The sequence below is a fragment of the Petrimonas sp. genome, assembly GCF_963921705.1.
GTDB lineage: Bacteria > Bacteroidota > Bacteroidia > Bacteroidales > Dysgonomonadaceae > Petrimonas > Petrimonas sulfuriphila.
Window position 1 is genome coordinate 2,479,660 of record NZ_OY997410.1, and the last position, 115,343, is coordinate 2,595,002.

The following is a 115,343-nucleotide window of genomic DNA, read 5'->3' on the forward strand; positions in this document are numbered from 1 at the left end:
AGTGGTTTCCCCCCCGGGCGGGACTGAATAAACCGAAACAGACTCTATCCGGAACTGAATTCGTCGACCTTGAAATCAACGGAAGGCAAACCCTACAGTTTGTTGCCAACAAATACGGCATACCGGTGGAAAAACTTGCAACTGATCTCAACATCCCTTCAGACCGGTTCGGTGAGAAACTCGGCAGGTTACGGAGACAGTATGCCTTTACCATGAACGACGTGCGCAAAAGCATTTTGAAAAATAAAGAATAGGCCGGATTACGAGATTTGCGAACCGATACGATCAGATACTCCATATATGGCTATCCCTTCGGCGGCTACGATGCCAAAAGCGAGCACCTCTGTTTTGGTGATCTTCTTGATCAGTCCGTTCGAGAAAAACATGAACAGGAAACCGAGTAGTGCGATGAATCCGGCATAGAAATTCTTCTCAATGGCCTGAGGGAGTGCCAGCATCAAGGGAGTGCAATCAGCACGCCGGCGGCAAAACAGATGAAGTAAGGTTTGAATTGTATGGCCCAATTCCGGTACCTGTAGAGGATGAAAATTCCCAACCCGTTGATGATGGCTGCAAGTATAGCAAAGAGGGCGATCCAGAGAAATGTATTGTTGTCTGACATGTTCAGTCTGTTTCTCTACTGAGTTATCTCTTATTCTGCTCTTTCTCCAAACAGGGCGGTTCCGATCCGGATGATATTGGCTCCCTCGGCAACTGTTTCTCATCCGCTTCTGTCCCAGATAAAATGGGTGACACGGTTGGGACCTCTTTTGACTCATCGCCTGTAACCCAGTTGATGGGCATGATCCGACACCTCATCCGGGTTGTCGTACTCCAGACAGAGGTGGGTAAAACGACCTTTTTCTCCCTCGGAGTCAATGAAGATCTCCAGTTTCAGATCCTGATACACCAGCATATATACCTCTGTTTGCCTGTCGGTGGCAAAGATGGAGTGGAGCACCTCCTCTGAATCGAGGGTGAACTGTTTCAACCGGTGGAAGTGCAAAACAGCTTCGTAGAACCTCCCGATCTCTGCCGGCTCAATGATGGTTAATCTGTAATAGTTGAGACTTGATCTGACAGTGGGCATTTTTACCCCCTCGGCCATTCCAGCCAATCAAATTATTTCTGACAAGTTGCTCTCGAGCAGCGCCTGTTTCCTCTTCATCCGACGGAGTCATAGATACAAAATTTTGATTCAGAGTCTTATTTATTGCATCAAGTTATTTTCTCTTTATTTTCATTTTATACTTTTTCCACAAATAAAAAATCAAAGTAATAATAATCCATAATGGCCAAATATTTATTATAAAGAGAAAGAAATCAACAAATCCGAACCATCCTTTAGATAGTGATTGCTTTAATTTTTCCGAAAATTTGTCTCTTTTTGTCGGATGATATTTAAAATTCTTTTGTTTTGATATTGTTAAATCAAGGGTACTATAAGCAACTAAGTCACTTAAATATTTTAGTTTGCCTGTTGTGTTCTCAATTTCTTCTTCTAAAGCGCGTATTTTTTCTTCAATCTCAAGTATTTCCTTTATACTATTGGCTTTTATCAACAAGTCGTTGTATCGCTTTAGATAATTTCTCTTATTTTCAAGTCTTGTTTCCAGATCAATAAATTGGTCAGTTACGTCTCTCGCTTCAATCTCTTTGTAAAGTATCTCGCCAACACCTGTCTCAGCATCATGTATAAACTTCATGAAATTATCACTTGGTATTCTTATTTTGAGATTATAAGATGTTTCCCAATCCGAATTATTAAGTTTCTCACTTGCATAATATCCCCCGTAATGATTAATTATAGTGTCAATTCGAAATTTAATGTTTTCAAGATCTGAAACTCTAATTCCTAATCGTCCGTCTTTGATAATTTTCTTTTTAGTCACCTCTTGCTTCTCGATTTCATCAATCGATTCATGTGAACTGTTTTTGTATTGTTGTTCGACAAGAATACTCTCATCTTCGATTGAGGTGGCAGTATAATTGTCAGATTGTTTCTGATGGCATGAAATCATTAGCAGTGTTACTATGAATATCGATAATATTTTTCTCATCATACAATAATTTAATTGTTTTCAGGGAGTCTTCTCAGGAAATCAAAATCACGAAAAATGTTCTTGTCACCACATTATTTAAGTTATATTAGTCCTCAAATAAACCGAGCAGTAAAAAATAAAAGTTATTTTTACAACTGCTATGGAAAAGAGGAAAAATTTTACATCGAAAATCAAGGCTGAAATAGTTTTATCCTTGTTGCGTGGAGAGGATCCGGAGCTGATCAGCCGTGAATACGGAGTTACTCTGGCTGATATCAACCTTTGGCGGGATCAATTTATCGAGAGTGGTACCGACGGGTTCAAACGTAAACCCGACGATTCGAAGCTGGGTGCTGCCGAGCGTAAGATCGGGCAACTGCAGATGGAGCTTGAACTCACAAAAAAAAAGAACGAATTGGCAGCAAAACTAAAAAGGAAATAATCTCCATGCTGATAGAGGAACATTATCCATTAACCGGGAAACCATATCCGAAGCGTTTGATATTCAAGGTAGTCGGCTACAGCAGCAGCACCTGGTATGAAAACCCTACTCCCAAAACAGGGAAACGGGGCAGAAAACCCAAGCATAGCGATGAAGAGGTTTTACAGGAGATTAAAACTGAAATTAAGAAAAGTACATTCAACGCTGAAGGTTATATAAAAGTGAAGAAGCGCATGGGTAAAAGGAAGATAAACGCTCTGGTAGCCGGCAAGGCACGTGTGAACCGCATCATGCGGGAAAACAACCTGCTGAGCCCCTACAGAAGGCCCGGGAAGACGAATAAGCGCGAACATGATGGTACTATAATCACGGATGCACCCAATGTAATGTGGGCCACTGACGGGAAGAGGTTCTGGATTGAAGGGTCAGGCTGGCATTGGTTCTTTGGTGTGATCGATCATTTTAACGATGAGATTATCTCATGGCATATTGCAAGGAAAGGCAACCGTTTTGCCGCCATTGAGCCTGTTAGGGCCGCTGTACGGAAGACTTTCGGTTCGGTAGGTAAGGATGTGTGTAAAGGAATGAAGTTGCAATTAAGAAGCGACCATGGCTCGCAGTATGACTCTGCTGATTTTATGAATGAAATGAAATTCCTGGGATTGGAGATGTCCAAAGCGTTTGTACGGTCACCGCAATGCAACGGGATAATAGAGCGGTTTCACCGCACCCTGGAAGAACAGGTGCTGCAAACAGAAACATTTTCTTCCTTCGAGGAAGCTTATAGCGTTATCAATCATTTTATTGATAACTACAACGCGGATTGGATATTTCATAGACTGGATTACTGTTCTCCTGTAGAATACAGGGAAAAGTATGCGGAAAGCCAGCGAAAAGAAAATGATGACATACCATCGGGCAATAAGGATCCTGAGGTTCAGCTTGTCCTCATTTCTAGTGGCTCAATGCCACGAAGAAATGAAACAGCCCATCAGGCAATGGTAAAAGGGGCAATTACTTACAGTAACACCCCTTCTATAAATCCTTCGGTATAATATATTACCATCGGATCAGCTTGTCCGATACAAAAGTAATAAAAAAGATTAAATACAATTAATGTGCTCGGTTATTACGGGCTAATACAAGTGGAAATTATTTCATGTATTACGTTATCGTTATTAATAACACAAAAGTAATGTGTTTATTATAATTTTGAAAATGTTTTTATCGCCTCTCTAATAGGTGTTCCGCCTTCGACTTCTTTTATGAGTTTTCTTGGAAATTTTTGTCGGACTTGGTAATGGTATTAACGTCTACTGGCGATATCATCCTTTTCGCTTCATTCTGAAAAAAATCAACTATATTTGCGATGTTGGTGTGGGTTACAAAAAGAAAAAACCGCTTTGTGAGCAGGTTGAAAAGAACTGTATGCATTTTTTATATTCAAGTAGCACATAATACAATAAAATACTCCCCTACTCTATTCAGAAGATAGTTTAGGGGAGTATTCTATTTACGATGCAAAGTCTCAGGAAACAGTCTGGTCGTCGACCTGTGCATCGGGAGCGTTGGTTTTTACCGATTTAATGCCGTTTTCCCTCGAAGCTTCGGTCTCGTACATTTCACTGTTGCCAATAACCTGTCCGTTGGAAGCTTTCAGGTTAAAATAAAATTTACCGTTTTTTGCCACGTTTTTTTCAAAACGGGCATCCTCTTGCGAATTCTTCTTTACAGATTCCACGCCGTTCAAGCACGCGGTTTTGGTAGAGTAACCCTCACTCGATAAGATCACCTGTCCGTTTCCGGCCTTAAGATTGAACTGAAACTCACCACTTTTTCTGGTGGTAATAACAAATTTTCCCATAGTTTTTTTGTTTTAGTTAGATATAAATACCTTTTCTAAACGATTTACGAGTAGCTTTGTTCAACGTTATTAACAAAAAAATGCCTCACTTTCAGTCAGTGAGGCATTTTATGCAAAAGTCTTTTTATTTTTAATTAAAAATATATCTTAATCCAAGTTGTAGTCTCCAAGTCTGAGAGTTTACGTCGTTGTATCTTGTATAAATTTCCGATACTTTCTCAGCATTAAAGAACGAGAAATAAGGCACTTTGTCATCAGCATTACCGGCTACTCCATCTTTGTTTACACCTTCAAATTTCAGAATTTGTCCCCTATTTGCTGCAGGTATCATTTGCTTATTAACTCCCCAAGTGCTGTTCAGCAAGTTGGCAAAGTTCATAATGTCTAAACTTACTTGCAACGTATTTGTCGTTTTACCTGTTTTCACAATGAAGTTTTGAGCGAAATGCAGATCGAAACGATGAACCATAGGAGCATAAGCGCCATAAGCATCTGCATATTTTCCTTTATTTTTGCTTAAATAAGAATCTTTTTCTACAAAATCCCAAAAACGGTCAGCATCCTCAGCTGTTTTCCATTGAATTTCATCTTTTGTTGCAGGAATATAAATCAAATCCTGATTGATAGCATCACCGTTCATATCGTTAGAGTATGTATAGCTGTAGCGATATGGCGAATATGCCTGATAGAAAACACCAAATTCAGATGAAGTCCATCCACCCAGGTAATTGATCCTGTAGTTCAAAGAAGCAATAATACGATGAGGAGAAACGTATTGTGACCATTGTGCACCGTTAAAGTTTGGCCCGTTTACGGTAGGTAAACCCTGCCATGCAGAAGTAGCGTTTGAGCCCGGCATACCACTTACTTCGTAAGAAGCTGTATGGGTATAAGCTGCCATTAAATTCAAATTTCTGACAGGTTCTGCATTGATAGTAATGTTTCCAGTATACCCATACCCTTCACTTGTGTTAGTCAGCACACCTAGCACACCCACATTTTTTTTGTGGTCTGCATCGTAGCTTGCATGGTTTCTATAATAGTTATAGTTTGAAGGGTAAATAAACCGTTTGTCCGGACCTTCAAATTGAGTATACCCATTAGCTTGAGTTTGATCTTTGATGTTATAATTAAGTAAGCGGATATCGTTGATGTATTTGGTAAACATTCCTTCAACAGTTACCGATAACGGAAATGAAACCGGTATTTGATAATCTACAGCCAAAGAACTTTTCCAGACCTGAGGCATTTTAAAATTGTTATCCACTCCAGCCATGTTACTTTGCAGTGTGCCTTCTTCTTGGGTAATAGTCTTTTTTAAACCCAATTTTTCAATCATTTGGTTTACGTCCGTCATTAACTTACCGTCCACATACATTTGATCCAGTAAAGGATTACGGCCCGTTGCAGCACCGGTGTTTTTGTCATAAGTCGTATAAATCTGATTGCTTGCACCTTGAATCATACCGGAATTTTGGGGCATGTTGGTGAAGAACACCAGAGGAAGACGGCCCGTAAAAAGCCCGGTACCACCACGTACGACAAGTGCTTTGTCTTTAAGAACATCCCAGGTGAAACCTACACGGGGAGAGAATTGGAACTTAGCATCAGGCCATTTTCCGGTATCCACTTTCTTACCACCGAAATCAAGCGAATAAATAGCGTTGTTACGCAACATATCGTTTAGGAAGAATGTATTGTCCATACGGATTCCGTAAGTCAACTTCAAATTATCAAGTGCGTTCCACTCATCTTGAATATACGCAGCCAGCTGACCAAACGTCACTTTACCGGCAGGGTTCAATTCTCCGTCATACCCGTAGGTAAGGGCAAATGCTTCGGGAGCAGCATTATTTTTGAAATCGGAAAAACTTTTGAAACGGTAGTATCCCGTTCCGTTACGCATATAAGAATTTAAAGCGGACTGATACTCGTAACTTAACCCAGCAGTCAACTTGTGCGATGTCAGGTAATAGGTAAAGTTGTCTGTAATACTAAATACATTATTCTTTACACCATTGTTCCAGGTAAACAACTCGTAACCAGCACTCATATATGGTTTAAAGTTTTTGTTGTTTGTTGGGTCTTCACCGGCAGCAACCACATCATCACCATCCATTATATCAAAGAACGGGAACGGAGAAGATTTACTGCCTCGCTGATCATTGATATCGGTATACGTCAGTAACAATTGGTTACTTATAGCGTCTGACAACCTTGAATTTAACTCAGTAGTAAACGATTTAACGATACTTCCCTGTGAATAGGTAGAGTTCATAAAAGCCATTGAATTAACACCAATCCTGTCGGTTCCATTTAAACGGTAGCCGGTATCGCTTGAGTTACCGTTGGTCGGAACCCAGTCGTCATTTTTGGTATAATTGTAACGCAAGCTCAGTTTATGAGTGGAGTTAATGTTCCAGTCAATACGTCCCAGAAATTTAAGGTTGGAAACACCACCTGGAAAATCGGTTGATGATCCTGTATCGTACCCATAACGTTCTTTTAAAAGACGAGAAAATTCATCCAGATCAGACTGGCGTGCATGGGAAATAAATTCATCACCGTTGGCGACTCCATTTGGAGAACCCCTCCATTTAGTGATTTGTTGAGGGCTTTTTTCTGTTTCGAAGTTAGCAAAGAAAAACAGTTTATCTTTGATTATCGGACCTCCTAATGTTGCTCCGTAAATTGTTTTTCCTTCTTCTGGTCGATCGCCTTCCGGCGTGAAATCACCAATTGAGTTTCCACGCATGTTTTGATTATAAAAATAGGTATAAGCGCTACCTCTGTAAGTATTTGTTCCTGATTTGGTAATAGCGTTTACACCGCCACCAATAAAGTTAGATTGACGAACATCAAAGGGGGCAATTACAACCTGCATTTCCTCAATAGCATCCAGTGAAATTGGGTTTCCACCACCAGGTAATCTGTCAGACAAACCGAAGTTGTTGTTCAAACGTGCGCCGTCTACGGTAAAATTACTGTTACGTCCATCACGACCTGAAAAATCCATCCCTGAAGATGCATACGGAGAAAGTCGGGCAATGTCTTGAATGTTTCTACTGGTAGTAGGCATCAGCGTAATTTGATCCGTATTGATATTGGTTGTGGCACCTGTTTTCTCTGTTGTAAATTTAGTTCTTTGTGCTGTAACGAGTATTTCATTAAGAACTTCTGAACTTTCAGACATTTCAACGTTGACCGGATAAGTTTCTCCAAGCTGCAATTGAATTCCTTCCAATTCTATTGTATTCATACCCACATAAGAAACTTCCACTTTATACGGTCCACCCACTCGCATACCGTTTAAACTAAAACGTCCATCTACGTTAGTGACAGTCCCATACGTGGTTCCCGAAGGAGTATGTGTGGCAACCACTGTCGCCCCGATAACAGCCCCCTCATTGTCGGTGACACGGCCGCTCATACTTGAAGTGGTCATCTGGGCGTTCACTACAGTGGCGAGCAGCCAAGAAAATACCACTGTTAAAAACTTCATCTTCTTAATCATAAATCAATTTTTAATGTTTTTGGATTATTTATTAAAAAATCTGTACAAAATTACAAAAATTTAATGTGAAAAACATTACGTTTTTGTTACATTTTTTAGTTATACAATATTTTAAATTTCAATTGATTGCATCGGTAACTTTTCAATAAATATGTAAGTAAGATAGTCATAAAACAATCAAAAAGAAACCACTTGAGGATTTAAAATAACAAACAAATATTATCGAACTTAACACATGTTGCGGCTATTTTATGTTAAAAATAAAATTCCGACAAGCAACCAACAAAAACGCGCGACCATGTGGCCGCGCGCTTTCCTTTCTTTATTTTTCAATGTGAGAGTATATCATGCATTAAAATTAAATTACATCATTCCTCCCATTCCTCCTCCACCCATAGGCATTTGCGGAGCAGGATTTTCTTCTTTCTTATCGGTGATTACACACTCGGTTGTCAGGAACATACCCGCAATGGATGCTGCGTTTTCCAGCGCAACACGCGCTACCTTGGTAGGATCGATAACACCAGTCTCGTACAGGTTTTCATACTTATCGGTACGTGCGTTGTAGCCGAAGTCAGCTTTACCTTCGCGAACTCTCTGTACGATAACCGCACCTTCTTTTCCAGAGTTGGCAACAATCTGACGAAGGGGTTCTTCTATAGCACGTTTTACGATTTCGATACCGGTGGTTTCGTCTTCGTTTTCACCTTTAAAGCCCTCCAGCGCTTCGCTGGCACGAATATAAGCGACACCTCCACCAGGAACGGTTCCTTCTTCAACAGCAGCGCGTGTTGCCGAAAGGGCGTCGTTTACACGGTCTTTCTTTTCTTTCATTTCTACTTCCGAAGGAGCACCCACATAAAGCACAGCAACACCACCGGCCAGTTTAGCCAAACGTTCCTGTAATTTTTCGCGGTCATAATCGGAAGTCGTTTTTTCGATTTGTGAACGGATTTGTCCTATTCTGTTGGAGATGGCATCTTTGTCACCCTCGCCGTTAACAATAGTAGTTGTATCCTTGTCGATAGTGATTTTTTCGGCACTTCCGAGCATATCGAGTGTAGCGTTTTCAAGGGTAAGTCCTTTTTCGTCTGAGATCACGGTTCCACCTGTCAAAATGGCAATATCTTCCAACATTTCCTTACGACGGTCTCCAAAGCCCGGGGCTTTTACAGCAGCAATCTTCAACGATCCACGCAGACGGTTTACAACCAACGTTGTCAATGCTTCCGAATCGATATCTTCGGCAATGATCAACATCGGTTTGCCGGTTTGAATTCCTTTTTCGAGAATGGGAAGAAGATCCTTGATGGCTGAAATCTTTTTATCGTGTACCAATACCAACGGATTTTCGAACTGAACTTCCATATTTTCAGTATCAGTTACAAAATAAGGAGATATATATCCGCGATCGAACTGCATACCTTCTACTACATCTACGTACGTATCCGTACCTTTGGATTCTTCAACCGTGATCACACCTTCTTTACTCACTTTTTGCATAGCTTCCGCAATAAGCTTACCGATAGCCTCATCACCATTGGCAGAAATTTTAGCTACGTTTTCGATCTTCTTAAGGTCATCACCAATTTCAACGGCCTGTTCCCTCAGGTTTTCAACCACCTTGGCAACAGCCTTATCGATACCGCGTTTCAGGTCCATCGGATTAGCACCTGCAGTAACGTTCTTCAAGCCAACACCAATGATGGATTGTGCCAAAACAGTGGCCGTTGTTGTACCATCGCCCGCATCATCATTGGTCTTGGAAGCTACTTCCTTTACTAACTGAGCTCCCATGTTTTGGAAAGAGTCTTCCAACTCTATTTCTTTTGCGACCGTAACACCGTCTTTGGTAATTTGCGGTGCACCGTATTTTTTGTCGAGTATCACGTTACGCCCTTTGGGCCCTAATGTTACTTTTACTGCATCTGCCAATGAATCCACGCCTTTCTTAAGCAAGTCGCGTGCTTCCATTTCGAATTTAATTTCTTTTGCCATATTTATTATAGATTTTTAGATGTTTAGATTTTTGACTTCAGACCGTTACAGTCTTGAGTCCATTACTCATTACTACCTTTTAAGAAAGGATTGCCAGAATGTCCGATTGACGCATAATCAAATACTTTTCACCATCAAGTTCAATCTCCGTACCGGCGTACTTGCCATACAAGACGTTGTCACCGGCTTTCACGACCATCTCTTCGTCTTTTGTTCCATTTCCTGTTGAAATAACTTCACCTTTCAACGGTTTTTCTTTTGCTGTGTCTGGAATGATGATTCCACCTACTGTTTTTTCTTCTGCAGCTGCCGGTTTTACCAGCACCCTGTCTGCTAATGGTTTAATACTCATATTGATACAAAATTTAAATAAATTATATGATGTTAGTTCTAATAATTTGTCGTCAGACACAAGACTCTATGCGAATTCTGTGCCAAAAAAAATGCATGTCAATTTTTTGATAAAATAACTTTTCAAACTGACAAATTTTCATATTCGCTGTCTTTTTAGAAAACATTTCATATCGTAAAATTACATTCTTTTACGATTGTCATCTCGGGTTAAAACCACAACCAATTCTACAACCTTCAAAGATACCTGCAGAAAATAATTGATATTTTGTACCTTTGTATTTTAAAAAAGAAAATGAAAGCATTTGTTTCCTGGAGCAGCGGCAAAGATTGCATGCATGCGCTGTATCATTTTTTGAAAAATCCCGAAAACCAGGCAGTTTGTTTATTAAATATGTCCGGCGAAGGAAACGGTCAACCGCATTCTCACGGAATAAGCAGCGCTATGATTCGCAAACAGGCAGCCCGGCTCAACATTCCTTTACTACAAAAAGCCACATCAAGAGGCAATTACGAAAAAAACATGAAAGAAGCCATTGCCCGTTTAAAATCAGAAGGTGTAGATGCTGGCGTTTTTGGGGATATCTACCTGCAAGAGCATCGTACATGGATTGAGCGCGTTTGTGGCGAAGCAGGCGTCTCTGCCGTTTTCCCGCTTTGGGGCAAAAGCACTTCCGGCCTTATGGAACAATTTATTACGGAAAGATTTAAAACCATCGTCGTATCCGTAAGAAAAGAAAAATTACCTAAATCGTTTCTGGGCAGATTGATCGACAACAATTTTTTAACCGATATACATACATTTCCCGCCACCGATCCTTGTGGGGAAAACGGAGAATACCACACATTTGTCTTTGACGGGCCTCTCTTTGTAGCGCCGATTCTTTTTGAGAAAGGAGACATAACCGAAGACGATAACCATTGGTTTTTAGAGATCAAGTAAAGATAACAGATATGAGAAAAAGATTTTTTTCAGGCATGCTCCTCCTTTTTTACGTTGTTGTTTCTTTTGCCCAAACCCCGTATAAAAGAATAGTATCGCTTGCTCCCTCTCTCACGCAGAGCCTTTATTACCTGGATGCCCAAGACAATCTTGTAGGCTGTACCAGCTACTGCATGGCGGCCAAAGAAGATAAAAAAGAGGTTGTGGCTTCTGCAGTAAAGGCCAATCTCGAAAAAGTCATTGCCTTGAAGGCCGATTTAGTATTGGTTTCGGGATTTACTGATCTTCAAGACATTGAAACGTTGAGAAAATTTGGAATAAAAGTAGAGGTTTTCCAGTCACCTAAATCGTTTCAAGAAATCTGCGGCCAGTTTATTCGTCTAGGTAAACTTATAGGAAAAGAGGAAAGAGCCCGCCGGATAGTGCTCGAAAGCGAGCAAAAAATAAAAAACATCTCATCCGGAATAAAATGGGGAAGAAAGCCCCGGATGTTTTTTCAAATAGGCGCTAATCCTCTATTCTCGGTGTTGCCCAATACTTTTATGGATGATTACATGAATTTTTTAGGAGCGGAAAATATAGCAAAAACCTTGAAACGGGGTTCGGTGAGCCGTGAATTTGTAATAACCCAAAATCCCGACTATATTTTTATAGTCACCATGGGTATCGTAGGAAAAGAAGAAAAAGACACCTGGAGCAGGTACTCCCAACTGACAGCATCAAGAAAAAAACAGATACACATTATTGAGTCGGACATTGCTTGTCAACCGACTCCCATTACTTTTGTACAAACAATGGAAGTCTTGGAAAAAATAATAAACAAATAAAACTTCAGACTGTGAATAACTTAGGACTTATACATATTTATACCGGTGACGGAAAAGGAAAAACAACGGCATCGGTAGGATTGGCCATACGTGCATTGGGAAGCGGATTAAAGGTGGTTTACTGCTCTTTTCACAAAAAGCCTGAAAAATACGGATATACCGAAATTGATGGCCTGAAGAAGCTTGGCGCTCAGGTATTCACCTTTGCAAAAGGACATCCGCACCTGGATAGAAGTATTGACGAAAACGCAATCAAGCGCGAGGTTTCCGAAGCAATCGACACCCTTAACCGGATGCTGAAAAACGATCAGACAGACATGCTTATTCTCGACGAAATACTTATCTCCGTCAGGGATAATTACCTGGAAGAAAATACCTTAATTGATTTTATGAAAAACAAGCCTCCTCATACGGAACTCATCCTAACGGGAAGAGGAGCCACTCCGAATGTTATGGATCTGGCCGATTACGTGAGTTTCATCCGGAAAATAAAACATCCCTACGATAAAGGCGTTTTTAGCCGCGAAGGAATAGAGTATTGATGATTTGAGAATTGTAATAGCAAGAATATGTCTAAAAAACTCATTTGGTTCATCTACGTTCTTCTGTTTTTGGTAGCATTATCTGTTGTCATAATTCTATCGCTAAGCATTGGCGAAATCCCCATACCCTATAAAAAAATTCCGCAAATTCTCGCCGATAAGGAGAGCATGGAGTACGGCGTGTTGTTTTACATTCGTATTCCGCGCACATTGCTTGGCTTTGCCATAGGCGGGAGCCTGAGCCTGGCCGGCGCCATATTACAAGGAATTTACCGCAATCCCCTGGTGGAGCCCTACACACTGGGCATATCGGGGGGAGCATCCCTGGGTGTTACGTTTGCCATCGTGGCAGGATTACACTTGCTTAACATCCTACTTTTGCCGCTTGCCGGATTTATCGGTGCATTTACAACCATATTTCTGGTTTATACATTAAGTTTGAAAAAGGGTGCACTGAGTGTGAACAGGATGCTCCTTATCGGTGTTATGATCAGTTTTATCTCGTCCTCGTTGATGATGTTTTTAATGTCCATCACAGCGACAGAAAACATCCACGGCATTGTCTTCTGGATTATGGGATCGCTCAACGAATCCAATACCGCCATGATCGGAGCCATGGTTGTCTTGTCAATCGTTTGCCTGCTTATTTCTTATCTGTTTGTGATGCCACTCAATGCGCTACGCCTGGGGGAGGAAAAAGCCCGCCATTTAGGCATTAATTCCAATGCCACTATTCGTATTTTATTTGTTATTACCTCTGTCCTCACCGGTGCCTGTATCGCCGTTGGAGGAGTTATTGGATTTGTTGGATTGGTTATTCCTCACATTGTCCGCCTGTTTGTAGGTTCGGATTATCGCATTATGCTGGTTTCCTCTTTTTTAAGCGGAAGTATTTTTTTAATATTGTGTGATATTATTGCCCGGACCATCATTTCTCCTAACGAATTACCTATCGGCGTAATTACAGGAATTGTGGGAGGAGTAGTTTTTATTGTCTTACTAAGCCGTTCTCAAAAACGCTCTAAACTGCTGCGAATATGAAAGAATTACTCACATTAAATAATTTTTCGTGTGGTTACAAGAACGGCTTTTCTATAAACGGTATCAGCTTTTCTTTAATTGAAGGCACCTTTACCGGCATCATTGGCCCTAACGGATCGGGGAAAACCACACTTTTCCGCGGTATCTCCGGCGACCTTCCCGTACGCTCCGGATCTGTTCTGTTCGAAGACAGGGATTTATCGCTGTTGACGCTCCGCGAAAAAGCACAGAAAATCGCTATTGTATCGCAATTTACGGAAACAACCCACATCACGGTCGAAGAATACGTATTGATGGGAAGAATGCCCTACAGGAAACCGTTTCAGTTTTTCGACAAGGCCGAAGATATAGATATTGCACATCACTACATGCAGTTGACCAATACGTACCGGCTTCGCGACAAATCCATGGCTGAACTGAGCGGAGGAGAACAACAAATGGCAAGCATTGCTTCGGCACTCTGCCAGAATCCGGCGCTTTTACTGCTGGATGAACCCACGTCGCACCTCGACATCACCCACCAGGTGAAGTTCATGAACCTGATGCAAAAACTTAACGATGAGCTGAAATTATCCGTGATCATGATTGTGCATGACTTAACATTGGCTGCCGAATACTGCGATTACCTCATCATGATGAAAAACGGTAGAATCCACAGGAAAGGGAGTCCCGAAAACGTTCTTACATACGAGAACATCGAGCATGTTTACGATACCGTTGTGGTTGTAAAAATAAATCCCGTATCGGGAAAACCGGTGGTCTTTCCTGTCTCGGAACGAAGATTAAGAGAGTTAAACGAGCTATAAGACCAGAACCACTAGGTTCTCTATTTAATAAAAAGGGTTTTCTTTCTGAAATTAAAATAAAACGTTACCTTTGTACCTGCTTTTAGACATCATGGAATTTGGTAATCCCGCCTCAAGCGGAAGAATCCAAAGCTGTACCCGCAGCCGTATGTTTCAAAATGTTTTCTGAGTTGTATTGTCACTGTTCCGTTGTCCGGGATGGGAAGGCATCAGAAAACAGAAACGAGCCGGAAGACCTGTCCGAAAGCCATCATCTATCATACGCTTTCGGGGATAAAAGCAAGGTGTTTTCTACAAGACCCAATCAGGTTATGGCATGCCTGCCATTCCCTTTTCCTTCTCGAAAGTTTATGGTTACACAAATCATTAATTGTTTAACTGTAAATTTTTTTATTTATGTACAAAAAAATTTTATCGGGAGTTGCGGCCCTGCTTGCTTTTGCAGGGATGCTACAAGCCCAGGAGACCGTTAAGGATTACGATCTCGACGAGGTTGTTGTTACGGCAACACGAATGAACTTGCCACTTAAAAGTATTCCACAAAAAGTGGAAATTATTGACAAAGACAAAATCGTGTCTATTCCTGCCGAAAATGCAGCTGAGCTTCTAAAGAGAGCAACAAATCTTGACATGATTCAATATCCCGGTGCGTCAGCCACCGTGGGTATGAGGGGATTTTCACCTACAGCGCACGCACGCAGCTATACCCTTGTAATGATTGACGGATTACCATCCGGGACAAGCAATTTAACAACCTTACCCACATCGGTTATTGAACGTATCGAAGTGATCAAAGGCCCCTATTCGGTTCTCTACGGAACCGATGCCATGGGAGGCGTAATAAACATCATCACAAAAAAAGCAACGTTACAAAAAACCGGGGAAGTTTCGCTCAAAGGCGGAAGTTTTGGCACAACTTCGTTCGATGCCAATGCGGCGGGCATGCTTTCTGACAGAGTTGGTGTCGTCGTGGGTTTTTCGAACCAGATACAGCAAAAAGATTACCGTATAGGCGGAAAAAATTTGTTGAAAATATCCAAAACGGAGAAGCTCATCCTCGACGAAAAATCATATGGCGATGTGTATCCGAACACCACGTTTCAGATGTCTCAACTCTTTGGAAAACTAAACTATTCCGTGAACAACCAATGGAACGTGTCTGTATCGTCGTTCTACAACCTGGCTTCGGATGTGGAAACACCCGGAAATTACTTCACTCAGATTGCATCCAAAAAAGATATCGGCAGACTCAATCTGTTCAGCGAAATATCACACACGTCTGAAAACAACAAATTAATCATTGCACCTTACTATTCCAACGAAAAAAACTGGAATTACGAAACAGCGGCAAGCGACAAAACCAATTTCATCTCTTTTAAGGATGATGTGAGTGAGTATGGTGTGAGAACAAACAATACGTATTATCTCAATCATATAACCCTGTTGGCAGGCATGGACTATGATGTGCTGGATTATCAATCTACCCGCCAATCAAAAAAAGGAAATGAAGCAAGCCCCTATAAGCCAAACAACAGAAATCAACGGTTATCGGCTTTTGTTCAAACAAATTACGAGTTGGGAGACTTATCCATAAATGGAGGATTAAGAGCAAACTATATCCGGTATAAAATCTTCAAACATGATAGCCTGAGTAATAAGAGCACCTCGGACAATTATTTTTATCTGATTCCATCTCTGGGACTAAAATACAACCTGCCTAAAGGGTTCAACGTCCATGCAAGTGTGGGAAAAGCATTCAGTATTCCCGACGCATTTGCCACATCGGGCTTTTATGAGGTAAATACCTTGGTTGGCGAGTGGCCATTCAGGATGGCCTATGTGGGAAATGCAGACTTGAAACCCGAAACGTCAATCACCTACGAAGGAGGAATGGGGTATTATCGGGATACATTTTATTTTGACCTAACCTATTTCAACACAACCCACAAAAATAAAATTGTAACACGAAGAACATCCGGTATGGGCAATGAAGCAGATTCCACTCATTATGAAAATGCGAAATCGGCATCAATGAGCGGATTGGAGTTTATAGGTTCGATAAATATAGGACAACTGGTTGGGTGGAACAACAAAGTGGAAATATACGGAGGATTAACCTACATGTTCAACAATACATTTACAGAATTCGCAACCGAGAAAGTGAAAGACCTCTTGTTTGTGAATAAAACCAACGGTAATTTCGGAATCTCCTACGACAACCGCAAAGGTTTTACCACCCGCCTGCATGCAAGATATAAAGGGCGTCGGTTGGAAAGAGACGGTTTTTCAAGAGCAAGGCCTCTGATTACGAAAGAAAACTACTATACAAAAGGGGGTTACAAAGAAACCGACAAGATATTACAATTTTCAGATCATCTTATTTTCGATTATTCGGCTTTCTACAATCTTACCCCCAAAGCCCGTATCGGCATCTCCGTTTCCAACCTTTTCGATGAAAACTACACCGAGAAAGACGGATACAACATGCCGGGACGGAACATTATGGGTCATGCATCTTATTTCTTTTAAATAAAAAAATCATGAAACTAAAAATTATTTCTTTATTGACAACAAGCCTGCTTGTCTTAACTCTACAAGCCCAGGAAAAAGTTACCGTAACCATAAATTACGGAGAAGAAAAGCTTTCCCAAGCCTTTCAGGTAAATTGGCAGGAAGGAATGACGGCCATGCTGGCCGTACAAAGTTGCGCCAATGTAACAACACATCCGGTAAAAGATTATATTTTTGTATCTACCATCAACGGAATAAGTACCGTTGCCGGTAAAAAAGCGTGGTACTATACCGTGAATAACGAAAGTACACATAAACTCGCTTTTCGATACCCTGTAAATCCAGGCGATACGGTGGAATGGATATACAAAAAAGATGTCTGCTCCGCCATAAAGCAAAAACAACCATGCGAAAAATAATTTTCATAACAGGCGGACAACGTTCGGGTAAAAGTTCATTCGCACAACGATTGGCAGAAAAATACGCTACCGATCCGCTATATCTGGCTACCGCCCGGCACTGGGATGAGGACTTCGAAAAACGCATCCAGAGGCACCAGGCCGACAGAGGCGAAACCTGGACCACCGTCGAAGAAGAAAAACTGTTGAGTCGTCACGATTTCAACGGTAAAACCGTGCTGGTGGATTGCGTGACGCTGTGGCTCACCAACATCTTTCACGATAACGGGTTCAACCTGGAGACCTCATTGGAAGAAGCAAAAGCCGAATGGGATAGATTCATCAACCAGGATTTCACGCTTATCGCGGTAAGCAACGAGATAGGCATGAGCCTGCACGCTCCCGGTGAAACCGCCCGCCACTTTACCGATCTGCAGGGTTGGGTAAACCAACACATAGCCAGGACTGCGGATGAAGTGTTTTTTATGGTTTCGGGTATCCCCGTACAAATAAAATGATAAATCAAACAATTATGATACAGGAAGAATTACAAAGAAAAATAAACAACCGTACCAAACCACTGGGCTCCCTGGGAAAACTCGAAAAACTCGCGCTGAAAATTGGCACCGTCCAGAACACACTCACCCCGGAGTTGAAGAACCCTGCTATTCTTGTTTTCGCAGCCGACCACGGCATTGTCGACGAAGGAGTAAGCCCTTGTCCCAGAGAAATTACCTGGCAAATGGTCATGAATTTCCTACGCGGCGGTGCGGGCATCAACGTATTTTCCCGGCAACACAACATCCGCCTGCGTGTAATCGATGCCGGCGTAGATTACGATTTTCCCGCGGGGTGTAACGTGGAAAACCGCAAGCTGGCCCGCGGCACAAAAAACATGATACACGAGCCGGCCATGAGCATCGAACTCTGCCGGCAGGCAATGGATAAAGGCGCCGAATGTGTACGCCAGGAGTTTGAACGCGGCTGCAACATCATCGGTTTTGGGGAAATGGGTATCGGAAATACGTCACCGGCATCACTGTTACTACACAAATTTGCAGGTATCCCGCTCGACGAATGTGTGGGACGAGGTGCGGGATTAAACGAAGAAGGGGTACGGCACAAATACAATGTGCTGAGACAAGTAACCGCAAAATATAATCCAAGAACGCCGCTTGAAACCCTCGCTGTTTTCGGAGGATTGGAAATAGCCATGATCTGCGGCGGTGTATTGGAGGCCAAACGGTTGAACATGCTTATTATTGCCGATGGATTTATCGCATCCTCTGGATTTTTAACCGCGTACGAGATGCAGCCCGATGTACTCGACAACGTGATATTCAGCCATGCATCCAACGAACACGGGCACAAGGCCATGGTAGAATACATGAAGGGAGACCCTGTACTGCATCTCGACCTTCGCCTGGGAGAAGGCACGGGAGTAGCGCTGGTTTATCCTGTTCTGCAGTCGGCATTACTTTTTTTGAATGAAATGGCAAGCTTTGAAGATGCCGCTGTGTTTGACGTAGAGAAAAACAGGTAAGCCGGAACAATGAAACAGCAACTCAACCTCTTCTTTCACGCGCTGCAGTTCTACAGCCGCATCCCGGCAGGAAAAATCGACTACAGTGAAGAAAACCTGGCGCAATCGATCCGTTATTTTCCGCTGGTAGGCAGTGTGGTTGGGATTGTCGGCGCATCTGTATTTATGCTGTTCATGCTCGTTTTTTCACAGGGAGTCTCGGTCACGGCAGCCCTTATTTCTATGATAGCCGTAACCGGTGCCCTGCATGAAGATGGTGTTTCCGACTTTTTTGACGGATTTGGCGGAGCCTACACCCGGGAACGTATCCTGGAGATTATGAAGGATAGCCACGTGGGCGCCTACGGCGTTATTTCGCTCGTGCTGCTACTCCTGGCTAAGTTTTCGTTGCTGACATCCATCACCCCTGAAAAAGTTCCGCTGGTGCTGATCGCCGCGCACACTTCCAGCCGTTTTGTGGCGGTGGCCCTGATGAAATCGTCTAGCTATGCCCGCACAGAAAACAGCAAATCAGCGCATTCCCGCCTGTCTTTATCGCGAACGACAGTGGTTACGGCGTTCGTTTTCGGGGTGCTGCCGTTGGTCTTTATTCCTCCGCTTGTAAGTGCCGTTGCAGCCATTGTCTACGCAATTATCCTCTTCGCGCTGAAACACTACGTGGAGAAGAAAATCGGCGGATTCACGGGAGATGTCCTGGGGACACTGCAACAATTTTGTGAAATTGCATTCTACCTTGTTTACACAGCACTGATTTCCTTAATTTAACCGATGAAACTTTATTTGGTAAGACATACCCGCGTAAATATGCCCCCAGGAATTTGCTACGGAAATTCCGATGTAGCCTTGGCCTATACTTTTCCCGAAGAGTTGTCCGCCATACAATCGGAACTGGAAGGTATCCGGCTTGCAAGAGTCTACAGCAGCCCGTTGAAAAGATGTGTAACGCTGGCCAGGGAGTTTTCCGGCAACGTGATTGTCGACGGAAGAATCAGGGAATTTGATTTCGGAAAATGGGAACGCCAGCCGTGGGACGATATTTATGCGCAGGATAAAGGAAAGGAATGGTTTGACGATTACGTGAACACATCCTGTCCCCACGGTGAATCGTTCCGCATGATGCTCGAACGTGTACGCCGGTTTATCGATTCGCTTCCGAAAACCGGTGGAAATATCCTGATTGTCACCCACGCCGGAATCATCCGGGCATTCCTTATCCTGCTGGAGGGTTATACGGTAAACGAAGCATTTGACCGGAAAATCGCATACGGTGAGATAATCATCCTGGAAAAACAAAAGAAGTAGAAAACAGATGCAAAAACTCCGTCCCTTAATGTTTGTCGGCACCGGATCCGATGTCGGAAAGTCGGTCATCAACACCGGTTTCTGCCGTATCTTCCTGCAAGACGGTTATAGTCCCGCGCCGTTCAAAGCGCAAAACATGTCACTCAACAGTTATGTCACCGCTGATAACCTCGAAATCGGCCGTGCACAAGCGGCACAAGCCGAGGCCTGCGGAATCGGCTGCCTCGTGGAAATGAATCCTATACTGCTTAAACCCAACGACGACCTCACATCGCAGGTGGTATTAAACGGTAAACCCGCCGGCAACAAGACAGCATCGGAATATTTCAATGAGGCCGGGCGCGACACTCTTTTTAACGAAGTAATGCACTCTTTCAACCGCCTTGCCGGACAATACAATCCCATTGTGATTGAAGGTGCGGGCAGCATTTCGGAAGTCAACCTGTGGGACAAGGACATCGTCAACATGCGTGTAGCGTTGCATACCCAGGCCGCCACGTTTCTGGTCGCAGACATTGACCGCGGCGGCGTTTTTGCGAGTGTTTACGGCACCTTGCAGCTCTTGCCGCAAGCCGAACGGGATGCGATAAAAGGCATTGTTATCAATAAGTTCCGGGGCGATTTAAAGTTATTTGAAGAGGGTAAGAAGATATTGGAGAAACTTACGGCAAAACCCGTAGTAGGAATTGTGCCGTATTTTCAGGGATTGTTCATTGAACAGGAAGACGGTGTGGTTATTGAACAGAAGAAGAAGAGTCACGAACACGGGAAAATCAATATCGGGGTAGTGTTGCTCAAACATTTATCGAATTTTACCGATTTCAACATGCTGGAACAGACACCGGGGGTGAACCTTTATTATACTGGCTGTCCCGAAACGCTGGCTAGAGCAGATATCATTATTATTCCCGGTTCGAAGAACACACTTTCCGATCTGAAAGCATTACGTGAAAAGGGCCTGGAAGAAGTTATTCTCGCACACCACAACGCCCGGAAACCTGTTTACGGCATTTGTGGAGGATATCAGATGATGGGGATAGAGGTGAACGACCCTAACGGTGTGGAAGGGAATGTACCCTCTCTGCCCGGGCTCGGAATTCTGCCCGTAACCACCACGCTGGCAAGCGGAAAGAAAACGCGGCAATGCACGTTTTCTTTTGTTCAAGGCAATGCGTCGGGCAATGGATATGAAGTTCATGCCGGACATACTCCTTCCATCCGTCCGCTTTGTCGCATGAACAACGGTGAATTCGACGGCTATTGCCTGAATGCCCGTACGTGGGGAACATACATCCACGGCATTTTCGACAATGCTTCGGTTATCAACCATGTATTGCGGCAACTAATCCCCGGGTTCACATCCACCATCGACTACAAGGCCCGAAAAGAACAGGGGTACAACCAGCTGGCGGATCTGATCCGGGAAAACGTGGATATGGAATACATCTATAAATGCTTGAAAACATAAGATTATGCTCTACGGCCACGGAAACGACCTGTACGACTACAGCGAAAAGATAACCGCCGATTTTAGTTCAAACATCCCTTACCGGAATGCTTCGGTTCAAATTGTGGCGCATTTGTCGGGTTGCCTGCACCTGATCAGTGATTATCCCGATCCAAATGCGCGCGCGCTCACACACGAGATTGCTGAGCACCACAACCTGTCTCCGGAAAACGTGCTGGTTACCAACGGATCGGCAGAAGCGTTTTATCTTCTGGCACACCTGTTTGCCGGGAAGCACAGCTCGATAACCTATCCCGCTTTTGCGGAGTACGAGGATGCCTGTACCCTGTACGGGCATACCCTGTCGTTTATGCCGGTGAGCGAATTGTGTGGAAGCATCAATTTCACCAGTAACGAGACCGTTTGGTTCGCCTTCCCCAACAACCCCGACGGCTCAATCGTTTCATCTGAAACTATAGAAAACCTCTGTCTCAATAATCCGGACTCTTACTTCATCATCGATAACGCTTACGGTGAATTGTGCACGCAATGCCAGCCGGTTATACCGTTACACGCAAATTATCCGAACCTGATTTCGGTGCATTCGCTCACAAAGACTTTCGCTATTCCCGGTTTACGCTTGGGTTATATTGTCGCCGAAAAAAATATCATAAATCGGCTCCAACCCCTACGTATCCCCTGGACTGTTAATACGCTGGCACAGGAAGCAGGAAGTTTTGTAATGGAAAATTACAGCCGTTTACTACCCGATGCCGGCATATTATGCCGTGAATCGCAACAGTTCCAACAGCAACTCGCCACACTTTCACATCTTGAAGTAACGCCGTCGCCGTGTCATTTTTTTTTGATTCGGCTGAAAAGCGGTACGGCTTCGCAATTAAAATCCTATCTTCTCGAGAAGCATGGTATCCTGATCCGCGACGCCAGTAATTTTCGCGGGCTGTCACCCTCTCATTTCCGGTTGTCCGTACAGGAAAAAACGGCAAATGACCGCCTGACGGATGCCCTCCGCGATTTCTTCAAAATAACAGCATGATTCACGATTTTATCACAACACATTCCGGTTTCCTGATCCCGCTCGCGGGTGGTTTTCTGCTCGACGCCCTGTTGGGCGACCCTGCCCGGCTTCCCCATCCCATCCGGTTGTTCGGAAAAATGATTTCTTTCTGCGAGCTAAAATTCAACAAAGGCAAGCGGAGAAGGACAAAAGGCATTGCGGTTGCATCGATACTTGTTTTACTCGTTTTCGGGTTTTTATACGGCATTCAGCTCGCGTTGCACGATTTTCCTGCGGTAAAAGTCGTCATAAACACCGTGTTCTTTTTTTACGCCCTCGGTAACCGGAGCCTGATTGAGGAGGCCTGGAAAGTGGAACGCCGGGTTCAAAAAAACGATTTGTCCGCCGCTCGCCGGCAATTGAGCCGGATTGTAGGGAGGGACACATCGCAGCTCTCGTTCCAACAGATCCGTACCGCCACACTCGAAACACTGGCTGAGAATCTGAGCGACGGTGTGGTTGCACCGCTGTTTTTCTATGCCCTCGGAGGTATTCCGCTGATGATGGCATACAAAATGATAAACACCCTGGATTCGATGATTGGCTATAAGAACGACCGGTACAACGATTTCGGATGGTTCGCCGCACATATACTTGATGACGGTGCGAACTATGTCCCCGCAAGGCTTACGGCATTTTTGATGATTTCCTTCCCGCCGTCATCCCGCGGGTTTCACTTTGTCCACAAATATGCGAGCCGGCATTCCAGTCCCAACTCGGGTTATCCCGAATCGGCGCTGGCAGGCATCCTGAATTGCCGTTTCGGTGGTTCGAACACATACGACGGGAAACGGGTGGAAAAGCCGTATATCGGAAAAAACTACCGGGAACTCACACACGACGATGTGGTGAAATCGTGCATCATTAATATCAGGACAAGCCTTCTTATGTTAATCTGCACATTGTCCATGTATTGTATTTTTCAAGAATTAACCGGTTTTTCGCATAATTTTTTATACTTTTGGGGGTAGTACTTGCGTTCTTGGTCCTAAATTTGATCCACACGACGCTGATAAAAAAACAGTATCGCATGAAATCAAAAAAATTGCTTATTATTGGGTTCATAGCTGTGGTAGCCGTTGCAGCCACCTTGTTTTTTTTGACACAAAAAAAAGACACGAAAATAACGGACGGTGGCGCTTTTGAAATTTCCTTCAACAAACAAGGAACGCTAGCATTTTTGTCGGCGCAAAACAACGACACCCTCTCGGTTATCGATATTGAAGTAGCGGACAACAACCAGCGCCGGGCACGTGGATTGATGTACCGGAAGTCCCTTCCCGTCGATGCCGGGATGTTGTTTGTTTTCGATGAGGAGGAAATTCAGGGTTTCTGGATGAAAAACACCTATATTCCCCTGGATATGCTTTTCGTCAACGCCGATAATGAAATCATTACCATTCATGCAAACACCGCTCCCTTAAAAGAATGGAACTATGCATCCACCCGGCCGGCATTGTACGTGGTGGAAGTAAACGCCGGATATTGTGCCCAAAAACAAATTACCGAAGGGGATAAAATTATTTTTGAGCTTTCAAGCCATTGAACCACCTATTTTTTATAAAATAACGATGCTGTTGCCTGCGCGGTTGGCATCACAATCATATCGTTGATGTTTACATGCGCCGGGCGGGAAACGGCAAATAGAATACAATCGGCAATATCATCGGCTAAAAGGTTATCAAACCCATCATATACTTTGGCGGCACGTTCTTCATCCCCGTGAAAACGAACGATGGAAAATTCCGTTTCAACCGCACCGGGACAAACCTGGGTAACCTTTATGTTGTGCTTCAGCATATCTATCCGCATCCCTTTTGTCAGCGCGTCCACGGCATGTTTGGTAGCACAATAGACATTTCCATTAGGATAGACTTCTTTTCCTGCAATCGATCCGATGTTGATGATGTGTCCTTTCTCCTGTTTTATCATCAGGGGAGAAACGTAGCGGGTCATGTAGAGCAGTCCCTTAACGTTGGTGTCGATCATTCGATTCCAGTCACCGGTATCTCCTTCCTGCAGGGTACTTAATCCAGCTGCCAGTCCCGCATTGTTGACCAATACATCGATTTTTTTCCAGTCATCCGGCAAATTTTCAATCGCCGATTTTACTTCAAATTCAACACGAACATCAAAACAAAGGGCCAACACACGGGTCCCCGCTTTTTGAAGTTTTTCTTTTACATCTTTTAATCTCTCGTTTCTGCGTCCGGTGATGATAACGTCATAGCCATTTTCGGCTAATCTCCAGGTCGTAGCTTCGCCTATCCCCGATGTGGCACCGGTTATTAGTGCAATCTTTCTCTTCATAACGTATAAAATTATAATAAAATCAAAATTACATCAAAAAATGGAGTTTTTGACCCTTATCATCAAAAAATAAACTATTTTTGAAGTCTACTAAACAAATACCAGCTTTATGGAAGAAGAGTTTATTACCGTCAAAACATTTGCTTTCCCTGCCGATGTATCCATCGTTCAAACATTCATGGAAATGAAAGGTATTGAAGTATTTATGAAAAATTTAACAGCTAGCCGGCTGGCCTATAGCATTGGGGATATCGAGATGCAGGTAAAGGCTTCGGATTATGATGCTGCTAAAAATGCACTTATCGAAGGCGGTTTTGCCGAACCGGAAGACTTTTTTCTTTAAGTTGAATTTTTTTAATCACTAAAAATACATGATTGAGAATAATCTCCCTTATAAAAAGAAAGAATACAAATACATACTCATTGGGTTTCTGATCCTGCTCGGACTGATCCTTTTCAAAGAACTTCGCCTTTACCTGAGCGGTTTTTTAGGAGCTGCCACGCTTTATGTGCTTTTAAAAGGACAGATGACCTACCTGGTAGAAAAAAAGAAGATAAAAAAAGGGTTTGCGGCCACCCTCCTGACCCTGGAAGCCCTATTGTTGTTTTTAGGGCCACTTACAGGCATCGCCTTTTTGGTGATCGATACCGTATCGGGAATTTCTATTGACCCCAAAGCCATAATAGAGAACTTCAACAACTTCGTTAAGATGATTGAAGAGCGGCTTGATTTCGATTTGTTCACCCCCGAAAACTTGTCCAGCCTGCCCAAACTGGGTGGAAACATATTGCAATCGCTCGGTGCAAGTATCTACTCATTAATGATTAATTCCCTTTTTGCACTTTTCATCCTTTTCTATATGCTCTATAACTACGAAAGCTTTGAGAAGATGGTCAAGGAAATTTTGCCCTTTAAAGAAGAAAACAAACAAATCCTGGGTGAAGAAACCAAGATGATCATTCAGGCTAATGCTATCGGAATACCTTTGCTGGCTATTATTCAGGGCGTCTTTGCTTACTTGGGATATATGTTTTTTGGGGTGGATAGCGCCCTGTTGTACGCTATTCTAACGGGATTTACCTCCATTATCCCAATCCTGGGAACAGCTATCGTGTGGGTTCCCATTGCACTAAGTTTATGGCTTGCAGGTGATATCGGGAGCGGTATCGGAATGACTGCATACGGATTCATTATTATTGGCGGTGTTGACAATGTTGCGCGTTTTCTGCTTCAAAAGGTATTGGCCGATATTCATCCGTTGATAACCATTTTCGGAGTATTGATCGGAATTCCCATGTTCGGGTTCTGGGGCGTTATTTTCGGCCCCCTGCTGCTCTCCCTGTTTGTGCTCTTCTTCAATATGTACCGACACGAGTACATTCCAGGCTCAACGGCACAACCACGTGTCACCACCCGGATGAAGTCCCGGAAATTCAGCATACCCCGATACAAAAAGACAAAAGAAAACAATCTTAAAACGTCGTAACCGTACTGATTTCGGATGTTCTAATCCAAAACAGGCAAAAAAAATTATCTTACGTGAACAATTCCTCCGAGAATTTGTTTTATGTAAGAATGATTCTTTATTAGGATTAAGATGCATGTAGATATTAAACACATTCAGGAGCTCATAAAAGAGAAAGATCTGAAAGTAACCCCACAACGAATCGGGGTACTCGAAGCAGTTTACACACTACATAATCATCCCACGGCTGAGCAGATCATTGATTTTATTCACAATAAATATCCCAGCATAGCCATTGGAACGGTTTATAAAACACTCGACACTTTCGTTAAATACGGGGTTATAAATAAGGTCTTGACGGAAGGAGAAGTAACGCGGTACGATGGTGTCTTAAAACACCATCATCACCTCTACAATGAAGGGAACAATGAAATAAAGGATTACGTAAATGAAGAACTGGATGAAATGCTGAAAACTTTTTTCGAGAAAAACGCTATCGAAGATTATCAGATAAGTTCTATCACCCTACATATAAGCGTAAAATCACTAAACAATAATTCAAACAAATAAAAACAATAAAAAATGAAAACAATGAAAACAACTGAATTTACAGGATTAAGAAATGTAGAAAATGTAACCAAGGGGTTACAGCAATTACTGGCCGACTTACAAGTATATTACACCAATTTACGGGGATTTCACTGGAACATAAAGGGCAGGGAGTTTTTTCTTCTCCACGAAAAATTCGAAGAGATGTACAACGATACTGCCGCGAAAGTGGATGAGGTTGCCGAAAGGCTCCTGATGCTCGGTGAAACACCGGCTCACACTTTCACGGAGTACCTGAAAACTGCCAACGTAAAAGAAACCGGCGTAGTTACCGGTACTGATGAAGCCATCAAAAACATTCTCGACACGCTCAAATTGCTCATCGCTTCCGAAAGAGAATTGCTTGCCTTGGCTTCAGAGATTGATGATGAAGTAACCGTAGCGCTTCTGAGCGACTACATCAGCGGACAGGAAAAAGAGGTTTGGATGCTTACTTCATTTTTGTCCTAATCTGCATCTGCTAAAAAAATTATTTTTTAGACATTAATCGTTAACAACAAACATTGTATGGTATGAACGCAGAAGAATTGAAGAAAAAAAGAGACAAAGAAAATCAAAAACCGATGACCACGGTTGCTGGAGCTCCGGTTGGCAACAACCAGGACGCAATGACCGCTGGTCCACGCGGGCCTATGATGCTGCAAGACGTGTGGTTTTTGGAGAAACTTGCTCATTTCGATCGCGAGGTAATTCCGGAGCGACGTATGCATGCTAAAGGGTCGGGTGCCTTCGGCACCTTCACCGTTACCCACGACATTACACCTTACACCAAGGCAAAAATCTTCTCCGAGATTGGCAAGAAGACAGAAATGTTTGTCCGTTTTTCAACCGTTGCCGGTGAGCGTGGGGCAGCCGATGCCGAAAGGGACATCCGTGGCTTTGCCATGAAGTTTTATACCGAAGAAGGCAACTGGGATCTGGTCGGCAACAACACACCGGTCTTCTTTTTCCGCGACCCCCTGAAATTCCCTGATTTGAACCACGCGGTAAAACGTGATCCTTACACCAACCTGCGCAGTCCCAACAACAACTGGGACTTCTGGAGTAGCCTTCCCGAGGCATTGCATCAGGTTACCATCACGATGAGCGACAGGGGGATACCCCGCTCCTATCGGCACATGCACGGCTTCGGAAGCCATACGTTCAGTTTGATCAACGCGGACAACCAGCGTTTCTGGGTAAAGTTCCATTTTGTAACCCAACAGGGCATCGAAAACTTGACCGACCATGAAGCGGTCGAACTGGTTGGGAACGACCGCGAAAGTCATCAGAGGGATCTGTTTGAAGCTATCGGCAACGGCAATTATCCGAAATGGAAGATGTTCATCCAGATAATGACGGAAGAACAAGCCGAGAGCATGCCTTACAACCCGTTCGACCTGACAAAGGTTTGGTATAAAGGTGACTTCCCGCTAATTCCGGTGGGAGAGTTTGAACTGAACCGAAACCCCGAAAACTATTTTCAAGACGTCGAACAAGCCGCCTTCAATCCGGCCAACATTGTTCCGGGAATAGGCTTTTCTCCCGACAGGATGTTACAGGGGCGTTTATTCTCCTACGGAGATGCACAACGATACCGGCTGGGAGTGAACCACCACCAGATTCCTGTAAACATGCCAAGGGGGGCTACGCACACCTACAACTCGTTCCACCGCGACGGACAGATGCGTGTTGACGGGAACCACGGCGCAACATTGCATTACGAACCCAACAGCTACAACATCTGGCGTGAACAACCCGAACACGATGAGCCGACCCAGAAAGTAAGCGGTGATATCAAACGATGGAACTTCCGTGAAGACGATGACAACTACTATGAGCAACCCGGCAAACTATTCCGGCTGATGACTCCCGATGCACAGCAACGGTTGTTCGAAAATACGGCGCGGAATATGAACGGTGTGGAAGAACATATCAAAATCCGCCACATAGGAAATTGTTTTAAAGCCGATCCGGATTATGGAAGAGGGGTTGCCGATGCCTGCGGAATTCCGTACGAGAAGGCAGGAATAAACTGACCGGTTTTCCATTATCCGCCAATTTGTCATCAAATAACTCCGGTCCGGATACCGTTTTGATTTTCCAGAACTGATCAAGGAAATGAATGAATTGTTGCGAGAAATACGGAACTGTAAAGTCTGTGAAGCATTCCTTCCCTTAGGCTCCAAACCAGTAATTGCGGCACACAGCAAAAGCAGAATTGTGGTTATCGGACAGGCACCGGGCCGAATTGTCCACGAAACAGGAGTTCCCTGGAACGATAAAAGCGGCGATAATTTGCGTGAATGGATGGGCGTTGACAAGGCCACCTTTTACGATCCCGAAAAATTTGCCCTGATGCCGATGGGTTTTTGTTATCCGGGCAGGGGCAAATCGGGCGATCTGCCTCCGCAGCCCGAGTGTGCTCCGTTGTGGCACGGAAGGTTGCTGGATGCGATGAAGGACGTAAGGCTTATTTTGCTTGTAGGCAGGTACGCGCAGCAATACTACCTTCGGGATACGGCCAAAGCCACCCTGACGGAAACGATCCTGCATTTTGACGCGTACCTGCCTGATTATTTTCCGCTACCCCATCCGTCACCCCGAAACAACATATGGCAGGCAAAGAATAAGTGGTTTACCGAAAAAGTATTGCCGGAACTCAAAACAAGAGTTAAAGCTGTATTAATTTAGTCACAGAACCCGGGGATTAACTATCTTTGTTGGCATTGTTTTTGTTATTATACCAAATAAAAAACTATATTTGCAATCTACTATTTAGAAGATAAGGAAGTTAATAAATGGACAACAATTTTTCTCAACGGGTCAGGGACATCATGGCTTACAGCCGTGAAGAAGCCGAAAGACTACAAAACAATTATATCGGACCGGAACACTTGATGCTTGCTATTCTCCGTGATGGAGACGGCATGGCCATTCAGGTGCTTCAGGATTTTGATGTGGACATTAAGCATTTAAAAAATTATATCGATGACCGGTTTCGCCAGATTCAGGAGCCGTACGACGAAACACGCGAACTGGTCATCAACAAAAGCACGGAAAAGACGTTAAAGATGAGCATATTGGAGGCCAGGCTCACTAAAAGTGTGGAAACCGATTCGGAACATATCCTGTTGGCGCTGTTGAAGGAGAAAAACACTCCGATAAACGATATCCTGCAACAGTTTCATCTAGATTACTCCAGTGCGTTTCTGTATGTAAAAAGCATACTCGATGCGCACGCAGAAAGCAATGCGGACTCTCCTTCAATGGGTCCGAACTTCACCGACGACGATGACGATGAACAGGCCGGAAAATCATCTTTCAATCCGGGAGGACAAGGTGGACAATCGCAGGCAAAAAGCCCGGCTTCAGACACACCGGTACTTGATAATTTCGGAACAGATATTACCCGTGCCGCCCTGGAGAACCGCCTCGATCCCATCGTGGGACGGGAAAAGGAAATCGAACGCATTGCACAGATACTGAGCCGTCGCAAGAAAAACAATCCCGTGCTCATTGGCGATCCCGGTGTAGGAAAGTCGGCCATCGTGGATGGACTAGCATTACGTATCGTACAGAAAAAAGTTTCACGTGCCATGTTCGACAAACGCGTGATTGCGCTTGATATGGCCTCCATTGTAGCCGGGACCAAGTACCGTGGCCAGTTTGAAGAGCGGATCAAAGCCATACTGAACGAACTGTCTAAAAATCCGAACATCATTCTCTTTATCGACGAAATTCACACCATTGTAGGTGCCGGAGGAGCTGCCGGGTCCCTAGACGCGGCAAACATGCTGAAACCTGCGCTGGCTCGAGGTGAAATTCAGTGCATTGGCGCCACCACACTAGACGAATACCGCAAGAACATCGAAAAAGACGGTGCACTGGAACGTCGTTTCCAGAAAGTAATCGTTGACGCTACCACCCCCGAAGAGACCTTGCAAATCCTCCGGAACATTAAAGAGCGGTACGAAGAACACCACAACGTCCGTTATACCGACGAGGCACTGGAGGCGTGCGTGAAACTGACCGAAAGGTATGTGTCCGACCGCACTTTTCCCGATAAGGCCATCGATGCCCTGGATGAATCCGGCGCGCGTGTTCATATTTCCAATATCTCCATTCCCAAAGTGATTGAAGAGATGGAGGAAGAGCTGAAAGTGGTGGAACAGATGAAAAACGACGCGGTGAAAGCCCAGAAATATGAATTGGCGGCAAGCTATCGCGACAAACAACGCCAGCTTTTGCTGGCACTGGAAGCTGAAGAGCAACGCTGGCAAAAAGAAATAAAGGAAAAACCGGAAATCGTTGACGAAGAAAAAATTGCTGAAGTGGTGGCCATGATATCGGGCGTGCCTGTTCAGCGGATTGCCCAGGCCGAAGGCCAACGCTTGCTGGAAATGAAAAACGAGCTCAAAGCGCAGGTCATCGGCCAGGATGAAGCCGTGGACAAGATCGTGAAGGCTATCCAGCGGAACCGCGTGGGGCTGAAAGATCCCAACAAGCCTATCGGCACGTTTATGTTCCTGGGACCAACAGGCGTCGGGAAAACACACCTGGCAAAAAAGCTAGCGGAGTTTCTGTTCGACTCGCACGAAAACCTTATCCGCGTAGACATGAGCGAATATATGGAGAAGTTCAACGTTTCCCGCCTGGTAGGAGCGCCTCCCGGATACGTGGGGTACGAAGAAGGCGGTCAGTTGACAGAAAAAGTGCGTCGCCGCCCCTACTCCGTTGTGCTGCTTGACGAAATAGAAAAAGCGCATCCCGATGTATTCAACATCCTGCTGCAGATCCTGGACGAGGGACATATCACCGATAGCCTGGGACGTAAAATCGATTTCAAAAATACGATCCTCATCATGACCTCCAATATCGGGACACGACAGCTAAAGGATTTCGGCCGCGGAATCGGGTTCAGCACCAACAGCGATGTCTCCGACACCGAATATTCGCGAAGCGTTATACAAAAAGCGCTGAACAAGGCGTTTGCCCCCGAGTTCTTGAATCGGGTAGACGACATCGTGATGTTTGACCAGTTAAGCAAAGATTCTATCTTCAAAATTATCGACCTGGAACTTAACGGACTATACAAGCGTATCAAAGAGTTGGGTTACTGTGTTGAACTCACTACCGAGGCCAAAGAGTTTCTTGCCGACAAAGGTTACGATGTACAGTTCGGAGCACGTCCGCTAAAACGTGCCATCCAGAAGTACGTGGAAGACGAAATGGCTGAAGTGATCCTGCGGACAGGCATCAAGGAAGGCGAGACCGTAGTGGTGGATTTCAACAAGGAACAACAAAAAATCGAGATAAAAATCACCAAGCACGAGAAGATAGAACAATAATCCGCACAAGATACGGGGCAGCCAACAGGTTGTCCCGTTTTTATCAATTGCTGGGCGTATAAACCCAGAAAATGGCTAAAGAAAACGGCCTGAAACCAGCCAAAGAACTCCGGAAATAAAGAGCAGCCTCTCAGGAGGAATCGAATAGTCGTTCGGCAAATTTGTTGTTTTAAATAAGTGTATTATAAAAAACAACACTGAATATATTAAGTAATTCAACTATATCAAAATAAGGAGAACTTGTATAGCTTTTTATCTATAACAGTTGTCCTTGTATCGAATATGCGAAAGAAAAATAATTCTGAAAATAATAGGTTTTCTAATTGTTTTGTGTTATTTTCGTCAAAATAAAAAAACCTTTTTTGACTGTCATTTTTTAAATACATATACCTTTACTGGCAAGCAATAAGATAAAAAATCGGATTTTGCAGGAATAATTCAAATCCTATCTTTGCTATTGAAAGATTACATCAACTTTATACCTAACCTAACGATTGATTTTGAATAGATTTAAGAATAAACTTACTTTTTGTCCTATATTATAAAGGATTCCAATATCCGACTACAGATGATATACAGAACAGAAATACTGATCAGAAAAATAAAATAATGAAATGAATAGGTTTAAACAACGGGGCATAATCTTACAAAACAAAATTCCATCTAAAAAAAGTGATGTTAGTACACAACATTTTTATAGTAAGGAGTTGTCCTTAAAAGCTAATGATATTGCGTCTGATTGGCATATCACAATAGATTGATAACATTTTCATCAGGCGGGCATAGTTGACTTTATCTCCCAGTGCTTTTGCGAGAAATAGATAATGATTTGGAGAAGCATAAAATCATAGATGGGTTGGCTTGTTTTTAAAATTAGATAAAATAAATATATTCGTGGATCAGAAATCAGAGATACATTTGATTCGATGGAGAGCTATTTTCAGGTTGAAATATGGGAGGATATCATTTAACACGCTTACGTTGTAGAAAATTTCATATAAGCATACAGGCATGAACACACTTTGTCTTTATACTCTTAATTATCCTTACGGACTAGGAGAACAGTTTCTTGAAACAGAAATAAAATATCTTTCAAAATCATTCAATCAAATCTATATAATTCCATTTCAGATATTCGGAAAAAAGCGTCATCTGCCCGAAAATACTAAGGTAATGAAACTTCATTTTGAACTGTATCCGAAATCTAAAATATTTGGAAATATTGGTAAATGGCCTATTTACTGTCTTAGTGATATTATACGCATTAAAAATATAAAAAACATAGTACATTTACTTTTCAAAATATCGTGTTATGCAGAATCTTTATATGTTTTTCTTGAAAAAAACAAGATAACAAATGCCATTCATTACACCTACTGGTTTGATCATTATGCTACATTATTGTCCATTTTAAGGTCAAAAAACAGAATACAATACTTCATTTCGCGCGCTCATGGCTATGATTTATACAATGAGAGAAGAGAAGAGGGTTATATTCCCTTTCGAAAACTGCAATTACAGTATGTAGCAAAACTGTATCTGATTTCAAGACACGGATTGAAATATATAACCGAAAAATACCCGAAATACAAAACAAAGTATAAACTTTCTTATTTGGGAATAGATAATATTATTAATTCAATAAAAGAGAAACAGACGCCATCTTACCTACTTGTAAGCTGTTCCAGGATAGTTGACATAAAGCGGGTTGATAAAATTATAGAATCGTTGGCCTTTATAAAGGATATTTCTGTAAAATGGGTACACTTTGGAGATGGCCCTTTATTTGGAGAAATAAAGAAATTGGCAGATCAACTTCTACCCGAAAATATTGAGGCTGTGTTCTTTGGACATGTAGACAATAAGGATATATATAAGTTCTATCTTACTGAAAAGGTGGACTGTTTTATCAATCTTTCTTCCACAGAAGGTTTGCCTGTTTCCATAATGGAAGCTATCAGTTTTGGAATTCCGATAGTGGCTACCAATGTTGGAGGTAGTTCAGAAATAGTTACGGCTAAAGTTGGGATATTGGTACAGGCAGATTTTGAGGTTGAGGATGTTAAAAATATAATTCTACAAATGCTTTTAGCCAAATCGAGAAATTCTCTTTTCCGAAATGGCGTACACAAATTCTGGGAAGAGAATTTCAACGCCAGTAGAAACTATCCAAATTTTATCGATAATATTTTAAGTGATTATAAACCCTCTAAAAGTATTGAGAATCATGAAATATAATCCTCTCGTTTCAGTTATCATGCCCGTTTATAATTACGGACATTTAATTAAGGAAAGTATTGACAGCGTTCTCGCTCAAACCCTGCCCGATTTTGAACTGATCGTAGTTAATGACGGCTCGACGGATAACAGCAGAGAAATAGCGCATTCTTATCTCGATAAACGCATTAAAATTATTAATTTTCCTGAAAATAGAGGATGTTATCCGGCAATGAATGCCGGCATGAGAGTTGCTAAGGGTGAATATCTCTGCGTGGTTGGATCCGATGACATAAACTTGCCTAAGCGCTTGGAGAAACAATATCTTTTTTTGGAAGAAAATAAAGAATTAGGGATGATCGGAAGTGCATTTCAAATGCTTAATGACCCTCTTCCTTATTATAAAGAAACCGATTACGAGACTATTAAAGTATTATTTTTGCGTAATTGTTATTCGAGCCATGCTACATGTATGGTTAGAACTGCCCTTGTTCAAAAGTACGATTTATATTATAACGAATCATATACCTATTCTTCCGATTATGACTGGCAGGTAAGGGCATTATCCTTATTTCCGGCCAGCAATATTAATGAAATCTTTTATCAGATCCGGATGCATGAACAACAAATTACAAAAAGAAAAGGTAAAGAACAGTTTTTCTTTATGGTGCAAATTCGCATGAAACAACTTTCATTTTTTAGGATCAAACCTACTGAATCTGAGAAAGCATTGCATAATTCTTTCATTAATGGTATGGCCGATTGCCATTTTGATGAAAAATTAATTAACCAATGGATAGATAAACTACTGGAAGCTAATCGAGTAACACGATATTATTCACAGCAAAAATTACAGAATTTTTTGCAAGCACATTGTAATCAATATGTTTTTCAAATGAAACAAACATGAACTCCTACAAGGAAATATCTTATACTCTTGACCTTTTAATCCAACAAATTGCAAAAGTGAGTACCCTTGTCCCACAAAATGGGTTAACGACAGGTAAAATCGGCATTGCTATCCTTTTGTACCAATACGGAAAATATAGGAATGATCTTAAAATGACTGATTATGCGGATATCCTGATAGAATTAATATTGCAGGAAATGAAACAGGGCGTTAAAAGAAGGTTTGATGATGGGTTGTATGGTATTGTATGGGGAATCCATTATTTGATCAAAAAAGGATTTGTTCAGGCTGATGAAGATATATTTGATGAAGTGGATAACATTATTTTTCGCGAGAACAATAAAGCATATTTTTTTAACGATCTTGGTGCTGAAGCAGAAAAAGCTTTGTATATATGGAATAGATTTATTTCAGTGACATCCTCTACAAAAAGTAAATGGGAGCAACATATCGAAAATTGCGTAAATCAATTTCATAAAATATTGATTTTAAAATACATTACTTATATATTACCGGTTTTTTCTTGTAGAACTTTAATTCGGTTTTTTCACATATGTCAAACTTTTTGGAAATATGACATGTTTCGACAAGAAATAGGTGTATTATATGAAGAATTACCTGAAATAGTGAGGATTTCTTTCAAAGAAGAGAAAAGTATTTCTGAAAAATATATATTGGCCTCGTTAATTAATGAAATTCCGACACTTGAAGGATGTGTGTCCACTGTTGATCTTCCTCAATCGATGACATTGGTGGATGCTAATAATTTCTACCTAACCCAATGGATTTTAGATAAAAAGATTTCCATACCCAAAACAGTGGACAAAACTATATTATCCATCATAAAAAATCATCGACGAATTAGTGGATTAATAAATCAACTTAATTCGGATAATGCAGCACTGGGTAATGATGCTGGTGGTTTAGCTTGGGTAATTATGCAATGGTGTATCAATAAGGATAATATGCTGACTTCGAGTGATTAATAATAGAAAACGGGACATATCCAATCGATACACAACGAGAATTTTGAACACTTTCCATCATTGAACTTCTAAAACGATATCCTCTCCATCAACTGTATTCCGTTTAACACTCCCTCGTAATTCGGAAACATATCCCACTTTTTCTGTACAATATATTCATACATTGTATCGTGGCACTTCCCGTATTGATGGTCAATGGTGAAGTCTTTATCTGGTTTTTCCATATCATTTACATCCCAAAAATCAATACGGTTAAGATTAGTTCCACTTAGCCGTATGGTTCCCTTTTCACCGATAACGGTCAATTCAGTAAGATAATTGGAGCGAAACACGCTCACGGTTGCGTTTAAGGCACCTACAGTCCCGTTTTGCAGTTCGCATATTGCCGAAACAGTATCATAAACTTCAAATTTACGCATACGACCTCCTACACCATACGCATTTGTGATTTTTCCGAAAAGAAAATAAATCATATCTACGTAATGGCTCGCTTGCGTGTAAAATACGCCACCATCATAAGCTTTGGTCCCATGCCAGTCTATTCCAAAATAATCATCGTCACGATTCCAAAAGATATTACATACAAACTGATAGATCATTCCCAGTTTGCAGGTATCAATCAGGTCTTTCAAAAACACAATCAGCGGGTTGTAGCGGTTTTGAAATACCGGCAATAATTTCTTCTCAGCCTTGTTCACCCTATCGTACATTTCATACAGTTCACGCTGTGTAAGCGATACTGGTTTTTCGCAAATGATATATGGAATATTGGTATGTTCGGCTATTTCAATGACATGGCGCGGGTGCATTCCCGATGGCGTCATCACGGATACCACATCCACATCTCTTAACTGTTTATAATCCGTAAGATAAGGAACAGACAGTTGCCCGGAAACCGTTTGCGCCTTTTTTTCATCGATGTCGCAAACCACCGAGATATCAATACCCTCCACAGCCCGGACCGCCTCAATATGGCGTTCGGATACTCTGCCGCAACCAACCAATGCCAGTTTCATCGTACTCATTTTATTTAATTCTTGTTACATTATTTTTCTCAATTCGGTATTTCTGCCCGCTTTCAGGACAAACCGCCATTCCATTTCCATCGAAATTCAGGCGATGCCCGTATTCGCTCATCCATCCGGTGTGACGGGCGGGATTGCCGACCAATAAGGCATAAGACGGCACATTTTTGGTAACCACCGCTCCCGCGCCGATGAAAGCATAAGCGCCAATGTCGTGTCCGCAAATGACGGTGGCATTCGCGCCGATGGTTGCGCCTTTCCCTACACGGGTTTTAGCAAACGACCCATGGCGGTTGATGGCACTGCGGGGATTAACCACATTTGTGAAAACACACGACGGGCCGAGAAAGACATCATCGTCGCAAGTTACTCCGGTATAAACCGATACGTTATTCTGTACCTTGACGTTGTTGCCCAATATCACACCAGGTGAGATTACTACATTCTGCCCGATATTGCAATTATTCCCGATCACGCATCCGGCCATCAGATGCGAAAAGTGCCAGATTTTGGTTCCTTTGCCGATTTGGCACCCTTCATCGATAACTGCCGTGGAATGTGCAAAATAATCTTTCTCCATCACTTAAAAAATGTTTGAATAGATGTGATGATATGCTTTTGCTCTTCTTCGGAAAGTTCAGTGTGCATTGGTAATGACAATACCGATTGAGCTAATTCGGTTGATACATTCAACTGCTCAGAAGTGGGAACAATATTTTTGAAGGCGTTCTGCTTGTTAAGAGGCAACGGATAATAAATCATAGAGGGTATACCCTGCTTCAAAAGATGTTCTTTTAAGGCATTGCGCATACCATCCTTTACTTTGAGAGTGTATTGATGATAAACATGTGTGGAGTACGACATTTCTTCAGGAAGCGTTATTCCATCTATATTCTTCAAACCTTCGGAATAAATTCTTGCTGCACGTTGACGGGCTTGTATGTATTCGTCCAGATGCTGAATCTTTACATTAAGAATGGCAGCCTGGAGGGTATCCAGACGTGAGTTGCATCCCAATATTTCATGGCAATACTTCTCAATTTGCCCGTGTACCGTCATCGCTCGCAAACGCTCGGCAAGAATGTCATCGTCAGTCATCAGAGCGCCGCCATCGCCAAAACAGCCTAAATTCTTGGTCGGGAAAAACGAAGTGCAGCCGATATGTCCGATGGTTCCGGTTTGTTTTTTGGAGCCGTCGGAAAAAGTATAATACGCTCCGATTGCCTGCGCGTTGTCTTCCACCACGAACAGCCGGTGTTTCTGCGCGAAGTTCATGATCTCTTCCATCGGACAGCTCTGCCCAAAAAGATGAACGGGAATGATAGCTCTGGTTTTCGGTGAAAGTCCCTTCCCGATGTTACCCAATGTGATGTTAAATGAATGGTAGTCCACATCCACCATTACCGGCACTAACCGTAACAGGCCAATCGCCTCGGCTGCCGCCACATAAGTAAATGCCGGGACGATCACTTCGTCACCCGGCTGCAGGTCCAACGCCATCAATGCCAACTGCAGTGCGTCGGTTCCGTTGGCGCAAGGGATAACATGTTTAGTACCTGTATATTGTTCAAGGCTGGCTTTGAACTCATTGATCTGAGGCCCGTTGATAAAGGCGGAATTGTTGATTACCTGCGATATCGCATCATCCACTTCCGGTTGAATCTTTCTGTATTGATCGATAAGGTCGCACATTTTAATTTCCATAGGCGATCAAATGAAGTTACAATTTATCAATATTTTCGCCGCCCTCACTATATGCGTTCTGCAAATCAACAATCAACCCTGCATGTTTACGTATCATTTCGAAATCATAAACGGCATGTTTGGTTGCAACCACCACTACATCGGCATTTGCGAGTATCTTGGGTGACAACTCCACCGATGAAAACAAATGACCCTCGTGTGTGGTAATGTGCGGGATATACGGGTCGTTGTAGGAAACAATTCCGTTTTTCTTTGCTACTTCATCAATTATTTCAATAATAGGGGATTCGCGTTCATCATTGATATTTGGTTTGTAAGCTACGCCCAAGAAAAAGACTCTACTACCGTTTATTGACTTCTTTTTCCGATTGAGCGCCGAGTTGATTTTGATGTACATATAATACGGCATCCGCATGTTAATATGTCCGGCAGTATGTATCATGCTCAAGTCAAAATTATAAATCTTAGCGATATATTCTAAATAAAACGGATCGAACGGGATACAATGGCCTCCGATACCCGCCCCGGGATAAAACGCTTGAAATCCGAATGGTTTGGTTTTGGCAGCTTCGATCACTTCCCAAATATTGATATCCATTTTACCTGCCAACAAGGCCAATTCGTTGATGAGGCTGATATTGACCAGACGGTAGGTGTTTTCAAGAATCTTGACCATTTCGGCTACACGTGGCGAACTTACCGTATGAATTTTTTCGATAGCTTTTGAATAAATACTTTTTCCTATTTCCAATCCCTCCGGTGTGATAGCTCCAATTACTTTCGGGATATTTTTAATATGGAAGAAAGAGTTGCCCGGATCAATCCGTTCGGGAGAAAATGCCAACCAGAAATCCTTGCCGTGCTTCATACCCGATTCCTTTTCAATAATCGGCATCATGAACGTTTCGGTAGTGGTGGGATAGGTAGTGCTTTCGAGGCATATGAACACTTCACGTTTCATGTATTGCCCAATACTGACACATGCCGATTCGATATAACTCATATCGGGCTTTTTAAAACGGTCTAACGGTGTCGGAACGCAAATTAACAAAACATCACAGTAATTAATTTTCGAGAAATCGGTTGTAGCTTTTAAAAACTCATTACTAATCGCCTCTTTCAACGCAGCATCACGGATATCCTTAATATAGTTTTCACCCTGGTTGATTTTATCAACATATTCCTGAGATTTGTCGAAACCAATTACATGCAGTTCAGCTTCTGCAAAAGCCACCGCTAAAGGTAAGCCCACATATCCCAAGCCGACTACCCCAATAACTTCCTTATTGTTATCGATTTTCTTCCGTATGTCCACTTTGTTATTTTATAGAGGTAAAATTTTATTTTGCTTCATAAACTATTCTTTAATATTTTTTTTACCGGCATAAAAAAACGCTCTATCAACCGTAGATCTTCAGTAATAATATCAGCTGTACCCAGTATCTGTTGGGTTATGGGTAGTGTTTTTTCATAATTGGTTTTCATCCCGTTTGGGAATTGAATTTCCACCACGTAAAATCCTTCGGCGTCTGGAACACTTGATATGCTTTCAATTCTTCCAATTAAATAACCAAACTCCTGGTCCGGGAAATTGTTGATGCGGACATTTGCTCGCTGCCCTATCCTGACCTTCCCTGCGCCCTGAACAGGAAGCATGGCTTTACCTTTAGGTGTATCCTGTTGGGACGGGATAACCGTAAAAACGGTCTCACCAACATTTACGTTTTGATTGCTGCTCCAAATTCCCATTTGCGTAACAAAACCGTCGATGGGGCTCACTAATAGATAATCGCGCTCCCACTCTTTTATCTGAGCATTGAGTGCTTCAGCAGCATTTTGTAACGAAAGCTGGTACTTTCGCTCCAATTCTGTAGCCTGTTGCTGAAGATCCAACAGGTTTTCTTCGCCTTGCATGAGCTGTAATTCTGACTGTTTGAGCGATGCATTAAAGGAAAGATACACTTGCTTGTTTTGTAAAAAGCTGCTTTTAGATAAATCGTATTCATTACCCGAAATTACGTTTTTTGATAAAAGAATGGAGTCGCGCTCGAAAATACTTTTTGATGTCTTGAATTGTTCATTTACGACCGGCTCCTGTTTGATGATGCGATCGTAATATTCTTTTTGAGTTACCAACTGTTGTTTTTGTGAAGCAATTTTTTGAGGATAATAATTTAATGTTTTATAATTCTGATAATCGCTCAAACTGTTGAGAAAAGCGGCATAAACGGATTGGATGCTTCCCAAGGCAAACGATTTTTCTGCAAAAACGGACAATGCCGTTTCATCGGAATAGTCCGATGCTTCCCATCGTTTTATCGTTTGGATAAGCAATAGCATATCTTCGCTGTTTGCCGGATTCTGGATAACCGCCAGTGGCGTTTGAGCTCCAACCGCCTCGTTGTTTCTAACGAATATTTCATCAATCTTTCCCGTGGATCGGGCAATGATGCTCGCAGGAGGTTCTAATGAAGTTACAGTAATTTCGGCCGTTATTACATCGGGATACTTAAAGAACCAACTGCCAACAAGTAATAACAAAACAATAGTGAACAATGTAGTTATTCCTCTTCTTAATATCCACGATGGAATTTGACTCATCACCTCCTGGACTTCCTCGCTGCGAAGCTCTATTTCCTTGTATTTTTTAATTTTTTCACCCATGCTTTGCGTATTATTTCCAAGTTTCAATAGGCTCTTTACCAATTCGTAATATTTCACTTTCAGAACTGTAAGTTAATCATGTGTACCTTCTCCGACAACTTTTTTCCCTATTATGGACCTACTTAAAAATGGCTTTATATATATGTAGAACAAAAATCTTTCGTTTACTAACTGTTAAAACAAATCATTAACCTCAAATACGTGGAACCCATATGCTTTGTATCATAGCATACTTAATATTGATATAACTTCTTGAATCAGGACAAAACTATTTTTAATTTGTAATGTTTTTTAATATATAGTTGATACATAACATAAAGTCATTTTCAAACAAACTGAAACGCTGTCGCTAATTCCTAATTAACTATAAAATTAAAATAATACTATTTTTCTCAACTTTACATTCTTTTAATTTATATCTTTTCTTAGTTTATTGAATATCATTCTAATCTCCTCAGTATTAGGCGATGGGGCATTACTATTTATAAGGTTACCCTTTGGATCGTAAATTATATATCTAGGAATTGTATTAACTTTCAATTTACTTAAGTATGAAGAAGTTTTTGAATTTATAATGGAGTAACTATTCGCGTCGATTTTTTCATCCTTACAAGCTTTTAGCCAATTGCTTTTAATATCATCTTTTGCCAAATATATAAAAACAACATTTTTATCTTTAAATTCTGATTTTAACTTTCTGCTATATTTGAATGCTTCTCTGCACGGAGCACACCAACTTGCCCAGAAATCAATATACAAAATAGATCCCTTATATTTATTTAATACAGACTGCAAAGTATAAGTATTACCATTCATATCTTCAAGAAGAAGTTCATTTTTTTGAGAAAAATCAATTTCGTATTTTCTCAATAATTTTTTTGTAAATATCGAATCGCCAAATAAATTTATGAATTTTCTATTATATTCTTCGATACTAAAAACATTGCCATTCTCAAAGATCTTATCTAACTCCAAAGCCATAAAATGACGTTTGGCATTATTAGTCAAGAAATCTAGGCTAAAGATGGTATCAAATCTTTCTTCATAATTATGACGTTGATAGCCTTCACCTCTAATCATCGGTATAGCATTTAATCGTGTATTTAGTTTATAAGACAATATGTCTCTGTAATTTTTGTAATTTAATAAAGAGTCTTCATTTTCTGAAAAAAGCACAGTGTCAGAAAGTAACTTGTTGAAGTTATTATCAAAGGGTAATAGGCCATTTTTCTTAAAAGAAATATATATTTTAGATACTAAATTGTTGTAACGATATTGAAAACTATTTATTGACAAAACATTCCTTTTTTGCAAAGAATCTAGTAAATACTTTTCAGTTTGTAGTTCACTAATTAATAATTCTCTAAATTTTTCTTTACTAATTTTCGGGATTGTGTTACTAAAGTATTGATACCTGTATAAGGCTTCAATCGGAATATTGTCTTCTTTTGTTATTTCTAAATTATAATTTACCTCTTGTCTATTAGTTGATCTATTCATTATTTCAGCAAAAGGCTTATCATCTTCGTAATTAAAAATAATAGTATTGGACTTGCAAACTTAATTGAGACAAAAAGTTAAGCGACATTTTTAATTGATTCTTTTTTAATATTATACTGATTCCAAAATTCATCAATGGTTAAGTTTCCCAATGCTGAGAATCTTCTTTTATGATTATACCAGGATTCAATATATTCAAATACATACAAGCGCATTTGCTCTCTTGTTTTGAGTTTGGTACCATAGACCAATTCAGATTTGAAAGTTTTGAAAAAGCTTTCAGCCACGGCATTATCCCAACAATTTCCCTTTCCACTCATACTTTGTTCCAGCTTCAAGGATTTCAACAGATTGACAGTCTGTTTGCAAGCATATTGTATGCCCCGGTCAGAATGAAATATCATTCCTTCTCCAAAAGGTCTGTTCCTATTGGCCATCCTGATGGCCGGAACTACGGTATGGGATGCATTCATATGATCGCTTATGGACCATCCGATCAGTTTGCGGTCAAAAAGATCCAGCACACAGGTCAGATAAAGAAATCCATCCTTACACGGAATATACGTCAGGTCAGAGACACACGCTTTCACAGGCTCATTCTGATTAAATTCGCGATTCAACAGATTTGGAGCAACCTTATAGTTGTGAGAGGCATCCGTCGTCACTTTGAATCGTCTCGAGAGTTTGCTGCGCAAGCCCATTTTCCTCATGTGGCATGCTACAGTGGTTCTCGAGACAGGAGTTCCGGATACCTGCAAATCCTTTGCCAGCCGGGGGCTTCCATTGCGTCCCCTGGCTGCAAAATATGCATCCCTGATCTTTTCGTCCAGCTCCATATATTTGCGCTTACGTTGGCCCTCCGGATCTTTAAGCCAGCGGTAATAACTGCTCCTGGGGACTTTCAGTACTCTGCACATCACCTCGACCGTCCATTGTTTCGAGTTATATTCCTTTATAAAGAGATAGATCAACGATCTCTCTTGGAGATGATGCTCAAAGCTTTTTTTAATATGTCCCGCTCCGTTTCAGCCTCGCCAAGGCGTTTTTCCAGTTCAGCAATCCTTTTGGTATCTTCACTTAATGACTGGACACCGTGTCCGGGGAAACTGGCTTCTCCTTTCTGCTGGTATTCTTTCCGCCAACGATATAAAAGAAAGGGGGCAATACCCAATTCCTGTGCAAGCTCGGAAATATTCTTGCGTTCTAAACTGAGTTTGACCGCATTCTCTTTGAATGCCTTGTCAAAATGGGTTCTTTGTTTTCTCATATTACACAAAAATAAGCGTTTATGCTTAACTCTGTGTCCCGGCTAAGTTAGTAATTCCATATCACCTTTCTCAAACAAATACAAGGCTTCATTTACGGCATTATATTTATGGGATAATTCAACATGTTTTCTTTTAGTGTTAATTCTAAGAGTGTCGGATACACTTGGCCTTATAGAATAAAACTTTTGGTATAATGAGTCGTTGACGTAGAAAACATCATATTCCGTTCTTATTTTTAAGTTTCCATCGAGCATTTTGAAATTGATACTATCTGGACAATTTTTAAAAATAAGAACAATATTTTTTTCTTTTTCTTCAATATTTTTATCGTTTTTGTTGAAACAACTTGTAAATAAAATAATCAAAGAGAAACTAAATAATAAAAGAAAAAGATGTTTATAAATTTTCAATATAATATATTTCATTAGTAATTTATTATTTAAATTTTGAGCTACTTCAAAATTTTTACATATATAAATAGATTTATTAAAAACATACTTAAATAGTAAATTTTGAAGTAGTTTAAAAATCACAGAAAATCAATTAAATAATTGGGATTGATAAACTTCCATAGATGAATCGAGTATAAATGGTTAATTATTAAAGTAATTCCATTTATATTTCTATATTTATTTAGCAATCCCAAATAATTCATTATTATCCGCAATAAGATGTTGTCGAACAACTGTCACAGCACCAATTATATTCAAGACCCAGTGCCCAAGCATGAGCAATCGCATTATCTACCTCTTGAAAAGATAGATTACATTTGATGACAGTTTCGGCTGGATCAATGTAAACTATCCTGTAACCGCATGTTCCTGATACTCCAGATCCTCCGAAAATAGCTTTCATTTCTCGGTTTTCAAGAACAACCGCATCCTTCAATTTAATTTTACTTAATTTTTTCATTTGTAAAAATTTAAATTTGTACCAAAGATTATTTCCAATTGTTGATTTAACAATTATTACGACCCTTTGATTTAGCAGTAATTTTATAGCTTATATTCACCATATTCCGTTATCTTTTAGAGATTCATTTACCCAACTCCAACTGGTTTTTAACCAATTCGTAATATTTGCCACGCAAAGCGGTCAGTTCTTGGTGTGCACCTTCTTCCGCTACTTTTCCCTGGTCTAACACCACTATTTTGTCGGCATTGCGTACCGTGCTTAATCGGTGTGCCACCACAACTACCGTCTTCCCTTTATAAAACTCCTGTAGGTGTTTCATGATTTCTTTCTCGTTATTGGCATCTAAAGCATTGGTGGCTTCATCGAGAAAGATAAATTCCGGGTTTTTATATACGGCCCGGGCAATCAGGATGCGTTGACGCTGGCCTTGGCTTATTCCGCTTCCCTCCATTCCGATCTTGGTATTGTAACCCAAAGGCAGGGAATCAATAAAATCACGAATATTGGCAACTGTTACGGCATGACGAAGTTTCTCTATGTCAACATAATCATTTCCTACACCGATGTTTTGTGCGATAGTGTCCGAAAAGATAAATCCGTCCTGCATGACCGAGCCGGATTTGCTCCGCCACAAGTGCGGATTGATTATGCTTAACGGTGTCTCGCCCACTTTGATGGTTCCCTTGTTGGGCTCGTAAAAACCCAACAATAGTTTTATTAACGTGGTTTTTCCGCTTCCGCTAGCTCCCACTATGGCGGTTACTTTTTCCTGAGGAATAGTCAGATTGATATTATCCAACACATAATCACGGTCGGCGCCGTCGTAACTGAATGAGAGGTTTTCGATGGAAATGTCGCGTTTATCGGGCAATACAGTCAATTTGTTTTCAATGGTTTCTTCTTCGTCTTCTTTGCCGTGAACTTCGTTCAACCGCTCCAAACTGATTTGGGCATCCTGGAATGAACGGGCGAAACCGATAAACTGCTCCACCGGCGCGGACAGTTGTCCGATGATGTAGGTCAGCGCCATCATCATTCCCAGTGTCATTTTATAATACTCCCAATAATTCAGACCACAGGGTAAGTTTAATAAAAAACGATTAAATTTGCTCATTATGTCAACAAGAAGAAAGAAACACAGTGCAGCTTTCAAGGCCCAGGTTGCGATAGAGGCAATCAAGGAAGCTGAAACACTTAGCGAGCTGGCCAAGCGGTTCGATGTGCATCCACAAATGATCTCCAACTGGAAACGGGAGTTCCTGGCCCGAGGAGCAGAGATATTCTCAACCAAGGCCCCAGACGAGGAGGTTGCCAAACGGGAGAAGGAATTGTATGAGAAAATAGGCCGTTTGGAGGTAGAAGTGGATTTTTGCAGGAGGGCCTCAGAGCAATTGGGGATACTGAAGTCCTCAAAAAAATAGTATCCCCGAGAGATGATTTGAGCCAACGACGCCAGTGTGAGCTTCTCGGATTGAATCGCAGCATGCAGTATTACAAGCCTGCCGTAGAGGATCCTGCAAACCTCGAACTGATGCGTCTGATGGACGAAGAATACATGGAACATCCAACAAAAGGTGTTTTGGGGATGGTTGATTTCCTGCGTGCAATGAGTATCCTGACAGGTCCGAAGCGTGTCCGTCGATTGCTTCGTAAAATGGGCATCATGGCCATTTATCCGAAACGAAACCTCAGTAAGCTTGGATTGAGCAAATACATTCATCCCTACAGGCTTAGAGGTCTTGAGGTCACGCACTCGAATCATGTATGGTGCATCGATATCACGTACATACCCATGGCAAAAGGATTCCTTTACTTGACGGCTATCATTGATGTATATAGCCGGTATATTGTTGGCTGGGACATTCACAATACGCTGGATGCTGAAAACAGCCTGAATGTGCTTCGTAAGGCAATCCTCGTGCATGGCAAGCCGGAGATTGTAAACTCTGACCAAGGCTCTCAATTTACGTGTCCAGGTTGGATAGCGTATCTTGAAAGCCAGGAGATCACTATCAGCATGGACGGGAAAGGCAGGGCGCTTGACAACGTCTGGATAGAACGCTTCTGGCGCACACTCAAACAAGAATATGTCTATATTTGTCCGGCCGGGAACGGCAACATACTGCGAAAGGGGTTGATTAAGTTTATCACCTATTACAACAACCGGCGACAGCATCAAAGCCTTGATAGAAAAACGCCCTTTTCCTGGTATGAGTATGCAGCCTGATTCGTTTCCATTGCAAACAAAGGTAATGCCTGTCCCGGAACCTGTCAAGGCTGTGACAAGCGACCTAAAGAGAACCCGTTCCAGGCACAGAGAGTGGTTTACAATGGGAACGAACTAAACTTAAAAACGAGATCCTATGGTCTGACAAGTGGGGAGTAGAACATTTGTCCTTCCACAACAGCTTTGGCAGCTATAAACGAAACAATGATATTGGTGGTCTGGCTGAAGAACACGGAACCGACCTGTTGGAGTTGACCCAAAACCAATCCCTTTATCCCGATCTTGAACAGTTTTACCTGGATGCGTTCCCATTGCCAGCGCTTTTGCTTTTCACAATTGTTCAGTTTGATTTCCTGCATTCCCGTAATCAGCTGGATGATGTTGCTCTGTTCTCCGGCCGACTGGGCGAAACGTTTGTGGTCCAGCTCGCGGCGGTATTTCATAAAGAAGAGTATCCAAGCCACATACAAGGCGTTTCCGGCAAGGAAGATACCGAGGATGATCAAGTTGTAATACGCCAAGACAAAGGCGAACACGAAGAAGTTGACAAACGAGAAAAGCGTGCTGATGGAATTGCCCGTAAGGAACGTTTCGATGCGTCCGTGGTCGCCGATACGTTGCATGATATCTCCCGTCATTTTCGTGTCGAAATAACGGAGCGGCATTTTCATCAATTTAGCCAAAAAATCGGAAATAAGAGCAATGTTTATCCTTGTGTTCATGTGCAACAATATCCAGCTCCGGATAAACTCCACGGAAAGGCGGGCGACGAAGATAACAAGCTGGGCAATCAGTATGAGCGTGATAAAACCCAAGTTTCCATCGCGGATACCCACGTCCACCAAGGATTGTGTAAGAAACGGAAAAATCAGTTGCAGGATACTCACAACCAACATTCCCAACACCAATTGTACCAACTGGCTTTTGTAGGGTGCAAGGTAACGCAGGAAATAACGTAAACTGCGGTTGCGGTTTTCTTTTTCGTCTTCTCGGTCGAAAAACTCGGGACCGGGTTCTAAAAGCAGTGCCGTTCCTTTTTCCTCCTCGTCTTTTTTGGTACTGTACCAGCATTTCTTGAAATCGACTTCGTCATATGTTACCAAACCCAACGCGGGATCCGCCACGTAAATCCGGTGTCCTGCTTTTTTATCCTTCTTGATGTTGTGAACTACCACAAAGTGGTTCTGTTTCCAATGCACGATGCAGGGTAACGGCGCGTCTTTTACCAGCTGCTCAAATGAAATCATCACTCCCGATGTGCGAAACCCGATATGTTCCGCTGCATCGCTTATTCCCAACATGGATACACCTTCACGTGTAATAAACGAATATTGACGAAGTGTTTCCAGGCTGTAGTGTCTGCCGTAGTGTTTGGCTATCATGCGCAGGCAGGTGGGGCCGCAGTCCATGGCGTCAAGCTGGGTGTAAGTTGTAAATAAATTTAATTTCATTAATTTCAATGTTGATGATTTCCAAAGTTCAAGCATATAAAAAACGTCTTATTTTTAAATTGCAACAATCTCTCTCAACAAACAGTACTGTTTTTACTTTTTATTTAAGATTAGTAATTGCATAAATTAATTTTCTATCTTTCTCTTCATAAAGCTGAAGACGTTGTATTTTCCCGTTTGGAAAAACTAAAAAAGCCATCGGAATGGAATGAATATAATATTTATTTTGCAATCCTTTTACATCATCTTTAGCTAAAAGGCTTCGCCAGGGTATCTGCTCTCTTTTCATTAATTTTTTCCATTCTTCAACTGTTTCCGGTTCGTCAATTGAGACATAAGTCATATTCAGCTTTTCTTGTAAATCATTATGAATTTTTTTAAGATTGGGTATTTGTTTATGACAGGGTCCACACCAAGAGGCTGAAAAAATTACGAGATTATATTTTGTAGTGTCTTGAATAATTGGTTCGAGTTTATTTGTTTGCCAATCCGGGAGAGTGGAATTTTCAAAAAAATTCATATTTAAATACTCTTTAATTTTATTCCCGTAGTATGAATTTTTATTTTCAACAGAGAAGTTATTAAATATGCGTGCAATATCTTCTTTACTTTTGTATCTGCCAATAGATCCGTATAAAGCAGACATCAGATGATGTGAATCAGGAGAAAGCGATACTATTTTCTCATATTTACTTATGCGTTGGTCATAACTTAACGTGTCTCTCCAGAAAAGACTAAATCCCTCATTCAGTGCTTTTGCCATTAAATACATTGTTTCATCGTCTTTATTTGAAAAAAGGAAATCGTCAGTATAGAATTTTTTACCTTGATATTCAAAAATATCAGATTTGATAAATGAAGCTGAGAGCTTAGACTCTTCTCCGACTGTGAAACTATCATATTTTAAAGTATCTAACTCCAAAGGCATATACACAACAAATTTGTATTCTATGCTGTCATTATTTTGTTTGCCATACAGTTTCATCCCGGAATGTTTCTTATACACTGTATCGGAGTATTGAAATATCCAATTCTGCTTGTCGATAGAACTGCCGATCACATTGTGCTTTTCTAATCCCGATAAAGCTATTTCAAGACGAACTTGATCGTACTCTTTACCGTTGAGTTTAAGTTCAAGAGAGCAATTCTTGTTAATTTGTGCCTGCAATGTAGGTACACAAGAAAGAAATGAAAGTAAAATAATCAAATTAAATTTCATAATTTAAAAAAGTATAAAAATGGGGGTTATTTCAGAAACATGACTAGCTCATCATTCTGTCTTTGTTCCATTCAACAGAATAGTTGACAAACTAATTTTACTTCTGAGACACCCCCACTTGATTTTCAATTAATTAGAAAACACATGCACATGAACTATCTCCAGGTACCAAAACTCCACTTGAACAATACCCTTTTGTAAGTTTATCATTCACAATACCCCAACATTCAGCTCCGACTATACAGGCTAATTCAGTACAATCGGCATTGTTGTCGCCACTTCCACCGTAAATCATTTTCATTTCACGGTCTTCCAAGATAACTGCTTCTTGCAGTTTGATTTTACTTAATTTTCTCATAAGCATATAATTTTTAAATTATTAATTATACCTGTTGTCGTTTTAAATAACAACAGCTTTCTATATCCTAAAACCGGATAATATTTTCAATTTATTAATTTTCAGAGTAATCACGAAATAAAAATAGGGCTGTTCTAACTTCGATTTTATTTCCATTTGTTCAAGTCTATACGAATATTTTCTAAATCAACTTAAAATTTCCATTATCCTTTTCATTCTCATGTTAAGGTCAAAAATGGATGATCTTTCAAGGGCTTTTTTAGACAAATCATCTCTTAATTCTTTATTGGTAATTAATTCTCGTAATGCTTCGTAAATTTCACGGTAATCATTTTTAACTAAACATCCATATCGCCCATCATCGAGTAATTCAGAAGGGCCTACCGTATTGGTGGCAAGAATTGGCTTACCTAAACAGATGGCTTCTGCTACAACGTTTGCATACCCTTCCGCTATGGATGTATGCACAAACACATCACACCCCTTTAGATATGGGAAGGGATTATCACAAAAACCTAATAATGTGACATTCTCTTCCAAAGAAAGTTTTCTTATCGTTTCTTCTAGGGAAATTCTTAAGCTACCTTCACCAATGATCCAGAGGTAAAAGCTCAACCCGTTATCCTTCAAATCACCCAAAACGAATAACAGCCTGTCATACGCTTTTTCCGCATCCAGCCTTCCTATGCAACACAGTGTAATTTCATTATTTCTTTTTACCGAATATTCATTACTTAAACGAATTATTTTTTGTCTGTCTGTCAGATTGTATACAACTGATTTATCTACCGGTATATCTCCAAATCTCTCTATAAAACGCGGTAATGTTTCCTTTGTATTAAATAAGATCTTATCAAATTTCAAATAACAAGATATCTCTTCTTGTAAATCTTTAAAAAACACACGTGTATAATGTAAATTATATAAATCAGTCCTCACCCATGCATGTTTTTTAGCATTTGTTTTTCTATTTGCAATAAATTTTGTCGCGCTACCCTCCAAAAAGGCTACTTCAATATCGTACTCTTTTATAGTATACTTCTCAAAATAATCTAAGGTAAACCAGTTAACTTCCGTTGGAATATCTTTCAAATAAACTCCATACTTGTTAAAAAGGAGCAAATCGATCTCAAAGAGACTATAGTCTAAATTTTCAAGCCATGTTATTAACTGTTTCTCTGCACCTCCATGACTTAAATTGGGTATGCAAAACAGTATTTTCCTTTTTGATTTTGGTGGTTTTGATAATATGAATTTCGATTTATATAATGTTGCTATTTTTAATCTTAAAGAATCAAAATCTAACTGTCTGTTTTCAAATAAGGCAATATACTCGTTTATCTCATCTATCGCATTACTATCCAATAAAACTATTTCTGACGCAATATAGTTTAAAAATTCTGTTTGAATCATCATTATTTGCAATTTAAAGTCTGCGTCCGGTACTCTTTGCTGTAGTTTACATGAAACCAAGTATTCACCAAGAGATCCAATCTTGAAATTATTCATAATCATGTCTGCCAATAACGCATAGCTATTGCTGAAAATATTGCTCCCTTTATACAGACCGGATGAAAAATTAAATCTCATTAAGGAAGATTTTCTAAACATCAACGAAGAGAAAAAAACAGGATTACAAAAAATGATTTCGTATATTAGTTCATTGGAAGAATAACGGCCTTCAATTTTGAAATTACAATAGTCATGAAAATTCACACCGGTACAAACACAATCATCGTCCAAATTACTTTTCAAATAATCATACTGTTTTTTCAATTTATCTGCACTTATCACACAATCTGACTCTAAAAAAGAAATATATTCTCCTTTAGATTGCGAAATTCCCTGTTTAAATAATTCAACGAACCCGGATGAGGCTTTAATGTATCTGACACTATTATCCTGAATATCATGAATAACATCGATAGTCTCATTTGAATTGCTTAAATCCAGTACAATGATTTCAAATAAGGACAATGTTTCTTCTAAAATACTTCTGATACCGTATTGGCATGGACATCCTGTATCTTTAATAATATAAACTATGCTGACTTTAATATCTTCCTTATCCATGCATACACAATTATCAAATTTTTATACTTTTTCCAAGGATGAATCAGTTTTGTTTTAACAATTACAACCGAAACGAGCAATGAATTATTTTATTTCAGAAACACATTGTTATAAAGGTCATCTATAAATTAATACAGGGATTCGATTAACGCCCTGTAATTCTCTTTCATATGGTGGATTGAATACCTGTCTTCATACGTTTTTAAGGCTCCTGCACTTAACCGATTGCATAAATCCTGAGAGTCTAATAGCTTTGTTATTGCCTCAGCCAAATTTCGTGAGTATTCTTCTGGCTTGTTCCTGTTGCCTATTTTCGCAACCAAACCATTGATCTCATTTTGAAACATATTTCTAATCCCGACACCATTCGATGTGACAATGGGTAAACCGAACATCATCATCTCAATTCCCACAAAACTGCATTGTTCGTAATAGGAGGGAATTACTCCTATGTCTGCAACGGATAGCCATTTGTATATATTGTCCTTATCTAACAGGCCTGTAAAGGTTATGGATAAAGTACACGATGATTTGGCCTGTATCAGCTCTCTTAAAGACTGTTCATTGGCATCACCGATAATCACAAGCCTTACATTCCGATTTGTTTTTAAAATTAATTTCATTGCCTCCATTAAGGCAAATATCCCTTTTTGTTTAGTCGGCCGTCCAATGACCACAAGGATCTTTTCATCATTTCTTATATTCAACGAATTTCTTATTTCTTCCGAATTTTTCCGTTTTGAGACAATGCTGGATTCCCGCAATCCGTTTGGGATAAATGAGATTTTTTTCTTATTCAATTTATAAACGGAGCGCAAAACAGCATAAGAATCCGGCGATAAACAGATAATCCGATCCGCAAATCCATACATCCTTTTTTCTTCTTCATAACAATTAGAAAAATCCCTTTTTGCATTTCTTGACTGGTCGGTACTAGAAGATTTATTTTTGGTCAGCTGCTTGTACTCTTTTAAATTCCCCATTAGAGGTGCCGTCCATCCGAAATCATGGATGGTAAAAATAATTTTGGACAAGGGAAATGTTTTCTTCAGCGATTCCATAAGATCACCGCACGGCGAGTGATTTAAAAAGAAAATATTATTAGGATCGTCTTCAATATATAATCTCAAAAACTTATCCATCACCTGCACATGATGCAAAAAATGGCCTTTCATAACGGGAAAAAGTAACTTTTTAGTCTCTTTTTCTTCAACGATACTGAATTCTTCCGTGTCGGCGTTAAAAATAATCAGACAGATGCTATGTCCGGATGATTTAAAACAATGCAATAATTCCCGCAGGTACGTGCCGATTCCATTCTTTTGGGAACTGATATATTCATCGAAAATATAAATGTTTTTCATTTTGCGAATATGATTTTTAATAACTTTCCGGCCAAGCCATCTTTTAATCCTAACGGATAGGAAGATATTTCATTGGATATGTCTGTTGACTCCATGATAACAAAATCAATGACGGATGTATTGTAATCCTTGATGTTCCCGGTATTATAAAAATTTCTAAACACATCCAGCAATATACTTATCGATGTATCTTTTATCCGTTCTTTTAACAATGAGCATATTGCATATATATCCGATAAATACCTGTCGTCAAAAGGTAATCCTGTATTTTGATCAAGCGCTCCTTTTACATGGTATATCACGTAATGCAGCAGTCCTTCAAATCCTGTCTCCAACGAAAGATCTGAAATTCTTCTCGGATCCACTTCCATAATTTTCTTATCAATCTCATCGCATATTTCAACACCGGACCCTTCTACAAATTTATTCTGGATTAAATATTCGATTCCCCACCCAATTCCGGCTAATCCGTTGCCCAATGAAAAAGGCAAACCTTTATTTACTTTCGCTATAATATTTTCGAGTAAATCAAATGCAAAATCGGAAAATATTTCATTTTCTTTTTTTCTGGAATATTCGGATAACGCTAGAACAATTCCCATTTGTCCTTCGAGAAGTCCAATATCAGTCATAAAAAAAGATTGTAGCATCAAAGTATGTGCTATCCTATCAGAATCAATGAAATTTATACCACATTTTTTCATTACTTTTTAACAGAGAAAATTTATTTTTCTAATTCAATTATTTCAATAGGATTCTTAGCACCATAATAAACCACTTTACCTTCTTCTACAAATCCATAACTTACTCTTTGAAATCGATTCTTCCTTATTTTCTGTAATTGCAAATAGTTCTCACATTCAATAATATTTTTTCGATTGGGCATTTCAATGAATTGATTTTTTACTTTATTCAGGCCAATCGCTTCAAAACAGAATATTTTTTCCGAATCTTCTACTTTCAATATCAGTCCAGGCAAGCCATACAATTTCCAGGGGCCATCATTTATGGGGATATCCGTCGTAAACCACACCGAGTATGTTCTACCTCTGAACTCAGTAACACCTTTTTGACAAACATAATTCAATAATGTTAGTGTGTCGTCGGTAATTATCCATTCATGCAATACCGGTTGTTCTTGTAACCGAAAGAAAGTATCAGAATAGTCATCAGTGATTACTATTTTTTGTTCAGATCGGTTCTTATAAATTTTAGCGGATTCTCCTTCACTTGCATCAATCATATGATAAATTGACATTTTTTTCTCTAACTTTAGCTGAAGTTCTTCAGGATCCACTCGAAAGCTGATCTTTCGATATACAGGATTCATCGCTAAATTAGCACCATCTATCGAATCACGTTTTTTTTTGTTCCAATCATAATATACCGACCAATCATTGCCAACAGCTAAGACCATAGTGTCTGTTTGTATTATCACTTCTTCCTGTTTATTTGCTTGATGTTTAAATACAAATAGAACATTTAATAGTATTGAATCCAGCCTATTCTCATTCGAAAAATTCCTTGTCGACGAAAGCACCATAACGGATAATGAATCAAAACCGTACATCATCAAGAAAAGGGAGACGCAAAAAAAAAGTTTTTTCCACCCATTGACCATTTTTAATTTTGTTTAAAGTATAAATTGAATTAATCCATAACTTTTTTAAATACAACTTTTTCCATATAATGGAGAGGTACAATCTTAACTCTTTCTTATTATTAGTTTAATTTAGATATTTAATTCTACAGAATTCGGATAATCCTCTCCATTAAAAGGCGAAATCTATGCCCCTTAAGCGTGATTAGCAATTTAAAATGGAAACCTGTGTACAATCTCCATTAGTTGCACATCTAGTATTAAGATCTGCGTGCATAGTTGATGTGCTTGCATAGAATTTTGTCCAACTTGAAGCATAGGGAGGATTGGTTTGTCCTATACAACTACAACTAAAACATCCTCCAGTTAATCCGCCACTTCCACCAGAAATCAATTTCATTTCATGATTGTCGAGGACAACTGCCTCCTCTAGTTTAATCTTACTTAATTTTTTCATAAAACATAATTTTTTGTCTGCAGCAAGGTTTATTAGACATGCCAACAAATTATTTTATGCTGCCTCGTAATTTGTTAGTCACTGTTTATTTATAGAATCTTAAATCTTATTCTTAGCAGAATCTCCGACGGACGAAGCATATATACCGAATAATAACTGCTGATATCGCTGTAGGAATAGGTTATGAACTTGTTTGTATTAAAAATGTTTGTCCAATCCAGCATTAAATCCACGTTTTTTAACTTGTATTTTACACCCAGGTTCCCAAACCAAGATGACCGGGCTTCAGACTCTATCAAGCTGTTGAAATAATGATTGAACGATATATTGAAAATCAGTTTTTTTACCGGAATTATTGAGGTGCCTAGATTTTGTGCAACATTATGAACGGCCGGCATGGATTGATTGCGGATTTTACTTCGGGTATGGCGATAAGAAATGTCGTATTTGAGGACCATAAATCTGCCAATATCCGTAGTAATGGAAGGGGATAAGGAGTAAGAGTCAAAATTCAAATTCGAAACAATGCCTTGATTTAGCGACAGGGTTTTGCTTTTATTATAACTTGCAAACAACTTCATTTCCGATTTTATCGCATCGATACTTTGGCCGAAAGAATAATCCAACCCGTAGTAATGCGAAGTATTAGTATAAGGAATACTCGTGGAACTGCTCATTATGCCGTTATAGCGGACATCTCCAAGTGTATTGCGCCATATATTGGAATAGGATAACCTGAAAGATGTAAATAATGTTGTAAAGGGATTTTTGTAACTGAAATGCACGAAAGTGCCGGTTTGATGGTTTTTGCCGAGCAATCCGTTACTTCTGTTCATTCCCCGGTAATTAGCCATGATATATCCCAGATAATCTTCGGTAATACCCCCAAATTGATTTGAAAAACGTACGTTTGAAAACAAGTCCCATCGCGAACTGATAGGATATTGAATGATCAGGAGTGGTGAAATAAGCACATGCCCCCCGTTTTTTGAAGTATTTCGAATGTGGTCGTTCCGATTGATAAACAGATAACTAACCGGAAAAGAAAGAATCGGTTTGAAATTTTCCGAAAAACGATAAGACAGGCTCCCATTAAGGCGAATACCAATTTCGTTTCGATGTAATCGGTTTCGTAAAGTGTCTGCCGAAACTGATGAAATCGCATCAGACACAAAAAGGCCGGACTGCATAAAGTAATGATCGGAAAATACATTGGTGCTGTAGCCAACCGTAAAACGCTTGCCCAAGTTTCCTCCAGATACATACAGATTAGTTTTTAAATGGTTATAAGAAACCTCTTGCCGGATTAATGTATCTGATTCTTTTAAGTTAGTAAAAACTTCATCGAACAAAACAGGTGAAACGCTCAGTGAATGATTCTGCATAGTATAGGATATTTGAGAGCCAACCCTGAAATTTTTATTCTCTTTCCGGCGCAAGTACTCGAAATCGTTGCCAATGTTGAACGATGGAAATTGTAGAAATTGGGATATGTCGCGTACAGCGGCAATTTTACCGGTATGCTCGTTCCATCTGGAAGATACATTGAGCTTGTTATTCAGGAAATATTCATCGGTATTCCCCTCCAGTGTAAGTGTTCCCTCCAGCTCACGCTTTAATAATTGGGCATTCATATCTTCGGTTATGTGGATGTTTCCACCGTCAGCCACAAATATATCTCGTTTTGAATAACTACTGCTTTTTTGTTGATCGTATAAATAATTAAGGTTCCCGGTCAGCGTAAGATCTTTCTTTAATGCTTTCAGGCTGTTGAGCGATCCCAAGTGTGCATTATTAAACAGATGATGCTGTTCTCTTATGGCAGGCGGAACGGGTGCAATTACCGACATGAAGTTTACCGGGCCTCCGCCGGATCCACCGTAAAAAGACGTCAACTCCCGCACGATATCCCGTCCTGTATTATCGCCCTTATAGACCGACATATCTTGTTGAGTCGCCGAGAAACGCATTCCTACCAATTCGTTGCTCAATAACATAGGTGGAAGTCCCGCTCCGGCTTGCGCAGTAAGAAAAAAAGCACCGTGTGCCGATTTTTTTAATTTAAGATTAATGGCGGCTGCTTCGGGAATTTCCATGTCTTTTAGCGCCTTGATGGGTTGGTGGTTCTCAAGCACTTGCACGGATGCCACTTTTGTAGCATCGACATTATTGGTGGCGATACCGTACTTCCCTTTCAGCAGGTCCAATCCTTCTACATAAAATTTGCTGATAGCTTTGTTCTGATAGAGTATCTGTCCCGAAGATAACACTTGGATTCCGGGCAGTTTTTTTAATACGTCGCCAATGCTGCGGTCGGTTTCGTCCAGAAAACTCGCCACATCGTAATGGATAGTATCACCCAACTGACGGATTTTAGGTGCCTGGACAATTACTTCTTTTAGCTCCATTGTTTTTTCAACTACCAAGAATTCCACGAACCCTATATCGCTTTTTACGTGTTTTGTCTGGCTTTCCAATGTCATGGCTTTCACGGATATTTCTACCGAGTCGGGCATATTGGCGCTCCTTAGCGTGAACGTCCCCTCTTTCGAAGTCATCGAATAGGATATAATTGATGTTGAGCCTACAGGATGCATTGTAACGGCAGCATTTGCAACAGGCTCCCGGGTTTGTTGGTCAAGTACTCGGCCTTTGATTTCTTTCTGGGCGAAGATTGCACTAAAAGAAAGTAAAAATAATAGAACAAAAAGTGGTATTCGTTTATTCATTTTGAGATTTATACTAGATACATAGTATTCAATTTTCGAATTCTAAATTTGATAACGTGACTGGATTTCCTGTAAGGTAACCTTTTGCTGAAACATTTTTTCTATCATAAGGAAAAGCGATAGTTGTATTTTTGATATGTTGTAATCCTATAGTTTTAAACTGAACATGACGCCTATTATTTCGGCTTTAAAAATCAACTCAGGTAGTCCGTAAGCTTCCAAGGGCCATCGTTGACAGGCATCGTAAGTGCGCCCACGGAATGTGGCGGTAGCTTTAGTGCATAAATAGCCTCACCCTGTGGGGGTATCAGTTAGAAATAGTCCAATCCATTGGCACAGCTTCTTCCAATACCAGATAATAAGTAGATATGAAACTTGTTCCAAAAGGGCATAGTCAAAAGTGGTTGTTTTTTGCTCTACACGTTCTTTGTATACACTTGCAATTTCTGGCTTGCGAGGAGTATTAATTACTTCTGCTCCACCTTCCAATAGAGAGCTTAACTCGTTATCATTCATTTTTAAAAATATCAAATTAAAGCGGGGAAAATAAGCTGTGCCGATGAATCAAGTTTTACTTTATGTCAATTGTAATATTCCGACCAATTTGTTTCAATGTTTAGAGCCACACACATTATTAATTAGTCCTTATTTTCTTCCTCCATGAATATGATATCTTTTGATAATGGTTTCTCATAAATAATAACATTTCCTTTATCTTCTATTAAATAACTATTTCTTTTGTTTCGGATAAACTTATAAAACTGATTCAACTCTTTGCAAATTTCAGTATTCTTGCCATAAGAAATATCTATTGGAGTATTTTTAATTTTTTGGATGCCAATAGCCTTGACGTGGAAAATTCCGTCACTCGTTTTAGCCTCTAGAATAAGACCCGGTAAACCGTATAGTTTCCACGGGCCATCATTAACCGGTAGTTCCTGGGTAAAATAGGCGTCATATTCTCTTCCCCTGAATTTTGTTGTTGCCTTATGACATGGATAACCCAATACCCGACAGGTGTCACTACCAATCACCCATTGCTGTGGTAACAAATCTTCTGATAAAAAAATTGAAATATCTTCTCCATTCGCCTGATTTTGATCTAATGTATAAACTCGGTTTTGTTCACGGTTTTTGTAAGTTTTGGTTGAAATATAATTATCCAATTTGAAAACATTGTGTTGATATTCATTTTTTCCTATAATTATATTTTCCAGATCATCGGATCGAGTGTACTCTATGGAAAGAGACTTAATCTGCTCAGGCTTTATAAACTTATCGATTGTTTTATTCGGCACTGTCATGTCATAAAATACAGACAACCTATCGCCTATATCCAGTGCCATTGTATCTGCTCTCGAAAGACTCTTATTTAAGTAATTATTTTGACTAAAATCATACACAACACGTAAACGTGCTGTATCCCCATCGATTTTGACATCCGTGTTTTGGGCATTACCATTTGTTATAAATGCAAATGCCACAGCAATTTCAAATACTCGTATTTTCATATTAATATTTTCCTCCTTTCCTTTGGGACCACTCATCTATGGTGGCAGTTTTATATCTCAAATAAATAAATATTGAAAAATGTAATTGTTCTGTATAGAGAACTTAGATTACCGTTTTAATTTGATGATTCTGGACTTGCAAACTTAATTGAGACAAAAAGTTAAGCGACATTTTTAATTGATTCTTTTTTAATATTATACTGATTCCAAAATTCATCAATGGTTAAGTTTCCCAATGCTGAGAATCTTCTTTTATGATTATACCAGGATTCAATATATTCAAATACATACAAGCGCATTTGCTCTCTTGTTTTGAGTTTGGTACCATAGACCAATTCAGATTTGAAAGTTTTGAAAAAGCTTTCAGCCACGGCATTATCCCAACAATTTCCCTTTCCACTCATACTTTGTTCCAGCTTCAAGGATTTCAACAGATTGACAGTCTGTTTGCAAGCATATTGTATGCCCCGGTCAGAATGAAATATCATTCCTTCTCCAAAAGGTCTGTTCCTATTGGCCATCCTGATGGCCGGAACTACGGTATGGGATGCATTCATATGATCGCTTATGGACCATCCGATCAGTTTGCGGTCAAAAAGATCCAGCACACAGGTCAGATAAAGAAATCCATCCTTACACGGAATATACGTCAGGTCAGAGACACACGCTTTCACAGGCTCATTCTGATTAAATTCGCGATTCAACAGATTTGGAGCAACCTTATAGTTGTGAGAGGCATCCGTCGTCACTTTGAATCGTCTCGAGAGTTTGCTGCGCAAGCCCATTTTCCTCATGTGGCATGCTACAGTGGTTCTCGAGACAGGAGTTCCGGATACCTGCAAATCCTTTGCCAGCCGGGGGCTTCCATTGCGTCCCCTGGCTGCAAAATATGCATCCCTGATCTTTTCGTCCAGCTCCATATATTTGCGCTTACGTTGGCCCTCCGGATCTTTAAGCCAGCGGTAATAACTGCTCCTGGGGACTTTCAGTACTCTGCACATCACCTCGACCGTCCATTGTTTCGAGTTATATTCCTTTATAAAGAGATAGATCAACGATCTCTCTTGGAGATGATGCTCAAAGCTTTTTTTAATATGTCCCGCTCCGTTTCAGCCTCGCCAAGGCGTTTTTCCAGTTCAGCAATCCTTTTGGTATCTTCACTTAATGACTGGACACCGTGTCCGGGGAAACTGGCTTCTCCTTTCTGCTGGTATTCTTTCCGCCAACGATATAAAAGAAAGGGGGCAATACCCAATTCCTGTGCAAGCTCGGAAATATTCTTGCGTTCTAAACTGAGTTTGACCGCATTCTCTTTGAATGCCTTGTCAAAATGGGTTCTTTGTTTTCTCATATTACACAAAAATAAGCGTTTATGCTTAACTCTGTGTCCCGGCTAAGTTAGTAATTCCAACAATCGCTGTGTTTAAATAATGAACAAAGCCTATCACTATAAGTGCTTTGGATATTTAATTGTTTAAGAACTAATAAATAACCTATATAGACACCTATTGAATTTATTAACAGCAGTAAAATAAGTCCAACATCAAAATAACTCTTATTCTGAATAAAAGAAATAAAAAGCAAAAAAAATAAAATCAGGAGGATAGATATTTTTTGAAGATACTTAAGAATTTGAATTTTGAAATGTTTATTGTATTCCGGTTCAATTGAATCCTTATTTCGTTCAGCGATAAGCACAATCCCTGTCCATATTTTACTCATGTTTCGCACTTCCCTCAAACCATTGACAAAGAAATAGAAGGGAAATGCATTATTATCTATATCTCTGTACTATAACATTTTATATTTTACAATTTCTCAATCGTCCTTAACCATCACCGAACAACACAGTGCAATGATCATGGATTCTGCTTTTGGATTGGCCAACATTTTTTCAAGTAAATCATCGGCATCCATCTCCAATACCTCGCATACTGAGCAGACTAACTCGATGAACAGCCCCCATAGCCGTCTGTCGAGTGTTTCCCTGAGCACATCGGCGTTCATTGACCGATAAAGTGCCCCTTTCGACTCGTAGTTATCGTACCGGAAACGCAGTGTCAATAACAGATAGGCTATCATGCTGATGGTCGTTTCTGCTACCTGGGCGTCAAAGTTACTGGATTGACATCTTCCCAGGTTCAACAATTGCTTCGATTCTCGATTGAACACCTCCACAACCCATCTTACCTGGTAATGCCCGATCAATCCCTTGAACGTCAGTTTCGTGTCCGTCGTCAACAAAACCTTCCATTTGTCATTTTTGCCCCGACGACTAAAGAAAAGGCAGATCTCAACACCTTGGTACAGCACCCTGGCCTGTTTGTACTGGTAACCCAGGGAACGGCAGCGCCTGGGTTTGCCCAGCATGTTATTGATCTGGGCGTGAGTCAGGCTCTTACCCTGATACTCAAACTTAGTCTTTGCAAACTTGTACATCCCGATCAGGTGAACTTCCTTGTCCTTCACACTCCGGATAGCCTGTATCAACGCATCGCAAGTAAACCAGCTGTCCACCAGGACGTAATCAACACGAAGCCCGCGATAGATGGCCGTGAAAAACATCCGCAGGACCATCTGAATCTTGTTCGTGTCCAGTTCTTCCACACGTTTAGCGGTGTACGAGTCCTTGATACGCTTGCAACTGTATTGCTTGCGGATCTGCTTTTTGGTCATCCCAAACGGGCGTTCCTGCTTTTTCCCTTTTTCCCGGTGAAGACTGAAATCCAGTGGTATGGAGGACTTACCGTCCCAGTACATCATCACCAACAGCTTGAATCCAAGCACGTAGCTGTTGGTTACATGATCCCATACCTTCCCGATCTTCTCTATACGCTTCCCGGTTTTAGACAGGGTGGTGTCATCGAAGATCAGGTAACGGGATGAGGTATCATCTACATCACTATCTTTGGACGTCACCGTCAGAAAACGATGCACAAGATGCCACATAAGCATCCGCCAGCATATGATGGAACTGTTCTTCAAGCGATAGAACACATCCTTGCCCATGGTGGAACCTTCACCTGTGGGGCTGTTCAGATAGGAGTTGACCGTCTTGTCTGAACTGACCACCATGGAGACCAGCAGGGCCAGGACCATTTTAAAATCATATCCCCGGGTCTTGAACCATTTGAACTCAGAAAGACCTTCGCTTAGCTTCAACGCCTTGAAGCGGCTAAAAATATCTTCAGCGGAAACCCTGCCGGGGGTAAAGTCCGCTTTCAACTCTTGAATCTTTTTAATATCTTTGTCCTGCAGCATATTTTAATGGTTTGGTTTCCATCGCTAAGATAATCATTTTCAATGATATATTAGCTAAAATATGCTGCTTTTTTTATCTCTTATCCTCTGATTATCAACTTCATTTTTAACTGCGAAACATCAGTAGTTTATATTTTCAACTTGTAAACTTTTCATCAGAATTGATAAAACCAAATTGGTGCACAATATAAAAAGCAAATATGATAATCCCGTAATGGACAATTCCGACATTGACAGGGTTGAAACAAGAAGAAATCTAAAAGATAAGTTAATTACAAACAGTCCCCATAATAAAATGATCACAATAAGGCACAAGGGGCACCATTGCCTGGCTTTGAATTTCTGATACCAAATACTCCAAAAACTATATGGCAAACAAAAGACATTGATTAATGCAAGGTAAGGAATATATGAAGGTAACAAACAAATAACAAATATATTAGTCACAAAATAACTTAATCCTATTTCACTCCAGCTAAAAACTCCAAAAAGCTTGGCCGCATTAGACTCAAGTATATTATTACAATCGCTGTGTTTAAATAATGAACAAAGCCTATCACTATAAGTGCTTTGGATATTTAATTGTTTAAGAACTAATAAATAACCTATATAGACACCTATTGAATTTATTAACAGCAGTAAAATAAGTCCAACATCAAAATAACTCTTATTCTGAATAAAAGAAATAAAAAGCAAAAAAAATAAAATCAGGAGGATAGATATTTTTTGAAGATACTTAAGAATTTGAATTTTGAAATGTTTATTGTATTCCGGTTCAATTGAATCCTTATTTCGTTCAGCGATAAGCACAATCCCTGTCCATATTTTATTAAACTCTTCTATCGGAATTTTTATACTTTTGTCTCTTTGGGTGAATTGGATTTCATCCTCTAATATTTTTTCAATAATAACGAAGTCGTCATTGATATGGGCAATAAAAGGAGTTTCTATTAATCGTATATTATTTTTGTCTATAAGTTTAAGTCCGGCATTTTCCACACCGTATTCTGAAAGCATAGAAGACAAACCAAATAAATTGTATTTATGAGGGTGCTCGTTGAAGAATTGATTCGAAAAAAGATGTGTATGCCTTACCCTCAACAACTCTAATAAAGATATGAAAATGTTAGTTTTCATATTAATTATGTTTCATGATTGAAAAGACATAAATAGTTATTAAATAATTATTTATGCGTTAAAGTAACGTATAAATTTTCGATAAAAAAAATAAAATTTTATGTTTTAAAACATAAAACCAACTAAAAGTTTTCTATACAATCATTATGAGTTTTACACTCATAGGAAATTACCTTTTATTTAATTTACGCTTTCACTTTTCAAGTGGCGATACAGTGTCAATTTACTGATATTTAAAATATCGCAAATCTCATTTACATTATTTTCATTGCTTTTATACAACGAAACTGCTGCTTTAGCTGTTTTTTTGGCTTCAGGACTGAGGCCCTTCTTTCGGCCACCCAAACGTCCACATTCTTTGGCAGCCAATAATCCGGCCTTGGTTCTCTCTATAATTATTTCGCGTTCGTACTCGGCCAACACCGCGAAAATAGCAAACTGATACCTGCCTAATGGAGTTCTGGGATCAATCCCGTCTTGAATGCTTCTGAATCCGACACCTCTTTTATAAAGGGTGTCTACAATGTTGACAAGATTTCTTAAGGATCGGCCAAGGCATTCTCCAGTTCGGGGCGTTCTTTAGTGGCGGATATTTTTCAGAGAAAATTTCAGTGCATTCAGCTTTTTTCAACGCATCCAACTGTAAATCTAAATTTTGTTCTTTGGTGCTAACACGGGCGTAACCCATTATTACCATATTATTTACGGTAGTTTTATGAAATTACAATTTCGCTAAGATAATACTCGAAAAGTAAAATTTCTCGGTAGGTTTTTTAAGATATGGGAGCGGCAAACCTAGATACAAAAACAGGAAATTTATTGTATTGAGCTCCCTATTAGTCAGGCTTAGCCTCCCGCAACCGTATTAATGACGAGTTGCTCCTCAGCATTGCTCGTTTTCTCTTCTGTCTGCACTACAAGTTAGATAATTATAAGAATAAAACATCACACTATTTTTATTTTATAAATATCCCAGGTTGTCCCGTTTTTATTTCTCTTTCACAACCAATTCATACCAGTCACTACCCTTTTCAGTAGAAACTGTAAAGTCGCATCCCACTTCGTTCAGATAATTGCGTAAACGGTTTATAGAACCGGTCATACTGTTGTATCCCGTGAAGCTTCCCGCCCAAAAAGTTTCCTGTAATACGATTTTTTCTATGCGATGATTTTCATCTTCGAGTAACCATTGAAAGATTTTGAGTTGCTGGGCAGGCAAACTGACGGTTTTTTCTTCGCACCGCAATTTGCCCGACACGGGATTAAAGAAGGTGTATCCGATATTCCACGTTCCGTTGCGATGACGGACAATGGTATTTCTCCGAATCCCATACTTTTTTGTAAGTAGATAAGCAAATAGCATCAACAATAATAAAACAATAAGTAGAAGAACATGTAAAACACCTTTGGACATTTCTTTGAAAACAACCGACGGAGAATAACAAACCAGGCCCCGATAACTTATTTCGTTAAAAACTTCCTGATGTAAAACAGGTGTTCTATGCCGTATGCTACAACTTAGCGTGTCATCGCTCACACTGCTGTTACCTCCGTAATCCACCAGCACATAAGAGCGGACAGCCGGTATCCTTTCCCGCAATCTCTGCCGAAAGACCCGATTAATGGTATCTGCATTCACCCTATCCATCAACAGCTTGTAATCCTGTGAAACATATATCTCGGAACTTCTGGTGGATTTTGAAGATGTTTTCGCGGGCACGGAGATGGTCACACCCCTGACGTCAGGCTTGTTCACTGCCTTCAGTCGCACCGCATCTTTAACCGATTGTACAAAAATAGAATTTATCGTTTCTTTAAGAGCAACTTCGGTCTTCCAATAGCCTTGCCACCCCTTTGCGATAATTACAAGAATCACGACAGCAAGGCCAACTCCGGTTATGCGGAGTCCTTTTACCAGTTGCCTTTGTTGTAAATTCGTCATTTCTGCCAAGTAGATAGTGCAAAAATAGTGCTTTGATTTGATTATTGGAAATACAAATACGATTTTATCGTAAAAATATCTGCTTGAAAACGCCACATAAACAGAACACTGTAAAATGTGAGGTAAATGTGAGGCAACTTTTTCTTTAGGAAGAAGATGTAAAAGCTATCTTTACCCATAAAACAAAAAATAATTTTATGAAAACGGCAACCATTTTACTTACGACGTTCATCACATTATCGGCAATGTCTTGCTCGCAGCCCAAAGGAACAAAAGATTACCTGAAAACCGTACTGGATAATCTGGAAGAGATTCAATCGGCCACCTACTACTCAAGAGTAGAAACGTGGCACCCCGGTGATACGGCAGTCGTTTATGACCTGACCTATTTTATCCGGGAATACGATAACCCTTCGGATACAACCATCGGGGCAATCGAAATACAGACATCAGCTGACAACCATTCTCATTTATACTACGCTTACGACGGGAAAATGAAAGCGTCGGTATTTGAAGAGCACAAAGGCATAATGATTGACAGTTTCAAAGTGGACCGGAACCTGCCGTTCCGTCCAGTCGGACCTCCTTTCTACAACTATACCAAAAGCATTTTGCGGTATATTCTTACCACGAAGGACAGCATCACGCTCGAAAAAAGGGGTAACGAAAACACATTCCACTTGAAACTAACCATCCACGAAGACAGGCAAGTGGAGTTCTTTGGCAGGGCGTATAAAATTCCCGATCCGCCATTTAGGGATGAAGACCCCACGTCGAGATACGAAATCTGGATAGATAAAAAAACAAACCTGCCGTATAAATACCGTAGGGAGATGTCTCACAACATCAGTGCTGAGACCGTGAGCGATGCCACATTCAACAACAATAAAATAGAAGATGTGGATGTTACGGGCTATTTTCCGGAAGGTTACGAGATACGATACTACGGCGATAAGAAAAAAACATCAGGCGATGACGTTGATAACCTGATAGGCAACCCTGCGCCTGGATGGACGCTTACCCAAACCGACGGTCAAGAGATTTCACTCAACAACGATAAAGGCAAGGTGGTTTTGTTACAATTTACAAGTGCGGGCTGTGGCCCTTGCCGCGCTTCGGTTCCGTTTCTCAATAAATTGACGCAAGAATACCCAAATGCCGACTTTGTTTTTTATGCCATTGAACTCACGTGCAAAAATATCAGCGGAGTACAGGCATACAAAAAACGGGTAAATGCAGGTTTTAACTTCCTACACGGGACAGAAGCCGTAAGAGATGCTTATGTCATACAAGCTTTCCCTGTTTTCATTTTAATGGACAAAAACCATATTGTACACAAAAGGATTACGGGTTATCAGGCTTCAGTGGATAATGAAATCAGGGGACTTATCCATGGCTTATTGAAATAATAGTTAAAGGGAACCCGTTTTAGAACATTTTTCCTATCTTTAAAGCCTAAACTACGAAAAAATAATAGGCATGAAAACAGTATATTATTTACTATCGACCTTTTTCGCAATACTTGCTTCCACCGCTTGCAACCAACCGGGCAACACATTTAAGATTATCGGACAAATTGATCATGTTGTCGATGGCGATGTTGCCCAGTTATTTACCATAGAAGGTAATGTTGGAACCCTTTTTATGAAAGACACTGTCCGTAACGGGAAATTTAGCTTTGAAGGAAATACAGATTCGCTCCAAATGCTTAGTTTTATGGTTTATGGCAATAATTATCCCATGACAACAGCCCTTATATGGATTGCCCCTGGTTCCAGAACCAAAATTACGGGAATAGGATATTATCTTTCTTCGTGGAATATTGAAAGTAACGTCAAGGAACAACAGGAAGAGGAAATATATAGGAATGCCCTGGGTGAATTATCTTCAACGTCCGACTCGTTACTTCTACTCTATTATCGTTCCATTGACCGAATGCAGCAAACCAACAGCAATGAAATGGAATCTGTTCGTAAGGAATCCCGTCGGCTTCGAGATCAAATGGACAGTATCGGTTTTATTCAACACCGTGTTATCTTTGATGTTATGGCAACACAACCTGTCACAAAAAGCTGGATAAACAAGCTGGCGGACTATGCAGGTTATGCCGTATCCTACAAAAACACCGCCTCTTATCCCGAAAGGAACATAAAACGGCTCCAGCACCTGTACAACCGCCTTAGCGATGAACAAAAGCAAAGCCCCAAAGGGCAACTCATTCATCGCTATATTTTCCCCATGCAGCTTGTTCAGGAGGGACAACCCATGGCCAATGCCGAGTTATATGACCCGCAAGGTAATCCGCACAGAATTGCCGAAGATTTCCAGGGGAAATACCTGTTACTAGACTTCTGGGGCGTGGGCTGCGCGCCTTGCATCGCCGCTTTCCCCGAAATGAAAGAAATTCACGAAGCCCACAAGGATAAATTGACCATCATCAGCATCACCACCGACACGGAAAAAATATGGAAAGACGGATTGGAAAGACATCAACTCCCGTGGGTAAACTTAACCGATAACTTGGGGATGGAGGGTTACGTAAGTCGTTACGGCATTCGTGGAATACCCTTTTATATTCTTATTTCGCCTGACGGTATTGTCGAAAAAATGTGGTCGGGCTACGGAACAGGATCGTTGAAAGAAAAATTGAAAGACATAATACAGTAACCGTTTCTTAAACGAATAAGTTCAGCCATCAATTACCACGTCGCTTTAGTGCGCGAATAAAACAAACCAGCTATCCGGCTTTAGCCGATGTTTATTTTAAAACAGAATATGATGAAAACAAAAACAATCCTTCCTCTTTTGCTGGTTGTAGTTGCAACAGTGACACAGGCGCAAAAAACGGAGCCGCTTATTCTGCAAGGGCAAATAACCAACAGTCCGGAAAAAGAGCTCTATCTTTTCACCGACAGCTTGGGAAAGTATAAACCCGATACCCTGCGGCTCGATAATGAGGGGCGTTTCCACTTGAAAACCTACAACGTGATCAATCCCCAAAAGGTAGATATTCAAAACAAGCGTACCCAGTTAAACAACATATATATCGCGCCCGGTTACAACCTGACCATCACCGCCGACGCTACTGATTTCCCCACCACGATAGAAACTACTCGGATTACCGGAAAAGGAGCGGAAAGCAACCGGTATCGGGAGCTTTATCTCAAAGAATACATCGCTCGGAAAGATTCGGTCGATTGGTATGAAATTACCGATGAAACCAAGTTCTTAAATTATCTGGAAACTGAAAAACAGTTGACCGACTCTTTGGAAAAAGTAGCCTTCGGCAAGGTTGCCGGCGACGATCCCTATTTCTCCCTCTTTGCGGAAATGACCCGCATGGATAATTTGTTTCTGCACGAGTACAAAAAGATAGCCTTTACAAAGCTTACGGGAATGAATGCCGGGCAGGCACGTGAATTTGTGAAAAAACAGGCAGACGCAGCATTGATCAAAGATATCAACAACGAAGCCTATTTCGTCTCGGAGAATTACAAAGGATGGTATGTGAATGCATACCTTGATTATCTTCTGAAACTCGATTATGATAAAGATTCCACGTTGCTTGCCAACAACTTCTACAGTATCGAAAAAACAGATGAAATCCTTAAGGGGAAAATACGTGAATACATTCTGTACAACAAACTGATGGGTAAAATTCATTATGCCTCGGGAAATTTTCAGCAACTGAATGAAGTTCGGGAAAAAGCGCGTCCGTATGTGGCTTCCTTGGAAAACCGATATTTCAGACAAGCCATCGAAAACGCGTTTGCGGAGAAAGAGAAGCTGCTTTACCGCACGCAGAAGGGACAGCCCGCCCCGCCGTTCATGCTCGGAAACGACAAGGATAAGGTGTACAGTCTGAGCGACTTCAAGGGGAAAGTGATTTATCTGGATTTGTGGGCGAGCTGGTGTGCACCGTGCCGCGCTCAAATACCTGCTTTGAAAAAGATTTACGACACCTATAAAAACGATGACCGAATCGAAATCATCGGGATTGCGGTAAATGACGGTAAAAAAGAGTGGCTGCGTGCCATTCAGAAGGACATGCCGCAATGGTTGCAGCTATACGATGAAAGCGGTGCCGTTCACCGTTCTTACAATGCCATTGCCATTCCCAGGTACGTGTTGATCGACAAAAAGGGGAACATTGCCGACTTTGACGCACCTCGTCCGTCGGATGACGAAAAGTTGATATCGAAAATTAATAAATTGTTAGAAGAAAAATAATGATGAGCCCCAAAACAATCCTCACCATTTTACTTGTTACCATATTTTGCACACTTGCAAAACCACAAACAGCGATGAATAATCTGGCTGAACAAGTTGAAAAATCAGCAGTAGATCAGTCGCCGGAATTTTTGTATGTACAGACATCTAAAGACATTTACGAAACGGGTGAGGATGTATGGTTTAAAGCATATGTGATGCAATCGCAAGCGCTCCGGTTGTCTTCTCTTAGCCAAACTCTCTATCTGCAGGTTTTTAACGAATCAGACAGCATTGTATGGCAAGAAAAATATCCCATAGAGAATGGAGTTTCAGCAGGACATATGTATTTGGATGAAAAATTATCTGCCGGAATATATTCCATTGAAGCTTACACCAGGCACTCTTTCCACGCCGACAGTGCCGAATTTAAAGCAATTCGAAAAATACGGGTGGTAAACAAAATTGCCGATTACCGGCTAACGCAGGAAACAACCGACAAAGACTTCCGCTTTTCCTTGTTTCCCGAAGGGGGAACCCTTGTAAACGGCTTGCGTTCGAACTTAGCATTTAAAGCTACTGACGGGAAAGGCAATCCGGTAGAAGTTTCGGGCGTTTTGGCAGAGAACGGCACAACAATAGTTTCGTTCGAAAGCACCCACGCCGGAATGGGCACGATAACGTTCAAACCCGATAAAAACAAGACCTACCTCATTCAACTCAACAACGGCAAACAATACGCTTTACCCGAAACTCGGCAACAAGGAATGGTCTTGAATTTGCAAGAGCAAAACAAAGAGCGCCTTGCTTTTGTGGTATCTAAAAGCGATGAGTTACCCCAACAATCCGTTTATCTTTTAGGACAGATGCGAGGGATGGTTTGCTGCATTGCCCGCGGATTGCTTCAGGATAGTTTACGCGTGCAAATTCCGCTCACCGAATTTCCAATGCAGGGAATAGCCGAGTTCACATTATACAACAGCCACTTGCAACCCATAGCAGAAAGACTGGTATATGTCCATTCCGATAAAAAGCTGTACATAACCGCCCAACCCGACAAAGGCCGGTATAAAACACGTGAAAAAGCATCCTTAAAAATAAAAGTAACCGATGAAAACAACAATCCCATATCGGCGCATTTGGGAATGACCGTTTTTGACAAGGCATATATTGATGATGCTAACCCCATGAATATAATGACACATTGTTTTTTATCGTCTCAACTTCGCGGAAACATTTACCATCCGGCCTATTATTTCAACGAAGAAAATAAAGACAGCCACGCCGCGTTGGACTTGTTGATGCTCACGCAAGGCTGGCGGCGGTATGTGTGGAATGCCTTTGCAACTCCCGTTGCAGGAGAACACGTATTAACGGATGAAATAACGGGCAGGCAAACTTTCCAAAGCGAAAAAAAGAGTAAAGATATTAACAGCGGGGAACAGTTAATACAAATATCGGGAGCCGATGGAGATCCGGAATTTATATGGACAGATTCAGCGGGATATTTTTCCGTCAGTCCCGATTTGCAAAACAAACTTCGGGGCGGATATATTTATCTGAAACCGATGTTAGACAAAAAATACACGCCCCGCATAGAATTAAGATCGGATTTCAACGCCATTGCCGGTATCCGGAAACTGAAAAACAGCACTTATCCTTTTGTGGACATGTCGCGGTTGAAAAGAAATTATGTGCCTGATGTTCCCATTGTTACCGTCGATAGTGTAATTTTGCTGAACGAATTAACCGTTACGGGTAAAAAAGGGCGTCCGTTTCGCGATAAAATGATGGGACGACTCGACAGCCTGGCACAGATTAACCTCAACCCTGCATGGGTGTGTGAATGTCTGCCCGGTTATCTAAACGACTATCGGCCGGGATATACACACCATCCGTCAGGAGGTGCAAGATCTGGAAGATACGACGGAAAAAGGTTGGCACCGATTCACGGGAAAATATACAGGATGATTAAATATGAACCGAGGGAAGATGGTATATGGCATGTGAAAGACATTCAAGAGGTAGAATACAGAGGCCCATACTACACTGACGAGGAACTGTTGGAAATGAATAATATCTTCCGGGAGAAGGGTTATTACGGAAACCGGGAGTTTTACCAGCCTGATGAGTTTGATATGCAAACTTCCGTTCCCGATGCCCGCAACACGTTACTCTGGGCACCGAATGTCATTACGGACGAAAAAGGCGAGGCAACACTCTCTTTTTATTGTTCCGACATCAATACGGAATTTACCGCCCGAATAGAAGGTTTGAATAACACCGGCCTTATCGGTATGGGAAATTGCGAATTCAGGGTGTTGCGCGATATAAATAACAAATAAAAAAAGATGAAACACAAAACAATCCTCTTCCTCTCCCTTATTCTTATTCTCTCCGTCTGCCAGCGGCAGAAAGAGAACAGAATGCCGCCCATATTCACCGGAGAGAAAACAGACTTGGGAGAAAAGGCCATTATTACCGGCAAAATAATCAACAGGGATGTCTATCCGCACGTGAAACTGCTCGAAATAACATTGCCCGATTTCTACGGGAATGAAGCCATGTACACCGCGCCCCTTACCGAAGACGGATTGTTCCGTTTCGAAATTTACCCCATCACCACCCTTGAAATATCGTTCGTTCCGGTGGAAGACCGCATCGTTATCGCTCCGGGTGACAGCTTGTATATCGAAAAGGATTTCCAGAACATCACACATACCGTTTTCAGGGGAACGAGCGCAGAGTTGAACAAGCACATTAACGCATTCCGCAACCAATACCTAGGACGTTATTCGCAACCGTATGAACTCTCGTTTTCGGATTACAAAGCAGAAACCAAAAAACAATACGACGAAACCTTACAAAAACTTGCCGTTTTTCAACAAGAAAACAGCACATCGGAAACATTTAACACGTGGGCAAAAAAGCAAGTGGCGTTGGATTATTACAACGCGCTGTTCTTATATCCCTATCAGCACACCATCCGCACAAAAAAAGAACCGACGGGCAAAGAACGGGAAATGTATTACGATTTTGTGAAAGAATTTGAAAGGGAAGTGGATAATTCCATAATCATGGCGGATAATTTTAAGGCGGTGAACGGATTTTCGAGATATGTAATAGAAGAAAGTTATCCCGAATTCTACCCCAAAATAAACGAAGCTCAGTTAAACAACCCTCAGTTATTGAATAAGATACTGGAAAAATTAAAATCAGGTTCAAAAAACGTCTATTTGTCTCAATTCGCCTTCGCCGGTTTCCTGAATATTATCCATCTTCAAGCTCACAAAACGGACTGGATCGATAGTAACCGCGTTATGATAAACAAAATAATTACCGATCCTTTTTTGCGTGCCACACTCAACAACCAATACAATCAGGTGAAAGCCTACAACACCAATCCGCGCGTGTATTCCGATGCCGTTTTAGGAAGAAACGCCGTTGAGTTACACGGAAGAGGTTCGCTGATAACCGATTCTGCCAATATCGTAAAACAGGTTCTCTACTCCAATCCGGGGAAGGTGGTGTATGTGGATATCTGTGCGACGTGGTGCGGGCCGTGCATGAGGCAAATGCCGTACAGCAAAGCGCTACACGAAGAACTTGACGGCAAACCCATTGTGTTTGCGTATCTGTGGCTGGACGGTGAAACCGAACGCGGGAAAAACATCATTGCAAGTCTCGATCTTCCCGGCATTCACATTGCCCTTTCCGACAAGGAATGGCAGGACATCAACAAGCGTTTCAACACAAAAAGCAGCGTCCCTTATTTCCTGCTCTTCGACAAAAACGGCGTAATGGTGGATTTTGGCAACCATATACTTCCTTCTTTACCGGGAACCAAGACGAAAATTGATAAATTATTGGAAGAATGAAAACCAGCCAAAGAACTCCGGAAATAAAGAGCAGCCTCTCAGGAGGAATCGAATAGTCGTTCGGCAAATTTGTTGTTTTAAATAAGTGTATTATAAACAAAAATTCAGATCGGGTGTTTAAAGGGTTGTAAAAAGCAATTATTAAATAAAACAGATGAAAGTTGAAGTTTGGACAGATATCATGTGTCCCTATTGTTACATAGGCAAGATTCATTATGAACAGGCCATGCAGCAATTTGCGCACGCCGATGAAGTTGAATTGGTCATAAAATCCTTCCGGTTAAACCCGGATTTGCCCGGTAAAGGAAACGGCTACTCGGTAGTGGATTATTTATTAAAAACCGCCGGACTTCCGGAAAACAAGTTAAAACAGATGTTTGCTTACATCGAGCAACTGGCAAAAAATGCGGGAGTGAGGTTCAACCTGCCAAACGCTTTTGCAGCGAATACACTCGACGCCCACAGGCTGGTAAAACTGGCTGCAAGGAGAAACCTCTCCTCGAACGTTTTATCGCTCATATCGAAAGCATACTTCGAGGATGCACAGGATTACAGCGACATCAGGATCCTGACGGAAATTGGAGTGAAAGCAGGGCTTGACGCAACAGAGATTGCCCAGCTCTTTGCCGGAGACGACTTTATAGCCGAAGTGGAACAGGATGTTCAGGAGGCGCATCAGCTGGGAATAGATACGGTCCCTACTTTTCTGTTCGAACGTAAACAGGCCATCATCGGATCGGAACCGGTACAGGTTTTCCTGGATACACTCAATCAGGCTTACGAAAGCTGGAAAAAGGCAAATACCACCCTGGGCAATATGGAGGTAAAGAAAGGCAAATCGTGCAATGCAGACGGGACATGTGAAATATAGAGTAAAAATAATTAACCATGGAATTTTTACGTATAGAGCAATCGGACAAAAACAGGTGGAACAAGGTCTGGGAATTGTATGAGTCGAGTTTTCCCACCGCTGAAAGGCGCAAAATGAAAGACCATGTCCGTGCCTGTTCCGATCCGCAATTTCATCCGGTATCGGCATGGGAAGACGGTGAACTGATCGGACTGCTGTTTTACTGGGAATGGGACATGTACCGGTACCTGGAATACCTGGCCATCACTCCCGGACTGCGCGGACACGGTTTTGGTTCGCAACTGCTTCATTATTTACGCGATTCCAACCATACCATCATTCTCGAAATAGATCCGTTGATTAACGAGTTATCCGTAAGGCGGCTCCAATTTTACGAACGCGCCGGGTTTACCCTCACACCTTACCGGTTTATGCACCTGCCTTACCGGCTGGAAGGACAACCCATTGAGTTGCTTATCCTCAGTTACCCGAAGATGATTACCAAAGGACAGCATAACGATTTCCTGAAATTCCTGGGTAAACGCGTGATCGTGTATTGTGAAGGATATCCGTTTGACCGGAAGGATGTCCTTGCTTAATCCGGGCACAGAAGAGCAGATTGGATTATCCCTGCGGATTCAATACCGATCTCAGTAACCGGAGCGTCTGGAGCAGAATCTTCTCCTCCCTTTTCGAATCAGTGTTCATCGGATAGACAATTGCTTCCACCTTACTTTGATCCAGTAACCGGACATATCCGCAAACGCCCCACGACATAATCCGGCAATCGGTCCGGAACTTTACAACACAAGCCTCCTTGTCGGAATAGGAAACAATGAAGTTTCTATCAATCTTTTGCAACATTTCAGCATAGGGATTGTTCGACCTGGCCCTGAAGGTCAGGAGTGCTTTCTTTTGCCCTGAAAAAGCCGGAGGATCCGGATTTTCGGATTCCATATAATCCAATCTTTTATAGAAGAACCACGTTATGACCGCCGGAGGTAAAACACCCGCAATGAAAAAAACAAGCAACAGTTGCCAAAACTGGATGCGAATACCCCAGAATAGACTGATAATAGTAATTACAGCCACGTAAAATATCAAAAAAATAAACATCCAGGCAAGAAAAAGTTTTGTCGTAAATTTCATACTTGTTTGATTTTTATTTTGTCAATGCAACTCCGGAATAACAACCTCCAACGTAATGTGAATATTTTTGAAACCCATTTCCTGCAACAGTGATTTTACCGCAAGCTCAGCCTGACTATTGGCATCATTCAATACCCCTTGCCGGATAGCGTCCTGCCTGATCGTTTCTTTCTCACCGATCAGGGCTTTGTTGTAATCCGATATTTTTATAGGATTAAACGCATTTTCACTTTCATCGTAAACCTTTACGCTGTTTTCATCAATAACCACATCGAAAATTTGAGCACGGGGCATTGAAACGTGAACATTTTCACCGTTAATATTCACTTTTACCCGGCTGAAATCTACGCCGGCCTTCAGGTATCCGTTGTATTTCAACAGGAAATACTTGTCGGTAAGCGGAACACTGATGTTCAGTATTTTAAAATTATCTTTGAAGCCAATCACTCCCGAATAGCTGTATTTGACCGTAGCAAGCTCCTGAATATGAACAATTTTACTCAGAACGGTAGAAGTATCGTATCTTTTATCCTGGACATTGTTCATTTTATTGAATATCAGCAACATCGCCAAAACGATTGTCGTGATCAGGAAAAAGTAAGTTGAACGGCTTGTTTTCTTTACCGGGGTATTTTCTTTCACTTAGTTGATTTTATTTCGATTCCGCCTTTTAAGAAAAATCCAAAGCAAGTAAATTGCTAACAGCGAACCAAGTACAATAAGTATTATCTTCCAATAGCTTACCACAAACTTAACCACAATCACGACCACGAAAATGGCTACCGCTACAGCCAAAACTTGCCAAAGCAATGTGAGTTGTTTTTTTCTTTTTGCCTTTTTGTCACCATCTTCAGCGCTTTCTTCGGGTATGGTTGAAAAAAAGACCTCATTTTCGGCGGCAAGTATTTCTTCAAACGAAGTTTCATTTTCTGTTACTGACACGTCGTTTTCGGAGGTAACTGCCGGCGGGGGAGTGATGATGGAATCCACCCTCCGCGAGGCGCGCGAAGCGTCGAAATCATTATCCCGAACCATTTCGAGCAGTTCAGTTTCTATCTCGGGGTATTTGGTCATCAAGGTTTTGCAAGCCTCGGCGAAATCGCTGAATCGCTGAACCTTACCCAACTTGAATTTTATCTCTTCCGGGTTTCCCGATGATATTTCCAGAATTTTATCGGCAATAGCAACTTTTAATCGTTCCATAATTCTTATACGATTTATTCTTACAAAAATAATCATTAAGTGGTAAGAAAATAATTTTTGCAGGTATTTTGTTCAGCCTTAGAAAACTCTTGGTGTGAGTTGAATTTAATGGCGTAGGAATTTATTAAACTGCCAATTTATCTATTGTCATCAAAGATAGTAAGCTACAACCGTTTTAGTAAACCGAAAATAGTGAGTCTGTATCATCGTGAAATTCTGAAAATACTTTTTCATCTCGTTGCTCTTTTATAAACGAGGCAATATTTTGAACATTATCAATCCACACGCCATTATTTTGTTTAGACGCATATTGACATATAGCTTCAATAGTTGATAATAACGAGGTTAACTCACCTTTTTTGTTATCCATTTCATGTCCGACAAGAACTAACCATTGTCCGTTTCTCTTTGCCGCTTCAATGAGTCGAAGTACTTCTTCAAACGATTTTCCATCCAGCTGTATGCCTTTTATCTGAGCTAAATCGCAAAACAAAGGATCGTTTGCCGTTTCGTTGCGCCACTTACGTCCGGTTTTAAATTGAGCTGCAATTAAGGGAACATAACTCTCGGTGTTTTCTCCTCTTCCCACGAAAGTTTCTCCACAGGGATAAGCGAAGGATACGGGGGAGTAACCCAATGTTTTCTCAATCAGCATATTGGCAGAATCTATATCTTCTTTCATTGATTGAAGTGTGTGATTCTCCAATGCATTATCTCTTGAAAATGAAAAATTACCCGAACAAGGATGCGTGAAAGTATGATTTCCGATCTCGTGTCCATTTCTTGCCGCTTTTTTCCATTCCTCTACTCTTTGCGTCAGTAAATGTGGAGATATATAAAATGTTCCCTTCACATTGTATTTGTCGAGCAACGGAATTCCTTTGTCAATCTGGCTCAAGCGCGAATCGTCAAAAGTTAGGCTGATTGCCATCTTTTTACCATCAGGCCAGTTGAAATGAGTGTGTCCCAAGTGTAGAGAATCACGCTGCAAATTCAGTTTTTTATAAATTTTCTTTGCAACATTTGAAAAAGCCGATACACTATTGGAATCTTTTGATTGTTGACACTGAACACATACTAATGCTATCCCAAAAAATAGAATATAAGGGGGCAAAAATTTTAATTTCGTTCTCTTCATCTGTTTTTTTACATTAAATATTCAACATCAATAATTTTTCACTAAAGCCTGTTTAATATCATCATGTAGAAAATCCACACTCTCCAATCCCACCGACAGTCGTACAGTTTTGTCACTTACATTCATAGCATCTCTTTGTGTTTGAGAAAAGTTTCCATAAATTGTGCTTGCAGGATGAATCGCAAGGCTTTTGTTATCGAACAGATTAGTGGCGCGGCGAATGGCTTTCAGTTTATCCATGAACCGGAAGCAGGCATCTTTTGAAGCCAGGTCGAATGTCAGCATCGCTCCCGGCGTCTCTCCGAATTGTAGGCAGCTTAATTCGTAAAAAGGATTATCCGATAGTCCCGTATAATTCACATATTCAACGCCTTTCAACGTTTTTAGGCGTTTGGCGAGTTCAAGGCAGGTACGGCTTTGTTTTTCGTAACGCAGCTGTAGCGTCTCCAATCCGATTGTCTGCAAGTGAGCCGTTCCCGGGTTCATATACGCTCCAAAGTTTCGGTGAATCTCCTTACGCAATTTGAAGTTAAATGTATAATTTCCGTGATCGTTGGCCACTTCGCTGAGCCGTTTGTTTTTTGTCCAGTCAAAAGAGGCATAATCGATTATAAGTCCGCCTACACTGGTTGCGCCACCCGATATATATTTGGTACTGGAAACCACTTCGATATCTATCCCAACGTTCGTGGCCTTAAAAACCGAAAAAGAAATAATGGTTGTGTCAGCAATCAACGGCACATTTTTCTCCTTCGCTAATGCGCTTATAACAGAAAGATCGACAACCTCCATCTGTGGGTTTGTGATGATTTCCAAGAATATAGCGCATGTGTTTTCATCTATATTCTTGCGGGTATCTTCTTCGTTTGTTAAATCGCAAAACCTGACTTCCACGTCAAAGGCTTTCAACGTATTCGCGAAAAACGAGTAGGTATTTCCAAACAGATGCCTGGAAGTAACAATGTTCGCACCGCTGTACGCAATGGACATAAACACGTTGCTTATCGCAGCCATTCCCGAGTTAAAGGCAGTGACGTTGTAAGCTCCGGTGATATGTTTTACCCGTTCTTCGAAGTAATGAACGGTGGGGTTCGATATGCGAGAATAGGTATGGTCGGCTGTTTTTCCGCAAAAAGCGGCTTCCATATCCGCGGCTGTTTTAAATTCGTATGCCGCGGCATTGTAAACCGGCATCGAAAGAGAATTATATATGTCATGCTGTGGATAAGGAATATTCAACAAACAATCTTCGAAATTTAAATCATTCATCTTTTTGCAATTTCAGGTTACAAAGATACAAAAATGCGGGAGTAAGCGATATTTAAAAGGAAGAGGATTTGTTTGTCGCATGTGAAGCAACGCCAGACAGCACTTTTTTATATAGATTTACTACATTTTTTGCCTTTTCGTCCCACGAAAGCTTTTGTTGCAGAAATTTACAATTCAGGGACATTTCCTCCAGCAATTTACGATTTGCAAAAAACATATTCAATTGTTCGGCAAAATCGGTGACGGATTGTTGAGGATTAGTAAGCGGAATTTTACGGCCAACCGTCTCATCAATAATTGCTCCGAATCCACAGGCATCGAAACACAATACGGGTAAACGATTGCTGACAGCCTCCAACACAACGGTAGAAGTAGCTTCGCTCACACTCGTGAAGAAAAAAAGCTGAGCTTCGCGCATGGCTTTTTGTACGATTGCATGGGGTTGATTACCGTGCCATACTATCTGAGCTGACACGCCTAAATCAGTAGCAAGTTTTTTCGCCTCCGTTTCTTGGGACTCATTCCCTTGGCCATACACATCCAAAACGATGTGTTTGTTCTTCGTTGCAGCTAAAGATCTCAATGCCAACGGCAATAATTTACTAAAAATAAGCCTCCCGACCCACAACGCATGAAAATCTTCCTCGTAAAATCTTTTCGTCGGAACATCAGCACTGATAAAAGTTCCGGTTTCGGGAATAAGAACAGAGTCCTTTTTTTTGTGAATTTTTATAGCACGGTATGAATCCGGGGTGGAGCTGATTAGTAAACTGCCTCGTTTAAGCGCCTCATTAACGCGACCATCGTACTTGATTTGCAATGTATTGATGGTATTTTTCAACCGGTTAAAAACCCGCATTTTTATTCCTGCACCCTCCGAATAAGCGGAAGGAAATTTATGCAAACCTCCAATAGGCCCCCATACAAACGGAATATTCTTTATCTTCCATAAATACCCCGGTTCTCTGAAACCGATCATATTCAATTGATGCAGAATATCTATTTTATGCTCTGCCACAATTTGTTTTGCAATATCCAGCGTTTTTTTTTGCCATTCTTTGTAATGAATGTAAAATCTCCAGTCACCCTGATTCCAGCACATCTTTCTTACTTCCTCCGTTACCGGATTGTAATAGAAATGCATATTCTTCCCCTGAGGCAAACCGGGTAAAGCAGCCTCAATCTTCTCCCTGAATTCTCCTTCGGTAATGATATGTAGTTCACAGTATTTAGCTAAATGCGTGCACCAATTCCATCCCATGCCGGGTTCGCTACCCTTGTCGGGCGAGCAAGCATAAGCATTTATGAGGATTTTCAGTTTTTCCATTATTGTGATTAACTCGTATTGTTATGTTGATTCAATTTATAAGTACAGAAGAAAATATACTCACGCATTTCTTCGTTTTACAAATTTAGCTGATTTATTCTCAAAACAATAAATTTAGGCTATTTTCTAACGAAAGAATGAACTTATATAAATTGTTTTTCAGTTATCCACAAAAAATCGGACTACTTTGAGATAAACCCAAAGTAGTCCGAAAAATTATTGGTTGATTGACAATACCGTTTAAAATGTAAATCGAAATCACTGATTTATCCGATGTCCTTTTAATTGATATGTATTTCCAAAAGGCGTCACATCATCCTCAAACTGCATTTCGAGATAAATACTGTCTGAATCAATTATCTTGCCGTTAGGGATCTTGATCCCTATATTGTATTCGGAGACTTTACAGTGAGATATTTTTGTTTCAAAAACATCTTTTGTTTTGTCAACGGCCGCTTTTACCTGAAAATCCCAAAAATCTTTTGAGACATCTTTTAGTATAATGGAATCGGCTTTTGACGAAATATCATTGAGGATAACCAACGTGAAAGGCTTGCTTATCTGCGAGTCACCAAGGTATGCCGAAACATTCCACTCTCCAACAGCATGGATAGCTGTTTCGGACGCTTCGGTAATCTCTTTTTCCGAGTGTTGGCAAGATAGTATAAAAGCAGCCGTTACGAATAATATAACTATTTTTTTAAGTTTCATCTGTTTATTGTTTTTGAGTAAAGAGCAAAGAGCAAGGAGCAAGGAGCAAAGACTTTTTTCGTTGAACTATTCAAACTTCCGTCTTCTCTCTTTCGTCTTCCGTCTTCTGTCACTTAAGGACTAATTTTGTATTGTGTATTTTGCCGTCGTAGTCAACCATTACATCGTATTCACCCGGCCCGAATTTTTTATTCACTACTGTGTGGTAACGATCAATTACCTGATCAACCAATATTTTTCCGTCTCGTGAAATTGAGACCGACGTTAAGTAATACGTTTCTCCACTGTAATTCACACATATACGATTGAACTTGTCAATATATACAATCGGTAATCCTCCGTTGTCGGTTCCGGGTGGATTGGGATTGGAAGGGGGATTGGAAGGGGGATCGTGAGGAGTATCTTGAGGTTTCGTCGCGCGTCCAAAAATCACCTCAGGAAGTATGGTGGAGAGGATGCTTGCGTCGCGAACCGATGCTTGCCGCCAATTGGGAACAACAGCTTTCATATTTTCACTGATCCATGCCGTACCAACCGCACCGGAGCTACTGATCCAGTTGATAGCGTTGTTTTCCACCACAATATTGTAGGAGGCCCCTAACTGATCTTGCGTCCAATTAGCAAGGACTAAACCCACGTTTGTGAAGGGTTGCTGTTTAGCATACACCTTATTGTTTCTAAGCGTCATGTTGTGGCCTCCGGCAATCTGGATTCCGTATTGTCCCGGATCTACCAAAATATTGTCTTCCGCGATCTGGTAGCTGCCACCAACATCTCCAAGAATAATTCCGCCGCTATTCAGCAGGGGGCCGCCGCCTCTTATCCAGTTGCCCTTGATCATGATCGGGCTGTCCGGCGTTCCGTTTGAGTGATACACCCCTATAACATCTATCGTGTGAGTATTTCCAGGAAGATTCTCAAAGACATTGGAGCTTACACTATATCCCGGGCCATTGGATTCAGCAATTTGTACTCCGCCGCCGCCATTACCATTATGCAACCCTTTTACTAAATTTTTGACCTCGTTGTTCTCAAATTTAACGTTTCCCCTGCTTTTTTCGACCCTGAGCGCTTGATAAACGTTTTCAAACACACAATCGGTAATGGTAACATTTAAGCCGTTTTCCACGAGAATAGCAGCTTCCCAAGCCACGTTTGTAAACTTACAATTCCGGATGATCACGTTTTCGCATTTCCAAAGCGAGATGGCGCGCCCCCCGAACAGAGAAGGGTTTGAGTTTGTAAATTCCAACCCTTCGATGACAATATTATTTTTATGTGCATGTTGTATCGCCGGTGATTTTATATATTCTCCGGTATATTTGGAACCTTGTCCGTAAAATAAATGAACAACAAAAAACAAAAAAAATACACTCAGCATTAAAACTTTTTTACTTTTTTTCATTGAATACTTTTTAATTATACTTCATTCATTGCTTTAAACACCTTATTTTATCTTTAAAATGTACGAAAGATGTATTCTTCGTAGTTTAGAATCGGAATAAAAAGATTCGGCATAAAGAAATTATTTCGGGTACTTATCACGACCACAAAATTACGCACTATTTCTTTATTATAATGTTAAATTTCAGGCAAATAACATTATTTAATTGGATTTTAATATAGTTGCTGTTTATTAACGATGTACGTTTTCTACAATTTTTTTTATTTATTTAGAACTGGTCTAAAAAGGTTATTTTTACACTTCTTGTTATCGACACTTTTTCAACATTATACCTTATCGCAAAAAGTAAAATTTTGTAGCTGTAATTTTTATCGATTAGGACAATAATAGCATTTATTTGTCTCTGTATTTAACTAAATTAGCTAAAAAAAGTACCATCAAGAGAATCAATGAAAAATTATCATCTTAAAGAGAAAATTATCATATTGTTTATTATCAATGAGTTAATTAATTATATAGATTTAGAGCCGGAAATTCTTATCTACGGTTCCTCTATTTTTTTACTTGTTTTTTGTATAAAAACTTTTTTAAAATATATATCTCATCTTTAATAGATTGTATATTCCATATGCTTGCCCGGTCATAATTTAACAATAAAATCAATCCGAAAATACAAAAAAATGTTCATTTAGTCCTAACAATCCGGTTTCATTACACCCTATTTTTGCTACCGTATGTTTATTTTAAAATCCATCTGCGATCAGAGCTTATAATCAAATTAATTAATGTTGATCGATTCTCTCTGCAGCTCTACTATTAATTTGGAGCATACATTATCAATGAATGATCAATAAAATTTTCAACGCGTAACTCTATGAAAAAAAACATTTTCCTATTTGTTCTACTGGCAGGATTGATTGTTTCCTGTTCTCCGGTCCAGAATATTGCCTATTTCCCTCATTTTGATAAAGAGATCAACAGGATAAACGAGACAACGTATGACGCGCGTATTAAACCTAAAGATATACTTTCAATAAGCGTGGTAAGCAGTGAGCCTGAAGCCTCCAGGCGTTACAATCTTTTTACGCCTCAAACACTTGAGCTTATCAATTCTCTTTATTCACAACCCTCCCTTCAGAGTTACCTGGTTGATAAAGAAGGCAGCATCTCTTTTCCAATTTTAGGGACATTACAAGTGAAAGGATTGAGTACAAAAGAACTGGAGTTATTTATTGAGGAAAAGTTGAAACCACACTTTACTCAGGAAATGCCTATAATAACGATTCGCATTTTAAATTATTCCATAAACGTATTAGGCGAAGTATTCCGTCCGGGAAAATTTGAGACAACCAACGAACGAATGACCATTTTTGAAGGACTGGCATTGGCAGGCGATATGACCATATACGGAAGACGTGACAACGTGAAAGTTCTCCGCGAAGATGTGAACGGTGAAAGAATAATTTATACGTTAAATCTCAACGATAGAAGTATTTTTAATTCTCCCGCTTATTTTCTCGAGCAAAACGATGTGCTATATGTAGAGCCTAATCAGTCAAGAGCCAATTCTTCCAAGTATGGCGCTGCGGAAACTTATCGAATATCAACCTTATCCGTTTTAATTTCATTGGCTACAATGGCGGCCACCATTTACAGCATTACCCGATAATTAAAATCATTTGAGATAACTCTACAAATACAATAAAAACAATGAATAATTACTCCGAAGTTGAAGAAGACTATAGCATACTGGCCGAAAAACCCATTGACGTTGTAGGCATACTCATGAAATATCTTTCTCACTGGAAATGGTTTTTGATTTCCTTATTGATTTGTATTGCCATGGCAGCACTCTATCTGTTTTACGCTTTACCACAATATAAAGTGGAAACTGCCATTTTGTTTAAAGATGATGTAAAAGGTGGCGGAGCTTCAGAAATAAATGTGTTTAGAGGGATGGGGGTGATAACTCAGCGAAATAACGTGGATAATGAGATTGAAATTTTAAAAAAATCCTTGATTGTTGAGAACGTTGTCAGAAAGCTCGGAATTTACACAACTTATACCGAAATAAAACCATTTGATGCCGTTAGGATTACAAGATTGGACGCGCTATTTACGGATTTTCCCAAACGGAAATTGAGAGTTTTATACGGAGATGAGATTCCGGCACTTATCAGTTTTCCTGAAAATCTTCTGGATCATTTACAGAGAAGTATCGTTTTCGATGTGCTCGTCCAACCCAACGGAAATTACGAATTTTCCGGTTCCTATAATGGGAACACGTACAACGCGAAAGCAACTCCATCAGATAGTATTGTCAGTTTTCCGTTTGGCAGTTTACAGATACAAAAGGGAAAAACGCGTCCAACCAAGGATATGCTGATGAGAGTGGAAATAAATCATCCGAAAAACGTGGCCGGTCAATATTTGAACGCACTGGAAATAGAGTTAACCTCCAAAACATCCGCGGTAGCGAACCTCTCTTTGACATGTCCGCACGGAACGTTGGGTGGAGATTTCTTAAAAGAATACATAGAAACTTACAACGAAGAAGGTATAAGGGATCAAATAGAACTTGCCGATAAAACGTCCCAAGTTATTGATGAGCATCTTGCGAAACTCAGTGCTGAGCTTAGTTCTGTAGAAACTCAGGTGCAAAACTACAAGCAATCGCAAGGGCTAACCGATATTGCTTCACAAGCCAGTGTTTACAATACGCAAATGGCCAATGTGGGACAAATGAAAACAGAAGTAGAAACTCAGTACGCGATTGTTTCCAACCTCAATAATTATGTTCAGGGAAAAAACAACCACGATCAACTTATTCCTGCTAACTCCGGAATAAATAGCGATGTATTGGCTGCTCAAATCAACGCGTATAATGACTTGGTCCTGGAACGGAACAAGCTCTCACGCATTGCTTCGAGCAGCAATCAATCGATGATTGAGTTGAATAACCGGATAGAATCCACTTTCAGCTCCGTGAGATCAGGCCTGCAAAACGAAAAAAGTAATCTTGAAATTCAACAACGCGATATTTCTGCCATGTACTACCAGAATAACGCGCGAATAAGAGCTATACCTCGCCAAGAACGGGTCTATTCAGATATAAAACGCCAGCAAAACATCAAAGAAGAATTGTTCTTGTATCTGCTTCAGAAAAAAGAAGAAAAATATATGAATATGGCTTCGGTAGCGCCCAGTTCTAAATTGATAGATAACATTCGTATTATGGGTGTTGTCTCGCCCAACAAAATGATAGTTGGATTAATATTTCTGGCTATGGGGTTAGCTTTACCCATTATTGGAATAAAGATAAAAGATTTATTGCGTTATCAAATCAGCACCAAGGAAGAACTTGAGGAGTTAACCTCGGTACCGGTTCTCGGGGAAATTCCTGAAATTTCTCATACTGAATATGTTGTGATTAAAGAAAACAGCAACGACAATTTCAGTGAAATGATGAGACTGCTAAGGGCTAATCTGTTATTTGTCATCGATAGTAAAGAAAAAAAGGTTATCAATATGCTCTCAAGCATAAGCGGCGATGGAAAAACATTCATAACCATCAACATGGCAATGAGCTTGGTTCTGTTAGATAAAAAAGTCTTAATCATTGAATTGGATATACGAAAACCAAAATTATCCGAATACCTTGGGTTAGACAACAAAAGCGGAATTACCTTGTATTTGTCTGGAAATCTTAAAAAAGAAGAACTTATAAAACCTTCCGGAGTTCATCCAAATTTATCGGTTATTACGGCAGGCGCAATCCCACCGAATCCCAACGAGCTGTTAGCTAAGTCATTATTAGATGAATTAGTAAAAGATGTACGAGATGATTTCGATTATATAATCATAGATACCGCACCCATTGGTGTAGTTTCTGATAGTTTTTTATTAAACCGTTTAACAGATGTGACCCTTTATGTGGTTCGGGCAGACTATACACCCAAAAAATATATTGAAGATGCAACAATGTATTATAAGGAAAAGAAACTTACCAGAATGTACTTTATACTGAACTCCGTGGATTTAAATGCTATCGCCTACCGCTATGGATATGGGAAAAAATACGGTTACGGGTATGCGTGATCATACTTGTTGATGGATAGCAACATCAATATATAATTCGATTGAACGTTTATAAAAAAAACTGATGAAAATGAAACTCAATGGTGCAAAAATAATAGACCTTCCTAAAAATTTGGACAGAAGGGGAAACCTATCCGTAATTGAAGAAATCAAGAACATCCCTTTTAAAATAAAACGGACGTATTGGATATACGATGTACCCGGCGGAGAAGTCAGAGGCGGCCATGCATACAAACGGAATCAGGAATTTATTGTTGCTCTTTCGGGAAGTTTCGATGTGATACTTGACAATGGAGAGGAACTGAAAACATATTCTCTAAACCGCTCATATTACGGGTTATATGTTCCTAAAGGGGTATGGAGGCAAATGCTGAATTTCTCGACAAACTCCTTGGCGCTCATTTTGGCATCGATCAAATTCGATGTTTCAGATTATATATACGACTACGAACAATTTAAAAAAGCGGTAAATGAAAAAGACGAACATATATGATTGTTCCATGATAGAAATTGACAAACACCATCACGAGAAAGGGAATTTAAGCGTAGTTGAAAATGGCAAAACAGTTCCTTTCAACGTGAAACGGGTGTACTATCTCTACGATGTTCCCGGTGGAGAGTCACGGGGCGGCCATGCTCACAAAGAACTTCAGCAGTTTATTGTGGCAGCCAGCGGTAGTTTTGATGTAACATTAGACGATGGCGAGTTGAAAAGAACGTTCACCATAAACCGTCCATACCGCGGATTACTTGTTGTTCCCGGTATTTGGAGAGAATTAGACAATTTTTCTTCCGGTTCTGTATGCTTGGTGTTAGCATCGACGGAATATTATGCGGATGATTATATAAGAGATTACAACGAATTTAAAGAATATAAAAAATGACATATATACATCCACGAACGGATGTTCTTTCCCAAAGAATAGGTGAGGACACAACTATCTGGCAGTTTTGCGTAATCTTGCCCGACGCCCAAGTTGGGAATAACTGTAATATTTGTGCGCATGTATTCATAGAAAACGATGTAGTCATCGGAAACAATGTAACCATTAAAAGCGGCGTGCAGTTGTGGGATGGAATAACCATTGAAGACAATGTGTTTATCGGCCCCAATGCAACATTCACCAATGAATTGATTCCGAGATCGAAAGCTCACGATACCACCAAATTCAAACCCACGTTAGTGAAAAAAGGGGCATCCATCGGAGCGAATGCAACCATACTCCCGGGACTTGTGATTGGGGAGTATTCTTTCATCGGTGCGGGAAGTTTGGTAACAAAAGACATTCCCGATTACACATTCTGGTATGGAAATCCGGCAACTCAAAAAGGATACATAACCGAGGAAGGCATTTTACTGGATATGAATAAAAGGGACAAAAACGGTGTTGAACACATTTTAAAATCAGACACAAATGATTAAATTTCTTGAAATTCAAAAAATTACACAAAAATATTCCGACGAAATTCATCGGGCAGCATCTCGTGTGATCGACTCGGGCTGGTATCTTTTGGGTGAAGAAACCAACCGGTTCGAAAAGAACTATGCCCACTTTATCGGCACGAATTATTGTATTGGAGTTGCGAATGGGTTGGACGCTTTAAGGATAATTCTCAAAGCCTATATCGAATTGGGCATTATGCAGGAAGGAGATGAAGTTATTGTTCCGGCCAATACTTTTATCGCATCCATCCTCGCTATTACCGATAACAGGTTAATTCCGGTATTGGTTGAACCCGATATTAATTCTTATCAGATTGACGACACCAAAATTGAAGAAGCCATTTCGCCCAAAACAAAGGCTATCATGATCGTTCACCTCTACGGACAATGCGCCTACACGGATAAAATTGGCGAAATATGCAAAAGACACGGTTTAAAACTTATCGAAGATAACGCCCAGGCAACCGGATGCAAATTTAATGGAAAAATCACCGGCTCTTTAGGAGATGCTTCAGGGCACAGTTTTTACCCCGGTAAGAATCTGGGAGCGTTTGGTGATGGCGGAGCAATTACCACCAACAATAAAGAATTGGCAGAAACAGTAAGAGCATTGGCCAATTATGGGTCAAACGTTAAATACGTATTTGACTATCAGGGATTGAACAGCAGGTTAGATGAAATTCAGGCTGCTATTTTGGATGTAAAACTCAACTATTTAGACGAAGACAATCAACGGCGAAAAGATATCGCGCGTTATTTTTTAACCCGGATACATAATCCGGAGGTTATCCTACCGAAAGTACAAGATTGGGAGTCGCACGTGTTTCACCTGTTTGTTATTCGTTCCGCCCATCGCGATAATTTGCTCCAATACCTCAACAACAACGGTGTTCAGGCGCTCATCCACTATCCGGTCCCCCCGCATAAACAAAAAGCCTATCGGGATTGGAATAAGCTTAGCTTGCCGGTAACCGAGAAAATTCATAACGAAGTGTTGAGCCTGCCCATAAGCCAGGTAATAACAGACGAAGAGGCCGAGACAGTAGTGAAAACCGTGAACTCTTTTCGACAGAACGATTTGAACAAATAGCAATGAACAAACAACAGGCATCATACCGGCAAATAATGAAAGCAACTTCTCTCTTTGGAGGAGTCCAGGTCTTTCAGATAATAATTTCGGTGGTACGCTCAAAATTTGTGGCGATACTGCTCGGACCGTCCGGCATGGGTATAGTGGGATTACTTACTTCGACAACCGGGTTAGTGGCCGGCCTCACCAATTTCGGGCTGGGCACCAGCGCGATCAAAAATATATCTGAAGCCAACGCAACTGAAGACGAACAAAGGATTTCAAAAGTCATTTCAGTTATGAGACGATTAATGTGGATAACCGGCATACTGGGAGCAGTTATAACGCTCCTGTTTTCACCTTGGTTAAGTCAATTCACTTTCGGAAATAGAGAATATACAGGAGCATTTATCTGGATTTCAATTACGTTGCTCCTCAATCAACTAAGTACGGGAGAATTGGTGTTTTTGCAAGGACTTCGCAGGTTACAAGATTTGGCAAAAGCCAATGTTTACGGCAGTGTTGCCGGATTAATAGTTACAATACCGCTTTATTACAAGTTTGGAGTTCAGGGAATTGTACCGGTAATTATTATCACAGCTATAATCACGTTGTTTTTCTCGTGGTACTTTGCGAAAAAGATAAAAATTAAAAAAACAACACTTACCAACGAGGCCATCATGGTAGAAGGCAAAAGTATGTTGGTAATGGGTTTTATGATCAGTTTAAGCGGATTGATATCGATTGTCGTGGCTTATCTGCTTCGAATTTTCATAAATCGCACAGGAAACGTGGCAGACGTGGGGTTATACAATGCCGGATTCACAATTATCAACACGTATGTGGGAATGATTTTCACAGCGATGGCTACTGATTATTATCCCCGGTTATCGGCAGTGGCGAACAGCAATGAAGAATGCAACCAAAGCATCAACCAGCAATCCGAAATCGCTTTGCTGATATTAGCGCCGGTATTGATCGGTTTTCTTGTATTCATCAACTGGGCTGTTATCCTTTTATACTCGACTCAATTTTTAGCTATTACCGGAATGATATATTGGGCATCCCTGGGTATATTTTTCAAGGCTGTAAGCTGGGCAATCGCATTTGTTTTTTTGGCTAAAGGAGCCAGTAAACTCTTCTTCTGGAATGAATTGGCAGGAAACACATATACGTTGGGTTTTAGTTTATTAGGGTATCATTTTGGCGGATTAACGGGATTAGGTGTTTCATTCCTTATTGTCTATTTAATTTATCTCATCCAGGTGTATTTTATTGCAAAAATAAAATATCAATTCTCTTTCACCTCATCTTTTTTAAAAATTTTCATTATCCAGTTTTCCCTGGCGGTCACGAGTTTTGCAATAGTAAACCTTATGGATGAGCCTTACACATACATTATCGGAGTATTACTCATCATCGTTTCCGGTTGGTATTCGTATGTGGAGTTAGAGAACAGGATAGGATTAAAAGAGATCATTCAAGGTTTTATTCAGAAAATCAGAAACAGATAACAATATATGCAAAAAGAAAATTCACCCTTGGTATCCGTAATTATTATAACGTATAATAGTTCGAAATACATATTGGAAACGTTGGAAAGCATAAAAGCTCAAACGTGGGAAAACATTCAGCTAATAGTGACTGATGACGCATCTAAGGATAATACGGTTCAGGTTTTTTCGGACTGGATAGACAAAAACCGGGAACGTTTTTCCGATGTAAAAATAATTACCGTACCTCAAAACACGGGAATATCGGCAAATTGCAACCGCGGGTTACTGGCAACCGATGGGGAGTGGATCAAGTTAATAGCCGGAGACGATGCTTTAATGGAGAATTGTATTGCCGACAATTTAGACTACGCGCGACGTTTTCCCGAAGCCTCTTTCATCGTGTCCGAAATGCAAGAGATGGACGAAAACGGAGTGATAACAAAAGAAAACACGACAAATGAAAGTTTGGCGTTTCTTACCAAAAAAAAATCAACCAAAGAACAATTGAAATCTTATGCGCGATGGCCGGAATTTTTAAACACACCCACTTTTTTCTATAAACGCGAATTGATGCATTTGGTTGGATTCTGCGATGAAGAATTCAAAATTTTTGAAGATACCACAGTGATTTTCAATATTATTGGTAAAAACATTAAAATCCATTACTTGAATAAACCTACGGTAAAGTATAGAATCCACCCGAACTCTATATCACGTAACGATTCAATTAACGAAAGAAGAGAAAAAGAAGCGCTCCAAATTTTCAAAAAATACCGGAAAAAAAATCTGAACATATTCAATCCGCTCGACTTGTCCGTTTACTACGAGAATTGGTTGAGGTTCAAGTATAAAGGATTTTGGGGAGTGAGGGGCGATTCGGTTTTGCGCAAATTCAGCCTTTTTTACTGGTATCTGAAACTCAACGGTGTGAAAAACTATTGACGACAATTTAAAAATGAACGGGAAGATAAAAATATTGTGGTTTTGCAGTGATCGTTTTACGGGGCAAAAAACCAGAGAAACAGGCTCATGGCTGCATTCAATGTCTAAGGGCCTCATCGAATCCGGTGAAATAGAACTGTACAATATCACTCAAGGCAACGTTAAACAAACCGCAAGAGATGAATATTTATCCATTAATCAATGGGTATTTCCAAAGTCGAAATTAAACAGGAAAGGGCTTCCACCTAAAAAAACAGTGCAGGCCATTCAAAACATTGTTGCAGAAATTCAGCCCGATATCATTCATGTGTGGGGTACTGAAGCGCACTGGGGACTGCTTACCGCACGGGATATTGTCAAAGGCACAACACTGCTCGAGATACAAGGATTAAAATTTGAAATCAGCAACTATTTTTATTCGGGATTATCTGCGATGGACTTATGCTCATCCATTTACATAAAAGATATCTTAAAACCACTGACCTCCATTTTTGGCCGGAAAATATCATTCAAAAATTGGGGAAATTTTGAGAAAGAGATGATTGCAAAACACAATTATATCAATACACAATCAGAATGGGTGAGAATAACGGTTGAAAGGATAAACAGAAAAGCAGTGAAGTACAACACTGTAATGTCGTTGCGTGATGAATTCATCGTTGCTAAAAAGTGGGATATTGATACCTGTACACGCAACCGGTTATTTACATCAACATCTTCATTGGTGTCCTACAAGGGATTGCATGTATTAATTGACGCTGTTGAGCTTCTGGTGAAAGATTTTCCGGATATCCATCTGAATATCGCATCCAGTCTCGATTATGGTCTTCGACGCGATGGCTACACCCGGTTTATATTTAAGAAGATAAAGAAAAAAGGGTTGACAGGACACGTAAACTGGCTTGGTTCGTTAACCGCTCCTGAAATAGTCAACGAACTGCGTTCCGCTCATGTAACCGTTGTGCCCTCATTTGTAGAGTCATACAGTTTGGCCGCGGAAGAATCAATGTTCGTAGGCGTTCCCACGGTTGCTTCTTTCGCAGGAGCAATGCCGGAACTTGGGAAACACCGCGAATCGATATCCTTTTTTCAACCGGGCAGTGCCAACATGTGCGCTTCTGAAATAAAAAAAATTTTGGAGAACGACACAATAGCCGTGAAACTGTCTGACGAGGCGTACAGAAGCAAACAAGACAAACGGAACGACAAAGCCATTAAAGAACAGATTAGCATATACAAAGACATTCTTAATAAGCGTTTTGCATAAAAATTCAACTCAGATGAGTAGTACAGTCAATAAACAAATAGTACGACAGACAATACCCGTTACCATTTTTCTGATAACGATCTACTCGGTTGTGATTTATATCAAAGGCGGTGTTCCATTGGCTTCGGCTATGAATAACACAACCTTATGGTGGGGAATTTCCGCCATTATTTTGATATTGTTCCTCTTATCAAAATACTTTTTTTTCGACAAGATTAACGAAAATAAAATGCGTATTATTTGGATTTATCTTATTTGGAACGCGATCTGTATCGTCAGAGGAATGTTTGTGGCAGAAATATACTGGGATTGGAAAGCGTTAATTGGCAACACAATGACGCTCATGTTGCCGATTGTGGCATATTCAGCGACCAATAAGGTAATCGTGCAATCGTTGCTTGTGTTTTACGTCAAATATGCCCTGCCCCTCTTCCTGCTGTTTGCCGTCATAATAAGAACCGACGCGTATGGATTTTACCTGATTCCGGTAAGTTTTTTATTGTTGTTTTTGCCCGCATTGACCAAACGGCAGAGAATCATCCTGTTAGTATGTACGGCTGTTGTATTTTTGGCCGACTTGGGCGCGCGCAGCAACGTGTTAAAATTTGGTGTTCCGATCTTAATTCTGGGCGTGTATTATACTCGGGAATTGATTTCGGTTAAACTTCTTGAAGCCGTCCGCCTGGCATTATTTATCATACCGGTAACGCTGTTTGTGCTGGGGGTTACCGGAACATTCAATATCTTCAAGACAGACGACTACGTTAAAGGGGACTACACCGCGACGGGTACCGACATGCAAGGCAACAAAGTTGAGGAAAACATAATGGCCGACACAAGGACATTTATCTATGAAGAGGTACTAAACTCGGCTATTGATAACAATTATTGGTTATTCGGCCGGACACCGGCACGCGGAAATGATACGGATTGGTTTGGTGCGCGAAATTTTGCCATAACGGGAAGATACGAAAGATTGGAGAACGAAATAGGGTTGGCTAACGTATTTACCTGGACTGGCGTTGTGGGTACAATTCTTTATTCGATTCTTTTTTTTCAAGCTTCGTTTCTCGCCGTAAATAGATCAAAGAACATTTATGCAAAAATGTTGGGAATTTATGTTGCTTTCCGTTGGCTATTTTCGTGGGTGGAAGATGTCAATAATTTCTCTCTCAACTACTTTATGCTGATGATCATGATAGGATTGTGCTTCTCGCACTCATTTCGGCATATGACGAATAATGAAGTTGCCTTTTGGGTACGCGGCATTTTTGATGCCCGGTATGTACGTTTTCAAAATTATCTTATTAAAAAAAGGAAAAATAATGAAAAATCAGCGAGTGGCCGTTCTACTGACGTGCCACAACAGAAAAGCTAAAACGCTCGATTGCTTGGCATCGTTTTACCGGGCAGTATTTCCTTCGGAATATACATTCGACATATTTTTGACCGATGACGGCTCTACCGATGGAACGGGAGAAGCGTTAAAAAAACTATACCCGCAAATAACTCTCATACAGGGAAGCGGCAACTTGTTCTGGGCGGGAGGAATGCGCATGGCGTGGGAATCTGCTATGAGAGAATGCTCATACGATGCTTTTCTGTTACTTAACGACGATGTGATGTTAAATTCCGATTTTTTGCTGAACCTAATGAAAACAGAAGAACATTCTCTCCAAAAAAGAGGGAAAAAGGGGATTTATTCCGGTGCGACAGTCGACGAAACAACAGGCATAGTGTCGTACGGAGGCTCTAAAATAAAAGCGAATCACATTGTCATGAAAAGTCAACTGTTATCGCCGCGGGAGTTTCCGCAGGAATGTGAAATTACCAATGCAAACATTCTGTGGATTAGTAAAAATGTGGTGGACGCGGTTGGCATTTTTGATGATAAGTACATACACGGCATAGCCGATTATGACTATTCTTTACGGGCTTACAAAAAAAATATTCCTGTTTACCTGGCTCCCTCTGTATGTGGAACATGCACCAATGATCACGGAAAAAACTGGAAGAAAGGAGATGTGCCGTTAAAGGAGCGCGTGGCTTACCTGAAAAGTCACAAGGGACTGGCCTACAGAGAATACATGTATTACTTAAAGCGGCATTTCCCCCTGTTCGTCCCATACTCATTTTTTATGTTGTGGATGAAAACTTTTTTTCCGTTTTTTTGGGATCGATTCAAAAAAACCGAGGTTATGGCTAATAACTATCCAATTGAAAAGAAAAAAAATTATGCCTAAAAAGAAAATGTTGATATTTCATCAGGTGTTGGCGACTTACAGGATTGATCAATTCAACTTGCTCAACGAGTTATTCGATTTGGAGGTAGTGTATCTTTATGACAGCATGCAGGGCCTTAAAATAAACCAGAAAATATTGGAAGAGCAGTGCAACTTTCGCTTTTCCTATTTTCTTCGCGGCATAAAATACGGAGATAGGGTATTCCGTTTTGGGATATACAAAAAAGTAAGGCAAGCGAAACCCGATATCATCATGAGCTATGAATATTCGCTCGCTACACAATACCTCCTTCTATTAAGATCGTTAGGACTCATTCATCAACAAATAGGCACCATGGTCGACGACAGCATGGATATGTGTCACAACGTGCAGTCCAAAGCCCGTGAGCTTGTACGAAACCGAACAGTGAAAAGAGTGGATTTTCTGGTGGTGATGTCTCACGAGGTTGCCCGTTTTTATCGATACAAATTCAGTCTCGACGAACAACAAATTATTGTTTCTCCCATAGTACAACTAACGGAAAGGCTGAGAAAAGAGCCTGACAGAGTGGAGGCTTACGCGCAAAATCATGTGGAGAAACACAACCTCAGAGGAAAAAAGATTTTGTTGTTTGTCGGACGTTTTGTACCCGCGAAAGCTTTGCCTCTTTTTTTAAACAACATCTCTTCCATTCTACAAGAGAGAGTCGACACCAGACTGGTGCTTGTTGGCGAAGGAGCCGAAAAAGAAGCGTTAAATACAATCATTAAGGAAAAAAACATTGAAGACAAGGTACTATTTCCCGGAAAATACCAAGCGCAGGAACTCTATGGCTGGTATACGAGTGCGTCGGGATTTGTGCTGCCAAGTTTATTTGAACCTTTTGGGGCAGTGGTTAACGAAGCATTAATCTTTGGACTACCCGTTTTGTGTTCGCGATTAGCAGGAGCCACCTGCTTAATCAACACTGAAAATGGATTGATATTCGATCCCTCGGACAAAGAAGATACCGTACAAAAATTAAACTCGTTTATGGAAAAGATGAAAGTGGTTGATGATGTTAGTTTAACAAATAAACCTCCATTAATTGAAGACTTTAGGGATGATTTCAGGAAAGAATGGAAAAAACTGGCATAAGTAAAAAATTACGAAGGTACAAGATGATAAATTTCTATTCAGATTTATACGAAAGGCAGCAATGAAAACAACAAAGTCGAAAAATATTCTTTTTATGATTCACTTGCCTCCTCCGATGCAAAACTCATCCATTATGGGTGAACTTGTTAAAGAAAGCCAGATAATCAATAATTCGTTTCATAGCAGATATATTAATTTACTCTTATCCCGAACTGTAAATGAAACCGGTAAAGCGAGCATTGCCAAGTTTGTTCGATTCATCATAATTTGGTTCGACCTTTTGGGTAAACTTATCTACAGTAAACCTAATCTTTGCTATTACACCTTATCAGTCAGCGGCATAGCTTTTTACAAAGATTGTGCAATGGTGGTATTATTACGTATTTTTCAAATAAAAACATTATATCATCTTCATTACAAAGGCATTAGAAATAACCAGAAAAGGAAGATAAACGGTTTTTTATATCGGTATATATTTAAAAATTCCAGCGTAATTCTTCCAACCGAGCAATTGTATCTGGATGTGGAAAAATATATTTTGCCCTGGAATGTCTATTATTGTCCCAATGGAATTAAGGATTACCAGATGGAAACAAAGCTTATGTCGATACCTGAGAGCAAGATTTTAAAAATACTTTTCCTATCGAATCTATTGACAACGAAAGGAGTTTTCGATTTAATTGAAGCTTGTTCTATTCTGAAAGAAAAAGGATGCGATTTCAAATGCGATTTCATTGGAGGAGAAGGAGATATAACTGAAAAACAATTCAACACCCACGTTAAACAAAAAGGATTAACAGAGAATGTGAAATATAGAGGAAAGCGGTTTGGGAAACTCAAAGAATTGGCCTATGAGCAGGCAGATGTTTTTGTGCTCCCTACTTATCATCCTAATGAATGCTCTCCATTGGTTATTTTGGAAGCAATGCGACATAGTTTGCCGGTTATATCCACCTTCGAAGGAGGAATACCGGAAATGGTAAAAGACGGAATCAACGGATTCCTGATTCCTCAACGTAACGTCATTGCACTGGCAGAAAGGTTGGAATTTCTGGTGCGGTATCCACAATTGCGAAAGCAGATGGGGAGAGACGGAAGAATGAAATACGAGAATAACTTTACCCTCGGTATTTTTGAACACAAGTTACTTTCCATTTTACAAGATGCGATTAAATAACCCATATTTGTTAGAAAATGCTTACAGACACGACCAAAACACTGTACAGAAGATATTTTGACTCCGACCCAAGCCCGTTCATTTCAGAAGCATTTCTCGGGCTCGTAGAGAATAAGACCGAGCGGCTGATCAGGCTGATGGACGAAGAGGAAAGATCTATCGGATTAATTCTGGGTCTGAAAGAGGATGTTCTTTGTTCACCTTTCTCAGCTCCCTTTGGCGGGTTTCATTACACTCACGAACACGTATTGTACAGTGTTGTATTCAATTACCTTTCCGACCTAAAAAAATTTGTTAGCGAACAGGGGTTCAAGCGGGTTATTATCACCTTACCGCCCAATCCCTATCAGAACAACATGAATGCTAAATTTATAAATGCGTTTGTCAGGCTGGGATTCACAATGGCAACCCCCGATATCCAGAATTGCGTAAACCTGAAAAAATTTGACGGGACCTGGATAAAAAATACCGTGGGACAGAATTGCAGAAGAGCAATAAAACATCGGCTTTCCTGTAGCATTGTAACCGACGAAGCGTCCATGAAAGATGCGTACGATGTGATCTTCCGAAACCGTGTCGATCAAGAAAGGGAGATACACATGACCCTAAAAGACATATTAAGAGTTAATGAAATCTTGCCGGTCGATTTCTTTCTGGTAAAAGACTACGACGAAAGCAACATAGGTGCCGGCATTTTTTACAGGGGACACAGCAAGATCGTTCAGGGCATTTTCCTGGGCGACGACATGGAAAAAAGATCGCTGGGGATAATAGACTTCCTGGTCATGAATATCTACGAACACTATAAAAAGATGGACTTCGATTACATCGATCTGGGAATATCCAGCATGTGCGGAGATCCTAACGTCGGATTAATCCGGTTTAAAGAAATCCACAACTGTGAGACATCACTCAGGTTCACCTTTTGGTGGAGCCCTGACAACAATCAATCATTTCAAATTAACCCTAAAAAATAAGCAATATGTTACACGAATTCAATTTATTCAATGGACCTTTGCAAGAAATGAGCCAATCAAAAAAGCTAATTACTACGCTCAATGCTCATTCGTTCAATACACTCCACAAAGACATATTTTTCAGGGAAGCCCTGAAATCGAGCGACATGCTGCTCCCCGATGGAATAAGCATTGTTTTGGCGCTTCGTTTATTGATAGGCGAGAAATTAAAAAAAATAGCCGGAGACGATTTATTTCGGTTCGAAATGGATCGGATCCACTCTACAAAAGGGAAATGTTTCTTTCTGGGAAGTTCGGAAAAGACGTTGAACCTCATCCGGGAGAGAGCGGAGAAGGAATATCCCGACGTAGAGATCTACAGCTACTCACCGCCGTATAAACCGGAATTCAGCGAGGAGGAGAGCCAAAGGATGGTGGACGCGGTCAATGAAATCGGGCCCGATGTCCTCTTTATCGGCATGACTGCGCCAAAACAAGAGAAATGGGCATATAAATATTTCCCTCAACTAAACGCCGGACATATCTGCTGTATTGGCGCAGTGTTTGATTTTTATGCGGGAACCGTGAAAAGGGCACCCGGCTGGATGATATCGATAGGAATGGAATGGTTTTACCGCTTAATTAAGGAACCTAAGCGTATGTGGCGCAGGTATCTTGTTGGAAACACCGTATTTATTAAACATATTTTGATGGAAAAACTGGTGACGCTCTATCATTATAAAAACACTCAACCCCGTGTAGTATTACGCGATTTACTCTAAAAGGCCGAAAGACAGGACGCCCTGTTTTTCAGCATAAACGCAGCACAGCATGTTCAATGTATTCTTTTTTATTTCGTAGTTATGGAAACAGATCACCCGGGAATAAGGTTCTTTTATCTTCTAATAGACTTGCTTCTTTTGAACTTGGCGGTTTTTATTGTTTTCCAGTTCAGTCCGGTTCACGATTATATGGACGTACCCCGAAGGAACCTGTATTATTTACACGCGAATATTTCGGGAATCATTGCCTATACCTTGTACGGCAAAAGAAATTTTTTCTTCACCGACAAGTACAGGTACAGGTTGAGAATTATCAGCATACGTTTCCTTGTTTTGATCATCACTCTGTTTGCGCTGGGAGAGATTTTTCTTCCCAAGGGATATCACCGGGTGTTTTTGTTGGAGTATGTGGCGTTTTTTTTCCTGTTTAAGGTAGTCGTGTTTTATTTCATTTACCAACTCCACCGCTATCGCTACGCGAAAGGATATTCATTCAACAGGGTGGTCATACTGGGTGCGAACAACTCGAGCCGGGTAATTGGAAAAATACTCAACAACAACCCTACGCTGGGATTCAAACTGGTGGGTTATATTTCTGACAAAGGGAACGGTGCCGGCGAAGACCTGCTGGGAGGGTTGACGGAGTTGCCCGCTTTGGCAAAGGATCACGAAATAAACATGATCTTCGTGACCAACCCCAAGTACTTTACCCTGAAAAACACGAAAGGACTCCTCGCCCTGTGCAATAAAACCGGACTGAGAGTGCGGTATATCCTCATGAACGGGTACTGGAACAAGTGCATGTACCGAAAGGTAGAGTCCGCCCGTTTCTTCGAGATGTTCAACCCCCAGCAGATCCCTCTGGACGACCTGACGTTGCGCCTGAAAAAAAGGGCATTCGACGTCGTCTTTTCATCGGCAGTCATTCTGTTTATCTTCAGCTGGTTGCTTCCCCTGCTAAGCATCATTATCAAGCTAAACTCAAAAGGGCCTGTGTTTTTCGTTCAGCAACGGACGGGAATAAACAACAAGACATTCAACTGTATCAAGTTCCGGACCATGAAGGTGAACCATGAAGCAGATACGAAACAGGCCGTGAAAAATGACAACCGGATAACCTCCATCGGGAATTTTTTACGCAAGTACAACATCGACGAACTGCCTCAGTTCTTTAATGTTCTCGTGGGGAATATGTCTGTGGTCGGGCCGCGTCCGCACATGCTCAAGCATACCGAACAGTATTCCGCTTTGATTGAATATTACAAGGTGCGCCATTTCGTGAAGCCGGGCATTACCGGCTGGGCACAGGTAAATGGCTACCGGGGACTCACCGACGAGCTTTGGAAAATGCAAAAAAGAGTAGAATACGACATGGAATACCTGGAAAATTGGAACTTCCTATGGGATATCAAGATTATTGTGATGACCCTGATCGGTAAGAACGCGTATAAAAACGCCATGTGAAAAATTTACGATATATTTGCATTTTAATTACAACAGATAAAATCATGACAAAAGTAGCATTAATTACAGGTATAACGGGACAAGACGGATCCTACCTGGCTGAATTTCTAATAGACAAGGGATACGAAGTCCACGGGTTATTACGCCGCTCATCATCATTCAATACGGGCCGCATCGAACACCTGTACCTGGACGAATGGGTAAGGGACATGCACCGGAAAAGGCTGGTGAACCTTCACTATGCCGACATGACCGACTCCAGCTCACTGATTCGGGTCATACAGACCGTGCAACCCGGTGAGATCTACAACCTGGCTGCCCAAAGCCACGTCAAGGTGAGTTTCGACGTACCCGAATACACAGCCGAAACCGACGCTGTTGGTACGCTCCGCTTGCTGGAAGCAGTCCGGATTCTCGGACTGGAGAAGAAAACGAGGATCTACCAAGCCTCCACCTCAGAGCTCTACGGCCTGGTGCAGGAGGTACCCCAGAAGGAGACTACGCCCTTTTATCCACGCAGCCCATACGGCGTAGCTAAACTCTACGGTTACTGGATTACGAAGAACTACCGTGAATCATACGGGATGTTTGCCGTGAATGGCATTCTTTTCAACCACGAGAGTGAACGGCGCGGAGAGACCTTTGTCACCCGGAAAATAACAATTGCCGTTGCCCGGATTGCCCAACAGATGCAGGACAAACTTTACCTCGGGAACCTGGATGCCTTGCGCGACTGGGGGTATGCAAAAGATTACGTGGAATGCATGTGGCTGATGCTCCAGCACGACACTCCGGAAGATTTTGTCATCGCCACAGGCGAGATGCACAGCGTTCGTGATTTTTGCGCGCTCGCTTTTGCTGAAGCCGGCATTCAACTACGGTGGGAAGGTAAAGGGATCAATGAAAAAGGAATAGACACCGCTACGGGAAAAACCCTGGTAGAAGTGGATCCCAAATACTTCCGCCCGGCCGAGGTGGAACAGCTTTTGGGAGACCCCACCAAGGCGAAAACTCTTCTCGGTTGGAATCCCCGGAAAACTTCCTTCGGGGAACTGGTGAAATTAATGGTAAAGCACGACATGAAGTTTGTGAGAAAACTGAAAGTCAAAGACGAAATAGACAATGAATAAAGGGAGCAAAATATACATTGCCGGCCACAACGGGTTGGTCGGTTCCGCCATCCGGAAGAACCTGCAGGAAAAAGGCTATACAAACCTCATCGGCCGTTCTCACGGGGAACTGGATCTGTTGGATGGTGCTGCCGTAAAAGCGTTTTTCGAAAAAGAAAAACCCGAATATGTATTTCTTGCTGCCGCCTACGTGGGCGGGATCGTTGCCAACAATACCTACCGGGCCGACTTTATCCACAAGAACCTCCAGATCCAGAACAACGTTATCTACGAAAGCTTCCGGAACGATGTGAAGAAACTGTTGTTCCTGGGCAGCACCTGCATCTATCCCAAGGAGTCCCCACAGCCGATGAAAGAAGATTACCTCCTTTCGTCCCCCCTCGAATATACGAACGAGCCCTATGCCATAGCCAAAATCGCCGGGCTGAAGATGTGCGAAAGCTTCAACATCCAGTACGGGACAAACTATATCGCGGTAATGCCGACCAACCTTTACGGGCTGAACGACAACTTCCACCTGGAAAACAGCCACGTGCTCCCGGCCATGATGAGAAAAATGCACCTGGGCAAATGCCTGTACGAAAGCGACTGGGAGGCCGTAAGGAAAGACCTCGGAAGAAGGCCGTTGGACAACACCGACGAGGCAAGCACAACGGACGATATCATCAACGCATTGAGCAAACACGGCGTCTTTCCCGCTCACATAGAACTCTGGGGCACAGGACGGCCCATGCGGGAGTTCCTGTGGAGTGAAGACATGGCCGACGCTTGTGTCTTTATCATGGAGAACGTGAATTTTGACGACCTGAAACAAGACAAGAAAGAGGTCCGCAACTGCCACATCAATATTGGAACGGGCAGGGAGATCAGCATAAAGGATCTTGCAGAAACCATAAGAAAGATTATTGGCTATCAGGGAGAGATCTGCTTCGATGCGTCAAGACCCGACGGGACGATGCGAAAGCTGACCGATGTTTCAAAATTAACATCGCTGGGCTGGCAATACAACGTTGAGATCGGGGAAGGCATAGGCCGGATGTACAATTGGTATGTAACCGATCAAGAATAAATAAAACAACAACTTTTATGGAATACAGAAAACTGATTGATGTCGAATTCAGGGAGTTCGACCGTGAAGCGCTGGAGAAGTCATGGAAATGGCTGAACGACCCGCAACTAAAAAGCCTGACAATGACTCCCGACTTCGACCAGGAGTCTCAGGAGAAATGGTTCGAGAGCTTAAAGACCCGGACCGACTATTACCTGAAGGCCGGATGGTACAACGGGGTGCCGATCGCCGTGCACGGCCTGAAGCACATCACCGATACAGACGGCGAGGTTTTCGGATACATCGGAGAAAAAGAGTTGTGGGGTAAAACGGCTGCCATACAAATGATGCAGGATATAATCGATTACGCAAAATCCCGCAACCTGGAATCTCTGTACTGCATCACCCTGAAAGAGAACAAGAGGACTTACAGGTTGTGTAGGCGGTTCGGCTTCGAAACGGAGAAAGAGGTTACCGACGATACAATCATGATGAGGCTCCGTTTCTGACTTGTCCTAAAAAAATATCTCTCACGATACTGTTAATACCCACAACAAATAAAAAAGAACACAGGCCCGGGTTAGTTCTTTTTTATTAAGCGAACCGACATAAAGTAAATAGGATCATTATAGCCACTATTGTCCTCTACCGCTTCTACAGCAAATCCGCTGTCATTCATTCTAACATGGTATCCATCGTTTGTCCAGTACTTATTCTCCTTACCAAAACCGTGATATTCAATTTCCAACACTCTATGACCATAAAAAAGTGCAATCTGTAACCAACCGTCTTTTTCCGAAGTAGGGGCTTCATAACCCAATGGACTATGGCCAGGACTGTTTGGATTACTACGGAACGACAGTCCCGAATTCAAATTATATTTCGTAAGCATGGCTTGAATTTCTTTGTAGTGTGTGGAGGAGGGAACTTCCCAGCCCGAAGGGGCAAAACCTGTATCTTTCACAACTGAACGTTTATACAAAAAATTAGTCCCGTAGTTACAAGCCTGAACCATAAAGTCAATTACAGCTCGTTTGGACTGGTCGAATTGTAAGTTTTCTACATAATTGACTGCATTTCCATTACCGTATTTGTTTGATTTGTAATCTTCCCGGGTCCAAATACCGCCAAATATTTTCACCAGAGGATAAGCATGGTGTGCTTCATTGAAATGCACCGCATGCAGGTAGGCATTGTGAATGGTTGTTTGCTTTGCTGTTTGTTCATCGTTCAATTGGGTTCTGATAGTAACTCCACCCAGATAAAGATTGGTATATTCTCTCTCTTCAAGCTCTTCATAATCCACAACTTTAAGATTCGATCCATTCCAGGAGATGCGGGCCGGACGACGGCCTTCGTAGCCGGGAAAGAAACCGGCATGCATCAATATCTTGCCGCTGGCCACCGGATAAATCACATTCACCCGTTTTAACGGGTTTATCTCCGGTATAAACTCGTTGCAGACGGTGGCGATGACCCTGTTGCTGTTGTCTTTTACGTCCTTCACCAATGTTTCAGACACACCCTCAGTGAAAGTTGGGAGTTCTATTTGGTAGTTATTTTTATCTTCATACTCCACCGTTACAAAACCATTCCCTTCCATCACAGATTTAATCTCCTCGCGACGTGCCGGGCTTGTGGCCAGTTCATAGAGAGGAATCAGGCCCTCCAGATCGGAACCAAAACCAATCAACGCTGTTTTGTTTGTCAATACATTCTCGTAATCCGCTACCGACTTTTTCCACGTTTCAATGGCATTTTTATCGGAACTGTCTGTCAGTGGCCCGGAATCACCTCCGATTGCGGTAAACGAGAGTGTGGTTTGCGATTTGTTTTGCGCATAGGATGACTTCATCTCCTCATCCACAGAAGCATCCGAATTCACAAAAGCATTGGAATAGGAAGCTTTCAGGTATGCGGTAATGTCGTAATAACCGGTTACCTTCGACACATCCACAGTCAAATTATACCTCAATCGTCCTCCCAGGTCAGCTTTTGTAATCAGATGTGTTCCGTATTCTCTAAACAGGAGCTTCACTCCTTCTGTACCCCGGTAAGTTTCCGACACACCATCAATCGCTTTTTTAGCGGCATCGGTCATCCAGTTTTCCCGGATATCCTCGATGTCCGTGACAATACTGATGTCGGTCACCTTGTATTCGATATACGAAATAGCGTATTCGTTGAATTCGTTGTTGGTAACACCTGAGGTAAAGGTGGCACCCACTTCCCCCTTGAAACCACAGTACTTCCCTCCAAAATTCACGGCCGCACTCAGGTTCTGAGCCAATTGTTCAAGACTTGAACCTACTACCGTCCGCTCATAGAACCGGGCACTGGGAGCATTGAATTGTATCAGGTCTTCAGCCTTCATCTCATTCCACCGGACAATTTGTTTGGTCACGGAATTGGGAGAAGCATACTCATTCAACGTGTTATAGCCGTACCCTACTGCATATTTCTTGATAGAAGGTATGCTGTTAGCATCACTCGTCACTCCATAGTCTTCAGCACATTTCTGGCCAATTTCGAAAGTCTGGACAGCGGATCGATCAGTCGTAGAGAGTAGGGTTACCTTCCCCGTCTGTCGTTCCTGTGTGTCATTCTCAAGCACACAAATCTGCACGGTTGCATTCCCGCTGCCACTCGTTGGGAACACATAGAACCAATCACCTTGGGTTTCTATCGTCCATTCTCCGTTACTCTGCACCTGAAAAGAAACTTCGGAAGCCCACATGTCAAGCAAACTAACGTCTGTATCCAAAGGCAATTCCGGTTTTATCCATATACCCTCATCATCGGAACAGGAAATAAAAAAAACGCCCACAATCAAAACTAAAATTTTAAATAGGGTTTGCTTATTAATTTCCAGTCAGGCACAAAAATTCAATTGTGGCCCGAGTGGATAAATGTTTATATTTCTCACTTTCATCAGCTTCAACAGTAAAGAGACAAAATAAGACAGGGGAATATCTCTCACGTGCCGGATCAGGTTCATCACAAAAATGATAGCCCCTATCCAACTGTTTGACGTCGAGGACAGTCTGGCGCGGATATCATTTAAACCATATCCACGCTTGCCCTGACCAAACTTCCCTTCAACCTGGTTGCGTTCCGCCGCCTCTCGTCGCTCTTTACGTTTTTGGTATCTGCTCTTGATCTCTTTTGCCGGCTTTCGTCCCAGTGGCTCCCCGGTGAAGCGGATTCCTTTCTCTTTCAAAAACCGCCTGTTCTCCCGGGTAAGATATATCTTATCCACCTGAACCAGCTCCGGATATTTCCCAGTCAACTTCCTGAAGCGTTCAACCTGTGACTGAAGATCCTGCCCCTCGTTGAAGGCATCCCAGTCAAAATGATCCACCCTGGCATATCCATCCAGCAGGCTGATGTTGATCTTGGCGCCAAACTCCGTCTTGGCCTTGGCTTTACCACGGACGATGGGGCGAACATGTGGCTGATGAATGTTCACTATGCGATCTTCTACTTGATGGCTCTTCTTCTTATACATTGTCTCCTGTTGTTCCAGCAGATGCTGGATGACAAAAAAATACTTTAGTTGCCGCCGGTCGAAGGGAATCGGTTTATCCTTTATGGTGTCCAGTATCCCGTTGATAGTCCGCACATCCCGTTTCAGGTAGTTGATCTGCTTGCGTATCGCTTGTCTTAAAATGTTGGCAGGTTTTCTCTTCATTTTCGACACATTCAAAAAATCCTTGCGTGCAACCCTTCTGTATGTACGGGGTTTATCTTTAATACCCAGTTTCAAACACAACTCATCGATCAGCTCTTCTGCCTTCTGGCGGCTCTCGTTCAACAAATCCAGGTCTGTGGGATACTTGATATCCGCATCACAGACTGTTGCATCCATTTGGAGCTTCCCCTTGTTCCCGGGATGCGGATCGGGATCGTCATCATTATCATCTTCTTCATCCTTCGCATCCTTGTCAACCACTTCTTGATTTGCCCCGGCTTTTAGCTTCAACCCTTTTCTTATCAAGTCGTCCGTCAATGATTCAAAGACATCAAGGTCGATTCGCTTTCTGATGGAGACCAGCAGTGACGGTGTCATCACCTGTTCAGAAGTGAAGGACTCAAGCCCAAGAAAATACTGCATGTAGGGGTTCTCCTGTATCATCTCTATTACTCCACGGTCGTCACTCTTCATGATGTGCTTGATGATAATCACCCCCAGCACAAGTCTGGCATCCTTCGTGGGCGCACCACGATTGCTTTTGAAGTTCTTGTAATAAAGTCGGGCGAACTCTTCCCAGGGTACTATTTTTGAAAGAACAACCCACCGGTTATTCTCATCCAGTTTTGCCTCGAAGGGCATCTTGAACTCGGAAATTGAAAGCTGTCTGGAGCTCTTGTATCGTATCATAAAATGCAAGGATTATGAAGTAAAAATACTCAATTTCTTGCAGTTATACAAATTTTATATCAATTATTTTGCTGATTATCAGCATAAATGTCAATTATTTAGCAGACCCTAAATAATCGTTTCATGGTTATTATTTGTGTATGCAATAAATTACGCGTTTTATAAAGTTTTAAAAATTTGCACAAAAAAAGATTGTCGGTTTTTCCGGTAAGCCACATTTAATTAACATATTCTTTTTCAAGAACTTCTATCATGTTAGCCATTTCAAAAGCAGTTAGTTTGTTTCAAGTCGGCTCAAAATTATAAAAAAAATGTTATAAAAAAGCAAAGAAATATGTTTTTTTTCTTTGTCTCTGTTTACGTGAACAGTAAGTCATCTTAAATACTTCATCATCTTTCATATTTGTTTTTTTGGCATTAGAACCTTTTACTCCTCTTTTATGTTGTTCTTTGAGACATTAGATTATTCTATCGGCTGTTCGTTCTGCGAAGTGAGTGAGTTTAAATCAAATAGCCAAGATAGTCCCTCATTTTATAAATATCTCCTGCTCCAGACCCTTTTTCTCTTTCTCGATTACTGAAATTAGTCGTAGTACATTTTCTTCCTCGATTTCAGCTTTATCAAACAGTATGGTTTGCTTGTCATAGTTTTTCCGATTACCTTTTTCTGATAAAAGTTCCTCGTATCCGGGAGGTAGAAAAAAGGTTGCCCTGTTTTTCAAATACTTCTTAAATTCGTTGATGTATATATTTAACCCGGCGTAATCTAAATCGCCAAAATGGATATAACGGTTTGGAATCATTTGAAGCCATTTAATCAGGTCGTGGCTCTGTGGGTAACGTGAAACGAAAAGAGGTTTTATGTCAAGGAACAGATATCGCTGTTTTTGAATGTAACGAAAGTTTTCAGGGTTTTCAATGCCCACTATGGTAACATCAGCCGGAGGTGTGAACTCCTCAAAATCATAGATAAACAGGAGCATTCCATCCTGTGGCTGGAGCAGTATATATTCTTTCTTGAGTAGGCATTCGATCGGATCGTAGCAGTTTATTAAAAAGCCTTTGAAAGTTCGTATGGTTTTTAATTTCGAATCAGAAGCTATATTTATTGCGGCAGCCCTAGTTAAATCATCCTGTTTCAAGCCCTCTATATAAAGATCGAGATCATTAATACCAAGGTGATTTCTCAGGTAATCTTCTAACCTTTCGGTACTGGTTATGTAAAGCAGCGCTTTTCTTCTACCTATAACCTGTTTATGCAATGTACCGTTCTCAATCATTGCATTGATAACCGGATGTTTCATTTTGCTTGAAGGAATCTTGTCTCCCTTACGCATCAATCTAAGTCTCTCTGCTACTGACAAAGGTAGTTTCATCATGTGTGGTGGTATTGCGTTACTATTCTCTTTACCCTGGTAATGCTGTGATTATCCTTGCTTAACTTGTAGATATGGTCAAAAGCAAGAGCATCATTTTCGATGGGTGAACCGCTAATCAGCCATATTCCCCTGTCGTTGGCGAACTTAAGAATGCCTCGCACGTTATTAGGATGTAGTTTTCCTATCTCATCCATCATACAATGTAGTTTGAAATCTTTGAATCTTCTTGATGCACCCTCTTTGAACACGTTAAGCAGCATAATATTCAACATCGCTTTTACAAGCACGTCTGTACCATCGGAACCCACGTTAGACAGTTTTTCCACCCACCCTGAATCGTTGTCATTCTCTACAATTCTGAATTTAAGCTCAAAAGAATCGGCCAGCGTTATATAGTCACTTTTTAGTTCTCCGATTTTCCCGGTAAACTGGTTTAGAAGCTCCACTGCCTTTTTGTTGCTTTTTGCCTGATTTTCACCTGAGAATAAATTTGTTTCACCGACAGCAAAAGGGTTTTCGTCGTAATGTTTTTTTATCTGAATCAAAATTTGAACCAACTCATTCCTGCTATCATCCACTTTCAGTTCGATTTTTTTAATGACTCCCATGAAATTTTTTTTGTCAAAATCATCGTTAATCTTGCTTATTACTTTCTGTATCTCGCCCGATTTTTCAACCAGGTTGGTTGTTTGCTTAGCAATTGTAGATATTATCCACGAAAAACGTTCGTTGACCTCTTTTTCAATCGTTCCAATTTTATTCTCTTCAACGAAATCTGAGAGCATTATCGCAAAATCCAGAAAAGAGGAGTCATCTGTAAGCTGTTTCTTGAACTTGAAGATATTATCATCGCTAAACTTGGCAATAAAATCGGTGGTTGTTTGCCGCAACTCATTCATGCGGCCGGTAAGTTTATCGTATTGAATATCCTTTAACCTGTCTATCAACTCCTTTACACTTTTATCCTGAAACTTAGTGTCTACTGATTTCTCAACTGTTTTAGCCTCTTCTATCGCACTTTCAAGCGAGCCTGCAATGGATTTGTAAAACCCTAATTCTTTGAAATTGTGCAGAGCTTCGTTATCTTCATAAATATTTTTTAATATATCGGTTGCCTGATCTATTTGTTGGTCAACTAAATCCAAATCATATGTTATCTTTTCAACCAGTTGTTCATGTTTCTCTTTTTCTGATACCAGCTGTCTCTCCGATTTTTGTTTGGACTGTTTAAATTCATCGATCCTGTCAATATACTCTCTTTTATCTTTTCGATATTCGGCTACAATATCTCTGTTTTTTTCAATAAAATGAAGTTCTTCGTTAAGCAGTACAGTTTCGCTTTCAATTTCCGAAAGGCGTTTTGTATCAGCACCTTTACTTAAAAGATCATTTTCCTGTTGTAGTCCAATCTCTTTTTTTCTGATATTAACTTGCTCGCCTTCTGCATCAATTTCATTTTCAATTTGTGTTACTTGCAAGTTTACTCTTTCATCTTCAGCTTTAATTTTTCGATCACGCTCTCTTCCAATTTTTTTTGTTTGTTTTGACTCTTCTTCCTCGATTGCGTTGATCTTTTCTTTTACCAACAACTCCTCGTTAACTGCGTTCTCTATTTTAATTTTCAGATTGTCAAGTGCAGCTTGCTTCTCTTGCTCAGCCCAAGATTCCAGCTGCTTCTCCTTTACTAATGCTTGCGATTTTTTCTGCTCGTTCTGCTCTATACTGTATTCATTTCTCCTGATTAATTCATTTTGCTCCCTTATTTTAGGCTGAAATTTACGTTTTAGGTTCTCTTTGTTTTTTTCCAGTGTTTGATGTGTATTATTTATTTCTCTCCTTAGCTCATCTGTCTTCTCTTTCAAACCGGATTTCTCACGCTCGTAATCATCCATCGTTTTCACGATTTTATCAACCTCTTCCAGATCAAGCTCTACCCCGTAAACTGTATTGTTGCTTTTATTCATCTTTGGGGAAAGATTGCTGTTAAACAGTACCACTTTTTCATCGATCACCTTACCGATTGTCTTTTCCCAGCCGTGGTAATTTTCAGTAAGCCAACCATAAAGTGAATCTTTACTATTATCAATATAGAATGTTATTTCATCAATCTGTTTATTTAATATACTAATCTGTTCGTTCAGTTTTTCTACGACCCGATCATTTTTTCCTTCTAATTCTTTCTGCTCAAAATCCCAGTTTTTTCGTAATGATTCTGTCTCTCTTGCGGCCTGTTCGTTTGCTGCTTTAAGTTTTTCATTCAGACGAGTATATGATAGCAACGACGAAGCGTTTTGTTGGATATCATTTTCCAGGAATCGGGTATGTGTCACCCTCTCTTTTTCAATTTTAAGGTTATTAGTAAAAATTCTCTTTTGATCTAAGCGTTCAGTTTCCTCATCCAGCGCAGATTTATACTCTTCCCTAATTTCAGAAAGCTTCTTTTCATATTGATTCCTTATGTTTGTTTGGAAGTCAAGAAATTCTGAACGAAACCTGTTTTTATCTGCTTCTTTCATGTTTCGGTACTCTTTCCATTGATTATCGGCTTGCTCCAGCAAAGCCTGATATTTACGGTTTATCTCCGAAAACTGAGATGTGAGCAAATCTTTTTCTGAATAAAGGTTCTGCAACTCCTTTTCTATCGATCCCCTTTTTTCTACCCTTTCTATCAGGTTTTCAATATTTTTCTCTCTGTATTTGATGTTTAATTCTCTTACTTTACGAAGGTTTTCTTCCTGAATTCTGATGTCCCCTTTAATTTTATCTTCTTTGGCCATATAGCTGTCTGTGGTCTTTTGCAGAGCTTCATTTAAGCCGCTTTTCTGAATTTTCTCACGTTCCAGCTTCTCTTTTAATTCAGGTTCGAGTTGCTCATTTTTATAAATTTCTTTTCCCAGCAACTCTATTGTTTGTTGTTTTTCCCGTTCTAACCCCCTAATTGCAACATATAGTTTCGAAATATTGTCTGCCTGCGTGATGCTGCTCGGGTATTTAAATTTCCTTATGTCGGTAAGTTGTTTATCAAAATCGTTCAGATGATGAGCGTATTGGTTCAGGTCAATCCTTACATCATTATCGAGCGACATGATAATGGTCTGCTTGATAAAATCAGCCTCCATTTTTGAGTTCAAGAAAACATTTTGAATTGTTTTGGGAATGTATTGATATTCTTTGCTTTCGATGATGGAGTAACGTTTATACTCATTTTTCAGGCCACGATTATTCCCGTAAATTATATCCCTATACGTGCTATATTCATCAATTTTTCTCTTGGTGTAGTAGATATTGTTCCTGTCCAGACGTTCAGCCACACCTTCCCAGCTTTCAGGTACATTTCCATTTTCTTTGATAAAATATTCTTGTCTGTATTCTCCGTCAAAAAAACGAAAACAGACCTTATGCTGTGATTTATAAGAGACGACACAAAAAACAGTATCATCCCGGACAACTTCATAAACTATGTAGGCGTTTGCATCTTTGAAATAGTAATCCACGTATGATTGTTTCTGCCTTGAAATGCCAAGACCCAACGTGTCTGCATTGTAAAAAAAGAGAATTGCCCGCAGCAGGGTGCTTTTTCCAACGCCCTGTGTGCCTATAAAATGAACGTTTCCATTGAGGTTTACTTCAGTGTAACGGACTCTCGCGCTATTTATAAAAATGATTCTATTCAGGTATCTCATCTTCAACTTCTTCAGGGATATGAATATTATTAACCAGTTCTTCGAGAAATTTGAATGAGGAGAGTACTTTATATGAGGTAAGTATCTTACTCTCCTCTTCAGCGAAACCATCGTCGCAGAGCGATTTGATCATCCGGTTTACAACATCCGTGTATGGAATGTTGTCGTCTAACTTAAAAAGGGTTTTCAGGTTGTCTGCCTTGTTTCTTAGTACCGACTGAACGCTTATTTCGGTGGCTATCTGCATTGGAGTGAAACTGTATCCGGAGCCGAAGTTAGCATCAAAACTCTTCAGAAAATCGAGAATATCAATCCAGCGGCAGGAAATTTCCAGTTTTCGTTCCAGGTCGGCCCGCGATTCATTTTTTCGAGAGAAGTAGTAGTACTCGTCACCCTTTTCAAGTGTGAAATTGATAGCGTCAAAGTACTCGTGAAGTAGTTCAAAATTATCTTTGTCGTCAATTATTTCATACAACCTCGTGGTATTAGGGTCGGATGAGTTGGAGCAAATAAATTTTCCTTTGCTCAGCAATTCAAAGATTTCGGAAGTTTGTCTCGGTACTCTCATAATTGTACATTTTTTATAGCGAACCGATTTTTAGGATAAACTAAGGCATATTCTATATATTTGCCGGATTCAGCATCGCTCTTTTCATACCGTTCGGTAATCTCCAGCTCATCTTCAAAAATTGAAACAATCTGGCAATATAGAGTAACTCGTTTGTCGAATGTTGTCTCCATGGGGAAATTATATTCCTTAAGGAAAGCGAAAAGATGCTTGTCGGACAATACAAAATTATCCCTTACCTCATGCAGGTTTATATGGGTTTCACTTGAACTGTAAGCTGTAAGCTCTTCTGCGGAAAAGTTGGGGGCAACACTCTTTTTCGGGTCAACATCAGTTTTGTATCTCTTTATCACTCTGTGTATCAGGCTATAAGTGTCGTCCTGTTGCATTCTGTCCAGTGAAAGTTTTGGTGAATAAACTGGTTTTGTATCGAAAACTACAGCTGTTGATTTACCAAGAACTTCCTGGATGTTGGTTTTATGTTTTATCTCGTACTGGTTGCGTAAATATTTCAGTTGCCTCAATTTTTCGATAAACCGGTTTTGATATTTCACCTGATTGATATACTCTATTATCTGTTGCCGGGTTTCAATCAGATTGTGGCTTGCATCAATCAATATCAAAAGCAAATCGGTCTTAATATGTCTCAGCTCTTCGTCGGTAGCTGTTTTAAAAAAGGTGATTTCATCTTCATTCAACAGTTTTTCTGTTTGAACGATCATTTCTTGAATCGCCTCAAGTCTTTTCTTGTAATTCTCAAGCTTGGATAGTTTAATCCTGTAATTAGGCTCTGTTTTAAAGGCATTTTCAATGTTGCGGTCTAAATCTACAATGCTCCTTATAGTTACTCGCCCTATCTTTTTCAATGATGATTTTACCGCTTTCAGGTACCTGTATCTTTCGCTCTCGCCGGAAGCCTGAAGATAATATATCATATATTCCTCCTTTATCTGGCGGATGCTCTCATGAACGTAGGAGGTGTTTATCTCTTCATTAACCTCCAAAATATCTTCGAAAAAGTTCAGATACTGATCATCCAGCTCCAGCAAATTTCCGTTTTGATGTATGATATTCCTAC

106 protein-coding genes, 2 pseudogenes and 1 riboswitch (2 of these 109 only partly in view) are annotated in these 115,343 nt (G+C 40.8%); of the genes and pseudogenes, 57 read left to right on the forward strand and 51 right to left on the reverse strand.

Translation table 11 applies throughout. The features are described 5' to 3' along the window. Both AACM02_RS10325 and AACM02_RS10330 read left to right on the forward strand, forming a co-directional pair. A protein-coding gene (locus tag AACM02_RS10325; RefSeq protein WP_339116905.1) for a DUF4405 domain-containing protein crosses the window boundary here: on the forward strand, positions 1 to 31 show its 3' portion. 494 nt of this gene lie to the left of the window's left edge; the window shows 31 of its 525 coding nt (coding positions 495-525); its start codon lies off the left edge, out of view; its stop codon occupies positions 29 to 31. A 94-nt stretch (positions 32 to 125) separates the two neighbouring features. Further along, positions 126 to 254, forward strand: a complete 129-nt coding sequence (locus AACM02_RS10330; RefSeq protein ID WP_339116906.1) for a hypothetical protein — start codon at positions 126 to 128, stop codon at positions 252 to 254. Between the two features lie 6 nt (positions 255 to 260). On the opposite strand, the gene AACM02_RS10335 is transcribed toward AACM02_RS10330, so the two are convergent. The 4 genes from AACM02_RS10335 to AACM02_RS10350 all read right to left on the reverse strand — a co-directional run bounded on the left by AACM02_RS10335 (position 261) and on the right by AACM02_RS10350 (position 2,060). Beyond that, entirely contained in the window at positions 261 to 458 is a 198-nt protein-coding gene (locus AACM02_RS10335; protein ID WP_288010504.1) for a hypothetical protein, read from the reverse strand. Then, positions 458 to 622: a hypothetical protein gene (locus AACM02_RS10340; RefSeq protein ID WP_288010502.1), complete on the reverse strand. Its 165-nt coding sequence runs from the start codon at positions 620 to 622 to the stop codon at positions 458 to 460. The genes AACM02_RS10335 and AACM02_RS10340 overlap by 1 nt, the downstream gene beginning before the upstream one ends. A gap of 153 nt (positions 623 to 775) precedes the next feature. Then, positions 776 to 1,090, reverse strand: a complete 315-nt coding sequence (locus AACM02_RS10345) for a hypothetical protein (RefSeq protein WP_339116907.1) — start codon at positions 1,088 to 1,090, stop codon at positions 776 to 778. A 133-nt stretch (positions 1,091 to 1,223) separates the two neighbouring features. Beyond that, the gene (locus AACM02_RS10350; protein ID WP_339116908.1) at positions 1,224 to 2,060 is read right to left on the reverse strand and encodes a DUF4349 domain-containing protein; all 837 of its coding nucleotides are present in this window, start codon (positions 2,058 to 2,060) and stop codon (positions 1,224 to 1,226) included. Positions 2,061 to 2,202: 142 nt separating this feature from the next. On the opposite strand from AACM02_RS10350, the gene AACM02_RS10355 reads away from it, so the two are divergent. Next, positions 2,203 to 2,484: a hypothetical protein gene (locus tag AACM02_RS10355; RefSeq protein WP_339116909.1), complete on the forward strand. Its 282-nt coding sequence runs from the start codon at positions 2,203 to 2,205 to the stop codon at positions 2,482 to 2,484. Between the two features lie 5 nt (positions 2,485 to 2,489). Beyond that, positions 2,490 to 3,539 carry an integrase core domain-containing protein gene (locus tag AACM02_RS10360; RefSeq protein ID WP_339116910.1) on the forward strand — a complete coding sequence of 350 codons (1,050 nt, stop codon included), beginning with the start codon at positions 2,490 to 2,492 and terminating at the stop codon, positions 3,537 to 3,539. Positions 3,540 to 4,012: 473 nt separating this feature from the next. Here the strand turns inward: AACM02_RS10360 and AACM02_RS10365 are convergent, their stop codons facing one another. The 4 genes from AACM02_RS10365 to AACM02_RS10380 all read right to left on the reverse strand — a co-directional run bounded on the left by AACM02_RS10365 (position 4,013) and on the right by AACM02_RS10380 (position 10,212). Continuing rightward, positions 4,013 to 4,348: a YegP family protein gene (locus AACM02_RS10365; RefSeq protein ID WP_214063649.1), complete on the reverse strand. Its 336-nt coding sequence runs from the start codon at positions 4,346 to 4,348 to the stop codon at positions 4,013 to 4,015. Between the two features lie 130 nt (positions 4,349 to 4,478). Continuing rightward, positions 4,479 to 7,862 carry a TonB-dependent receptor domain-containing protein gene (locus tag AACM02_RS10370; RefSeq protein WP_339116911.1) on the reverse strand — a complete coding sequence of 1,128 codons (3,384 nt, stop codon included), beginning with the start codon at positions 7,860 to 7,862 and terminating at the stop codon, positions 4,479 to 4,481. A gap of 363 nt (positions 7,863 to 8,225) precedes the next feature. Beyond that, complete coding sequence (groL, locus tag AACM02_RS10375) at positions 8,226 to 9,860, reverse strand: chaperonin GroEL (RefSeq protein WP_332455660.1); 1,635 nt, start codon at positions 9,858 to 9,860, stop codon at positions 8,226 to 8,228. A 79-nt stretch (positions 9,861 to 9,939) separates the two neighbouring features. Further along, positions 9,940 to 10,212, reverse strand: a complete 273-nt coding sequence (locus AACM02_RS10380) for a co-chaperone GroES (RefSeq protein WP_332455661.1) — start codon at positions 10,210 to 10,212, stop codon at positions 9,940 to 9,942. 294 nt (positions 10,213 to 10,506) lie between these two features. On the opposite strand from AACM02_RS10380, the gene AACM02_RS10385 reads away from it, so the two are divergent. The 15 genes from AACM02_RS10385 (at position 10,507) to AACM02_RS10455 (ending at position 24,195) form a co-directional block, all read left to right on the forward strand. Next, on the forward strand, positions 10,507 to 11,154 hold the full coding sequence (locus AACM02_RS10385; protein WP_321719696.1) for a diphthine--ammonia ligase: 648 nt from the start codon (positions 10,507 to 10,509) through the stop codon (positions 11,152 to 11,154). An 11-nt stretch (positions 11,155 to 11,165) separates the two neighbouring features. Further along, on the forward strand, positions 11,166 to 11,981 hold the full coding sequence (locus AACM02_RS10390; RefSeq protein ID WP_339116912.1) for a helical backbone metal receptor: 816 nt from the start codon (positions 11,166 to 11,168) through the stop codon (positions 11,979 to 11,981). 11 nt (positions 11,982 to 11,992) lie between these two features. Continuing rightward, a complete protein-coding gene (locus tag AACM02_RS10395) occupies positions 11,993 to 12,523 on the forward strand; it encodes a cob(I)yrinic acid a,c-diamide adenosyltransferase (protein ID WP_321719697.1) in 531 nt (176 codons plus the stop codon). 27 nt (positions 12,524 to 12,550) lie between these two features. Further along, positions 12,551 to 13,564, forward strand: coding sequence for an iron chelate uptake ABC transporter family permease subunit (locus AACM02_RS10400; protein ID WP_321719698.1), 1,014 nt, complete (start codon positions 12,551 to 12,553; stop codon positions 13,562 to 13,564). Continuing rightward, positions 13,561 to 14,370, forward strand: a complete 810-nt coding sequence (locus AACM02_RS10405) for an ABC transporter ATP-binding protein (RefSeq protein WP_339116913.1) — start codon at positions 13,561 to 13,563, stop codon at positions 14,368 to 14,370. The genes AACM02_RS10400 and AACM02_RS10405 overlap by 4 nt, the downstream gene beginning before the upstream one ends. A 55-nt stretch (positions 14,371 to 14,425) precedes the next feature. Next, positions 14,426 to 14,629: riboswitch (cobalamin riboswitch) on the forward strand. A 137-nt stretch (positions 14,630 to 14,766) separates the two neighbouring features. Further along, the gene (locus tag AACM02_RS10410) at positions 14,767 to 16,899 is read left to right on the forward strand and encodes a TonB-dependent receptor (protein WP_339116914.1); all 2,133 of its coding nucleotides are present in this window, start codon (positions 14,767 to 14,769) and stop codon (positions 16,897 to 16,899) included. An 11-nt stretch (positions 16,900 to 16,910) separates the two neighbouring features. Beyond that, positions 16,911 to 17,300, forward strand: coding sequence for a DUF4430 domain-containing protein (locus tag AACM02_RS10415; protein WP_332455668.1), 390 nt, complete (start codon positions 16,911 to 16,913; stop codon positions 17,298 to 17,300). After that, complete coding sequence (locus tag AACM02_RS10420) at positions 17,288 to 17,797, forward strand: bifunctional adenosylcobinamide kinase/adenosylcobinamide-phosphate guanylyltransferase (protein ID WP_339116915.1); 510 nt, start codon at positions 17,288 to 17,290, stop codon at positions 17,795 to 17,797. Before AACM02_RS10415 ends, AACM02_RS10420 begins: the two co-directional genes overlap by 13 nt. Before the next feature lie 14 nt (positions 17,798 to 17,811). After that, positions 17,812 to 18,822 carry a nicotinate-nucleotide--dimethylbenzimidazole phosphoribosyltransferase gene (cobT, locus tag AACM02_RS10425; RefSeq protein WP_339116916.1) on the forward strand — a complete coding sequence of 337 codons (1,011 nt, stop codon included), beginning with the start codon at positions 17,812 to 17,814 and terminating at the stop codon, positions 18,820 to 18,822. 9 nt (positions 18,823 to 18,831) lie between these two features. Beyond that, positions 18,832 to 19,587, forward strand: a complete 756-nt coding sequence (cobS, locus tag AACM02_RS10430) for an adenosylcobinamide-GDP ribazoletransferase (RefSeq protein ID WP_214063371.1) — start codon at positions 18,832 to 18,834, stop codon at positions 19,585 to 19,587. Positions 19,588 to 19,590: 3 nt separating this feature from the next. After that, positions 19,591 to 20,124 (forward strand): alpha-ribazole phosphatase family protein, encoded by a 534-nt coding sequence (cobC, locus tag AACM02_RS10435; RefSeq protein WP_339116917.1) that lies wholly within the window; start codon positions 19,591 to 19,593, stop codon positions 20,122 to 20,124. A 7-nt stretch (positions 20,125 to 20,131) separates the two neighbouring features. Then, positions 20,132 to 21,592 carry a cobyric acid synthase gene (locus tag AACM02_RS10440; protein ID WP_339116918.1) on the forward strand — a complete coding sequence of 487 codons (1,461 nt, stop codon included), beginning with the start codon at positions 20,132 to 20,134 and terminating at the stop codon, positions 21,590 to 21,592. A 4-nt stretch (positions 21,593 to 21,596) separates the two neighbouring features. After that, positions 21,597 to 22,628, forward strand: coding sequence for an aminotransferase class I/II-fold pyridoxal phosphate-dependent enzyme (locus AACM02_RS10445; protein ID WP_339116919.1), 1,032 nt, complete (start codon positions 21,597 to 21,599; stop codon positions 22,626 to 22,628). After that, complete coding sequence (cbiB, locus tag AACM02_RS10450; RefSeq protein ID WP_332455675.1) at positions 22,625 to 23,620, forward strand: adenosylcobinamide-phosphate synthase CbiB; 996 nt, start codon at positions 22,625 to 22,627, stop codon at positions 23,618 to 23,620. The genes AACM02_RS10445 and cbiB overlap by 4 nt, the downstream gene beginning before the upstream one ends. Before the next feature lie 59 nt (positions 23,621 to 23,679). Continuing rightward, positions 23,680 to 24,195 (forward strand): DUF192 domain-containing protein, encoded by a 516-nt coding sequence (locus AACM02_RS10455; protein ID WP_339116920.1) that lies wholly within the window; start codon positions 23,680 to 23,682, stop codon positions 24,193 to 24,195. Between the two features lie 5 nt (positions 24,196 to 24,200). On the opposite strand, the gene AACM02_RS10460 is transcribed toward AACM02_RS10455, so the two are convergent. Beyond that, on the reverse strand, positions 24,201 to 24,959 hold the full coding sequence (locus tag AACM02_RS10460; protein WP_339116921.1) for an SDR family oxidoreductase: 759 nt from the start codon (positions 24,957 to 24,959) through the stop codon (positions 24,201 to 24,203). Positions 24,960 to 25,068: 109 nt separating this feature from the next. Here AACM02_RS10460 and AACM02_RS10465 point away from each other — a divergent pair, with 109 nt between their 5' ends. The 10 genes from AACM02_RS10465 to AACM02_RS10510 all read left to right on the forward strand — a co-directional run bounded on the left by AACM02_RS10465 (position 25,069) and on the right by AACM02_RS10510 (position 36,477). Beyond that, a complete protein-coding gene (locus AACM02_RS10465; protein WP_332455678.1) occupies positions 25,069 to 25,302 on the forward strand; it encodes a putative signal transducing protein in 234 nt (77 codons plus the stop codon). 28 nt (positions 25,303 to 25,330) lie between these two features. Further along, positions 25,331 to 26,446 carry an AI-2E family transporter gene (locus AACM02_RS10470; protein ID WP_332455679.1) on the forward strand — a complete coding sequence of 372 codons (1,116 nt, stop codon included), beginning with the start codon at positions 25,331 to 25,333 and terminating at the stop codon, positions 26,444 to 26,446. A 111-nt stretch (positions 26,447 to 26,557) separates the two neighbouring features. After that, positions 26,558 to 26,995, forward strand: a complete 438-nt coding sequence (locus tag AACM02_RS10475; protein ID WP_339116922.1) for a Fur family transcriptional regulator — start codon at positions 26,558 to 26,560, stop codon at positions 26,993 to 26,995. 21 nt (positions 26,996 to 27,016) lie between these two features. Next, the gene (locus AACM02_RS10480) at positions 27,017 to 27,484 is read left to right on the forward strand and encodes a DNA starvation/stationary phase protection protein (RefSeq protein ID WP_339116923.1); all 468 of its coding nucleotides are present in this window, start codon (positions 27,017 to 27,019) and stop codon (positions 27,482 to 27,484) included. A gap of 113 nt (positions 27,485 to 27,597) precedes the next feature. After that, positions 27,598 to 29,052: a catalase gene (locus AACM02_RS10485; RefSeq protein ID WP_339117455.1), complete on the forward strand. Its 1,455-nt coding sequence runs from the start codon at positions 27,598 to 27,600 to the stop codon at positions 29,050 to 29,052. A gap of 82 nt (positions 29,053 to 29,134) precedes the next feature. Then, on the forward strand, positions 29,135 to 29,707 hold the full coding sequence (locus AACM02_RS10490; RefSeq protein ID WP_339116924.1) for a uracil-DNA glycosylase family protein: 573 nt from the start codon (positions 29,135 to 29,137) through the stop codon (positions 29,705 to 29,707). 107 nt (positions 29,708 to 29,814) lie between these two features. Next, a complete protein-coding gene (locus AACM02_RS10495) occupies positions 29,815 to 32,364 on the forward strand; it encodes an ATP-dependent Clp protease ATP-binding subunit (protein WP_339116925.1) in 2,550 nt (849 codons plus the stop codon). A 1,011-nt stretch (positions 32,365 to 33,375) separates the two neighbouring features. Beyond that, the gene (locus AACM02_RS10500; protein ID WP_339116926.1) at positions 33,376 to 34,602 is read left to right on the forward strand and encodes a glycosyltransferase; all 1,227 of its coding nucleotides are present in this window, start codon (positions 33,376 to 33,378) and stop codon (positions 34,600 to 34,602) included. Next, on the forward strand, positions 34,592 to 35,491 hold the full coding sequence (locus AACM02_RS10505) for a glycosyltransferase (RefSeq protein WP_339116927.1): 900 nt from the start codon (positions 34,592 to 34,594) through the stop codon (positions 35,489 to 35,491). Before AACM02_RS10500 ends, AACM02_RS10505 begins: the two co-directional genes overlap by 11 nt. Then, positions 35,488 to 36,477 (forward strand): hypothetical protein, encoded by a 990-nt coding sequence (locus AACM02_RS10510; RefSeq protein ID WP_339116928.1) that lies wholly within the window; start codon positions 35,488 to 35,490, stop codon positions 36,475 to 36,477. The genes AACM02_RS10505 and AACM02_RS10510 overlap by 4 nt, the downstream gene beginning before the upstream one ends. Before the next feature lie 68 nt (positions 36,478 to 36,545). Here the strand turns inward: AACM02_RS10510 and AACM02_RS10515 are convergent, their stop codons facing one another. From AACM02_RS10515 to AACM02_RS10560, 10 genes and pseudogenes are all read right to left on the reverse strand, one after another. Continuing rightward, on the reverse strand, positions 36,546 to 37,502 hold the full coding sequence (locus AACM02_RS10515) for a Gfo/Idh/MocA family oxidoreductase (protein WP_339116929.1): 957 nt from the start codon (positions 37,500 to 37,502) through the stop codon (positions 36,546 to 36,548). A 1-nt stretch (position 37,503) separates the two neighbouring features. Then, positions 37,504 to 38,082, reverse strand: coding sequence for an acyltransferase (locus AACM02_RS10520; RefSeq protein ID WP_339116930.1), 579 nt, complete (start codon positions 38,080 to 38,082; stop codon positions 37,504 to 37,506). Next, entirely contained in the window at positions 38,082 to 39,206 is a 1,125-nt protein-coding gene (locus AACM02_RS10525; protein WP_339116931.1) for a DegT/DnrJ/EryC1/StrS aminotransferase family protein, read from the reverse strand. Before AACM02_RS10525 ends, AACM02_RS10520 begins: the two co-directional genes overlap by 1 nt. Before the next feature lie 16 nt (positions 39,207 to 39,222). Further along, positions 39,223 to 40,521 carry a nucleotide sugar dehydrogenase gene (locus AACM02_RS10530; RefSeq protein WP_339116932.1) on the reverse strand — a complete coding sequence of 433 codons (1,299 nt, stop codon included), beginning with the start codon at positions 40,519 to 40,521 and terminating at the stop codon, positions 39,223 to 39,225. 35 nt (positions 40,522 to 40,556) lie between these two features. Further along, positions 40,557 to 41,927 carry an HlyD family efflux transporter periplasmic adaptor subunit gene (locus AACM02_RS10535; RefSeq protein WP_339116933.1) on the reverse strand — a complete coding sequence of 457 codons (1,371 nt, stop codon included), beginning with the start codon at positions 41,925 to 41,927 and terminating at the stop codon, positions 40,557 to 40,559. Between the two features lie 351 nt (positions 41,928 to 42,278). Further along, on the reverse strand, positions 42,279 to 43,370 hold the full coding sequence (locus tag AACM02_RS10540; RefSeq protein ID WP_339116934.1) for a TlpA disulfide reductase family protein: 1,092 nt from the start codon (positions 43,368 to 43,370) through the stop codon (positions 42,279 to 42,281). Between the two features lie 77 nt (positions 43,371 to 43,447). Next, positions 43,448 to 44,341: an IS3 family transposase gene (locus AACM02_RS10545; protein WP_332456298.1), complete on the reverse strand. Its 894-nt coding sequence runs from the start codon at positions 44,339 to 44,341 to the stop codon at positions 43,448 to 43,450. Then, positions 44,338 to 44,637 (reverse strand): transposase, encoded by a 300-nt coding sequence (locus AACM02_RS10550; RefSeq protein ID WP_071135911.1) that lies wholly within the window; start codon positions 44,635 to 44,637, stop codon positions 44,338 to 44,340. The genes AACM02_RS10545 and AACM02_RS10550 overlap by 4 nt, the downstream gene beginning before the upstream one ends. Positions 44,638 to 45,295: 658 nt before the next feature. After that, positions 45,296 to 45,550, reverse strand: a complete 255-nt coding sequence (locus AACM02_RS10555) for a TIGR04149 family rSAM-modified RiPP (RefSeq protein WP_339116935.1) — start codon at positions 45,548 to 45,550, stop codon at positions 45,296 to 45,298. A gap of 124 nt (positions 45,551 to 45,674) precedes the next feature. After that, positions 45,675 to 46,601, reverse strand: a pseudogene (locus AACM02_RS10560) (ATP-binding cassette domain-containing protein); the annotation flags it as partial. A gap of 67 nt (positions 46,602 to 46,668) precedes the next feature. Here AACM02_RS10560 and AACM02_RS10565 point away from each other — a divergent pair. After that, positions 46,669 to 46,974 carry a transposase gene (locus tag AACM02_RS10565; RefSeq protein WP_339116315.1) on the forward strand — a complete coding sequence of 102 codons (306 nt, stop codon included), beginning with the start codon at positions 46,669 to 46,671 and terminating at the stop codon, positions 46,972 to 46,974. Between the two features lie 50 nt (positions 46,975 to 47,024). Next, positions 47,025 to 47,780 (forward strand): IS3 family transposase, encoded by a 756-nt coding sequence (locus tag AACM02_RS10570; RefSeq protein ID WP_339117436.1) that lies wholly within the window; start codon positions 47,025 to 47,027, stop codon positions 47,778 to 47,780. A gap of 167 nt (positions 47,781 to 47,947) precedes the next feature. Here AACM02_RS10570 and AACM02_RS10575 read toward each other — a convergent pair. From AACM02_RS10575 to AACM02_RS10660, 18 genes and pseudogenes are all read right to left on the reverse strand, one after another. Beyond that, positions 47,948 to 49,231, reverse strand: a pseudogene (locus AACM02_RS10575) (cysteine peptidase family C39 domain-containing protein); the annotation flags it as partial. Between the two features lie 100 nt (positions 49,232 to 49,331). Then, complete coding sequence (locus AACM02_RS10580) at positions 49,332 to 50,450, reverse strand: thioredoxin family protein (RefSeq protein WP_339116936.1); 1,119 nt, start codon at positions 50,448 to 50,450, stop codon at positions 49,332 to 49,334. A gap of 133 nt (positions 50,451 to 50,583) precedes the next feature. Then, the gene (locus tag AACM02_RS10585; protein WP_339116937.1) at positions 50,584 to 50,808 is read right to left on the reverse strand and encodes a TIGR04149 family rSAM-modified RiPP; all 225 of its coding nucleotides are present in this window, start codon (positions 50,806 to 50,808) and stop codon (positions 50,584 to 50,586) included. Positions 50,809 to 50,994: 186 nt separating this feature from the next. Continuing rightward, positions 50,995 to 52,881, reverse strand: coding sequence for a glycosyltransferase (locus tag AACM02_RS10590; RefSeq protein WP_339116938.1), 1,887 nt, complete (start codon positions 52,879 to 52,881; stop codon positions 50,995 to 50,997). A 128-nt stretch (positions 52,882 to 53,009) separates the two neighbouring features. Beyond that, entirely contained in the window at positions 53,010 to 54,245 is a 1,236-nt protein-coding gene (locus AACM02_RS10595) for a glycosyltransferase (RefSeq protein ID WP_339116939.1), read from the reverse strand. Beyond that, the gene (locus AACM02_RS10600; protein ID WP_339116940.1) at positions 54,242 to 54,949 is read right to left on the reverse strand and encodes a hypothetical protein; all 708 of its coding nucleotides are present in this window, start codon (positions 54,947 to 54,949) and stop codon (positions 54,242 to 54,244) included. Before AACM02_RS10600 ends, AACM02_RS10595 begins: the two co-directional genes overlap by 4 nt. 20 nt (positions 54,950 to 54,969) lie before the next feature. Beyond that, the gene (locus AACM02_RS10605; protein WP_339116941.1) at positions 54,970 to 55,866 is read right to left on the reverse strand and encodes a GLPGLI family protein; all 897 of its coding nucleotides are present in this window, start codon (positions 55,864 to 55,866) and stop codon (positions 54,970 to 54,972) included. Positions 55,867 to 56,050: 184 nt separating this feature from the next. Beyond that, positions 56,051 to 56,302, reverse strand: coding sequence for a TIGR04149 family rSAM-modified RiPP (locus AACM02_RS10610; protein WP_339116942.1), 252 nt, complete (start codon positions 56,300 to 56,302; stop codon positions 56,051 to 56,053). An 89-nt stretch (positions 56,303 to 56,391) separates the two neighbouring features. Beyond that, entirely contained in the window at positions 56,392 to 59,031 is a 2,640-nt protein-coding gene (locus AACM02_RS10615; protein WP_339116943.1) for a hypothetical protein, read from the reverse strand. 291 nt (positions 59,032 to 59,322) lie between these two features. Continuing rightward, positions 59,323 to 59,547, reverse strand: coding sequence for a hypothetical protein (locus AACM02_RS10620; protein ID WP_339116944.1), 225 nt, complete (start codon positions 59,545 to 59,547; stop codon positions 59,323 to 59,325). A gap of 122 nt (positions 59,548 to 59,669) precedes the next feature. After that, the gene (locus AACM02_RS10625; RefSeq protein WP_339116945.1) at positions 59,670 to 60,578 is read right to left on the reverse strand and encodes a GLPGLI family protein; all 909 of its coding nucleotides are present in this window, start codon (positions 60,576 to 60,578) and stop codon (positions 59,670 to 59,672) included. A gap of 125 nt (positions 60,579 to 60,703) precedes the next feature. Next, positions 60,704 to 61,597 (reverse strand): IS3 family transposase, encoded by an 894-nt coding sequence (locus tag AACM02_RS10630; RefSeq protein ID WP_332456298.1) that lies wholly within the window; start codon positions 61,595 to 61,597, stop codon positions 60,704 to 60,706. Next, entirely contained in the window at positions 61,594 to 61,893 is a 300-nt protein-coding gene (locus AACM02_RS10635) for a transposase (RefSeq protein ID WP_071135911.1), read from the reverse strand. Before AACM02_RS10635 ends, AACM02_RS10630 begins: the two co-directional genes overlap by 4 nt. Before the next feature lie 467 nt (positions 61,894 to 62,360). Next, on the reverse strand, positions 62,361 to 63,803 hold the full coding sequence (locus AACM02_RS10640; RefSeq protein ID WP_339115938.1) for a transposase: 1,443 nt from the start codon (positions 63,801 to 63,803) through the stop codon (positions 62,361 to 62,363). A gap of 120 nt (positions 63,804 to 63,923) precedes the next feature. Then, complete coding sequence (locus tag AACM02_RS10645) at positions 63,924 to 64,940, reverse strand: vitamin K epoxide reductase family protein (RefSeq protein WP_339116946.1); 1,017 nt, start codon at positions 64,938 to 64,940, stop codon at positions 63,924 to 63,926. Positions 64,941 to 65,120: 180 nt separating this feature from the next. Continuing rightward, positions 65,121 to 65,465 carry a recombinase family protein gene (locus AACM02_RS10650; protein ID WP_286845172.1) on the reverse strand — a complete coding sequence of 115 codons (345 nt, stop codon included), beginning with the start codon at positions 65,463 to 65,465 and terminating at the stop codon, positions 65,121 to 65,123. After that, positions 65,446 to 65,637: a recombinase family protein gene (locus tag AACM02_RS10655; RefSeq protein ID WP_339116947.1), complete on the reverse strand. Its 192-nt coding sequence runs from the start codon at positions 65,635 to 65,637 to the stop codon at positions 65,446 to 65,448. The genes AACM02_RS10650 and AACM02_RS10655 overlap by 20 nt, the downstream gene beginning before the upstream one ends. A gap of 291 nt (positions 65,638 to 65,928) precedes the next feature. Beyond that, positions 65,929 to 66,882 carry a hypothetical protein gene (locus AACM02_RS10660; RefSeq protein ID WP_286845166.1) on the reverse strand — a complete coding sequence of 318 codons (954 nt, stop codon included), beginning with the start codon at positions 66,880 to 66,882 and terminating at the stop codon, positions 65,929 to 65,931. Between the two features lie 197 nt (positions 66,883 to 67,079). Between AACM02_RS10660 and AACM02_RS10665 the strand changes: the two genes are divergently transcribed. The 7 genes from AACM02_RS10665 (at position 67,080) to AACM02_RS10695 (ending at position 76,418) form a co-directional block, all read left to right on the forward strand. After that, a complete protein-coding gene (locus AACM02_RS10665; protein WP_339116948.1) occupies positions 67,080 to 68,291 on the forward strand; it encodes a TlpA disulfide reductase family protein in 1,212 nt (403 codons plus the stop codon). 70 nt (positions 68,292 to 68,361) lie between these two features. After that, a complete protein-coding gene (locus AACM02_RS10670) occupies positions 68,362 to 69,549 on the forward strand; it encodes a TlpA disulfide reductase family protein (RefSeq protein ID WP_339116949.1) in 1,188 nt (395 codons plus the stop codon). A gap of 111 nt (positions 69,550 to 69,660) precedes the next feature. After that, positions 69,661 to 71,112 (forward strand): TlpA disulfide reductase family protein, encoded by a 1,452-nt coding sequence (locus AACM02_RS10675; RefSeq protein WP_339116950.1) that lies wholly within the window; start codon positions 69,661 to 69,663, stop codon positions 71,110 to 71,112. Then, positions 71,112 to 73,436 carry a hypothetical protein gene (locus AACM02_RS10680; protein ID WP_339116951.1) on the forward strand — a complete coding sequence of 775 codons (2,325 nt, stop codon included), beginning with the start codon at positions 71,112 to 71,114 and terminating at the stop codon, positions 73,434 to 73,436. Before AACM02_RS10675 ends, AACM02_RS10680 begins: the two co-directional genes overlap by 1 nt. Before the next feature lie 6 nt (positions 73,437 to 73,442). Continuing rightward, positions 73,443 to 74,969 (forward strand): TlpA disulfide reductase family protein, encoded by a 1,527-nt coding sequence (locus AACM02_RS10685; protein ID WP_339116952.1) that lies wholly within the window; start codon positions 73,443 to 73,445, stop codon positions 74,967 to 74,969. Positions 74,970 to 75,123: 154 nt separating this feature from the next. Then, positions 75,124 to 75,840 (forward strand): DsbA family oxidoreductase, encoded by a 717-nt coding sequence (locus AACM02_RS10690; RefSeq protein WP_339116953.1) that lies wholly within the window; start codon positions 75,124 to 75,126, stop codon positions 75,838 to 75,840. A gap of 17 nt (positions 75,841 to 75,857) precedes the next feature. Continuing rightward, positions 75,858 to 76,418 (forward strand): GNAT family N-acetyltransferase, encoded by a 561-nt coding sequence (locus AACM02_RS10695; RefSeq protein ID WP_339116954.1) that lies wholly within the window; start codon positions 75,858 to 75,860, stop codon positions 76,416 to 76,418. Between the two features lie 25 nt (positions 76,419 to 76,443). Here AACM02_RS10695 and AACM02_RS10700 read toward each other — a convergent pair whose 3' ends face one another. From AACM02_RS10700 to AACM02_RS10735, 8 genes are all read right to left on the reverse strand, one after another. Further along, positions 76,444 to 76,968, reverse strand: coding sequence for a hypothetical protein (locus tag AACM02_RS10700; protein ID WP_339116955.1), 525 nt, complete (start codon positions 76,966 to 76,968; stop codon positions 76,444 to 76,446). Between the two features lie 21 nt (positions 76,969 to 76,989). Then, positions 76,990 to 77,610, reverse strand: a complete 621-nt coding sequence (locus AACM02_RS10705) for a DUF4230 domain-containing protein (protein ID WP_339116956.1) — start codon at positions 77,608 to 77,610, stop codon at positions 76,990 to 76,992. Then, positions 77,611 to 78,171, reverse strand: coding sequence for a hypothetical protein (locus tag AACM02_RS10710; RefSeq protein ID WP_339116957.1), 561 nt, complete (start codon positions 78,169 to 78,171; stop codon positions 77,611 to 77,613). A 175-nt stretch (positions 78,172 to 78,346) separates the two neighbouring features. Next, positions 78,347 to 79,309 carry a polysaccharide deacetylase family protein gene (locus AACM02_RS10715; RefSeq protein WP_339116958.1) on the reverse strand — a complete coding sequence of 321 codons (963 nt, stop codon included), beginning with the start codon at positions 79,307 to 79,309 and terminating at the stop codon, positions 78,347 to 78,349. A 27-nt stretch (positions 79,310 to 79,336) separates the two neighbouring features. Beyond that, a complete protein-coding gene (locus AACM02_RS10720) occupies positions 79,337 to 80,578 on the reverse strand; it encodes a PLP-dependent transferase (protein WP_339116959.1) in 1,242 nt (413 codons plus the stop codon). Between the two features lie 52 nt (positions 80,579 to 80,630). Next, positions 80,631 to 81,905, reverse strand: coding sequence for a glycosyltransferase family 4 protein (locus tag AACM02_RS10725; protein WP_339116960.1), 1,275 nt, complete (start codon positions 81,903 to 81,905; stop codon positions 80,631 to 80,633). Between the two features lie 258 nt (positions 81,906 to 82,163). Then, complete coding sequence (locus AACM02_RS10730; RefSeq protein WP_339116961.1) at positions 82,164 to 82,616, reverse strand: lipid-binding protein; 453 nt, start codon at positions 82,614 to 82,616, stop codon at positions 82,164 to 82,166. A gap of 109 nt (positions 82,617 to 82,725) precedes the next feature. Continuing rightward, the gene (locus AACM02_RS10735) at positions 82,726 to 84,021 is read right to left on the reverse strand and encodes a right-handed parallel beta-helix repeat-containing protein (RefSeq protein ID WP_339116962.1); all 1,296 of its coding nucleotides are present in this window, start codon (positions 84,019 to 84,021) and stop codon (positions 82,726 to 82,728) included. Positions 84,022 to 84,895: 874 nt separating this feature from the next. On the opposite strand from AACM02_RS10735, the gene AACM02_RS10740 reads away from it, so the two are divergent. The 19 genes from AACM02_RS10740 (at position 84,896) to AACM02_RS10830 (ending at position 104,763) form a co-directional block, all read left to right on the forward strand. Beyond that, positions 84,896 to 85,690 (forward strand): polysaccharide biosynthesis/export family protein, encoded by a 795-nt coding sequence (locus AACM02_RS10740; protein ID WP_339116963.1) that lies wholly within the window; start codon positions 84,896 to 84,898, stop codon positions 85,688 to 85,690. A gap of 41 nt (positions 85,691 to 85,731) precedes the next feature. Beyond that, positions 85,732 to 88,119, forward strand: a complete 2,388-nt coding sequence (locus AACM02_RS10745) for a polysaccharide biosynthesis tyrosine autokinase (RefSeq protein ID WP_339116964.1) — start codon at positions 85,732 to 85,734, stop codon at positions 88,117 to 88,119. Between the two features lie 70 nt (positions 88,120 to 88,189). Further along, on the forward strand, positions 88,190 to 88,612 hold the full coding sequence (locus AACM02_RS10750) for an FdtA/QdtA family cupin domain-containing protein (RefSeq protein WP_339116965.1): 423 nt from the start codon (positions 88,190 to 88,192) through the stop codon (positions 88,610 to 88,612). Continuing rightward, entirely contained in the window at positions 88,590 to 89,003 is a 414-nt protein-coding gene (locus AACM02_RS10755) for an FdtA/QdtA family cupin domain-containing protein (protein ID WP_339116966.1), read from the forward strand. Before AACM02_RS10750 ends, AACM02_RS10755 begins: the two co-directional genes overlap by 23 nt. Further along, on the forward strand, positions 89,000 to 89,542 hold the full coding sequence (locus AACM02_RS10760) for an acyltransferase (protein ID WP_339116967.1): 543 nt from the start codon (positions 89,000 to 89,002) through the stop codon (positions 89,540 to 89,542). The genes AACM02_RS10755 and AACM02_RS10760 overlap by 4 nt, the downstream gene beginning before the upstream one ends. Further along, the gene (locus AACM02_RS10765; protein ID WP_339116968.1) at positions 89,535 to 90,653 is read left to right on the forward strand and encodes a DegT/DnrJ/EryC1/StrS family aminotransferase; all 1,119 of its coding nucleotides are present in this window, start codon (positions 89,535 to 89,537) and stop codon (positions 90,651 to 90,653) included. The genes AACM02_RS10760 and AACM02_RS10765 overlap by 8 nt, the downstream gene beginning before the upstream one ends. Positions 90,654 to 90,655: 2 nt before the next feature. Further along, positions 90,656 to 92,146, forward strand: coding sequence for an O-antigen translocase (locus AACM02_RS10770; protein WP_339116969.1), 1,491 nt, complete (start codon positions 90,656 to 90,658; stop codon positions 92,144 to 92,146). A 6-nt stretch (positions 92,147 to 92,152) separates the two neighbouring features. Beyond that, entirely contained in the window at positions 92,153 to 93,070 is a 918-nt protein-coding gene (locus tag AACM02_RS10775) for a glycosyltransferase (RefSeq protein ID WP_339116970.1), read from the forward strand. A gap of 13 nt (positions 93,071 to 93,083) precedes the next feature. After that, positions 93,084 to 94,337 carry a glycosyltransferase gene (locus tag AACM02_RS10780; RefSeq protein WP_321578576.1) on the forward strand — a complete coding sequence of 418 codons (1,254 nt, stop codon included), beginning with the start codon at positions 93,084 to 93,086 and terminating at the stop codon, positions 94,335 to 94,337. Between the two features lie 13 nt (positions 94,338 to 94,350). Further along, a complete protein-coding gene (locus AACM02_RS10785; protein ID WP_321578577.1) occupies positions 94,351 to 95,715 on the forward strand; it encodes a hypothetical protein in 1,365 nt (454 codons plus the stop codon). Continuing rightward, positions 95,663 to 96,580, forward strand: a complete 918-nt coding sequence (locus AACM02_RS10790; RefSeq protein ID WP_339116971.1) for a glycosyltransferase family 2 protein — start codon at positions 95,663 to 95,665, stop codon at positions 96,578 to 96,580. The genes AACM02_RS10785 and AACM02_RS10790 overlap by 53 nt, the downstream gene beginning before the upstream one ends. Next, positions 96,573 to 97,697, forward strand: coding sequence for a glycosyltransferase (locus AACM02_RS10795; RefSeq protein WP_321770554.1), 1,125 nt, complete (start codon positions 96,573 to 96,575; stop codon positions 97,695 to 97,697). Before AACM02_RS10790 ends, AACM02_RS10795 begins: the two co-directional genes overlap by 8 nt. Positions 97,698 to 97,758: 61 nt before the next feature. Beyond that, complete coding sequence (locus AACM02_RS10800; RefSeq protein WP_339116972.1) at positions 97,759 to 98,874, forward strand: glycosyltransferase family 4 protein; 1,116 nt, start codon at positions 97,759 to 97,761, stop codon at positions 98,872 to 98,874. Between the two features lie 17 nt (positions 98,875 to 98,891). Then, complete coding sequence (locus tag AACM02_RS10805) at positions 98,892 to 99,851, forward strand: hypothetical protein (protein WP_339116973.1); 960 nt, start codon at positions 98,892 to 98,894, stop codon at positions 99,849 to 99,851. A gap of 5 nt (positions 99,852 to 99,856) precedes the next feature. Beyond that, entirely contained in the window at positions 99,857 to 100,612 is a 756-nt protein-coding gene (locus AACM02_RS10810) for a WecB/TagA/CpsF family glycosyltransferase (protein ID WP_339116974.1), read from the forward strand. An 81-nt stretch (positions 100,613 to 100,693) separates the two neighbouring features. Further along, complete coding sequence (locus AACM02_RS10815) at positions 100,694 to 102,076, forward strand: exopolysaccharide biosynthesis polyprenyl glycosylphosphotransferase (RefSeq protein ID WP_339116975.1); 1,383 nt, start codon at positions 100,694 to 100,696, stop codon at positions 102,074 to 102,076. A gap of 44 nt (positions 102,077 to 102,120) precedes the next feature. Next, on the forward strand, positions 102,121 to 103,206 hold the full coding sequence (gmd, locus tag AACM02_RS10820) for a GDP-mannose 4,6-dehydratase (RefSeq protein WP_339116976.1): 1,086 nt from the start codon (positions 102,121 to 102,123) through the stop codon (positions 103,204 to 103,206). Next, a complete protein-coding gene (locus tag AACM02_RS10825) occupies positions 103,199 to 104,275 on the forward strand; it encodes a GDP-L-fucose synthase (RefSeq protein WP_339116977.1) in 1,077 nt (358 codons plus the stop codon). The genes gmd and AACM02_RS10825 overlap by 8 nt, the downstream gene beginning before the upstream one ends. A gap of 17 nt (positions 104,276 to 104,292) precedes the next feature. Continuing rightward, positions 104,293 to 104,763 (forward strand): GNAT family N-acetyltransferase, encoded by a 471-nt coding sequence (locus AACM02_RS10830; RefSeq protein WP_339116978.1) that lies wholly within the window; start codon positions 104,293 to 104,295, stop codon positions 104,761 to 104,763. 71 nt (positions 104,764 to 104,834) lie between these two features. On the opposite strand, the gene AACM02_RS10835 is transcribed toward AACM02_RS10830, so the two are convergent. From AACM02_RS10835 to AACM02_RS10860, 6 genes are all read right to left on the reverse strand, one after another. After that, entirely contained in the window at positions 104,835 to 107,018 is a 2,184-nt protein-coding gene (locus AACM02_RS10835; RefSeq protein ID WP_339116979.1) for an MAC/perforin domain-containing protein, read from the reverse strand. 108 nt (positions 107,019 to 107,126) lie between these two features. Next, a complete protein-coding gene (locus tag AACM02_RS10840; protein ID WP_339116215.1) occupies positions 107,127 to 108,635 on the reverse strand; it encodes an IS5 family transposase in 1,509 nt (502 codons plus the stop codon). 527 nt (positions 108,636 to 109,162) lie between these two features. After that, positions 109,163 to 110,014 (reverse strand): hypothetical protein, encoded by an 852-nt coding sequence (locus AACM02_RS10845; RefSeq protein ID WP_339116980.1) that lies wholly within the window; start codon positions 110,012 to 110,014, stop codon positions 109,163 to 109,165. After that, positions 110,011 to 113,697, reverse strand: coding sequence for an ATP-binding protein (locus AACM02_RS10850; RefSeq protein ID WP_339116981.1), 3,687 nt, complete (start codon positions 113,695 to 113,697; stop codon positions 110,011 to 110,013). The genes AACM02_RS10845 and AACM02_RS10850 overlap by 4 nt, the downstream gene beginning before the upstream one ends. Then, positions 113,681 to 114,265, reverse strand: coding sequence for a condensin complex protein MksE (locus AACM02_RS10855; RefSeq protein ID WP_339116982.1), 585 nt, complete (start codon positions 114,263 to 114,265; stop codon positions 113,681 to 113,683). Before AACM02_RS10855 ends, AACM02_RS10850 begins: the two co-directional genes overlap by 17 nt. After that, positions 114,262 to 115,343: the 3' portion of a hypothetical protein gene (locus AACM02_RS10860; protein ID WP_339116983.1), read on the reverse strand. Its footprint extends 214 nt past the window's final position; 1,082 of the gene's 1,296 nt are visible here — the last part of the coding sequence; the start codon falls outside the window, past its right edge; the stop codon is at positions 114,262 to 114,264. The genes AACM02_RS10855 and AACM02_RS10860 overlap by 4 nt, the downstream gene beginning before the upstream one ends.

Bases quoted from the DNA above. Each gene is read 5' to 3' on its own strand.
- AACM02_RS10580 (WP_339116936.1), bottom strand. From the start codon at position 50,450: ATGAAATTTAATTTGATTATTTTACTTTCATTTCTTTCTTGTGTACCT.
- AACM02_RS10760 (WP_339116967.1), top strand. From the start codon at position 89,000: ATGACATATATACATCCACGAACGGATGTTCTTTCCCAAAGAATAGGT.
- AACM02_RS10770 (WP_339116969.1), top strand. From the start codon at position 90,656: ATGAACAAACAACAGGCATCATACCGGCAAATAATGAAAGCAACTTCT.
- AACM02_RS10355 (WP_339116909.1), top strand. From the start codon at position 2,203: ATGGAAAAGAGGAAAAATTTTACATCGAAAATCAAGGCTGAAATAGTT.
- AACM02_RS10785 (WP_321578577.1), top strand. From the start codon at position 94,351: ATGAGTAGTACAGTCAATAAACAAATAGTACGACAGACAATACCCGTT.
- AACM02_RS10360 (WP_339116910.1), top strand. From the start codon at position 2,490: ATGCTGATAGAGGAACATTATCCATTAACCGGGAAACCATATCCGAAG.
- AACM02_RS10685 (WP_339116952.1), top strand. From the start codon at position 73,443: ATGAAACACAAAACAATCCTCTTCCTCTCCCTTATTCTTATTCTCTCC.
- AACM02_RS10495 (WP_339116925.1), top strand. From the start codon at position 29,815: ATGGACAACAATTTTTCTCAACGGGTCAGGGACATCATGGCTTACAGC.
- AACM02_RS10855 (WP_339116982.1), bottom strand. From the start codon at position 114,265: ATGAGAGTACCGAGACAAACTTCCGAAATCTTTGAATTGCTGAGCAAA.
- AACM02_RS10720 (WP_339116959.1), bottom strand. From the start codon at position 80,578: ATGAATGATTTAAATTTCGAAGATTGTTTGTTGAATATTCCTTATCCA.
- AACM02_RS10655 (WP_339116947.1), bottom strand. From the start codon at position 65,637: ATGGTAATAATGGGTTACGCCCGTGTTAGCACCAAAGAACAAAATTTA.
- AACM02_RS10540 (WP_339116934.1), bottom strand. From the start codon at position 43,370: ATGAATAGATCAACTAATAGACAAGAGGTAAATTATAATTTAGAAATA.
- AACM02_RS10850 (WP_339116981.1), bottom strand. From the start codon at position 113,697: ATGAGATACCTGAATAGAATCATTTTTATAAATAGCGCGAGAGTCCGT.
- AACM02_RS10845 (WP_339116980.1), bottom strand. From the start codon at position 110,014: ATGATGAAACTACCTTTGTCAGTAGCAGAGAGACTTAGATTGATGCGT.
- gmd (WP_339116976.1), top strand. From the start codon at position 102,121: ATGACAAAAGTAGCATTAATTACAGGTATAACGGGACAAGACGGATCC.
- cobS (WP_214063371.1), top strand. From the start codon at position 18,832: ATGAAACAGCAACTCAACCTCTTCTTTCACGCGCTGCAGTTCTACAGC.
- AACM02_RS10725 (WP_339116960.1), bottom strand. From the start codon at position 81,905: ATGGAAAAACTGAAAATCCTCATAAATGCTTATGCTTGCTCGCCCGAC.
- AACM02_RS10750 (WP_339116965.1), top strand. From the start codon at position 88,190: ATGAAACTCAATGGTGCAAAAATAATAGACCTTCCTAAAAATTTGGAC.
- AACM02_RS10475 (WP_339116922.1), top strand. From the start codon at position 26,558: ATGCATGTAGATATTAAACACATTCAGGAGCTCATAAAAGAGAAAGAT.
- AACM02_RS10805 (WP_339116973.1), top strand. From the start codon at position 98,892: ATGCTTACAGACACGACCAAAACACTGTACAGAAGATATTTTGACTCC.
- AACM02_RS10620 (WP_339116944.1), bottom strand. From the start codon at position 59,547: ATGAATGATAACGAGTTAAGCTCTCTATTGGAAGGTGGAGCAGAAGTA.
- AACM02_RS10455 (WP_339116920.1), top strand. From the start codon at position 23,680: ATGAAATCAAAAAAATTGCTTATTATTGGGTTCATAGCTGTGGTAGCC.
- AACM02_RS10795 (WP_321770554.1), top strand. From the start codon at position 96,573: ATGCCTAAAAAGAAAATGTTGATATTTCATCAGGTGTTGGCGACTTAC.
- AACM02_RS10445 (WP_339116919.1), top strand. From the start codon at position 21,597: ATGCTCTACGGCCACGGAAACGACCTGTACGACTACAGCGAAAAGATA.
- AACM02_RS10500 (WP_339116926.1), top strand. From the start codon at position 33,376: ATGAACACACTTTGTCTTTATACTCTTAATTATCCTTACGGACTAGGA.
- AACM02_RS10645 (WP_339116946.1), bottom strand. From the start codon at position 64,940: ATGAAAACTAACATTTTCATATCTTTATTAGAGTTGTTGAGGGTAAGG.
- AACM02_RS10345 (WP_339116907.1), bottom strand. From the start codon at position 1,090: ATGCCCACTGTCAGATCAAGTCTCAACTATTACAGATTAACCATCATT.
- AACM02_RS10590 (WP_339116938.1), bottom strand. From the start codon at position 52,881: ATGGATAAGGAAGATATTAAAGTCAGCATAGTTTATATTATTAAAGAT.
- AACM02_RS10555 (WP_339116935.1), bottom strand. From the start codon at position 45,550: ATGAAAAAATTAAGTAAAATTAAATTGAAGGATGCGGTTGTTCTTGAA.
- AACM02_RS10350 (WP_339116908.1), bottom strand. From the start codon at position 2,060: ATGAGAAAAATATTATCGATATTCATAGTAACACTGCTAATGATTTCA.
- AACM02_RS10510 (WP_339116928.1), top strand. From the start codon at position 35,488: ATGAACTCCTACAAGGAAATATCTTATACTCTTGACCTTTTAATCCAA.
- AACM02_RS10775 (WP_339116970.1), top strand. From the start codon at position 92,153: ATGCAAAAAGAAAATTCACCCTTGGTATCCGTAATTATTATAACGTAT.
- AACM02_RS10825 (WP_339116977.1), top strand. From the start codon at position 103,199: ATGAATAAAGGGAGCAAAATATACATTGCCGGCCACAACGGGTTGGTC.
- AACM02_RS10585 (WP_339116937.1), bottom strand. From the start codon at position 50,808: ATGAGAAAATTAAGTAAAATCAAACTGCAAGAAGCAGTTATCTTGGAA.
- AACM02_RS10550 (WP_071135911.1), bottom strand. From the start codon at position 44,637: ATGAGAAAACAAAGAACCCATTTTGACAAGGCATTCAAAGAGAATGCG.
- cbiB (WP_332455675.1), top strand. From the start codon at position 22,625: ATGATTCACGATTTTATCACAACACATTCCGGTTTCCTGATCCCGCTC.
- AACM02_RS10370 (WP_339116911.1), bottom strand. From the start codon at position 7,862: ATGATTAAGAAGATGAAGTTTTTAACAGTGGTATTTTCTTGGCTGCTC.
- AACM02_RS10565 (WP_339116315.1), top strand. From the start codon at position 46,669: ATGTCAACAAGAAGAAAGAAACACAGTGCAGCTTTCAAGGCCCAGGTT.
- AACM02_RS10505 (WP_339116927.1), top strand. From the start codon at position 34,592: ATGAAATATAATCCTCTCGTTTCAGTTATCATGCCCGTTTATAATTAC.
- AACM02_RS10660 (WP_286845166.1), bottom strand. From the start codon at position 66,882: ATGACGAATTTACAACAAAGGCAACTGGTAAAAGGACTCCGCATAACC.
- AACM02_RS10380 (WP_332455661.1), bottom strand. From the start codon at position 10,212: ATGAGTATTAAACCATTAGCAGACAGGGTGCTGGTAAAACCGGCAGCT.
- AACM02_RS10675 (WP_339116950.1), top strand. From the start codon at position 69,661: ATGAAAACAAAAACAATCCTTCCTCTTTTGCTGGTTGTAGTTGCAACA.
- AACM02_RS10480 (WP_339116923.1), top strand. From the start codon at position 27,017: ATGAAAACAACTGAATTTACAGGATTAAGAAATGTAGAAAATGTAACC.
- groL (WP_332455660.1), bottom strand. From the start codon at position 9,860: ATGGCAAAAGAAATTAAATTCGAAATGGAAGCACGCGACTTGCTTAAG.
- AACM02_RS10780 (WP_321578576.1), top strand. From the start codon at position 93,084: ATGAACGGGAAGATAAAAATATTGTGGTTTTGCAGTGATCGTTTTACG.
- AACM02_RS10665 (WP_339116948.1), top strand. From the start codon at position 67,080: ATGAAAACGGCAACCATTTTACTTACGACGTTCATCACATTATCGGCA.
- cobT (WP_339116916.1), top strand. From the start codon at position 17,812: ATGATACAGGAAGAATTACAAAGAAAAATAAACAACCGTACCAAACCA.
- AACM02_RS10695 (WP_339116954.1), top strand. From the start codon at position 75,858: ATGGAATTTTTACGTATAGAGCAATCGGACAAAAACAGGTGGAACAAG.
- AACM02_RS10440 (WP_339116918.1), top strand. From the start codon at position 20,132: ATGCAAAAACTCCGTCCCTTAATGTTTGTCGGCACCGGATCCGATGTC.
- AACM02_RS10680 (WP_339116951.1), top strand. From the start codon at position 71,112: ATGATGAGCCCCAAAACAATCCTCACCATTTTACTTGTTACCATATTT.
- AACM02_RS10465 (WP_332455678.1), top strand. From the start codon at position 25,069: ATGGAAGAAGAGTTTATTACCGTCAAAACATTTGCTTTCCCTGCCGAT.
- AACM02_RS10745 (WP_339116964.1), top strand. From the start codon at position 85,732: ATGAATAATTACTCCGAAGTTGAAGAAGACTATAGCATACTGGCCGAA.
- AACM02_RS10810 (WP_339116974.1), top strand. From the start codon at position 99,857: ATGTTACACGAATTCAATTTATTCAATGGACCTTTGCAAGAAATGAGC.
- AACM02_RS10765 (WP_339116968.1), top strand. From the start codon at position 89,535: ATGATTAAATTTCTTGAAATTCAAAAAATTACACAAAAATATTCCGAC.
- AACM02_RS10830 (WP_339116978.1), top strand. From the start codon at position 104,293: ATGGAATACAGAAAACTGATTGATGTCGAATTCAGGGAGTTCGACCGT.
- AACM02_RS10730 (WP_339116961.1), bottom strand. From the start codon at position 82,616: ATGAAACTTAAAAAAATAGTTATATTATTCGTAACGGCTGCTTTTATA.
- AACM02_RS10635 (WP_071135911.1), bottom strand. From the start codon at position 61,893: ATGAGAAAACAAAGAACCCATTTTGACAAGGCATTCAAAGAGAATGCG.
- AACM02_RS10790 (WP_339116971.1), top strand. From the start codon at position 95,663: ATGAAAAATCAGCGAGTGGCCGTTCTACTGACGTGCCACAACAGAAAA.
- AACM02_RS10600 (WP_339116940.1), bottom strand. From the start codon at position 54,949: ATGAAAAAATGTGGTATAAATTTCATTGATTCTGATAGGATAGCACAT.
- AACM02_RS10490 (WP_339116924.1), top strand. From the start codon at position 29,135: ATGAATGAATTGTTGCGAGAAATACGGAACTGTAAAGTCTGTGAAGCA.
- AACM02_RS10815 (WP_339116975.1), top strand. From the start codon at position 100,694: ATGGAAACAGATCACCCGGGAATAAGGTTCTTTTATCTTCTAATAGAC.
- AACM02_RS10800 (WP_339116972.1), top strand. From the start codon at position 97,759: ATGAAAACAACAAAGTCGAAAAATATTCTTTTTATGATTCACTTGCCT.
- AACM02_RS10515 (WP_339116929.1), bottom strand. From the start codon at position 37,502: ATGAGTACGATGAAACTGGCATTGGTTGGTTGCGGCAGAGTATCCGAA.
- AACM02_RS10740 (WP_339116963.1), top strand. From the start codon at position 84,896: ATGAAAAAAAACATTTTCCTATTTGTTCTACTGGCAGGATTGATTGTT.
- AACM02_RS10595 (WP_339116939.1), bottom strand. From the start codon at position 54,245: ATGAAAAACATTTATATTTTCGATGAATATATCAGTTCCCAAAAGAAT.
- AACM02_RS10470 (WP_332455679.1), top strand. From the start codon at position 25,331: ATGATTGAGAATAATCTCCCTTATAAAAAGAAAGAATACAAATACATA.
- AACM02_RS10625 (WP_339116945.1), bottom strand. From the start codon at position 60,578: ATGAGTGGTCCCAAAGGAAAGGAGGAAAATATTAATATGAAAATACGA.
- AACM02_RS10735 (WP_339116962.1), bottom strand. From the start codon at position 84,021: ATGAAAAAAAGTAAAAAAGTTTTAATGCTGAGTGTATTTTTTTTGTTT.
- AACM02_RS10755 (WP_339116966.1), top strand. From the start codon at position 88,590: ATGAAAAAGACGAACATATATGATTGTTCCATGATAGAAATTGACAAA.
- cobC (WP_339116917.1), top strand. From the start codon at position 19,591: ATGAAACTTTATTTGGTAAGACATACCCGCGTAAATATGCCCCCAGGA.
- AACM02_RS10710 (WP_339116957.1), bottom strand. From the start codon at position 78,171: ATGGAACGATTAAAAGTTGCTATTGCCGATAAAATTCTGGAAATATCA.
- AACM02_RS10485 (WP_339117455.1), top strand. From the start codon at position 27,598: ATGACCACGGTTGCTGGAGCTCCGGTTGGCAACAACCAGGACGCAATG.
- AACM02_RS10335 (WP_288010504.1), bottom strand. From the start codon at position 458: ATGCTGGCACTCCCTCAGGCCATTGAGAAGAATTTCTATGCCGGATTC.
- AACM02_RS10715 (WP_339116958.1), bottom strand. From the start codon at position 79,309: ATGAAGAGAACGAAATTAAAATTTTTGCCCCCTTATATTCTATTTTTT.
- AACM02_RS10365 (WP_214063649.1), bottom strand. From the start codon at position 4,348: ATGGGAAAATTTGTTATTACCACCAGAAAAAGTGGTGAGTTTCAGTTC.
- AACM02_RS10415 (WP_332455668.1), top strand. From the start codon at position 16,911: ATGAAACTAAAAATTATTTCTTTATTGACAACAAGCCTGCTTGTCTTA.
- AACM02_RS10840 (WP_339116215.1), bottom strand. From the start codon at position 108,635: ATGATACGATACAAGAGCTCCAGACAGCTTTCAATTTCCGAGTTCAAG.
- AACM02_RS10405 (WP_339116913.1), top strand. From the start codon at position 13,561: ATGAAAGAATTACTCACATTAAATAATTTTTCGTGTGGTTACAAGAAC.
- AACM02_RS10390 (WP_339116912.1), top strand. From the start codon at position 11,166: ATGAGAAAAAGATTTTTTTCAGGCATGCTCCTCCTTTTTTACGTTGTT.
- AACM02_RS10340 (WP_288010502.1), bottom strand. From the start codon at position 622: ATGTCAGACAACAATACATTTCTCTGGATCGCCCTCTTTGCTATACTT.
- AACM02_RS10385 (WP_321719696.1), top strand. From the start codon at position 10,507: ATGAAAGCATTTGTTTCCTGGAGCAGCGGCAAAGATTGCATGCATGCG.
- AACM02_RS10400 (WP_321719698.1), top strand. From the start codon at position 12,551: ATGTCTAAAAAACTCATTTGGTTCATCTACGTTCTTCTGTTTTTGGTA.
- AACM02_RS10460 (WP_339116921.1), bottom strand. From the start codon at position 24,959: ATGAAGAGAAAGATTGCACTAATAACCGGTGCCACATCGGGGATAGGC.
- AACM02_RS10610 (WP_339116942.1), bottom strand. From the start codon at position 56,302: ATGAAAAAATTAAGTAAGATTAAACTAGAGGAGGCAGTTGTCCTCGAC.
- AACM02_RS10605 (WP_339116941.1), bottom strand. From the start codon at position 55,866: ATGGTCAATGGGTGGAAAAAACTTTTTTTTTGCGTCTCCCTTTTCTTG.
- AACM02_RS10525 (WP_339116931.1), bottom strand. From the start codon at position 39,206: ATGGAAATTAAAATGTGCGACCTTATCGATCAATACAGAAAGATTCAA.
- AACM02_RS10640 (WP_339115938.1), bottom strand. From the start codon at position 63,803: ATGCTGCAGGACAAAGATATTAAAAAGATTCAAGAGTTGAAAGCGGAC.
- AACM02_RS10615 (WP_339116943.1), bottom strand. From the start codon at position 59,031: ATGAATAAACGAATACCACTTTTTGTTCTATTATTTTTACTTTCTTTT.
- AACM02_RS10670 (WP_339116949.1), top strand. From the start codon at position 68,362: ATGAAAACAGTATATTATTTACTATCGACCTTTTTCGCAATACTTGCT.
- AACM02_RS10520 (WP_339116930.1), bottom strand. From the start codon at position 38,082: ATGGAGAAAGATTATTTTGCACATTCCACGGCAGTTATCGATGAAGGG.
- AACM02_RS10420 (WP_339116915.1), top strand. From the start codon at position 17,288: ATGCGAAAAATAATTTTCATAACAGGCGGACAACGTTCGGGTAAAAGT.
- AACM02_RS10690 (WP_339116953.1), top strand. From the start codon at position 75,124: ATGAAAGTTGAAGTTTGGACAGATATCATGTGTCCCTATTGTTACATA.
- AACM02_RS10700 (WP_339116955.1), bottom strand. From the start codon at position 76,968: ATGAAATTTACGACAAAACTTTTTCTTGCCTGGATGTTTATTTTTTTG.
- AACM02_RS10410 (WP_339116914.1), top strand. From the start codon at position 14,767: ATGTACAAAAAAATTTTATCGGGAGTTGCGGCCCTGCTTGCTTTTGCA.